Annotated in this window: 85 protein-coding genes and 3 pseudogenes (1 of these 88 cut by a window edge); 48 read left to right on the forward strand and 40 right to left on the reverse strand. The window is 41.4% G+C overall.

Features of this window, described 5'->3' with window-relative positions; all coding sequences use genetic code 11:
* Both V7K38_RS14375 and V7K38_RS14380 read left to right on the forward strand, forming a co-directional pair.
* Positions 1 to 911, forward strand: the final stretch of a protein-coding gene (locus V7K38_RS14375) for an AAA family ATPase (RefSeq protein WP_334858723.1). 6175 nt of this gene lie to the left of the window's left edge; only the last 911 of its 7086 coding nucleotides appear in the window; the start codon falls outside the window, past its left edge; its stop codon occupies positions 909 to 911.
* 944 nt (positions 912 to 1855) lie between these two features.
* Complete coding sequence (locus tag V7K38_RS14380) at positions 1856 to 4441, forward strand: GAF domain-containing protein (protein ID WP_334858725.1); 2586 nt, start codon at positions 1856 to 1858, stop codon at positions 4439 to 4441.
* A 526-nt stretch (positions 4442 to 4967) separates the two neighbouring features.
* On the opposite strand, the gene hisC is transcribed toward V7K38_RS14380, so the two are convergent.
* Positions 4968 to 6029 carry a histidinol-phosphate transaminase gene (gene hisC, locus V7K38_RS14385; RefSeq protein WP_334858727.1) on the reverse strand — a complete coding sequence of 354 codons (1062 nt, stop codon included), beginning with the start codon at positions 6027 to 6029 and terminating at the stop codon, positions 4968 to 4970.
* A gap of 211 nt (positions 6030 to 6240) precedes the next feature.
* On the opposite strand from hisC, the gene V7K38_RS14390 reads away from it, so the two are divergent.
* On the forward strand, positions 6241 to 6828 hold the full coding sequence (locus tag V7K38_RS14390) for an rRNA large subunit pseudouridine synthase E (RefSeq protein WP_334858728.1): 588 nt from the start codon (positions 6241 to 6243) through the stop codon (positions 6826 to 6828).
* 94 nt (positions 6829 to 6922) lie between these two features.
* Here V7K38_RS14390 and V7K38_RS14395 read toward each other — a convergent pair whose 3' ends face one another.
* Together V7K38_RS14395 and V7K38_RS14400 are read right to left on the reverse strand one after the other, a co-directional pair.
* Positions 6923 to 7147, reverse strand: a complete 225-nt coding sequence (locus V7K38_RS14395) for an asparagine synthase-related protein (RefSeq protein WP_442940772.1) — start codon at positions 7145 to 7147, stop codon at positions 6923 to 6925.
* Between the two features lie 165 nt (positions 7148 to 7312).
* Positions 7313 to 7546, reverse strand: a complete 234-nt coding sequence (locus V7K38_RS14400) for a hypothetical protein (protein WP_334858729.1) — start codon at positions 7544 to 7546, stop codon at positions 7313 to 7315.
* Between the two features lie 320 nt (positions 7547 to 7866).
* Between V7K38_RS14400 and V7K38_RS14405 the strand changes: the two genes are divergently transcribed.
* Complete coding sequence (locus V7K38_RS14405) at positions 7867 to 8898, forward strand: VOC family protein (RefSeq protein ID WP_334858731.1); 1032 nt, start codon at positions 7867 to 7869, stop codon at positions 8896 to 8898.
* 76 nt (positions 8899 to 8974) lie between these two features.
* Here the strand turns inward: V7K38_RS14405 and V7K38_RS14410 are convergent, their stop codons facing one another.
* On the reverse strand, positions 8975 to 9223 hold the full coding sequence (locus V7K38_RS14410) for a DUF7219 family protein (RefSeq protein WP_334858733.1): 249 nt from the start codon (positions 9221 to 9223) through the stop codon (positions 8975 to 8977).
* 797 nt (positions 9224 to 10020) lie between these two features.
* Complete coding sequence (uvrA, locus tag V7K38_RS14415; RefSeq protein WP_334858735.1) at positions 10021 to 12909, reverse strand: excinuclease ABC subunit UvrA; 2889 nt, start codon at positions 12907 to 12909, stop codon at positions 10021 to 10023.
* A gap of 300 nt (positions 12910 to 13209) precedes the next feature.
* On the opposite strand from uvrA, the gene V7K38_RS14420 reads away from it, so the two are divergent.
* From V7K38_RS14420 to V7K38_RS14430, 3 genes are all read left to right on the forward strand, one after another.
* The gene (locus tag V7K38_RS14420; RefSeq protein ID WP_334858736.1) at positions 13210 to 13401 is read left to right on the forward strand and encodes a hypothetical protein; all 192 of its coding nucleotides are present in this window, start codon (positions 13210 to 13212) and stop codon (positions 13399 to 13401) included.
* A gap of 85 nt (positions 13402 to 13486) precedes the next feature.
* Positions 13487 to 14623, forward strand: coding sequence for an AI-2E family transporter (locus V7K38_RS14425; RefSeq protein ID WP_334858737.1), 1137 nt, complete (start codon positions 13487 to 13489; stop codon positions 14621 to 14623).
* Positions 14624 to 14831: 208 nt separating this feature from the next.
* Complete coding sequence (locus V7K38_RS14430) at positions 14832 to 15287, forward strand: tellurite resistance TerB family protein (RefSeq protein WP_334858739.1); 456 nt, start codon at positions 14832 to 14834, stop codon at positions 15285 to 15287.
* Between the two features lie 226 nt (positions 15288 to 15513).
* Here V7K38_RS14430 and V7K38_RS14435 read toward each other — a convergent pair whose 3' ends face one another.
* Positions 15514 to 16266, reverse strand: a complete 753-nt coding sequence (locus tag V7K38_RS14435; RefSeq protein WP_334858740.1) for a hypothetical protein — start codon at positions 16264 to 16266, stop codon at positions 15514 to 15516.
* 240 nt (positions 16267 to 16506) lie between these two features.
* On the opposite strand from V7K38_RS14435, the gene dacB reads away from it, so the two are divergent.
* A complete protein-coding gene (dacB, locus tag V7K38_RS14440) occupies positions 16507 to 17970 on the forward strand; it encodes a D-alanyl-D-alanine carboxypeptidase/D-alanyl-D-alanine endopeptidase (RefSeq protein WP_334858741.1) in 1464 nt (487 codons plus the stop codon).
* 53 nt (positions 17971 to 18023) lie between these two features.
* Here dacB and V7K38_RS14445 read toward each other — a convergent pair whose 3' ends face one another.
* On the reverse strand, positions 18024 to 18539 hold the full coding sequence (locus V7K38_RS14445) for a GNAT family N-acetyltransferase (protein ID WP_334858742.1): 516 nt from the start codon (positions 18537 to 18539) through the stop codon (positions 18024 to 18026).
* 331 nt (positions 18540 to 18870) lie between these two features.
* Here V7K38_RS14445 and V7K38_RS14450 point away from each other — a divergent pair, with 331 nt between their 5' ends.
* From V7K38_RS14450 to hetR, 8 genes are all read left to right on the forward strand, one after another.
* On the forward strand, positions 18871 to 19338 hold the full coding sequence (locus V7K38_RS14450) for an excisionase family DNA-binding protein (RefSeq protein ID WP_334858743.1): 468 nt from the start codon (positions 18871 to 18873) through the stop codon (positions 19336 to 19338).
* A 1-nt stretch (position 19339) separates the two neighbouring features.
* Positions 19340 to 19774 carry a PIN domain-containing protein gene (locus V7K38_RS14455; RefSeq protein ID WP_334858745.1) on the forward strand — a complete coding sequence of 145 codons (435 nt, stop codon included), beginning with the start codon at positions 19340 to 19342 and terminating at the stop codon, positions 19772 to 19774.
* A gap of 148 nt (positions 19775 to 19922) precedes the next feature.
* On the forward strand, positions 19923 to 20192 hold the full coding sequence (locus V7K38_RS14460) for a hypothetical protein (RefSeq protein WP_334858747.1): 270 nt from the start codon (positions 19923 to 19925) through the stop codon (positions 20190 to 20192).
* A gap of 58 nt (positions 20193 to 20250) precedes the next feature.
* Entirely contained in the window at positions 20251 to 21297 is a 1047-nt protein-coding gene (locus V7K38_RS14465; RefSeq protein WP_334858749.1) for a zinc-dependent dehydrogenase, read from the forward strand.
* Between the two features lie 379 nt (positions 21298 to 21676).
* The gene (locus V7K38_RS14470; RefSeq protein ID WP_334858750.1) at positions 21677 to 22966 is read left to right on the forward strand and encodes an inorganic phosphate transporter; all 1290 of its coding nucleotides are present in this window, start codon (positions 21677 to 21679) and stop codon (positions 22964 to 22966) included.
* 690 nt (positions 22967 to 23656) lie between these two features.
* Positions 23657 to 25984 carry an EamA family transporter gene (locus V7K38_RS14475; protein ID WP_334858751.1) on the forward strand — a complete coding sequence of 776 codons (2328 nt, stop codon included), beginning with the start codon at positions 23657 to 23659 and terminating at the stop codon, positions 25982 to 25984.
* A complete protein-coding gene (locus V7K38_RS14480) occupies positions 25985 to 26140 on the forward strand; it encodes a hypothetical protein (RefSeq protein ID WP_334858752.1) in 156 nt (51 codons plus the stop codon).
* A 1689-nt stretch (positions 26141 to 27829) separates the two neighbouring features.
* Entirely contained in the window at positions 27830 to 28729 is a 900-nt protein-coding gene (gene hetR / locus V7K38_RS14485; RefSeq protein WP_334858753.1) for a heterocyst differentiation master regulator HetR, read from the forward strand.
* A gap of 371 nt (positions 28730 to 29100) precedes the next feature.
* Here the strand turns inward: hetR and V7K38_RS14490 are convergent, their stop codons facing one another.
* Positions 29101 to 29748, reverse strand: a complete 648-nt coding sequence (locus V7K38_RS14490) for a hypothetical protein (protein ID WP_334858754.1) — start codon at positions 29746 to 29748, stop codon at positions 29101 to 29103.
* A 468-nt stretch (positions 29749 to 30216) separates the two neighbouring features.
* On the opposite strand from V7K38_RS14490, the gene rpsD reads away from it, so the two are divergent.
* Positions 30217 to 30825 (forward strand): 30S ribosomal protein S4, encoded by a 609-nt coding sequence (rpsD, locus tag V7K38_RS14495; protein ID WP_334858756.1) that lies wholly within the window; start codon positions 30217 to 30219, stop codon positions 30823 to 30825.
* A gap of 114 nt (positions 30826 to 30939) precedes the next feature.
* On the opposite strand, the gene moaA is transcribed toward rpsD, so the two are convergent.
* Positions 30940 to 31926 carry a GTP 3',8-cyclase MoaA gene (moaA, locus tag V7K38_RS14500; RefSeq protein ID WP_334858757.1) on the reverse strand — a complete coding sequence of 329 codons (987 nt, stop codon included), beginning with the start codon at positions 31924 to 31926 and terminating at the stop codon, positions 30940 to 30942.
* A gap of 353 nt (positions 31927 to 32279) precedes the next feature.
* On the opposite strand from moaA, the gene V7K38_RS14505 reads away from it, so the two are divergent.
* Entirely contained in the window at positions 32280 to 33311 is a 1032-nt protein-coding gene (locus V7K38_RS14505) for a hypothetical protein (protein WP_334858759.1), read from the forward strand.
* Positions 33312 to 33396: 85 nt separating this feature from the next.
* On the opposite strand, the gene V7K38_RS14510 is transcribed toward V7K38_RS14505, so the two are convergent.
* Entirely contained in the window at positions 33397 to 33711 is a 315-nt protein-coding gene (locus tag V7K38_RS14510; RefSeq protein ID WP_334858760.1) for a hypothetical protein, read from the reverse strand.
* A 330-nt stretch (positions 33712 to 34041) separates the two neighbouring features.
* Between V7K38_RS14510 and V7K38_RS14515 the strand changes: the two genes are divergently transcribed.
* The gene (locus V7K38_RS14515) at positions 34042 to 34194 is read left to right on the forward strand and encodes a hypothetical protein (RefSeq protein WP_334858762.1); all 153 of its coding nucleotides are present in this window, start codon (positions 34042 to 34044) and stop codon (positions 34192 to 34194) included.
* 14 nt (positions 34195 to 34208) lie between these two features.
* Here V7K38_RS14515 and V7K38_RS14520 read toward each other — a convergent pair whose 3' ends face one another.
* From V7K38_RS14520 to ndhC, 3 genes are read right to left on the reverse strand one after another with little or no spacing between them, the layout of a single operon-like run.
* A complete protein-coding gene (locus V7K38_RS14520; protein ID WP_334858763.1) occupies positions 34209 to 34736 on the reverse strand; it encodes an NAD(P)H-quinone oxidoreductase subunit J in 528 nt (175 codons plus the stop codon).
* Positions 34729 to 35466, reverse strand: a complete 738-nt coding sequence (gene ndhK / locus V7K38_RS14525) for a photosynthetic/respiratory NAD(P)H-quinone oxidoreductase subunit K (RefSeq protein WP_334858764.1) — start codon at positions 35464 to 35466, stop codon at positions 34729 to 34731. The genes V7K38_RS14520 and ndhK overlap by 8 nt, the downstream gene beginning before the upstream one ends.
* Positions 35457 to 35819: a photosynthetic/respiratory NAD(P)H-quinone oxidoreductase subunit C gene (gene ndhC / locus V7K38_RS14530; RefSeq protein ID WP_094333328.1), complete on the reverse strand. Its 363-nt coding sequence runs from the start codon at positions 35817 to 35819 to the stop codon at positions 35457 to 35459. The genes ndhK and ndhC overlap by 10 nt, the downstream gene beginning before the upstream one ends.
* A gap of 337 nt (positions 35820 to 36156) precedes the next feature.
* Between ndhC and V7K38_RS14535 the strand changes: the two genes are divergently transcribed.
* The 6 genes from V7K38_RS14535 (at position 36157) to V7K38_RS14560 (ending at position 38523) form a co-directional block, all read left to right on the forward strand.
* Positions 36157 to 36492, forward strand: a complete 336-nt coding sequence (locus tag V7K38_RS14535; protein ID WP_334858765.1) for a rubredoxin — start codon at positions 36157 to 36159, stop codon at positions 36490 to 36492.
* 101 nt (positions 36493 to 36593) lie between these two features.
* Positions 36594 to 37613, forward strand: coding sequence for a photosynthesis system II assembly factor Ycf48 (locus V7K38_RS14540; RefSeq protein WP_334858767.1), 1020 nt, complete (start codon positions 36594 to 36596; stop codon positions 37611 to 37613).
* Between the two features lie 192 nt (positions 37614 to 37805).
* Positions 37806 to 38054 carry a cytochrome b559 subunit alpha gene (gene psbE / locus V7K38_RS14545; protein WP_094339825.1) on the forward strand — a complete coding sequence of 83 codons (249 nt, stop codon included), beginning with the start codon at positions 37806 to 37808 and terminating at the stop codon, positions 38052 to 38054.
* A 9-nt stretch (positions 38055 to 38063) separates the two neighbouring features.
* Complete coding sequence (gene psbF / locus V7K38_RS14550; protein WP_012411801.1) at positions 38064 to 38201, forward strand: cytochrome b559 subunit beta; 138 nt, start codon at positions 38064 to 38066, stop codon at positions 38199 to 38201.
* Positions 38202 to 38209: 8 nt separating this feature from the next.
* Positions 38210 to 38332 (forward strand): photosystem II reaction center protein L, encoded by a 123-nt coding sequence (locus V7K38_RS14555; RefSeq protein WP_094332364.1) that lies wholly within the window; start codon positions 38210 to 38212, stop codon positions 38330 to 38332.
* A 71-nt stretch (positions 38333 to 38403) separates the two neighbouring features.
* Positions 38404 to 38523, forward strand: a complete 120-nt coding sequence (locus V7K38_RS14560) for a photosystem II reaction center protein J (RefSeq protein WP_012411803.1) — start codon at positions 38404 to 38406, stop codon at positions 38521 to 38523.
* Between the two features lie 182 nt (positions 38524 to 38705).
* On the opposite strand, the gene V7K38_RS14565 is transcribed toward V7K38_RS14560, so the two are convergent.
* Positions 38706 to 38855, reverse strand: a complete 150-nt coding sequence (locus tag V7K38_RS14565; protein WP_334858768.1) for a photosystem I reaction center subunit VIII — start codon at positions 38853 to 38855, stop codon at positions 38706 to 38708.
* Between the two features lie 222 nt (positions 38856 to 39077).
* Entirely contained in the window at positions 39078 to 42188 is a 3111-nt protein-coding gene (locus V7K38_RS14570; protein WP_334858769.1) for a hypothetical protein, read from the reverse strand.
* 945 nt (positions 42189 to 43133) lie between these two features.
* On the opposite strand from V7K38_RS14570, the gene V7K38_RS14575 reads away from it, so the two are divergent.
* A complete protein-coding gene (locus tag V7K38_RS14575; protein ID WP_334858770.1) occupies positions 43134 to 43331 on the forward strand; it encodes a hypothetical protein in 198 nt (65 codons plus the stop codon).
* Between the two features lie 81 nt (positions 43332 to 43412).
* Positions 43413 to 43889, forward strand: a complete 477-nt coding sequence (locus V7K38_RS14580; RefSeq protein WP_322639864.1) for a Tic20 family protein — start codon at positions 43413 to 43415, stop codon at positions 43887 to 43889.
* A gap of 3 nt (positions 43890 to 43892) precedes the next feature.
* Here the strand turns inward: V7K38_RS14580 and V7K38_RS14585 are convergent, their stop codons facing one another.
* Positions 43893 to 44666: a fumarylacetoacetate hydrolase family protein gene (locus V7K38_RS14585; RefSeq protein WP_334858843.1), complete on the reverse strand. Its 774-nt coding sequence runs from the start codon at positions 44664 to 44666 to the stop codon at positions 43893 to 43895.
* A 404-nt stretch (positions 44667 to 45070) separates the two neighbouring features.
* On the opposite strand from V7K38_RS14585, the gene rpsF reads away from it, so the two are divergent.
* Together rpsF and V7K38_RS14595 are read left to right on the forward strand one after the other, a co-directional pair.
* Positions 45071 to 45445 (forward strand): 30S ribosomal protein S6, encoded by a 375-nt coding sequence (rpsF, locus tag V7K38_RS14590; RefSeq protein ID WP_334858771.1) that lies wholly within the window; start codon positions 45071 to 45073, stop codon positions 45443 to 45445.
* 220 nt (positions 45446 to 45665) lie between these two features.
* Positions 45666 to 46226 carry an Npun_F5560 family protein gene (locus tag V7K38_RS14595; RefSeq protein WP_334858772.1) on the forward strand — a complete coding sequence of 187 codons (561 nt, stop codon included), beginning with the start codon at positions 45666 to 45668 and terminating at the stop codon, positions 46224 to 46226.
* 523 nt (positions 46227 to 46749) lie between these two features.
* Here V7K38_RS14595 and V7K38_RS14600 read toward each other — a convergent pair.
* Positions 46750 to 47103 (reverse strand): STAS domain-containing protein, encoded by a 354-nt coding sequence (locus V7K38_RS14600; protein ID WP_334858773.1) that lies wholly within the window; start codon positions 47101 to 47103, stop codon positions 46750 to 46752.
* Positions 47104 to 47593: 490 nt separating this feature from the next.
* Between V7K38_RS14600 and V7K38_RS14605 the strand changes: the two genes are divergently transcribed.
* Positions 47594 to 48226, forward strand: a complete 633-nt coding sequence (locus V7K38_RS14605) for a DedA family protein (RefSeq protein WP_334858774.1) — start codon at positions 47594 to 47596, stop codon at positions 48224 to 48226.
* A 136-nt stretch (positions 48227 to 48362) separates the two neighbouring features.
* Here V7K38_RS14605 and V7K38_RS14610 read toward each other — a convergent pair whose 3' ends face one another.
* From V7K38_RS14610 to V7K38_RS14630, 5 genes are all read right to left on the reverse strand, one after another.
* Positions 48363 to 49565, reverse strand: coding sequence for an argininosuccinate synthase (locus tag V7K38_RS14610; RefSeq protein ID WP_334858775.1), 1203 nt, complete (start codon positions 49563 to 49565; stop codon positions 48363 to 48365).
* Positions 49566 to 49880: 315 nt separating this feature from the next.
* Positions 49881 to 50390 (reverse strand): PEP-CTERM sorting domain-containing protein, encoded by a 510-nt coding sequence (locus V7K38_RS14615; protein WP_334858777.1) that lies wholly within the window; start codon positions 50388 to 50390, stop codon positions 49881 to 49883.
* A 114-nt stretch (positions 50391 to 50504) separates the two neighbouring features.
* Positions 50505 to 52463, reverse strand: a complete 1959-nt coding sequence (locus tag V7K38_RS14620) for an alkaline phosphatase (RefSeq protein WP_334858779.1) — start codon at positions 52461 to 52463, stop codon at positions 50505 to 50507.
* Positions 52464 to 52502: 39 nt separating this feature from the next.
* Positions 52503 to 52742 carry a hypothetical protein gene (locus tag V7K38_RS14625; RefSeq protein ID WP_334858781.1) on the reverse strand — a complete coding sequence of 80 codons (240 nt, stop codon included), beginning with the start codon at positions 52740 to 52742 and terminating at the stop codon, positions 52503 to 52505.
* A 124-nt stretch (positions 52743 to 52866) separates the two neighbouring features.
* A complete protein-coding gene (locus V7K38_RS14630) occupies positions 52867 to 53841 on the reverse strand; it encodes a cation diffusion facilitator family transporter (protein WP_334858784.1) in 975 nt (324 codons plus the stop codon).
* A 424-nt stretch (positions 53842 to 54265) separates the two neighbouring features.
* On the opposite strand from V7K38_RS14630, the gene V7K38_RS14635 reads away from it, so the two are divergent.
* Complete coding sequence (locus tag V7K38_RS14635) at positions 54266 to 55261, forward strand: glycosyltransferase family 2 protein (protein ID WP_334858786.1); 996 nt, start codon at positions 54266 to 54268, stop codon at positions 55259 to 55261.
* Between the two features lie 45 nt (positions 55262 to 55306).
* Here V7K38_RS14635 and V7K38_RS14640 read toward each other — a convergent pair whose 3' ends face one another.
* The 8 genes from V7K38_RS14640 to V7K38_RS14675 all read right to left on the reverse strand — a co-directional run bounded on the left by V7K38_RS14640 (position 55307) and on the right by V7K38_RS14675 (position 64661).
* Positions 55307 to 56623, reverse strand: coding sequence for a hypothetical protein (locus V7K38_RS14640; RefSeq protein WP_334858788.1), 1317 nt, complete (start codon positions 56621 to 56623; stop codon positions 55307 to 55309).
* Between the two features lie 69 nt (positions 56624 to 56692).
* Positions 56693 to 58087 (reverse strand): ParA family protein, encoded by a 1395-nt coding sequence (locus V7K38_RS14645; protein ID WP_334858789.1) that lies wholly within the window; start codon positions 58085 to 58087, stop codon positions 56693 to 56695.
* On the reverse strand, positions 58084 to 58548 hold the full coding sequence (locus V7K38_RS14650) for a hypothetical protein (protein WP_334858790.1): 465 nt from the start codon (positions 58546 to 58548) through the stop codon (positions 58084 to 58086). The genes V7K38_RS14645 and V7K38_RS14650 overlap by 4 nt, the downstream gene beginning before the upstream one ends.
* 44 nt (positions 58549 to 58592) lie before the next feature.
* Entirely contained in the window at positions 58593 to 61088 is a 2496-nt protein-coding gene (recG, locus tag V7K38_RS14655; protein WP_334858791.1) for an ATP-dependent DNA helicase RecG, read from the reverse strand.
* Positions 61089 to 61186: 98 nt separating this feature from the next.
* Positions 61187 to 62023, reverse strand: coding sequence for a hypothetical protein (locus V7K38_RS14660; RefSeq protein WP_334858793.1), 837 nt, complete (start codon positions 62021 to 62023; stop codon positions 61187 to 61189).
* A 234-nt stretch (positions 62024 to 62257) separates the two neighbouring features.
* The gene (gene tsf, locus V7K38_RS14665) at positions 62258 to 63202 is read right to left on the reverse strand and encodes a translation elongation factor Ts (protein WP_334858795.1); all 945 of its coding nucleotides are present in this window, start codon (positions 63200 to 63202) and stop codon (positions 62258 to 62260) included.
* Between the two features lie 246 nt (positions 63203 to 63448).
* Positions 63449 to 64243, reverse strand: coding sequence for a 30S ribosomal protein S2 (gene rpsB / locus V7K38_RS14670; protein ID WP_334858797.1), 795 nt, complete (start codon positions 64241 to 64243; stop codon positions 63449 to 63451).
* A 247-nt stretch (positions 64244 to 64490) separates the two neighbouring features.
* Positions 64491 to 64661: a hypothetical protein gene (locus tag V7K38_RS14675; protein WP_334858799.1), complete on the reverse strand. Its 171-nt coding sequence runs from the start codon at positions 64659 to 64661 to the stop codon at positions 64491 to 64493.
* Between the two features lie 233 nt (positions 64662 to 64894).
* On the opposite strand from V7K38_RS14675, the gene V7K38_RS14680 reads away from it, so the two are divergent.
* Complete coding sequence (locus V7K38_RS14680; RefSeq protein ID WP_334858801.1) at positions 64895 to 65188, forward strand: hypothetical protein; 294 nt, start codon at positions 64895 to 64897, stop codon at positions 65186 to 65188.
* A gap of 42 nt (positions 65189 to 65230) precedes the next feature.
* Here V7K38_RS14680 and V7K38_RS14685 read toward each other — a convergent pair whose 3' ends face one another.
* A complete protein-coding gene (locus tag V7K38_RS14685; RefSeq protein WP_334858803.1) occupies positions 65231 to 65968 on the reverse strand; it encodes a Uma2 family endonuclease in 738 nt (245 codons plus the stop codon).
* Positions 65969 to 66018: 50 nt separating this feature from the next.
* Positions 66019 to 66816: pseudogene (locus V7K38_RS14690) on the reverse strand (HAD family hydrolase).
* Positions 66817 to 66923: 107 nt separating this feature from the next.
* Here V7K38_RS14690 and V7K38_RS14695 point away from each other — a divergent pair.
* A complete protein-coding gene (locus tag V7K38_RS14695; RefSeq protein WP_334858805.1) occupies positions 66924 to 67712 on the forward strand; it encodes a hypothetical protein in 789 nt (262 codons plus the stop codon).
* A 1160-nt stretch (positions 67713 to 68872) separates the two neighbouring features.
* Positions 68873 to 69196, forward strand: a complete 324-nt coding sequence (locus V7K38_RS14700; RefSeq protein ID WP_334858806.1) for a hypothetical protein — start codon at positions 68873 to 68875, stop codon at positions 69194 to 69196.
* A gap of 163 nt (positions 69197 to 69359) precedes the next feature.
* Here the strand turns inward: V7K38_RS14700 and V7K38_RS14705 are convergent, their stop codons facing one another.
* Both V7K38_RS14705 and V7K38_RS14710 read right to left on the reverse strand, forming a co-directional pair.
* Positions 69360 to 69905, reverse strand: coding sequence for an ImmA/IrrE family metallo-endopeptidase (locus V7K38_RS14705; protein ID WP_334858808.1), 546 nt, complete (start codon positions 69903 to 69905; stop codon positions 69360 to 69362).
* Between the two features lie 4 nt (positions 69906 to 69909).
* Positions 69910 to 70275, reverse strand: a complete 366-nt coding sequence (locus V7K38_RS14710; RefSeq protein ID WP_334858810.1) for a helix-turn-helix domain-containing protein — start codon at positions 70273 to 70275, stop codon at positions 69910 to 69912.
* A 145-nt stretch (positions 70276 to 70420) separates the two neighbouring features.
* On the opposite strand from V7K38_RS14710, the gene V7K38_RS14715 reads away from it, so the two are divergent.
* Together V7K38_RS14715 and V7K38_RS14720 are read left to right on the forward strand one after the other, a co-directional pair.
* A complete protein-coding gene (locus V7K38_RS14715) occupies positions 70421 to 71551 on the forward strand; it encodes a restriction endonuclease-related protein (RefSeq protein ID WP_334858812.1) in 1131 nt (376 codons plus the stop codon).
* 9 nt (positions 71552 to 71560) lie between these two features.
* A complete protein-coding gene (locus tag V7K38_RS14720; protein ID WP_334858813.1) occupies positions 71561 to 73237 on the forward strand; it encodes a hypothetical protein in 1677 nt (558 codons plus the stop codon).
* A gap of 248 nt (positions 73238 to 73485) precedes the next feature.
* Here the strand turns inward: V7K38_RS14720 and V7K38_RS14725 are convergent, their stop codons facing one another.
* Positions 73486 to 75090: an RNA-directed DNA polymerase gene (locus tag V7K38_RS14725; RefSeq protein ID WP_334858815.1), complete on the reverse strand. Its 1605-nt coding sequence runs from the start codon at positions 75088 to 75090 to the stop codon at positions 73486 to 73488.
* A 279-nt stretch (positions 75091 to 75369) separates the two neighbouring features.
* On the opposite strand from V7K38_RS14725, the gene V7K38_RS14730 reads away from it, so the two are divergent.
* From V7K38_RS14730 to V7K38_RS14750, 5 genes are all read left to right on the forward strand, one after another.
* Entirely contained in the window at positions 75370 to 78117 is a 2748-nt protein-coding gene (locus tag V7K38_RS14730; protein ID WP_334858817.1) for an RNaseH domain-containing protein, read from the forward strand.
* A gap of 212 nt (positions 78118 to 78329) precedes the next feature.
* Positions 78330 to 80360 carry an FAD-dependent oxidoreductase gene (locus V7K38_RS14735; RefSeq protein ID WP_334858818.1) on the forward strand — a complete coding sequence of 677 codons (2031 nt, stop codon included), beginning with the start codon at positions 78330 to 78332 and terminating at the stop codon, positions 80358 to 80360.
* A gap of 91 nt (positions 80361 to 80451) precedes the next feature.
* On the forward strand, positions 80452 to 80775 hold the full coding sequence (locus V7K38_RS14740) for a hypothetical protein (RefSeq protein WP_334858820.1): 324 nt from the start codon (positions 80452 to 80454) through the stop codon (positions 80773 to 80775).
* A gap of 40 nt (positions 80776 to 80815) precedes the next feature.
* Positions 80816 to 81142 carry an ATP-dependent Clp protease adapter ClpS gene (gene clpS / locus V7K38_RS14745; RefSeq protein WP_094339873.1) on the forward strand — a complete coding sequence of 109 codons (327 nt, stop codon included), beginning with the start codon at positions 80816 to 80818 and terminating at the stop codon, positions 81140 to 81142.
* A gap of 5 nt (positions 81143 to 81147) precedes the next feature.
* Entirely contained in the window at positions 81148 to 81471 is a 324-nt protein-coding gene (locus V7K38_RS14750) for a DUF2103 domain-containing protein (protein ID WP_334858821.1), read from the forward strand.
* Positions 81472 to 81511: 40 nt separating this feature from the next.
* Here the strand turns inward: V7K38_RS14750 and V7K38_RS14755 are convergent, their stop codons facing one another.
* Positions 81512 to 81832: a hypothetical protein gene (locus V7K38_RS14755; protein ID WP_334858823.1), complete on the reverse strand. Its 321-nt coding sequence runs from the start codon at positions 81830 to 81832 to the stop codon at positions 81512 to 81514.
* A 485-nt stretch (positions 81833 to 82317) separates the two neighbouring features.
* Here V7K38_RS14755 and V7K38_RS14760 point away from each other — a divergent pair, with 485 nt between their 5' ends.
* Positions 82318 to 83151, forward strand: a complete 834-nt coding sequence (locus V7K38_RS14760; protein ID WP_334858825.1) for a hypothetical protein — start codon at positions 82318 to 82320, stop codon at positions 83149 to 83151.
* Positions 83152 to 83191: 40 nt separating this feature from the next.
* On the opposite strand, the gene V7K38_RS14765 is transcribed toward V7K38_RS14760, so the two are convergent.
* On the reverse strand, positions 83192 to 83680 hold the full coding sequence (locus tag V7K38_RS14765) for a molybdenum cofactor biosynthesis protein MoaE (RefSeq protein WP_334858826.1): 489 nt from the start codon (positions 83678 to 83680) through the stop codon (positions 83192 to 83194).
* Between the two features lie 114 nt (positions 83681 to 83794).
* A complete protein-coding gene (locus V7K38_RS14770) occupies positions 83795 to 86917 on the reverse strand; it encodes an MFS transporter (protein ID WP_334858828.1) in 3123 nt (1040 codons plus the stop codon).
* A 599-nt stretch (positions 86918 to 87516) separates the two neighbouring features.
* Here V7K38_RS14770 and V7K38_RS14775 point away from each other — a divergent pair.
* From V7K38_RS14775 to V7K38_RS14790, 4 genes are all read left to right on the forward strand, one after another.
* Positions 87517 to 88800 (forward strand): histidine kinase, encoded by a 1284-nt coding sequence (locus V7K38_RS14775; RefSeq protein ID WP_334858830.1) that lies wholly within the window; start codon positions 87517 to 87519, stop codon positions 88798 to 88800.
* 145 nt (positions 88801 to 88945) lie between these two features.
* Positions 88946 to 89407 carry a BON domain-containing protein gene (locus V7K38_RS14780; RefSeq protein ID WP_334858832.1) on the forward strand — a complete coding sequence of 154 codons (462 nt, stop codon included), beginning with the start codon at positions 88946 to 88948 and terminating at the stop codon, positions 89405 to 89407.
* A 289-nt stretch (positions 89408 to 89696) separates the two neighbouring features.
* Positions 89697 to 90131, forward strand: coding sequence for a CAAD domain-containing protein (locus V7K38_RS14785; RefSeq protein ID WP_334858834.1), 435 nt, complete (start codon positions 89697 to 89699; stop codon positions 90129 to 90131).
* Between the two features lie 445 nt (positions 90132 to 90576).
* Positions 90577 to 90987, forward strand: coding sequence for a hypothetical protein (locus V7K38_RS14790; protein WP_334858836.1), 411 nt, complete (start codon positions 90577 to 90579; stop codon positions 90985 to 90987).
* A gap of 269 nt (positions 90988 to 91256) precedes the next feature.
* Here the strand turns inward: V7K38_RS14790 and V7K38_RS14795 are convergent, their stop codons facing one another.
* Both V7K38_RS14795 and V7K38_RS14800 read right to left on the reverse strand, forming a co-directional pair.
* Positions 91257 to 92735 carry an alpha-amylase gene (locus tag V7K38_RS14795; protein WP_334858837.1) on the reverse strand — a complete coding sequence of 493 codons (1479 nt, stop codon included), beginning with the start codon at positions 92733 to 92735 and terminating at the stop codon, positions 91257 to 91259.
* 93 nt (positions 92736 to 92828) lie between these two features.
* Positions 92829 to 93467, reverse strand: coding sequence for a DUF1003 domain-containing protein (locus V7K38_RS14800; protein WP_334858839.1), 639 nt, complete (start codon positions 93465 to 93467; stop codon positions 92829 to 92831).
* A 256-nt stretch (positions 93468 to 93723) separates the two neighbouring features.
* On the opposite strand from V7K38_RS14800, the pseudogene V7K38_RS14805 reads away from it, so the two are divergent.
* A pseudogene (locus V7K38_RS14805) lies at positions 93724 to 94287 on the forward strand (aspartoacylase); the annotation flags it as partial.
* Between the two features lie 315 nt (positions 94288 to 94602).
* Positions 94603 to 94833, forward strand: a pseudogene (locus V7K38_RS14810) (hypothetical protein); the annotation flags it as partial.

Genomic DNA, 94833 nt, shown 5'->3' on the forward strand with positions numbered 1-94833 from the left:
ACTTCGGGCGGATTAATTTGATATCAGTTATTGAAGCTGCGATCGAGACAGTGCGTTTATCAGCACAGGCCAAATCCATCGAGATTCAGACAATTCTTGAATCTGGTGTGGGGCTAGTTTTAGGTGATGCCAATCGATTGCAACAAGTCATTTGGAATATTCTTTCCAATGCGATTAAGTTTACCCCTAGTGAGGGACAGGTAAAAATTAAATTAGAGCAGGTTGGCTCACAGGTACAAATCTGCGTAACTGATACAGGGAAAGGAATTGCACCTGAGTTCTTACCTTATGTCTTTGATTATTTCCGTCAAGCGGATGGAGCCACAACTCGAAAATTTGGCGGTTTAGGTTTAGGATTAGCGATCGTCCGACATCTTGTAGAACTTCATGGGGGAACTGTGCAAGCAGAAAGCCTGGGCGAAGAACAAGGAGCAACTTTCACTGTTAAACTTCCATGTTTACAGAATGAAAGTAAAGCAATCAAAGATGAAAGAAATAACTCCTCACTTGTGGAAGATCAGTCTTTACCCTTGTCTGGCTTAAAGATTCTCGTAGTGGATGATGATGCAGATATGCGAGAATTTTTACCTTTTATGCTAGAGCAATATGGGGCAACTGTGACAACTGTAGCCTCAGCCATTGAAGCTTTAACTATACTGAGTCAATTTCAGCCAAATTTGCTCATTAGCGATATTGGGATGCCAGAAATGGATGGCTATATGCTGATGCGACAGATTAGGAGCCTGAAACCAGAGCAAGGCGGGACAATTCCGGCGATCGCTTTAACTGCTTATGCTGGCGAGATGGATTATCAGCAAGCGATCGCAGTTGGATTTCAACAGCATATTTCCAAACCTGTAGATCCAGAAGAATTGGTAAAGGCGATCGAAGCATTAATTAAAAGTTTGTAGTCAGCGCCTCCAGCCCCAAGACGGTTCTGTTAAAGTTAAAACCCTTTGTTATAGTGGTTCTCGACAAGCGTGAGCTAGAGTTTTAACCTCTCTCCTAAGAGGAATTACCCCCCTTAATCCCCCCTTATAAATGGGGGAAACAAGATTTCCGGTTCCCTCCCCTTTATAAAGTACTCTGGATTTGGCATGGAGAAGGCAAGCTAAACGGGAAACAAGATTTCCGGTTCCTTCCCCTTTACAAGGCTAGCGTGTACACACAAATCGGAGTTACTTTGATATCCGGGTTTTACCCCCCTTAATCCCCCCGATGTATTGGGGGGAAACAAAAAAATCTAGTTCCCTCCCCTTAGAAAGGCTACGGTGTACACACATCTTTGTACAAACCCAAAATCCCCCGATAAATTGGGGGATTTTAAGAGACTTTTGCCCCCCAATTTATCGGGGGGTTGGGGGGATCAAAAGCCTATGAGGCCACTTTCAAAGACTTGTGTGTACACCGTAGCCCCTTAGAAAGGGGAGGGTTAGGGTGGGGTAAAACCGTGATTTATCAACTACTTCAGACTTGTGTGTACACCGTAGCCGAAGAGGAGAGAGGCTTTGAATTTTTCCCTCTTCCCCTTGTGTAAGGCATACACTTTGTTTGCGTAGTATCGCTGAGAGAGGGCGAAATCTGCTCACTACGAGCCGTGAATAACATTGTTTGAGCGATTAAATCAGAGAGGTCTGACCCTCTATTTATCATCTGTATCCGTCTGTGGGAAAGGGTTTTAGTCAAAATGTAGTTCTTAGTAATCAACTCCCAGCCTTATTCGCAGGATGACGCTAGCTAAACAAGCGATTAAACTATGGATAATATCGAGCTATTGTTGCTTTTAGCACAACCTACATAAATTTCATCTCATTCTTAAATTTAAAATCTCATCCTGCTATATAAAATACCAGTTATGTCAGTGTATCAAGCAAGTTATGGGGAAACCACCGATTTGATGATTGGTGTTCACAACCAAGAAAACCTCGAATTACAAACAAATTCTGCTCCTGTGGGCGCTCTGACCACAAGAAAAGGAAATTTTTCTACCTTTCTTGCTCCCCTGACTCAGGATACTTTTAAGCAGGTCGTTCAAGATGTCGAGCAAAAATTACAGATTGTCCATCAAACCCTATCAATGCTGGATTCTCAGGGGTTTGAAACGCTGCTGCAAGAAATGTTGCATTCGATTACCTTGAAGACCGGGGAATTACTGGGGGCAGACCGGACAACGATATTTTTATTGGATGAAGAAAAACAAGAACTTTGGTCTATTTTAGCTGAGGGGGAAGGCGATCGCTCTTTAGAAATTCGCATCCCTGCCAATAAAGGCATTGCCGGGGAAGTTGCTACTTTTAAACAAGTTATCAATATTCCTTTTGATTTTTATTACGATCCGCGATCGCATTTTGCCCAAGAACAAGAAAAAAGAACTGGCTACCGCACCTACACCATGTTGGCTTTGCCACTCTTAAATGAACATGGACAATTAGTTGCAGTAGTCCAATTACTGAATAAATTAAAATCTGGGAATAATCACGCTACTCCCCTTGCAGAGCGCATTGATACCAAAGGTTTTCTCTCTGCTGACGAACAATTATTTCAAGAATTTGCCCCTTCGATTCGCCTAATTTTAGAGTCCTCCCGCTCTTTTTATGTCGCCACCCAAAAACAAAGAGCAGTGGCGGCGCTAATGAAGGCGATTAAGTCTCTCTCTCAAAGCAGCCTCGACTTAGAAGACACCCTAAAGCGGGTGATGGATGAAGCCAAAGAACTGATGAATGCCGATCGCAGTACACTATGGTTAATAGACCGCGATCGCCATGAATTGTGGACGAAAATCACTCAGGATGATGGTTCAACTAAAGAATTACGAGTCCCCGTAGGTAAAGGCTTTGCCGGTATAGTAGCGGCTTCTGGCAAAAAACTAAATATTGCCTTTGATTTGTACTACCATTCTGACTCTGATACAGCCAAACTACTCGACCAGCAAAATGGCTATCGCACCTGTAGCTTGCTTTGTATGCCAGTATTCAACGCCGATCAACAACTGATTGGCGTTACCCAACTTGTAAATAAAAAGAAAACTGGTGATTTTCCACCTTATAATCCAGTTGATTGGCCCAAAGCTCCCGACTGCTTCCAAGCTAGCTTTGACCGCAACGATGAAGAATTCATGGAAGCTTTTAATATTCAAGCGGGAGTAGCGCTACAAAATGCCCAGTTGTTTGCCACAGTCAAGCAACAAGAACAAATGCAACGGGATATTCTCCGTAGTCTTTCTAATGGAGTGGTTTCCACTGATAAAACTGGGTTAATTATCGCCGCTAATGAGAGTGCCAAGCGGATGCTAGGGCTGGAGATAGAAGACCGATTAGAAGGTAAATTGGTTACTGATGCGATCGCTATCAAAGAAGGCGACTTTAGCAAGTGGTATCAAGATGCTTTACATGCAGTTGATTTAAAAGGCCGCCAGCAATATTACCCCGATCGCACACTCGTAACTACTGGTACAGTGCAGCACAGTATCAATTTATCCATTAACACAATTGCCGATGCCAGCGACAACGAGCAAGTCCGGGGGGCGCTGGTGGTGATGGAAGATATCAGTGATGAAAAGCGGCTCAAGAGTACCATGTACCGATACATGACTCAGGAATTAGCCGAAGAATTGCTGAAATTGGATGATGCTAAACTAGGAGGCGATCGCAAAGAAGTTTCGATTTTATTTTCCGATATTCGCGGCTACACCACTTTGACAGAAAACTTGGAAGCAGAAGAAGTGGTAAGTATGCTCAATGAATATTTTGAATCAATGGTGGAGGCAGTCTTTAAACATAAAGGTACGCTTGACAAATACATTGGCGATGCAATTATGGCTGTATTTGGTTCTCCTCTACCATTACAAGAACACGCTTGGATGGCAGTGCAAACATCCTTAGAAATGCGCGTTCGCCTGCACGAATTTAATCAACGGCGCTATACAGATAATAAGCCTGGAATCAAGATCGGCATTGGCATTAATTCTGATATCGTGATTAGTGGGAATATCGGCTCTAGTAAACGGATGGAATTTACCGCTATTGGCGATGGCGTTAATCTTGGCTCTCGATTAGAAAGTGTCAGTAAACAATATGGTTGCGACATTATTATTAGCCATAACACTTTTAAACCATGCCAAGAGAATATTTGGGCTAGGGAACTAGATTACATTCGTGTCAAAGGCAGAAATGAGCCAGTAGCCATATATGAATTACTGGGGTTGCGTTCCAACCCGATTGAAAGCGAAAAATTGCAAGTCATTGAGCATTATCACAAAGGACGCGAGTATTACCTCAAGCGCCAGTTTTCCTTGGCTAGAGCCGAGTTTGCCAAAGTTTTAGCAGCAGACAACCACGACAAGGCAGCTATGTTGCATCTGTTGCGTTGTCAGCATTGGTTACAATCACCTCCAACAGAGTCAGATTGGGATGAAGGAGTCTGGACATTTCTGGAAAAATAAGTATTGGCACAGCCTAATATATGCTGTGCATCGTTCAGATGCGGTACAAGATTATATTGTGAGGTGTAGGGGCACGGCAGTGCCGTGCCCTTACGGGTGTACCTCACGTAAAGGAGAACCGCTATATAGGAATCCGGTTTTATTTGGGGGACTTCCAAGAAATAAATTACCCAAATGAAACGAACCACAGAGACAAGGCAGCGCAGTCTTGGGGGTTTCCCCCATGAGCGACTGCCGCACAGAGAACACAGAGGAATGAGGAGGAGAGAGTTTTTTCGTCAGTTTTTTGGGTATTTTTTTATTTGGAAGTCCCTGGAGAAAATATACGTAGGATGTGTTAGCGACAGCGTAACACATCAAACCCTTGATAATAGTGCGTTACGAACTCCGTTCTAACACACTCTACAATATCTAATTTAGTTCAAAAATCAAATAGTAATCCTATATATGCTGTGCATCGTTCAGAAAGCAAACTTACATGCAACAAGCAAATTTTCAGAAGTAGAAAAGCCAGATTTATTTCTTCCTAATCCTGATTCTTCAACAAATAAATCAGCGCCTCTACTAAAGCCTGATTTTGTTCATCAGTACCAACGGTTATGCGCAATTTATCATCTAGTCTAGACTGCTTGAAGTAACGGATTAAAATTCCCCGTTCCTTCAGTTTTTGATAGAGATATTCTGCGTTTCTTTGTGGAGGCTGTACCAGCAAAAAGTTAGCTTGGGAATCCCAAACATGAAAACCTAACTGTTTTAAATCTGTTGCTAACTTAGTCCGTGATGCTTTAATCTTTACTACACAAGCATTTTTATAAGCTTGGTCGGTAATAGCAGCCGTGCCAATTGCACAAGCGATCGCATCAATGTTATAGCTATCCTTAACTTTAAACAATCCCTGCAATAGTTTGGGATTCGCCACCCCAAATCCCAGACGCAATCCAGCCAAGGAGTACCCCTTAGATAGAGTGCGAATTATGATCACATTTTCGTATTCCTTTACCAAATCCAATGCATTTTCTTCGGTAAAATCTATATAAGCTTCGTCAATCACTAAAACTCCAGATAACTTACTGGCTAATTTTCGCAGTTCGTTTGTTGCTACCAGATGCCCCGATGGACTATTGGGCGATGCAATAAATGTCACAGAACCATCGACAGCAACCAGTTCTTCCAAAGGTAAACTGTAGTCCTTGCTGTAGGGAATCTCAATAATTTCCGCAGCTTGCATTTCTGTTAATGTGCGATATAGCACATAAGTTGGCATCGGATAAACTACTTTATTCCCAGGTTCTACACAAGCTCGAATTATCACACTCAACAATTCGTCACTACCATTTCCGACAATAATCCAATCGCTAGGAACTCCTAAAACTTTACTTGCTGCTTGCCGAAACTCCCCACCGAAAGGTTCTGGATACCGCCGCAACCATTCGCCATCAATATTTTGTAGCACAGCTAATGCCGCAGGAGAAGGAGGATAGGGGTTCTCATTGCTGTTGAGTTTGATAATCTGTGTCCCGCGTTGAGGCTGTTCACCTGGGACATAGCTAGCCATTGCATCAACATTGGAGCGAAAGTAATTATTCATAGAGCATTGGGTGTGTATCTTAAGCAAATTTCAAGCCACAATTTCTGACGATATCGTTTTTTGTCGTTTTCATCAAAAATAAGCCTTTGTAACAAATTTTTTTACTAATTTTTCTTTCTTTTGCCTTGTTCCGTCACGTTAGAAAATAAAAGCAGGGGAACATAGAGAAATAACTAATATCTCATGCCCAATTCCCAATTCCCAATTCCCAATGAGATATATTATTTTTTACAAACCTTATGGCGTTCTCAGCCAGTTTACAAAAGATGCTCCTACACATATCACGCTGAAAGATTATATTGATGTACCTGATGTGTATCCTGTAGGACGCTTAGACTGGGATAGTGAAGGTTTGCTGCTGTTAACGAACGATGGCCAATTGCAACATCGTCTTGCTCATCCGCGTTTTGGTCATAAACGTACTTATTGGGTACAAGTAGAGCGAATTCCAGATATAGATGCGATACAAAGGTTGCAAACAGGTGTGGAAATTCAAGATTACCGCACTCAACCAGCAGAAGTGAGGCTCTTACCAAAAGAACCACAGCTACCTGAGCGCACGCCACCGATTAGATTTCGCAAAAATGTACCGACAGCTTGGTTGGAAATGACCTTGACAGAGGGAAAAAATCGCCAAGTCCGGCGCATGACTGCGGCTGTGGGGTTTCCAACTTTGCGGCTGGTTAGAGTCAGTATAGGCCACCTAAAATTAGATGACCTACAGTTAGGTCAATGGCGCGATCTCACCACATCTGAATTGCAATTTCTGCATAATTTCGGTAAATCGAAATTGGTGTAAATAATTGGTCTTTGAAGACGCGATAAATCGCGTCTCTATATGATGGTTTTGGGCTTATCTGAACTGGGCGTTGCATATTTGCGGGATGATTTTACTAAATGCGCTGAACTGTATCGGCTATATTAACCAAAACTTTGAACAAGATAAATACTGCAACTTTAATAAGCGGAATTTTGAGAAACTGAGCGACTTGTTCAGAGTATGGATGTTCTGGAATGCCTACATCACCAAAATCTAGAGTGTAGGCGCGGACTTTAACCCCTGCTTGTACCAGCAGCGCCGCCACCACTGAAGAATCGAGTCCACCGGAGAGAAACACCCCAACAGGCTCATCCTTTAAATCGCCTGTCGTTCAATGGAGTTTTTAAAGAGAGTTTGCAATTCGGTAATTGCTGTAGTTAATTAAATATAAAACCTCACCCTGCTTCCGGCTTTCCTCTCCTTACTAAGGCTACGGCGTACACACAAGTTTTTTAAAGCTGCCCTACACTTTAGCTTGCAATGCCAATGCATCGACCTGCAATGCGAATACATCGACCTGCAATGCCAATGCATCGACCTGTAATGCCAATACATCGACCTGTAATGCCAATACATCGACCTGCAATGCCAATACATCGACCTGTAATGCCAATACATCGACCTGCAATGCCAATACATCGACCTGCAATGCCAATACATCGACCTGCAATGCCAATACATCAACCTGCAATGCCAATACATTAACTTGTAAAGATTAGCCTACACTACGTTACGTAGAAATTAAAAGACTTGTGTGTACAAGGTAGGCTTACTAAGGAGAGGGATTGAGGGTGAGGTTTGATCTTATATTTAATTACGTCTACCTACTTACGTGAAATCAAAAGAACTCTATACTCACTTTTGTAGCTTATGACCTACAAAATAAAGTTCTTGCTTTTCGGATTCTTTCTGAGATACTTTTGTGAACCTTAAGAATTTATCTCGTTCCTATGCTCCATATAGGAATGAAGAATGAGTAATTTTGATCGAATCTAAAATCTAAAATCCAAAACTGTTATGACTCAAGAACAACAAAGCGCGATTGAAGGTATCTATGAAGTCTGTATTGGCATCCCGGAACCAATTTCTGCAATTCAGTATTGGGAGCAATTTGGCTATCGCATTGGTCAAGTAGGCGAATTAAGCGCAGATGTAGTCTATCAATTATATGGAGTAAATTCGTCTTTACACTCGATCCGCCTCTACCACCAAAACTCAGATCATGGTTTGATTCGGTTGATGGTTTGGCAAAATCCCACCCATGAAGGTTTGGGAATAGCATCGATGAAAATTAAGGGAAATCGTTGGGCAACAAGCTTAACGACAGATGTATTAAGTATCTTAAATCATATAGAGGATGCAAAAGCCGCAGGTTTTCCTATTAGGCACACTAACCCTTATTGGGAAGTCATCTATAACAAAGAGAGAAAAAGCCGTCCTTTTATTGAGCCAGCAGTTGGTGTACGAGAAATGCTGCTATTGCAACCTTTAACTCGACAGGTTTTATTTCAAAGGTTTGGCTATACACTGCCGCATTACGGACAAGTTAACCATAATGCGGCTCTCAAGACTAGTCAGTTTACTCATATAGGGATCATCGTTCAAGATGACAGCAAAGAAACCCTGAAGTTTTATGAGGAAGTTTTAGGTTTGTTGCGTGTGCGTGATGATGTCGAAACTAGCTATGAATCTTCGCCAGCCGGTCGAGATATTTTTGACCTTAACCCTGGTGAAAAGTTTATTGTTACTACTTTTGACGATCCCCGTTCTTCTAAGTCCGATCTGATGGCTGCACGTAGTGGTAGACTTTATATTGTCCGATTCCCAGAATCTATTAATTTAGAATCGCGCTTTGAGGCAGCCCAACCAGGTAGCTTGGGTATGTCTTTATATACCTATCGGGTTAAGGGAATACAGGAGTATTGCGATCGCATCAAAGCAAGTACTGCACAAAAAGTTACAGACATCACTAGTAATGAGTTTGGCGAGACAAGTTTCTCCTTCCTTGCACCAGATGGATATTTCTGGACTTTGCTAGAAGCTAATTAACTGTGTATTGGTTATTGGGTATGGGGTATAGGGCATTGGTAGTTATTGCCCATACCATATACCCAAAAACTAGTTTTCATTTATCTATGCCAATAGCCAGTTCTTTTTTGCTATGCTTCAACTGTTTCCAAAGCATCTTCATTTGCTCGTAAGCTTCTTCTGGAGATATTTTACCCCCTGTTTCTAGACAAGAAATATAAGTAATTTTTTGGGCAAATTCTTGGAGATTGGCATTAAATGCTAAAGTTTCTGGCTGGAATTTACCATAATATCGACTACGAGGGTAAAGAAAGCTATTTTTATCTTGCGAATTAGGTTCTGTCATTAATTTGCTCTCTATTAATTTTTTGTTAGAGTTCTAGATTTGAGTCTTATCTACGTGTAAATACACATCGGAAAGTTCCAATTCCAGAATAAGTTCATATTATAGCTGTTCGCAATTGAGTCAGTCCAATACAGAGCTAACCTCCAACCCCTTAAGAGCTAGGGTTGGGGAGTAAGATTCAAAGCCTCTCTCCTCTTACGAGCTACGGTGTACACACATCTTTGTACAAACCCAAAATCGTTGGAGATCCCCCTAAATCCACGCCACATGCTCCACTTGGGGAAACCCCAAGACCGCAGTGGCTCCCCTTAATAAGGGGGACTTTAAGAGACTTTTGCCCCCCCTTTTTAAGGGGGGTTGGGGGGATCAAAAGCCTATGAAGCCACTCTCAAAGACTTGTGTGTACACCGTAGCCTCTTAGGGGAGAGGAATGGAAGTGAGGTCAAAACTCTACTGCGCCCAAATGAGAACCGCTATATATGAGGAGGTTGGCGTAAAAATTTGTTGTTGGGATAAGGCAGGAGGCAGAAGGGAAGAGGGTTCTAGCCTAGTTTATCTTTATTTACATAGTTTGGTTTTATTATGCCAACTGACTTAGGACTCCGATTTGATGTTTGAAAAAACTCCGTACATCCCAAGTGTGGCAAAATCAAAGGTAGTGTATCGAATAAACCACTCAAACATCGATTTTAAATGTGAGAATGAAGGAATTCCAGTTCTCGCCCATTCATAGCCATAGAGAAAAAATTTAGAGATAGGATGCTTAGTTTTATCTAATGCACCCTACTTGGAAAAGACTAAGATTTCATCGCTGGATACTGTTTCAAAACCTGCTGCAAATATTGCCCAGTATAAGACCTGGGATTTTTTGCAACTTCTTCCGGTGTACCCACAGCAATCAATTCTCCCCCTTTGTCGCCACCTTCTGGCCCCAAATCTATCACCCAGTCAGAACAACGAATTACATCTAAGTTGTGTTCGATTACTAATATTGAATTACCTTTATCTACCAATCGTTGCAAGACATCTAACAATTTGTGGACATCGTAAAAAGATAACCCTGTTGTCGGTTCATCGATTAAATAAAGTGTCTTACCTGTGGCGCGTCGAGATAGTTCGGTTGCCAATTTCACCCGTTGGGCTTCACCACCTGATAAGGTAGTCGCAGGTTGTCCTAGTTGGACATAACCCAAGCCGACATCAAATAAAGTTTGCAAACGCGCGATCGCTTTGGGTATATTCTGGAAAAAGTCTAAACTCTCCTCAACTGTCATTCTCAGAACATCTGAAATCGACTTATCTTTATACTTCACCTGCAAAGTTTCGCGGTTGTATCTTGCACTTTTACAAATTTCGCATTGCACGTAAACATCAGGGAGAAAGTTCATTTCAATCACATTCACACCCTGTCCGCTACAAGCTTCGCAACGTCCACCTTTAACGTTGAAGGAAAATTGCCCAGGTTTGTAACCCCTAGCTTTGGCTTCTACTGTTTGGGAAAACACATCCCGAATGGCATCAAAAATTCCTGTGTAAGTCGCAGGGTTAGAACGTGGTGTGCGTCCAATTGGGGATTGATCGATAACGATCGCTTTATCAATGGCATTCAATCCCTGAATTTTATCCAAATGTCTCGGTAAGGGAACTTTCTTAGTTAAATGGTGTTGCAGAGATGGGTACAGTAATTCGTTAATTAGGGTAGATTTGCCAGAACCAGATACACCAGTGATGGAGACAAGCTTACCTAATGGAATGTCTACATCTATATTTTGTAAATTGTTGCGATGGGCATTTTTAATCCCCAAACTGCGCCCATTTCCTTCTCGGCGTTCTGTTGGTGTGGTAATTACTCGTCTTCCTGATAAATACGCACCTGTCAAGGAATCTTCTGCTGCTAATAACGCCTGAAAATCACCTTGGGCGACAATATTTCCGCCGTGAATTCCTGCACCAGGGCCAATATCAACTATGTAGTTGGCTGCACGAATTGTTTCTTCATCGTGTTCAACGACAATTAATGTATTACCCAAATCGCGCAATTTAGTTAAAGTTTTGAGTAATCTACCATTATCTCGTTGATGCAAACCAATACTCGGTTCATCTAAAACGTAGAGAACTCCTGTTAAACCAGAACCAATCTGTGTTGCTAGCCGAATTCGTTGGGCTTCGCCACCTGAAAGGGTCATGGCGGGACGGTCAAGGGTGAGATAATCTAAACCGACATCTAACAAAAATTGCAATCTGGCTTTGATTTCTCTCAAGACTAAATCAGCAATTTGTAACTGGCGATCGCTCAACTCAAATTTCTCAATTCTCTCTCGACAATCTCGAATTGATACGGTAGTCAAATCTAAAATTCCATATTGTCCCAACTTTACCGCCAAAGCTTCTGGTTTTAACCGTTTTCCCTGACAAACTTCACACGGCTGATCGATTAAATACTGCTCTAATTTTTGCTTAACTAATTCCGAACCGCCCTCATATTGCCGTTGCAAAATTGGAATAGCACCTTTAAAACTCTGCTTTCTCTGTGCTTCTGCGGCTCGTTCATCTTTTTCCCCATACAAAATAATTTGTTTCTGTTCTTCTGTTAGCTTGCCCCAATTTGTCTGTAACTCAAACCCATAAATCTGTCCTACACTGTAGAGTAATTCTAAGTAATAAGAATTATCTTTTTCTGACCAAGGCGCGATCGCAGCATAAACTGGCGCTTCCCAGTCGGGTACAATCAAATCAGGCGCAAATCTTCTTAGAGTCCCGATTCCATGACAGTGCGGACAAGCACCATAAGGTGAGTTAAAGGAGAACAATCGCGGTGATAATTCCTCCATTACCGCGCCATGTTCTGGACAAGCAAAGTTTTCCGAAAATACTAATTCTTCTTCTTTTTCTTGTCCATCGTCACCAAGCAGACTCACAAGAATGGCTGCAATCCCACCCGATTGTTTGAGACATGTAGACAGGGAATCAACCAAACGCTCCTGAATATCAGGTTTTTTCACCAAGCGGTCAATTACCACTTCGATGGTGTGAGTAAAATTTTTATCCAATTCAATGGAATCTGACAGTTCGCGGATTTCGCCATTGATCCGCACGCGGACAAAACCAAGGGAAGCTAGACTTGACAAAAGCTTACGATGTGTGCCTTTTTTTCCCCGGACAACGGGTGCTAGGATTTGGAAGCGAGTCCGGTCTGGTAATTCCATGATGCGATCGCACATCTCATCGATTGTCTGGGGTGCAATACAGCGATCGCATATCGGACAATGGGGTTCGCCAGCCCGACCAAACAACAGCCGCAAATAGTCGTAAATCTCCGTCACCGTACCCACAGTGGAACGCGGGTTATGAGACGTTGATTTTTGGTCAATAGAAATTGCTGGACTTAAGCCTTCAATCGCCTCCACATCCGGTTTATCCAACTGTCCGAGAAATTGCCGTGCGTAGGCGCTGAGGGATTCTACGTAACGACGTTGCCCTTCAGCAAAAATCGTGTCAAATGCTAGGGAAGACTTACCAGAACCCGAAACGCCAGTGAATACGATTAGGCGATCGCGCGGCAATTCCAAGTCAATATTTTTCAGATTATGCTGCCTAGCACCCCGAATCCGAATGGTATTCTGGCTGTTCTGGCTGGGGTTGGGGAGATGTCCATTCAAGGATGCTGCTAGCTGTTTGTCTGACATATTGGGCGGCGAAGAAGGAGTTTCTTATGAAACAGTCCTTAATAATACTATCTTTAATTAGTTTATAGTAGAACAATCGTACTGTTTTACTTAGTTCTTTTTCCAGAATCATGCCGCAGACATATTAAGGATGGGAGGCGTAGCAAGATCCCCGTAGGCGATCGCACATAATTAAACCATTTCCTCTCTGCTATTTTCCAAAGAAAATTGTCAAGGATTGTATCCGTAGGTTTATTGTAGAAACTGGGCGGTATAGCCCAAATTCGAGTAAATCCACAAAAATTTGTCTGCCGTACCCTTATGGTAAATCAACTAGGATTGGTTCTGAAACTACTTTTACTCTCAGCTTTGTTATCGCTATTAATTAAGTATGCAGGGCCAAGTGTACCAATTCCGGCGACAGCAACCAACGCGCTAATTATAATATTGTCGCCGATTGTGATTATAGCGATCGCGCTACTGTGGCGATTCCAAGCACAGAAATTAACTTAAACTATGTACGCACAAGTGACTAAAATCAGCTAACCTAGCTGAATTACAACAAAATTGCATCTCGCCAACCGTTGGGAGTCAGCCTGTGAACCTCGGTCAATGGATCGGCTTAATCGCCATAGTTCTTTCTTTATACATCCTGTGGCAAATTCGGGAAGTGCTTTTGCTCATGTTTGCCGCAGTTGTCTTAGCCACCACCTTAAATCGGCTAGCAAAACGCTTCCAACGCTTTGGGATGAAGCGTGGATTCGCCGTTCTCTTAGCAGTAGCTATCTTTTTCGCAGGCATTGTGGGTTTTTTCTGGCTGATTGTCCCACCATTTGCACAGCAGTTTCAAGAACTAACCTATCAGGTTCCTAAAGGGTTTGGGCGCTTTAATAGTTGGCTTGATGCCTTGAGAACTCGTATTCCTGACCAGTTGGTTCCCTACATCCCAGATATCAACAGCCTCATCCAACAAGTACAGCCCTTCGTCAATCGCTTGTTGGGAAACTCCTTTGCCTTTGTATCTGGCTCTTTGGAAGTCGTTCTCAAGATTTTGCTAGTGTTGGTTTTAACAGGAATGATGTTAGCCGATCCCCTAGCTTATCGCAAAGTATTTGTACGGCTTTTTCCCTCATTTTATCGGCGACGGGTAGATGGGATTTTAGATAAATGTGAAGTCTCTTTGGAGGGATGGATTACAGGCGCTTTCATTGCCATCTGTGTAGTGGGGCTGATGAGTTTGATTGGCTTATCAATTTTGCATGTAAAGGCAGCACTAGCTTTGGCGGTTTTAGCGGGATTTTTTAACTTGATTCCCAACCTAGGCCCAACAATGAGTGTAATCCCAGCAATGGCGATCGCCTTTTTAGATGAACCTTGGAAAGCGATCGCTGTCTTGATTCTCTACTTTATCATTCAACAGGTTGAGAGCAATTTTATTACGCCCGTCGTCATGGCGCATCAAGTCTCATTGCTACCCGCCATAACCTTAATTGCTCAACTATTTTTCGTTACTTTCTTTGGCTTTTTAGGATTATTTCTAGCGTTACCCCTAACTGTTGTCGCTAAGATTTGGTTGCAAGAAGTGTTAATTAAAGATGTTTTAGATGAATGGGGAAACGATCATAATAAAGAGACTGAGTTGGTAGTAGTTTCGGAATCTCCTTTAGGAGATGATTATTGGACAGCAGATAGTCAAAATGTTAATCGGGAGCAACCGATTGATGATGATATTTAGTCCAGCTTTTGGGCTTGGTGTACACAAGTCCTTAAAACCTTGAGATTCAAGGCAATTTAACCATCTTTATCCGTCGAGGTATATTCCTCGGCGGATTTTTCATGAAGAAATATTTATACCAATATAATTTTCTGCATTCTTTTGGGAATCCTACATTTTAGGAAGCTTTTCACTTCCTGAAATATCACGTAACTTTTAGAGGATAATTATGTCTAAACGCAAATTGCCCAAAGGCCGTAGTATTAGTTCAGTTGCTCTAGAACCAGAAGTTGCGATCGCAATCCTTGGACTATTTTCCGCAGCAGCCGATGGTGAAGGTATTTCTTCAACAGAAGAATATGGTTTAAGTGAATTTCTCGGTCGGGTTGAATTATTTGAAGATTACTCTGAAGAAGACTTTGAAGAATTGACCGAAAAAGTCGTCAACTTAATTCAAGAAGAAGAACCAGAAGATTTAATCGCCCAGTCCATCGAATCCTTACCCAATAAAGGTTATCGTGAAACTGCCTATATCACAGCTATCTTAGTAGTAGGAATTGACGAAGAAGTACCCGAAGCAGAACAAGATTACATCTCTGAGCTTCAGGAAGCCTTAAATATTTCAGACGAACGCGCACAAGAACTTATAGACGCAGTGTTCGGAGAAGATGAAGATGAAGAGTAAACCTTTTTAAATGATGGCTCTATTTCCCCCTTTTTAAGGGGGACTAAGGGGGATCATTAAGGACTGTGCATCTTAACCGAAAAGTATTGACATCGCTCTCTTTTTGAGCAAAAGATAATGTCAACTTGGCTCCCATGTAACAATCGCTTTTTAATTACATTTGAAGAGTGTTGGAACCAAAGTTAATGTCTCGAAAACGGCTTTCTTAGAGGTGGAACAGTTTAGCCTAGCTAACCGCGCTAGTGACAGGGTTAGCTATTTTTGATGCTATGGTTTTTCTAACTTTTATCATTGCACCAAGGGCTACTAGGGAGCCGACTGTGGGAATGGTTGCGCCTCCTGGAGTGTCGAAGGGGACTGCTATGGCATCACCATTTGCAGTTACGAGATCGAAACGCCTAGTTCCTGCAGATGCGTATATTGCACCGCTAGTCGGAGTATAAGAAGTGTTGCCAGTATTTGGATCAAAAGCAGAAACTAGCCGGAAAGCAAAATTAGAATTGTTATTCACTCCGATAATACTTGATAAGTTCACAGTATTATTAATTTTAAATGTATTATTACCACCATCAACAAATGGCGCACCAAAATCCACAAAAGTATTCCCATCAGTAGAATATTGAAACTGGCCATATAAACTTGCAGTAGCTGAGTTGCGCTGATCCCAAGTCACAATGATATTTTGATATCCTACTGTGCTAGTGGCAAATTGCGCCCCAGCCGTTTTGTTACCAGTGTTCTGTCCTGGGTAAGCGGTTGTACTCCAAGCTTGATTAGGGCTACCAGTATCACTAGATGTACCCCCGAAAAAAGAGGTTGATGTTCCTCCAGCATTGGTGGCGGTTCCAGTACCAATATTAGGAGTTAGATTGGAATTGTTGAAATTCCACTGTGTGAAAACGAGTGCGTGTGCAGGCGCAGAAATAGCTACAGCAGCCACACTAACAGCCGTAGCGATTAACGTAGTAAATAATTTCATTAAATTTCGTAAAATATTTAAATTATTGGTTACATCTTATACTCTTTTTTTAGATATCGCCAAACATCTTGATCTTGATTTATCTCAACTTTCTGTTTCTTTAGTCCCATTTCACCAGAAAAGCTCCTCCGCGTCTGGGCGCTTCTGCGTGAGAAAAAATATTTGGAATCCTCCCGTCGAACTGACGTAAAAAAATGCCACACCAAGGTATTATCATCAAGTAGTTTTACTAACTATGTGATGACTAGAAAAATTTCTTTTGGCTTGATGCTGCTGTTTCTGGGTACTCAAATTGGTGTTACCCAGCCAGCAGCCAAAGCACAAACCCAAGTCGCACCAACAACCACTACAAAATCAATTTGCTCTACCCAACTAGGGACAGCTATAGATGCTGTAATCAATCGTCCTTTGTTTAGTCGGGTGCGCTGGGGAATTTTGGTACAACCCCTGTCAACGGGGTCAACTCTTTATAGTCGGGATGCTCAGAAATATTTTATTCCGGCCTCTAACCTCAAATTGTTGACAACAGCAGCTGCATTGCACCAATTAGGTGCTAATTTTCGGATTCGCACCTCTATTTATCAGAATGGCAATGGTATTTTACGTGTTGTCGGTAGAGGAGATCCCAGTTTAACTGATACTCAACTGCAAACATTAGCACATCAGCTAAAACAGAAAGGTATTACTCAAATTCAGAGGTTGATAGCTGATGATAGTTATATTCAAGGCGACATTGTTAACTCCACCTGGCAATGGGAAGATGTGCAGTCAGACTATGGCGCACCAGTCAGCAGCTTTATTCTAAATCAAAATATTTTTAGCTTAAAACTTGTACCGCAGGCTGTAGGTAAATCTTTACAAGTAGTGTGGATTGATCCTGGTGAGGCGAAACAGTGGCGGACAATTAATCAGTCAATAACCGTTGCCCAAAATCAACCAACTTACGTCAACGTTACCCGCGAATTATCAGGAACAGTATTACGAATTCAAGGACAACTAACAACAAATTCTGAACCGTCTTTAATAGATTTGCCTGTAGTTGACCCTAATTATTACTTTTTACGGCGCTTCCGTGCTGCTTTGGCAACAGAAAAAATTCCTTTGGGACAAACATTAGCAGTCAGTGGTGGTCTTAATCAAGAGGAAATAGCATTTGTAGATTCGCCACCTTTATCTGAATTATTAATAGAAACTCTTCAGAATAGTAATAATCTTTATGCTGAGGCACTATTGAGAGCATTAGCTGGGGAAAAACCCAGAGTGAAAACTAAGACTAGCGCTGATGTAGGTTTGGAAGTTGTCAAAGCGAGTTTAACTAAATTAGGAGTCGATCCAGCAAATTATATTTTAGTAGATGGTTCTGGTTTATCACGTCGTAATTTAGTGACACCAGAAGCTTTTGTACAAACTTTGCGAGGAGTGGCAAAAATACCAGCAGGATATGTGTATCGTGCATCTTTACCCGTAGCGGGTAAAAGTGGAACCTTAAAAGGGCGCTTTGAAAACACATCTGCTGAGGGTATTGTACAAGCAAAAACAGGTACGTTAACGGGTGTAGTTTCTCTATCTGGATATGTGAATTCATCTAAATATGAACCGTTGGTTTTTAGTATTATTGTGAATCAATCAGAGCAGCCTGCAACAATTGTGCGGCAAGCAATTGATGAAGTTGTTGTGTTATTAACGCAGTTGAAGCGTTGTTAACAAATGTTTAGAGATACAAAATTTTGTGTCTTTAAATTTGCCTACTCTGGTAACTAATTTAAGCGATCGCAGTATCTGTCAATAATTCTAAGTCCCATAATGACTAAATCTCGTTCAACGTTATCAATTTCGGCAACTTTAGGTAAATGTCCCCAAGGTTGAAAACCGAATGTTTCAAAAAGGTTTAAACTGGGCTGATTGTGGGCAAAAATGAAGCATAGTAGGGTATTTAAACCCAAACTAGGGCTTTCGCTAATTGCTTGTACTAATAGTTGTCGTGCCAAACCACAGCGATGAAATTGAGGGGCTATATAAATACTAATTTCGGCAGTCGTATTATAGGCAGGCCGCCCATAAAAGGATTGGAAACTAAGCCATCCAGCAATTACTCCGTCTACTTCGATTACCCAAAGTGGGCGTTGTGAAGGCGATCGCGCCTGAAACCAAGAAAGGCGACTTTCCACAGATATTGGTTCTAAATCAGCAGTTGCCATGCGGCTAGGAATTGCAGAATTATAAATTGCCACAATTGCAGGCAAGTCAGTTTCAGTCGCATGGCGAATAGTCATTGCTAGCGTCTCGAAGAAAATCTTGAGAAAATATTCAAAAATAATACAGCGTTACGGAAGCCATAACACACCCTTCTCTCTTAGAAAAGGTGGTATCGTAACACCGCTTGGATAGCAGCCGCAGTTCCTCCAGTTCTCCCACCAACAACTAAGACATCAAGAGTCTGAAATATTGCGATCGCAGTGCGCTATCCTCGTCAAAATCATCCACAAGGGTTAGCTTGCAAAGTTTGTTTTATTTTTCGGATATTTCGTTTATGTAGTGTGTATTATAAGATAGTGAATAGAAGTGACGGCGTAAAGTCCCACAACACAGGAGGAAGTAACCACGATGTCTAGATATAGTGTGCTTTCAGAGTCTGTAATGCCTCCAGAGCAAGAAGCGCAATCTATCAAAGAACTGGATCGCATACTGAACGTTAAAGATTTTCAGGCGAAACTAGTAGGAACTAACGGAGAAGAAATTTCCATTCCTGATTTGGTGTATCAGGTGTTGCATCAGGCTGTTCATGCAATGGCATCAGGTAAAGTCGTATCTGTAGTTATTCAGGATCGGGAACTGACGACTCAACAAGCAGGAGACTTTCTTAAAGTTTCACGTCCTCATTTAATTAAGTTATTAGAACAGGGAGAAATTCCCCACATCATGGTAGGAACACATCGGCGTGTTCGTTTTGAGGATTTGGTGAAATATAAGAAACGGCGTGATAGTCAGCGTAGGGAAGGACTTAAGCAATTTACTCAGTTTTTAGAAGAAGAGGGGTTCTATGATGACGACAGTAGCGAATTAGATCAGTAAAATGGTACTCTCGGTTGTTTTGGATTCCTGTGTCATCTACCCTATGCCTTTGTGTGATACCTTGATGCGTGCTGCTGAGGCAGAGTTATACGAACTTCGTTTTTCACAAGAAATTCTGGATGGTGCTACTCGTAACCTTGTAAAAGATGGAAGAATGAAAACAGATGCTAAGGCAGCATACTTTCAAGAACAAATCAAGACAAACTTTCCTGATGCAATGGTGGAAGTGCCAAAGTATTTAGTTGCAGCAATGACAAACCATCCAGGCGATCGCCATGTTGTTGCTGCTGCTATAGTTGCTAAAGCAGAAGTCATTGTTACTACTAACCTTGATGACTTCCCTGTAGAATCTTTAGCTCCTTATGAGATTGAGGCTTGGCATCCAGATGATTTTTTGGTTTACCTTGATGAGCAACATCCAGGAACAATGAATTAAAATTATTTGGGAGCAGTCTAATGCCCTTAAACTTCCAAGGAGTGTTCCTGAAACCCTTGATAAGTTGGAAAAAAATAATTTAAAAAGAAAGAATAGAGTACCAAAATTTACTTGTAGTATTCGCTGCCAATTTTATTGTGACGAAATTGTGCAAACTGCCAAAAAAGCTTTGAAGAGTCAGTTTGCAAAGAAAGCACCAGAAGGTGGTAGGTGCTTTGAGGGCGAACGGTATCGACTTTGGCAAAAAGAAGGAATTTTAACAATTACTGCTAAGGATAACCGGGGTGAGATTCTCAGGCTAGAGAATGGGGTTATTGGGGGATATCTTTCAGAGGTGGATGTTGAGGCATTCCAAATCTTTGAACAAAACTTAGAGCAAAATTTAGAACAAGCAAAAACACAGAAATCACAAACCTGATAGCTTAAATGTTCCCACTAAATGTTACATCTAGTATCGTTGAGCGGGAAAAACCAACGTGAAAGCACAGGTATTTAGAGGCGTTAATCAACTATCTTACGAAGATATCCCAGTTCCAACCCTAGAACCAGATGAAGTGCTGGTACAGGTGCGGGTTGTGGGGTTGTGTCAGTCAGATATTAAGAAAATTCGTTATCCACTATACGAACCGCCGCGCATTTTTGGACATGAAACTGCCGGCACGATCGCAGCATTAGGCAATGATGTCAAAGGTTGGCAAGTTGGACAACGGGTAGCGGTGATGCACCACATCCCTTGTATGCGTTGCGCCTACTGCCTAAGTGACAATTTTTCTATGTGCGATGTCTATAAAAACATTTCCACAACCGCAGGCTTTAACGCCAGTGGTGGCGGTTTTGCCGATTATGTCAAGGTTCCGGGACATATTGTGCAAAATGGCGGGCTGATTCCGATCCCTGATCGCATCAGTTTTGAAGAAGCGAGTTTTGTCGAACCGACTAACTGCTGCTTGAAAGCGGTGAAAAAAGCGCAGATTGCCCCAGGACAAACTGTATTAGTTACTGGTGCTGGGCCAATTGGATTAATGTTTATCATGTTAGTAAAATATTTTGGAGCAAAAGCGATCGCTACTGATTTACTACCCTCTAGAATTGAAAAAGCCTTGAGTGTCGGTGCAGAAACGGCTTTTGATGCGCGTGATGCTGATTTAACAGCAAAAATCCATGCCTTAACTGGTGGACTTGGTGTTGATGTCACCCTGCTAGCTGTTCCTAGTGAGAAAGCCTTCTTTCAAGCACTCGACTGTACCCGTAAAGGGGGAAAAATCTTGTTTTTCGCCGAATTCCCCGATGAGGTGGAAATTCCCATTAATCCGAATATCCTCTACCGTCGAGAAATTGACTTGATCGGTAGTTATAGCTCATCTTATCGGCTTCAGAATCTGTCAGCTGATATTGTATTTAATCAGCGAATTGATGTGCAAGCATTAATAAGCGATCGCTATCCATTAAAAGATTTATCAGCAGCTGTGGAGCAAGCGATCGCACCCACGCCGGATACTTACAAAATCTTAATTTATCCATAAAATAACGGAGATATATGGACGCAGGGAAATTATTCTTTGCGTTCTCGTATCTTCTTGCCTAGTACTTACGCACAAGAGATCCCCCAACCCCCTTAAAAAGGGGGCTTTTGGTTCCCCCCCTTTTTAAGCTACGGTGTGTACACAAGTCTTCTAGAGTTGCCCCAGAGCCGATCCCCCCAACCCCCCGATAAATTGGGGGGCAAAAGTCTCTTAAAGTCCCCCAATTTATCGGGGGATTTAGGGGGATCTCCAACGATTTTGGGTTTATACAGAGATGTGTGTACACCGTAGCCTTTTTAAGGGGGGTTAGGGGGGATCGAGGTTTTAAGTTTTCACTGCGTAAGTTCTGCTTCTCTTATCCCCTATCAGCCTCAAAAAAATGCTTATTACCTTACTTGCAGTAGCCTTACTAGCTTTCTACGTCGCTTGGAATCTCGGAGCAAACGATGTTGCTAACGCGATGGGAACCTCCGTCGGTTCCAAAGCTGTAACTCTCAAACAAGCGATCGTAATTGCTGGAGTATTAGAGTTTACGGGTGCTGTGTTGTTTGGACATGAGGTAACGGAAACCCTAGCGACGAAAATTGCCAATCCCGCCTTATTCGCAGCTACACCCCAAATATTCGTTATTGGAATGGTAACGGTACTAATATCGTGTGGTGTGTGGTTACAAATTGCTACATCACGGAGTTTACCAGTTTCATCTTCCCATGCGGTTGTCGGTGCGATCGCCGGATTTAGTTGGGTAGCTTTGGGAGTAGGTGCAATTGATTGGCCATCAATTGGCTTAATCAGCATTGGCTGGGTTTTAACGCCATTAATTAGTGGTGCGATCGCTGCTTTATTTTACAGTCTAATCAAACACTGGATTTTAGATCAACCCAATCAATTAGTCCAGTTACAAGAATGGATTCCCTGGTTGAGTACTGCGTTGCTAGGCGTATTCGGCGTAATTGTATTACCATCCCTAACTGAACCGCTAACCAATTTTGTAATTGAGCTTGGTTTTACAATCCCTGCTTACGACATCCCACTGTTAATGGGTGCAGTAGCAGCAGTTGGACTCACAATCATTAGTTGGCGACAATTAGAAGATTTGGGAAAAACAGAAAAGTCTACCCAATCCCCAATCCCCAGTCCCCAGTCCCCAATCCCTAATCCCGTAGAAAGATTATTCGCCCGATTCCAACTGCTAAGTGCTTGCTTCGTAGCCTTTGCTCACGGTTCTAATGATGTGGGAAATGCGATCGCTCCTTTAGCTGCGATCGTTTACATCAATCGCACTGGTAACGTACCTACAGATGGTATCACCATCCCCATTTGGATTTTAATCCTTGGTGGTGCTGGTATTGTTGGTGGTTTAGCTGTCTGGGGTAAAAAAGTCATCGCCACCATTGGCGAAAACATCATTGCCTTGCAACCTAGTAGTGGATTTTGTGCCGAACTTGCTACTGCTACTACGATCCTCATCGCCTCCCGGCTAGGTTTACCAGTCTCCACTTCCCACGCTCTCGTTGGCGGTGTAGTTGGTATTGGATTAGTGCAAAATATCAAGTCGATTAAGTTCCAAACACTAAAAGGCATTGCCGCCGCATGGCTAATTACAATCCCCGTCAGTGCTTTACTTAGCGCTACCATCTTTAGCATCGCCCGAATTTTATTTCTCTAAGAATTATTAATATTTTTCTAAGTTTTTTGTCTACTAAATCTACTAAAAGTAGAACCTAGACTGCAAGAACGCCAAAAAAGAGTGTTTTTGCAGAATTGCTGCTCATTCATTAGAATGTTGTACAGGGGAATAGCGTAACTTTGAATTTCCACAGAAAGATACTTTAATCTCCATTTAGAGATATAAACTGTCACACAAGTTACATTCCACAGGAATTTATAGCTAGTTTCGCAAGTTAGACAACTTTCCGCCCAAGCGCACGGATCTGCAAGTCTCCGACAATTACTATTGCCAGCAAAACAATAAATATCTCTTTGGAGTGAGATTGATTTAAAAGTAAAAATCTCATTGGCAAATATATTGATGTAAATTAAATCGATCAAAAATCAAAAAGGTGTCATTTCCAGCTAGTTGCAGCCATACCGACAATCCAAAACTGTTCGACTGAGTAAGGCGGAGTCCAAAATCCAATGGCTAAATACTTGTGAATACTGAAAAACACTGCGTATTCAGCAATAGGGCAGATTTGATGCTTTGCCAAGTTGTGCTCAGTATGGCAGAATTACGTTGAAATGCGGAAGTGCTGTTAAAATTTTTAATTTATCTGACAAAATACAGGAAATTAGGATGAGCGCCAATAAAGCGTACGGGAAGCAGCTTTATCGTCAAGATGTTAGAGGTTAGAAGCTAATGGGGCGATTCGAGAAGCAACCAGAAAACCCGAGAGTCAGAGGTGAGCTATCTAGAGCAGCAGAAAATGCTCTTTGGGCTGTAGTTGAAGACTTAGAAAATCTTCAGCAGAATGTTCTTAGAGCGTTGCAGGAAGACGTAAAGCGGCTTCAGTCAGAAAAAAATCGGTTATCCGATGAAATTCAAAGTTTGGTAGAGGAAAAAGAGCATCTGCAACAAGTGCGCCAAATTACTGAGCAGCAAGTCTTAATTCGGCAACTGGCAGAAGTTCTGGCAAAACATATATCTTCACAACTGCAATCCTCTCTGGCAACTTTAGCTAACCAAACCGTAGAGGGTAAGTCTTACGAACAAGCTGCGCTAAAGTCTGCTGAAGTGAGCAGCAATGTAGTAGGTGAAATCAATGAAAAAGTCGAACACATGTTTGACAGCTTGGATGATACCGTTACTGTTACTTTTAACTCGCTACAGCAGGAGCTAAAAAACTATCAAAGTAATCTTTCCCAACAGTTGTCACGGATGTATAGCCAGCAGCAGCAAGGGGAAACGATTTTGGCGGAGTTTGTTAACCGCCTGCATGGAGAACTAGAAAAAACTATAGAAGAAGCTTCACGCAAACCAGCAGCAAGTACGCCTACTGTTTTACAGTTTACTGAGCCAGAAAAAAACAATTCTTCTGAGACATCCCCGCCAACCTTTAGCGAAGTAGTAAGAAATTCCTCTGAGCCAATTTCCGCGATCCCGAATCAATTTTTAGAAGAAAGAGAAACCACATTAGAGCCTCCCGTTGTTAGAGAAAACACCGCGAACACAATTTCTGTCTCCATCAAAGACTTGTTGGAAAGAGAAATAACATCAGAGCCTCCCATTGTTAGAGAAAGCGCTGCGAACCAGATTTCTGTCCCTAGCAAAGACTTGTCGGAAAGAGAAACAACATCAGAGTCTCCCGTTGTTAGAGAAAATGCCGCTAACCCGATTTCTGTCCCTAGCAAAGACTTGTCGGAAAAGGAAACAACATCAGAGCTTCCTATACCATCAAAGGAAAATACTGCTGAACCGATTTCTGTCCTCAATAAGGATTTGTCAGAAAGCGAAACTACATCAGAGCCTCCTATTGGATCTGTGTCACAGCCGGAAGTAATACAACCTCAAGCTTTACGCAGAAGAAATGCTGCTGAACCAGCTTCTGTTCTCCGCAGGCTGTCGCAGAGCAAACCGAAATCCCCACCTTCTACTGCGCTAGAGCCGCAGGTGGAAGCAAAACCCCCAGAATCGCGATCGCGTAACTCCTCCGGCTCATCGCAGCTGCAAATAGGTTTCTTGTTGATTGTCTCATCGGCAGTGATATCGTCGCTTTACAACATAGCCATCAAGGTAATTTTTCATCAAGGTTCCCAAATTTTTGGAGTATTAGATGTAGAACGCCTGCTACCGCCGACTTTGGGCAATACTCTGTTAATTTTGACGCTCCGGTTTATGGTAGTAGTACCACTGATGGTATTGTTATCTCCCATATTGCATCCAACACTATGGCAAGACTTAGAAAATTTGGCTGCTTCAGTGCGAGGAAATCCCACAGCTACTAATAAAGCTACCAAGCGGATTTTGCTGTTGTCGGTTGTAAGTGGGTGCTTTTTGTTTTTGTCTCAGGTGCTAATCTATATTGCGATCGCTCAAGTCACAACTGGAATGGCGATCGCACTCTTCTTTATCTACCCAATGGTTAGTGGATTATTGTCGTGGTTTCTGTTCCGCGATCGCCCCAGCACATTCCGCTTCGCTGCGATCGCTGCTATTTGCTGTGGTGAATTGTTGGTTTTAGGGGGTTCTCCCAACACCAGTATGGGTAATCCTTCACTAGGAAGCAGCACCGCCATTCTTTCGGGTATAGCTTTTGCTGCTTACATAATTCTGACACGAGTATGTGCTAGCAAGCTGCATCCCGTGACTTTTACTTTAATTAACTTCGCTACCATGTTGCTGTTGAGCTTTATTTGCTTGATGCTACCTTTACCGAGCAATTGGAACTTGATAGTTTTTGACTCCTCTAAGATGCTAGAACTGGTTTTAAGTGCATTTATCTTGGGTGTGCTGACTCTTGCGGGCTATTTGCTGAACAATGTTGGTATTAGTAAACTAGGTGCTTCGCGATCGGCAATTATCGGTGGTAGCATCCCAGTTTTAACAGTGATTTTCGCTGGGTTAATCATTCAAGAAAATTTAGATATTGTGCAAATTATGGGAGTGTTATTAGTAACCTTTGGTGCAGCTGCTTTCAGTCTGGAAACAATGCGAAATCAGGCTAAACCCTCAAGTAACACGAATTAAATGGCGAGTTCAATCAGTTTAGGTGTAGTGGGTGCTAGTTTACCTCCTATTACTCTCGGCATCAATCCTGACAATAATCCGCCCACTTGGAATTTATCTAAATCAAAGATCCCCGACTTCTTAAAGAAGTCGGGGATCTTAAATTTTCACGGTTAATTTAGGACTGTGGTATGGGTGCAAATAACACTTAATTATGACTTACGCAACTACACACGGTAGGGACAATTCATGAATTGTCCCTACCTGAAGCCAATAGTAATCAGAATAACTTGCCTTGTAATATATTTTTAGGGATTTAGCCTGATACAGGTAGGGAAAACACGTATATATAAGCAGTACGAGTAGTACTGACTCAAGCAATTGAGCGCGAGTATTTGCTCAAAGAGAAGATTTGCAAGGAGTTAAGACCATTGCAGCACATTTTGGAACTAGGAGATGAAGAAGTACTAGAAGGGTTGAGAGTAACCCGTTTTTTCAGTTACATGCATATATGGAGCGATCGCCTGCAAAACAACTATTACCTTATCCTACGATAAACCCTGTGAGTAATGCGAAATTTAAAATCCCTCATTTCTATGTTTTTGAGGTTGGGGAGATGGTATCTTTATTAATGCCTTTGTGTACTAGTGAACTTAGTCTGCGATCGCCCAGATGCTTAGAGAAAGAAGCTTATATCGTAGCCTGCTGCGGATTATCGTCTTTTTTTAATAACAGACTATCTACGCAATTCCAGTCTCTCAAGTATATAAAACAGCGATGTCAAAATATACTTTCAAGCCGACGATGAATTAGTGAAATCATGAAATTTTAAAATTCTTTCATGAAAAAAATATAATTTTCTTGAAAAACAATCTCTAAATAATCATCAGATGGAATCCAACATGTTTTATTATATATATGCCTATTAACTAATTTTTCGTTGATTAGCACGAGCAACAAAGCATGATAGTTATGCGATTCAGACTGAATCAATCGCAGCTTTCTGTGTCAAATCATCAACACAAAAAGATAAATCAGACTTAGTTTAAGAGTCAAAATAGAAATATCATCAAACCTTGATTTAGTCAAAATATAAAACATGTAAATACTCATCCTTTATAAACTTTAAAATACATAATTTTATTCCCAAAGTAAAAAAGAATGGTATGATAAAAAGCGATATTTGAAAGAAAAATAGGTGCTTTAAAATTGGAATTAACTGCTCTACTTGATGTCTCCGATCTTCCCTCAAGCCAACGGCTTATACTGCCGAGACATCACAGGAGGTTGTGAACAAAATGATAGTTAACAACGAGCCATATAGCTCAACCTCTGAATCTTGCTACACCTGGTAAGCGGTTTTTTTTGAGATTACTGCTAACGATCTGGGCCACCTGTGTACTACAAATAATTCACAAAAGCTGAATAAAAACCATCTTTTTCGAGTAACAAATACCCCAGATGAACCACGCAAACTAGTTTTTCCTCCGAGTCGATATAGTGCCATAATTAGGTATAAGCAGTTTGACGTTGTTGCTCTTGAAAGATGAAAATAATCCCAGAAAAGTTAAAAGCTTTGTAGATTATTTGCAACACAGTTAACTTTTGGGAGGTAAACTGCCCTAAAGTTGGACTTGGTGATATCTGTAATTTTTCAGTCAGATGCAGAGACAGTTATTCTAACAACAACTAAATCTGACTATGTACTAGAAAATATGCGAAAATGGTAGTTTGTGCTACCACCAATTTTATGGTTATCGCATACTAATATAATCTGAAGTGAAAAAACCGCCTTCAGCCAGGTGTATACTACCTATTCTCACTCGATTAAAAACTTTGTAAACGTGCTATTCAATTGTCTGTAATATGAGTAACGACATAGATCTGATCAAACGTCTTGACCCCAGTGCGATGGATCAGATCATGCTTTATCTGGCTTTTAGTGCCATGCGGACGAGTGGGCACAGGCATGGGGCATTCTTAGACGCAGCCGCAACAGCAGCAAAGTGTGCAATTTACATGACCTATCTAGAGCAGGGGCAAAACCTGCGAATGACAGGGCATTTGCACCACCTAGAGCCGAAACGCGTAAAAATTATTGTAGAAGAAGTCAGACAGGCGCTAACAGAAGGCAAACTGTTAAAAATGTTGGGTTCTCAAGAACCTCGCTATTTGATTCAATTGCCTTACGTCTGGCTAGAAAAATATCCTTGGCAACCGGGGCGATCGCGCGTTCCTGGTACGAATCTGACAAGTGAAGAAAAAAGACATATTGAGCAGAAACTGCCAAGTAACTTACCAGATGCCCAGTTAGTTAGCTCTTTTGAGTTTCTAGATTTGATCGAGTTTTTGCATAGGCGATCGCAAGAAGAATTGCCAACCGAACACCAAATGCCTTTGAGTGAAGCTTTGGGCGAGCATATCAAGCGCCGTCTACTCTACTCAGGCACGGTAACACGCATTGATTCTCCTTGGGGAATGCCCTTCTACGCACTTACTCGTCCTTTTTATGCCCCAGCAGACGATCAAGAACGTACCTACATCATGGTAGAAGATACTGCTCGGTATTTTCGCATGATGAAAAATTGGGCAGAACGGCGGCGAAATGCCATGCGCTTACTGGAAGAACTCGATATCCTCCCGGAAAAAATGGAGCAGGCTATGGAAGAATTGGATGAAGTTATCCGTGCTTGGGCAGATAAATATCATCAAGACGGTGGTATTCCAGTAGTTTTACAGACGGTTTTTGGTGAAAGAAAAGACTAGTAGTACTACACAAAACTCAAAAAGCTTACTTTATAAGCTTTTCACTGCTTTTGTCCCTTGCTTCAAAGTAGGGGTATGATTGGTATACTTACATTTTAATACTCTATTAGTAGTATAAAAGTCACAAGCAATTTTGTGACTTTTGTATTGTTTTTATGTTAGTTAAAATATTTATCTCTACTAATCTTAAAAATTTACAGATATGTATCTTATATGATTTTGTGGCTTTATGCCAACGGCTTATCAGATTTATAATCTTGAAAAAATTAGTATACAACAGCAACAACTTGCTGAGATTATAGTAGGGTGGTATTGAAACACCTACCCTACTAATTAACCTGTATTCTCAGTTAATTACAAAGCACTGTAATTTAATTAGCGCGGGGTTGCGCTGGAATAGTCGGTTGTACTGGAACAGTCGGTTGGGTTGGAAATGGTATAGTCTCGTTACTTGGAATTGATCCCGCAGGAATTACGGTCGGCGGTGTTGAAGATGAAGCACCGATAACACTATCATCAGCACTGATACAAGTATCTAATGCTTGAAGAGGGGGAACATCGATTTGACTACGCAACCCTACCACACACTGCCCAAAGCGCACGGGTAACAAACTACGTCCACAGTAATTTAAAACTGCCGGGTTAGCTTCTTCCTTAGTACTTAAGCTGACACCAACTACACAGGTAGCTAACTCTTCAGGTCGCCGGGCCCTCCCACAAGAAGAAAGCGCATCTGTTGCGGCAATTTGGGTATCCTTTTTAATTTTAACCACGCAAGCAGCCAAATCCCTTGGACGTAGCGCTGCTGCACAACTAAGTGAAGCGGCTTCTGCCGTTACGCCTGCTTTGAGGAGACGACCTGCACAGACACTATAATCATTGTTGTAGGTAGCAGCGATCGCTGGATTAGGTAAGATCGTTGTCAACAATCCAGCTATAGCCAAAACTGGTACTATGAAATTCCTGGAGGTGGAACTGGCTTGTTTGTTCATACCTCTATTAACCGCTTTATTGCTCATTAACATTGCCATTCTCCAAACACCCAAGGTTATGCTAACTCAAATATTTTAAAAATCCTCTGTAATTCAATAATTTCAGCGTCAGCAAGGTATAGACATAATTAATTATTCCGGAAATTGTGTTAATATAACTGTTTGAAAGATAAGTAGACAACGTAAAAAGTATTTCAGAGTAAGAATACTGCGTAAACCAATCTGATGATTGAGTAGTCTACGAAACTAAATAAACACAAAAAACTTATGGGCAGGAGTACGGCGTGACAGGTCGGAATTCAGGCTTGGAGGCTAGTTTGTCGGGTTTACCGATTAAAAGCAACTGGCGCAAAAATCGATGCGTCTACCTTGGTGAGATACGTCTTACCTCGGTAAGCAGCTTCAAAAAACCAAGAATCCCCTGATTAAAAATTAGGGGAGTGTCAAAATAGAATGTTTCGGTAAAGTTTAAACAGGATTAGATTAAGGAAACTCATGTCCCGATATAGAGGGCCCCGCCTCAGAATTGTCCGTCGCTTAGGCGACCTACCAGGATTGACTCGCAAAAGCGCTAGACGCGCTTACCCACCCGGTATGCATGGTCAGAACCGTAAAAAACGTTCTGAGTATGCCATCCGTCTAGAAGAAAAGCAAAAGCTCCGCTTCAACTACGGTTTGACTGAAAAACAATTGCTCCGCTATGTGCGTAAAGCCAGACGTGTTACTGGTTCTACCGGACAAGTATTGCTGCAATTGCTAGAAATGCGCTTGGATAATACCGTTTTCCGCTTGGGTATAGCCCCAACTATCCCAGGCGCGCGTCAACTAGTAAATCACGGTCACGTAACTGTTAACGGTCGTGTCGTGAATATTGCCAGCTATCAATGCCGTCCTGGTGAAGTAATTGCAGTCAGGGATCGCGCACAATCACGGAAGTTGGTGGAAGCTAACTTGCAATATCCTGGTTTGGCAAACCTCCCCAGTCATTTGGAGTTTGACAAAAATAAGTTGGTTGGTAGAGTCAACAGCGTTATTGAGCGCGAATGGGTGGCATTACAAGTTAATGAACTACTTGTGGTGGAATACTACTCACGACAAGCCTAATAGTCATTTGTCCTTAGTCATCTCTTACAAAGTTCTGATCGGAGGAAACCTCCGCTCAGACTTTGCGCTTTGTCCTTAGTTATTTGCAAAGGACAAATGACAAATGACCAATGACTAACCACCAATTTGTGACATAGTGCGAGTATATGTACCAATAATGCCAGAATCACGCCCTTTAAAGTTAATTTCTGGCTTGATTCCGAGTAAATGGCTCACTTGCTCTTGTAATTGAGCGGTACTAGTGCCAGAACGCAAAGCAGTTTTTAAATCTATTTGACCAGTTTCGTTTAATAAACAGGGACGCAGCCAGCCATCAGCACTCAGGCGCATCCGGTTACAACGATCGCAAAAACATTCTGACATCTGACTAATAAATCCTAGTGTCCCCTTCGCACCAGGAATTTGAAAGACATCAGCCGGGCCAGCACCACGAACTTGAGATTCTGTCAAGCCCCAGCAATCGCGGATTTGTTGCCGTAAATCGGCTGAAGATACCCAACCGCGATCGCCAAATAAATCTACATTACCAATAGGCATAAATTCGATAAATCGAACGTGCCACTGTTTATCAATTGTTAGGGCGGCTAAATCTAGAACTTCGTGGTCATTAACGCCAGGAATCACCACCACATTCAGCTTCAAAGGGTCGAATCCAACGTGATGGGCAGCTTGAATACCCTGCCAAACTTGTTGCCAACGAGAACGCCCCTGATTTCCAATAATTTGATCGAAAATATCGGGATCGAGAGAGTCCAGACTAATATTAATTCTTCGCAGACCAGCAGTGTAGAGGTTTTGTGCCATCGGAGCCAGCAAAAAACCGTTGGTGGTCATTGAGATATCTTGAGTTTGGGGAAAAGATGCGATCGCGCCTACCAAATCCACCACACGCGGACGCAATAAGGGTTCACCCCCAGTCAAACGAAATCGGGTAAAGCCGACTGGAATAAATACCTCTTGAATTAAGGTGAGTAACTCCTCATCAGTTAATAGCTGTTGCTTGAGAATATAATCCAGCTCTACTCCCTCTGGCATACAGTATTGACAACGAAAATTGCAGCGATCGATTAAGCTAATGCGGAGGTAGTCTACCTGGTTCATCGTTTTATTTTTATTGTCTCTGATTAATTTAAGACTTTACAAAAGTGGTTTACGGAAGAGGACAAGGGGAAAAAAGAAAAACCCATTGTCCACACGGTTTCAGCAGCCCATGAATTCATTTTTTATGGAAAATAATAAAAATTGCTCCCTTGATAGCTTGCAACAAAGAACTGGACATCAAATTTTTCAGCAGCTTACAGATTTATCTATAGGGTTTTCCCCTCGTCCCGCCATTCCCTTGTCCCCTTCCTACTATTATTTGTTGTAACTCAAAATACCGTACTCCCCCTTAAGTGAGAGACCACAGATTGTGGCATAATAAGCCGATCGCATCCACTAGTTAGTCATCAATCGTGCAAGACACCGACTCCATCAACGACCTTGCTGCTGCTTTACTACAGCCAGCAGATATCAGCTTTGAACTGCCCGATCCAGAAGATGAACAGATTCTAGAATCAGATTTTCAACAGCAGCTAGAAATAGCTTGGCAGGTGTGCGATCGCTTTGATTTGCAAACCGAAATCTGGCGGGGGCGAATTTTACGGGCGATCCGCGACAGAGAAAAAGTGGGTGGTGACGGACGCGGTACTGGCTTTTTGCGATGGTTAAAAGAGCGGGAAATCAGCAAAAGTCAAGCTTATGCCTGGATTCAACTGGCCAATAGTGCCGATACTCTCATCGAAGACGGTAAACTCGATCCCAGTTCTGTGAACAACTTTAGTAAACGGGCTTTTGTTGAAACCTCCAAAGCATCGCCAGAAGTTCAACAAATGGTGAGTGAAGCGGCCCAAAAAGGCGATCGCATCACCAGACGCGAAGTGCGTCAACTCAGCGATGAATGGACAGCCATGTCTTCAGATTTATTACCTGAGTCAGTCAGAGAAAAAGCCGCAGATAACACCCTTCCCCCGCGCTACATCGCTCCTCTGGTAAAGGAAATGGAAAAACTGCCAGAATCGCACCAAAAGTTTATCCAGAAGGAAATTGCTGCTAATCCTGATGTGGATACTCTGAAACAGGTAACTAGCGAAGCGCGTAACTTGGCCAAATATCTCAAAGGGGCCGCTCAAGTCCAGGCGCTGACGCAGGAAAATGTTGATATTGAAACAGCCTTAGAAGAGGCGCAAAGAGTCGGCTGTTTGAGCATTGCTGCTGATTTGGTAAATCAAGCATCGCAGATTGAACAAACGATCGCTAAACTCTACATGACTTGGAAACGAATCGGCAATTTAGCAGATCGATTATATGTAGATACTGGCGCAAGTACACCCAATTTGCGATCGCTCCTCACTTGCTTGGAACCTCTGGGTGGTGAAATCATGGAATTGCAACTTAGTGGTACGACTGAACACACTGTACGTCTGCAAATTCAGGAGACGAGTTAGGGAGTAGGGAGTTATTCTCCCCCACCAGAATGTGAAAAATACCGCTTATAGTTTCTTAATTATTATTTGACATCTGGGTTATAGCTTAGGGCAAACTACAAACCATACCTTGACTAGTAATAATACAATCCGCGATTAAAATTTCGTTAGTTGGAATTGTTTCTACCAACGTTTTAATTTCCTTCTTCTCAACAGTATCTTTGCCTTTAGTTTGAGTTTTATCATTGTCCATACTGTAATTAGCATTACTACTTTGCTCTCCTGATGATGCATTATAGTTTTCAGGTAGAGTAGTACTTTGGTTCATTGCAGCAATAGCAGAGTTTCCAGAAATAACTATTAAACCTGAACCTGTTATTACAACTCCCAAACCTTTAGCCCAGCCCCAAATATTATTCATCTTGAATTGCTCCTTTTTTACAAGAATTAATAGTGACTTAACTAGGATCAATAATCAGTTTTTTATTTTTTATCAGAGTTTATAGAGTTTCACTTTTGTACATAATTAATAAAGATTTGGCACACAACAATCTTCTACCTCAATGCGAAACATGTATTACATTACAATCTTTTAAATCCCTCGCTTTCCATCCCGCTAGGGAATCAAATTTCTTTATTTTTGGGTGTGGGTATTGAGGATGATGGAAAAAGCGATACCTTCGGTGGGCTAGCGCCAAGGCACACACAGCTTGGTTGAGTATAAGAAGCGATCGCTTACGTAAAGGTTATTGTGAATAGCGATGTATACGACAGGCTACGCCAACGCACCCACAGCTTCATTTATATTACAAAGGGCGATCGCTTGCATGAAGGTTATTACAAAAAAGCGCTCGCAAAAAAACTACCCCTCTCCGCCACCGGAAAGGGGTTAAATCACTGCTAGAAACTCAGCAATATTTAATAAGCGTCTTGCAACTCGTAGAAATCAGGCGAGATGTAATCCTTCCGCAAAGGCCAACCTACCCAATCTTCCGGCATCAAAATCCGCTTGAGATTTGGATGTCCTTCGTAGATAATGCCCAACATATCGTAAGACTCGCGCTCTTGCCAATCTGCGGTTTTCCAAATCCAATACACAGAAGGCACTACGGGGTTTTCTCGTGGTAAGAACACCTTAACTCGGACTTCTTCGGGGCGATCGCTATTATCAGCCACTTTAGTCAAGTGATACACACTTACCAATTCCTGTCCTGGCCCAAGGTCAACACCACCTTGAAACTGGAGATAATTAAACCCATAAGCATAAAGGGCTGTAGCGGTAGGAAGCAAGAAATCTGCCGCCACCTTAATTATCTCTACACCATTTTTATCTGGTGCCAAAAACTCATGGTCAAAGCCGTTTTCCGTTAACCACTGGGAAACTTTACCCGCTTGTACCAATGCCTCTTCTTTGGCTGCTACTGGTTGAGATTCTTCTTCAGCCACGGGTTCGTTCCTCCTTTTGCGCCTTTTCTGTCAGCAGTGCAGGTGGTATCGGCATACCGATCGCTTCCGCCAATTCCTTCGGTGGTGCATAGCGAGTTTCTGACTGCAAATACTTACCAGTTAAGATTTCCTCTACTGGCTTCAAATTATGAGTCGTGCTGTAGTAGCGGTGGGTTTGCTTAATTTTATACCGCTCTTGCATCGATTCATTGGATATTTTCTTGCGCAGCTTAATGATTGCGTCGATAATTGCTTCTGGACGAGGAGGACAACCAGGCAAATATACATCCACAGGAATCAGTTTATCGACTCCGCGTACTGCCGTGGGAGAATCAACACTGAACATCCCGCCAGTAATGGTACAAGCTCCCATCGCAATTACATACTTCGGTTCTGGCATCTGTTCATAAAGACGCACCAATTGGGGAGCCATCTTCATTGTAATAGTCCCTGCTGTAATAATTAAATCGGCTTGGCGGGGGCTAGAACGGGGAATTAGTCCAAAACGGTCAAAGTCAAATCGGGAACCAATTAAAGCTGCAAACTCAATAAAGCAGCAAGCCGTACCAAACAGTAACGGCCACAGACTAGAAAGCCGCGCCCAGTCGTAGAGGTCATCAACTGTCGTCAAAATGACGTTTTCTGAAAGGTCTTGAGTGATTGTAGTCCGCTCAATCGGGTTGATGATTCGCTCTTTGTCCTGAGTTGTTAAGTTAGAATTCAAGACCATTCCAAAGCTCCTTTACGCCATGCGTAAACTAAAGCGACTACAAGAATTGCAATAAAGACTAGCGCTTCAATAAATGCCAATAGCCCCAAACGGTGGAAAGCTACCGCCCAAGGATACAAGAAAACAGTCTCCACATCAAAGACGACGAAGACCAGAGCAAACATATAGTAGCGGATGTTGAACTGAATCCAAGCTCCTCCGATCGGTTCCATGCCAGATTCATAAGTAGTGCGACGTTCTGGGCTGTAACCACTGGGTCGTAGAAGCTTGGAAGCTGAGAGCGCTAAGGCAGGTACTAGGCTACAGATGATGAAGAAGCCTAGAAGGTACTCGTAACCGCTGAGGACAAACACAATGAGTTATCTACCGCTTATGGAGTATTTAAAGTAGGGAGTGGGGAGTGGGGAGTGGGGAATAGTTATGAGTTAGGAGTTAGGAGTTATGAGTTAGGAGTTTTATCTCCCTCCTGCCTCAATGCCCAATGCCCAATGCCCAATTCCCAATTCCCAATCCCCAATCCCCAAACTGCGTAACTTTCTTTTACATTATATCTGTTTGGTTTTTCTGAAATCTGGGAAACAGATACACTTCAAGTATTTAATTAGCTTTTGATAGTGATAGAAAAGCCAAACAATTATGTCATAATTTTTAACGTATATTTAAGAATTCTCCTCTGCGAGGCCCCTAGCCATGAGCGAACCAGCTGTTGAGACTCCGGTATTAGACCGCTACGAGTGTCGTGCCTGCGGTTATGTTTACGAACCCGAAAAGGGAGACGACAAAGATGATATTCCTTCTGGGACACTCTTTGCAGACCTGCCCGTAAATTGGCGCTGTCCAGTTTGTAGTGCTAAAAAAACCGCTTTTGCCAATGTTGGCCCGGCGGGTACTGCATCCGGGTTCAAAGAAAATCTCGGTTACGGTTTGGGTGTCAATAACCTAACGCCAACCCAAAAGAATATCCTAATTTTTGGCGCTTTGGCTCTTGGCTTCTTGTTTTTTATCAGTCTCTACGGCTTACAGTGACAGCCGTTAAGCAATTAAAAATTCAAAATGAAAAACCCAGGATTGCCTAGCATCCTGACTGACGACTTCTACAAAAATTTAGAAACAAATAAGAAATACTGATGCATTCAATTGTAAAAAGCTGGCAACGAATAGCTGCCTTATTCATAGTAGTCGTCATGTGCATAGGTTGTAGCAAAATCCCCTCTGTTAGCTACAATCCCTGGAAAATCATTTCTGTGCCAACAGACTCGAATCTATTGGATATTGCTTTTACTAATAACCCTGAGCATGGTTACTTAGTAGGTAGCAATGCCACTCTATTAGAAACCAATGACGGTGGTAATAACTGGAAACCAATAATTCTGCAACTGGATGAGCAAAAGTATCGCTTTGATTCAGTAAGTTTTGCAGGTAAAGAAGGCTGGATTGCTGGAGAACCAGGACTATTACTGCATACTAGCGATGAAGGTGCTTCTTGGTCGCGTATTCCCCTGAGCGAAAAGCTACCTGGTAGCCCGATCGCAGTTAAGGCACTAGCAGACAATACGGCTGAAATGGCTACTGATGTGGGAGCCATATATAAAACCACAGACGGCGGCAAAAACTGGAAAGCCCAGGTGGAATCAGCAGTCGGTGTGGTGCGTAACATAGAACGTTCTGCTGATGGTAAATATGTAGCGGTTTCGGCTAAGGGTAGTTTCTATTCGACTTGGGAACCGGGACAAGATGCTTGGGTTCCCCATAACCGCAATAGTTCTCGGCGGGTAGAAAATATGGGCTTTGCTGACAACGGGCAATTGTGGTTGCTAGCTAGAGGAGGTCAAATTCAGTTTAGCGATCCAAGTAAACCTGAAGAATGGCAAAAGGCAAAATATCCAGAGTTATCCACCAGTTGGGGTTTACTGGATTTGGCATATCGAACACCTGATGAAATTTGGATCGGTGGCGGTAGCGGTAATTTGTTACGAAGTGGCGACGGTGGCCAAACCTGGGAAAAAGACCGTGAGGTAGAAGAAGTTGCTGCTAACTTGTACAAGATTGTGTTCTTAGAGCCAGAACGGGGATTTATAATTGGCGATCGCGGCGTTTTGCTCAAATATCTCCCAAACCCTGAAACAACTTCCCCAGAAGCAGCTTAGTGAGTAAGAGGGAGTGCGAGAGGGGAGCAGGGAGCAGGGGAAGAATAACTATTGATTCTTGAGCCATGCCCAATGCCCAATCCCCCATTCCCAACGTACAATTTCTGAGAAGAACTTTGCAACTTGTAACTCTTTCTTAACTTTGTAGGATAATAAACTCAATAACACTCTATGTATAAGGTAGGGATCTAAATGTCAGGTACCACTGGAGAACGTCCGTTTTCGGACATCATTACTAGCGTTCGTTACTGGGTAATTCACAGCATCACCATTCCAGCATTGTTTCTTGCGGGTTGGCTATTTGTGCAAACTGGGTTGGCCTATGATGCTTTTGGTACACCTCGTCCCAATGAGTATTTCACACCAGCGCGGCAAGAAGTGCCAATTGTGAAGAACCGTTTTGAAGCGAAAAAACAAGTTGAACAATTTATTGGAAAGTAGTTTGAAATCATGACTAGTGGCAATAACATCAATCAACCAGTTACCTATCCCATTTTTACCGTTAGATGGCTGGCAGTACACACATTAGGTGTACCAACTGTATTCTTTTTAGGCGCGATCGCCGCAATGCAATTTATTCACCGTTAGGAGCAATTATGGCAGAAAGATCGCCTAATCCCAATAATCAGCCGGTTGAATTAAACCGGACTTCGCTATACCTGGGACTACTACTAGTTTTCGTTCTGGGGATTCTGTTTTCTAGTTACTTCTTTAACTAACTGGAACCACTGTAGTTAATTTCTGTTTAATTGAACCTGTGTTGATTTGTTGTTAAGGGAGGAGAAAAGCTGTGTCTGGAAGTGGGAGAATTCCCCTGTGGGTCGTCGCTACGATCGCAGGTTTAGGTATAATTACAGTCTTGGGCATTTTCTTTTATGGTGCCTATGCCGGACTCGGTTCTTCAATTTAACATTAGTTAGTTTGAACCGAACACTCACTATAAGTTAGAATTTTCCAGCATCTGTTGAGAAATCAACGTTAAAAAAAAACCGCCTGTCTCTATGAGATAGGCGGTATTAATTTTGGTCAGTAGTCATTGTCCTTTGTCATTTGTTTTTTGCAAATGACTCATAACTCATGACTACAGCAGTATCACTTAATATCGCTGATATCGTCGCTTTCAATGTATAAAAATAGAAACGCGAAGACCACACCTGGCAAAACCCAACCAATTATGGAAATGAAGATAGGAGACAAGTACGAAGTACTAGCCAAGATAGAAGGCAAAAAAGAAACTGCCATAGTAAAAGTTCCTGCTAAGTAACACTACAATTCAAAATGAGCTTACTGCAAATTCTGCCAGATTTTTGAAATTCTTTCATATTTTTAACACAGCCCATTTTGGGAGACAAGGGGAGCAGGGGAGCAGGGGAAGATGAGGGAGATGAGGGAGATGAGGGAGATGAGGGGGAAGAATTAATAACCAATGCCCAATGCCCAATGCCCAATTCCCAATCTCCTAAATTACATACCCAGTAGTTCATCTAGCTGCAAGTTTGGCAAGTCTGGAGGAATCACAGTCCTAACTATTGTGACTTTGTGGCTTTCTTGTAGGGTTGTTAGATCGAGTGCGATCGCTTCTATACGAATTTCCAAACAGCCAAAGGGAATCTTTAATTGGGTCATTACTTCCAATTCTCCCAACACATTAGGTTGTAAATTTGTCAACAAATGGGGGCCATCTAGTAGCCAGCGAGTTTGACAGTCTTCAACCCATAACTTCACAACTACTTGGGGAGGTACTTCAGGCAGTACTATGCGCACAATGATAAATTTGTCGGCGATTAGTTCGCCTTCTGGTACATGTAGTTGTGGAATTGGCAGAGGTTCAATAGCTCCCGCAGTTATGGAGCGAGAAGAGGATAAACCTAACAGTCGTTGCGTCTCTTCTTCCAAAGAGTAATTATTCGTTGCATCGGCTTCCAGTTCACTATCTATATCATCTACAACGATTTCTTGCGCCAACCAAGCTGAGGCTATATTTACTTTTATCGGAGGAGGGGGAGGTGGTAGTTGCCTTACCAGAGCCGTTGAAAGTGCTGGTTCAGATACTTTTTCTACTACCGTATTTTCCACTGCCTCTAAATCAGCTTCCTTTGCTGTGTCTGCCTCTTCCTCAAGATTCTCAAGCTCAAAAACTGACTCTTGAGCTTCTTCTCGCGTGTCTGTGTCAGCATCCAGGTTTAATGGTAAGTTGACATCAACATTGGGAGTTCCAGCACTAAGCAAAAGCTGAGTTTGCTGGGCTGGAACATAGCTATCTTTGTATTGAGGTTCTATTTCATTGATAGATTCAGGCAAAGAGTATCCTTGACTCTGCATCCACTTCCTCAGCAGAGGAGATGAATAGAGGTTGCCTCTTGTAATAAATTGTGGATTTGGTTGAGTTTCTACCTCAGCAACAAATTCCTCCTGAAATTGTGCATGATCTACTACTAATTGAGATATATTTTCATCTTCAGCTACGATTACGTCCAACTGCGGGAAGTCTCCAGCTGCTTGAACTTCCAATGGATCTGGGGGAACATTATTTTTTACTTCTTCTACATCATCTGGCAAAGCTTGTACCCGTCTCAAGTATGGAAAAGTGGTATTGAGTATTGGCATTCGACGTTGCTTGATGACTAACTGCTCCAAGTTGATAGCAGCTATAGTAGTATCCTTTTCTAGAAGCTCCTCTTCTGTAGGGGGTTCTGCAACAACATCTGTGGGAGGGTTGACATCGATTTGAACAGGTGGCAATTTCGGCAATTGAGGCGAAGTGCCTGAATTTTTAGATGTCCGCAGAGTGGTTTCTCGGAGAACTTGCAGGTTAATTTGTGGTGGTAGGGCTGTATTTGGAGATGGATTGAGTATTTGGGACTGGTCTGTTTTTGGAATCTTGACTAAATTGAATAGTTTCAAATCGATCCTTACGGTAGTCTCTGGCTCTGTGAAAGCATCAGCCGAATCCGATGAGGCTATGGTGTCATTTAAGGATGTACTAGGTTTTGCTGCGGCTGTGATTGCCAGTAGTTCTGTTACATCTGCTGTAATGGTGAAGGATTGGCTGGCTAATCGAATGATTTGATCGATATCAGCGAATCGACCATACAAACTGATATCTGCCAATATTAACTTTGATTCAAAGTCAGCAGGAATATCAATTGAGGTATTGATGGTGAAAGGCAATTCCTGATCCGGTAAGTGCTGTACCTGGGTTAAGATTTTTGACTCTAAGGGCGATCGCAATTCAATTCCTAGTTCAAGCGTCCGCAGGATTTTTGCAGATAATGTTTCAGCCTGGTCTAAATGTGTATTGTCTTTAAATTCTATGCGCCCATTGATTGTAAGAGCTTGTCCCCAACGCGCAATATAAGTATCTCGCTCTAAAGTTAACAATAATGGTGGTTCTGTTGCTGGAAAATCTTCTTCTGTTTCATCTTTGGCAAGCAGTTCAGAACTGGGTAAAGCTAAATCTATCAAATCTTGTAAAATCTGCTCTGCCGTCTCACCTTTGAGCCATACAGGACTCACAGGCTCATCGATAACTATATCTTCTTCCGTTTTATCTTGCAGAACAGTGTTAGCAGAGTTACTGTCTGTAGCAATTGCCAATTCTGCGGAAACTGCGATCGCTTCATCTAAGTTAATTACGGGTTTTGTTGGGACAGTATCCAAATTCCCTTCATCTGGAACAACTGTAGTAATTTCAAATTCTGCGGAAACTGCGATCGCTTCATCTAAGTTAATTACGGGTTCTGCTGGGACAGTATCTAAGTTTCCTTCATCTGGAACAACTGTAGTAATTTCAAATTCTGCGGTAACTGCGATCGCTTTATCTAAGTTAATTGCGGGTTCTGCTGGGACAGTATCTAAGTTTCCTTCATCTGGAACAACTGTAGTAATTGCCAATTCTGCGGTAACTGCGATCGCTTCATCTAAGTTAATTACGGGTTCTGTTGGGACAGTATCCAAGTTCCCTTCATCTGGAACAACTGTAGTAATTTCAAATTCTGCGGAAACTGCGATCGCTTCATCTAAGTTAATTACGGGTTCTGTTGGGACAGTATCCAAATTCCTTTCATCTGGAACAACTGTAGTAATTTCAAATTCTGCGGAAACTGCGATCGCTTCATCTAAGTTAATTACGGGTTCTGCTGGGGCAGAATCTAAGTTTTCAGAAACAGTATCTAGCCGTTCGAGTAAATTTGATTCTATTTTTTTCCTTTGCTCTGCTTTTTCTTCCTGGGACAATACTTTAATTTGGACACTGTATTGCCAAGGTTTACCGAATAGATCCGACATCAAATCGCCGCTACAGCGCAACTCCCAAATCCCCGCATCAAAATAGGTAAAGGGAATTACCGCTATTAAGCCTTCTGAATTAGTGCGACGCGATCGCTTAAAAATTCGCCGCGTTGGTTGAATTTCGTGGGTTGAAGAGTGAGTTACTCGCACTTCTACGTCTGTATTAAGAAGACTAGAACGAGCCAAAACTCTATACTGCCCTTCCAAAATTCCCAAATTTGGCGATTCTAGGATATGCCACGAGCGATCGCCTTGTTCCTGTATCAGAAATTGCCAGTGTTCCATTGTGAGTGATGCCCAGACCGACGAGCCGCCGAGTAATATTGTGTATTAACTTGCTTGCAAGTTTACCCCAGTATTTTATAAATGCACCCCTTAAATGGCTATCTAGTTAACTCAGCTTTACTTACTTGACTTGTGGCTATTTAAATACTCGCGTCAAAAGACTTTCAATAGATCGCCATCTTGCTTGTGTGCAAAGCTTTTATTGCTTCCTGAATATTAACTTTGACATTCTCCAGCGCTAAATTAACGGGGATGCAATGGATAGCCAAGGCTATCTCTGCTCAACTTAACGCAAATATTCTTGTATTATTTTTTACTAAAATTTCCAATTTACCATAGACAGAACATAGAATAAAAAATTAAGATTCACTTGACAAGTGTTAGTGAATTGTGGTCTTCCACATTTTTGCTACAAAGAGGTAGGGTCTAGCTTTTTAACTAAATTTGGGGGTTTAAGTCTAGGCTGTTAACTTTGCACCTTTTCAGGGGTTAAAAATTCATGCACAATACTTTCCAATCCAAGAGGAGTAAAATTTCCAGTGGAAAAAGTTATTTTTCGCGTTCTTTAAGTAATGAGTAATGAGTAAATACCCATTACTTATTACTCATTACTCATTTAATTTGTTCACCGATGATGACACCAAAATTGTATGAATAAAAAATGGGTAAATCTCATCAAAGTTAACAGCCTAGTTTAAGTCCCCTGCCTAATTAGGGCAGCAGGTAATGCGCGTGGGGTTTAAATCCCCGTCATAAAACATAATTACGAATTACGAATTATTCTAAGTGTCCTGTGCGATCGCCTCTGATACATGCAAAGCGTCATCGGAAATCACAAACTTAACCGCCCAGCACCCGCCCAACCTACTTAAAACGGTTTAAGCATGTATGTATCCTCACCTGAGTGAAATGTAGGTGACAATAAGGATTTACAGGAGGGATTCGATGCTAGTCATTTTAATGGACGAGCAAATCCTTGCCCCTGAGCAAGTTTGCCAGTCTTGTTTACTCGCTGACAGAAGCGGTCAACCCCGTTGGCGTGGAGGTAAACTGCGTTGTGGTCAAGTCATTCGCAAACTTACTCAACAGCAACCAGACGAGTATGAGTGCATGATGGGCTTTCGCATCGCCCATATAGAATAGTTTAATTTGCCAGCAAGACCAGGCAACTGCGTTATCCTAAGCTCAAGTAACTATATAAATTTAACCACAGGAGAACGCATAATGTCTTGGCGCGGATCTACAACGGTTTCAGATCGGATTTTTGCTTGCCTGCCTTATTTGCTTCCTCTAATTGAGGTTTTTGTATTTGGCAGATATTTATTCTCAGATTTTCCACCGCTACAACTACTGTTTCTGCCGCTTATACCATTGTTGAGAATTTACTACGGTGTGCGTTATGCAGGAATGATTATTTTCTTTGCTTTATTTTTGCTGGTAGTCAGAAACGAAAAAATTAGTCACTTTATTCGTTTCAATACGATGCAAGCAATCCTTTTGGACATCATTATCTTTTTGTTTAACATCCTCACTGATGTTGTGGGGCTAATTCCCGTTGGTGGTTTTGCAATCCAAACCTTATCCACAACCATTTTTATTGGCATAGTGGGGGCAGTTGCATATTCAGTCATCCAGTCTGTAAGCGGGCGTTATGCAGAAATCCCGGCAATTTCCGATGCAGTGTACATGCAAGTACGCTAGTGGTTAACGAGCCACTACGGTGTTTTCCAGGCGACCAATACCTTCAATTTCGACACGCACGCGATCGCCTGGATGCAATGGACTTACACCCTCTGGCGTACCTGTAAGTATCAAATCACCAGGTAGTAGCGTCATAACCTGGCTAATATACGAAACTATAACATCGGGGGAAAACACCATCTGATCGATACAGGCGGATTGGACTGGGTTAGCGTCGTCATTCACAAAAGTCTGTAATCTTGCTCCTGGATTTAACTCCCGCACAATCCAAGGGCCCAAAGGACAGAAAGTATCAAAACCTTTGGCTCGTGTCCATTGACCATCCAGTTTTTGTAAATCCCTTGCTGTCACATCATTAGCGATGGTATAGCCCCAAATTTTGGTTTGGGCTACCTGTGGTGTACATTCAAAGGCATAATCACCGATTACTAAAGCTAACTCTCCTTCGTAATCAACCCTTTGTGACTGCGGAGGATACTTAATTTCCTTCTCAGAGGGAATGATAGACGTGGGTGGCTTGAAAAATATTAGTGGCTCTGAAGGTACTGAAGTTCCCATTTCAGCCGCATGATCTGCATAATTCTTACCCACTGCCACAATTTTTGAGGGAGCGCAAGGAGCCAGAATTTGGTAATTTCCTGGTGTCAAAGTTAAATCAGTGGGTTGTCCTTGTAACCAGGGCGGAGCATCTAGCACCTGCACATTCAGGGATAGTTGTAGTATCCCATAGTATATCTGTCCTTCTTGATTTTGAATTCGCACATAGCGTTGCGCCATAACTTTGATAAATATCCTTTTATCTGCGATTAGAAACTGTGAGCGAGTAGCAATTCTCAGTGAGCTTTTTAGCAAATCGATTTAGCCTTGAGCCTGAAAGCCGCTATAGATGCTCTTAGAAGAAAAAGAATACCCGTTGCGTCTCCTCACTTCCCTTTGGGGTCAGCGAGAGGCTCATTTTGGAATCAGGTAAAGAAATCTGGCGATCGCCTCACCACCTAGTTTTCATTAGGGACATCCAAAAAATCCAAACTTCGGCGATTTGGCTAATGAAACAAAATTGAAAACTGGTAAGATTATAGTTCCTTGTTGCTTCCGATGTTGATTAATACTGGTATTTAAAATTTAAATCAAGTATAAATTAAAATCAGCAACCGTTTTTGTCCATAAGGAAACTAGAAAATATGACTACAAGTTACGAAACAATGTACATCCTGCGTCCTGACCTAGGAGACGAGCAGGCAGAGCAAGCAATTGCTAAATATCAGAATTTGCTTCGCGATCAAGGCGCTGAAGATATCCAAATTCAAAATCGTGGTAAGCGTCGTTTAGCTTATGAAATCAAAAAACACCGCGATGGTATCTATATCCAGTTAAACTACAGTGCGCCTGCAACTGCGATCGCTCCCTTTGAACGCGCCATGCGCTTGAGTGAAGAAGTAATTCGCTATTTGACAGTTAAGCAGGAAATCGGAGAGGAAAAACCCCCTAAAGAGGAAAAGGAAAAGCCCACTAAAGTAGCTGCACCAGTTCCAGTTCCAGTTCCAGTTTCAGTTTAAGGAGTAGGGAGTAGGGAGCAGGGAGCAGAGGGGAAAGAGGAAATGTTATTCTTCCCAATCCCCAATCCCTAATCCCCAATTCCCATTCAGTAAAATTTTGTCTTTTTCTTTTTCCGTGACTAATCTGGGAATGTTAAATTAACAAATACTTGCCAAAGGTAGTACTCCCGCAGTTATACCTAAGAGTGGACAAGATTCTGAATGGGAGCTTTAAGCTACTGTGAGCCAATCTGATACACCCAATATTCAAGTTCTCTCTACGGAAGTGTCGCAGCTACGCCAAGAGTTGCAACTTCGCGATCAATTAGTACAACAACTATCTCAAGAACTCTTCCGGCTGGTAAAGGGTAATACTAGTTTTATGCCCCAGCAGCCGGAGCCTGAGCGTGATTTTAGCCAGCTACAAGCTTTGCAAGAACAACTCCAAGCTGTAGAGCAGCAGGTGGCGTTCTACCAAGAGCAAATTACAACTCGTGACTCCGAAATTTACCAATTGCGACAGTCAGTTCAAGAACTTACAGATCGCACTCGGATGTTAGAGCAAGTAGTACAAGAGTTACCTCAAATTTACCGTCGAAAATTTGAAGAACGAATGACACCAGTGAGAGAAAAGGTAGCAATGCTACAACGGGAAAATCGCCAGCTGCAAGCAGAACTGCAAAGTGTGAGTTACCGTTTAGCACTCAAAACTCGCAATGCTAGTCACAGTGGGATTGATTTGCCAAATTTTCCCCGCCCAGTGTCGGAACAAACTAACATTTCGACTCCTCAAAATGCCTAAAATTGCCATAATACTGGAATCTTGAAGATATAGAAACTAGCACTTGGTAAAGGCAAAAATAACTATACAGTTAGAAATAATGTAATGGCTGATGTTATAACCTTGCTTGCCTCTTATCCTTATCCTGTCGTTGCTGCTGCGCCAATTTGTTCAGAATCGCTCTGCTCAATTGGATGGTTTAAGAGGCTTGTACTTTATCCTACGCTAAATAAATCCGCGCCAGGATGGGTAATCCGTAAGGTAGCAAGTGACATAGAAAACCCCAGAGCTTACTGACTTACTAACGCCTTCACCATCTCTACTGGTTAGAAGATTGTCCTACTAGCCAAGCTCCTGCCTCTCTTGCTTTTAGTTCTAACTACAAAACTATGAGCTTTCCTCAACATTTTTTTCTAGATAAAATAAAAAACCAGCCTGCTAGCACCAGACTGCAATCTTTAAAGATGTGAGGATCTATTTAGGAAATGTGAAAAAATTCAGATATTGTTTGGCTTCACCATCCTTCTAAAGATAGATTTATTGTCTAGGCTACTAGCACCAGACTGTTATCTTCGAAAGGGGTAAAAATATCTTCATAGGTATTAAAAATTTCAAACACCGTATCTAGTTGCGTGAGTTCCAAAATTAGCCGCACAGGAGCTTTTACGTTGCATAAAACCAAACGACAACCACTTTGGCGTGCAGCTTTTAGCCCTTTTACCAAGGGGACTAGCCCAGAACTATCCATAAAATTAACTTTTGCTAAGTCGATAACCCAGAGTTGATGAGATTGGGGTACTACTCCAGACATTTGTTCACTCAAAGCCATACCGCCTTCTAAATCTATGCTTGCTTGGGGTTTGAACAAAATCACTTCAAGTTCTTGTGTATGAGTCATGAATTTTACAAGGTAGTTGGAATACTTGATTAGAAATCGAAAAATGACATAAATACATCTTCATCTTTCAACGGCAAAATTACTGCTTTACCCAGATATTTACGGGTATTACAGCCCTGCAATTGAGAATAATTATTTCAGTATTCATACCGTATAATTTGTGATAACTTTCATAAATATAGGCATAAGCTCCTAATAATTTCGGTATCAAGCATATCTTTTACAAAATTTTCATAACTTAACTAGGTATTTATAAAGTATTTGTATTTTTTTTTTATTTATTTTTAAATAAAATTAAATTGTGGTATATGGTGCTAGAATTTTTATAGTTAATATTCAAAAATTAATAGTTTCCATAGAGTAGAAGCTATGGATTACTCAGAATTAAACTGATGGCAGAATGAGTTAATGTAGCGGTTTGATTGACACCCCGCCCAAAAACAAGCAAAGATATAGTAAAAGTAAAAATTTGTAAAGACGGTGGTGCGGAATGTCTTTAGAACTGATTTCACTAGAAAATATCCAGGAAGTGGCCCATAGTTACGGGTATTGGGCAATTTTTTTGGGAATTTTGCTAGAAAATTTAGGCATTCCCCTTCCTGGCGAAACCGTCACCTTAGTGGGCGGTTTTCTAGCTGGCAGCGATGAACTAAATTACTGGCTGGTTCTCGGTGATGCAATTATGGGTGCTGTAATTGGTGGCACTTGTGGTTATTGGATTGGTAAAGTTAGCGGTTGGGCTTTTCTGGTAAAAGTTGGTAGCATATTCCGAATTTCTGAAGTGCGGCTGCTGGCTATTAAAGATCAATTTAGTCAAAATGCTGCTAAAGCTGTATTTTTTGGACGTTTTTTAGCTTTGTTGCGAGTTTTTGCGGCACCACTAGCTGGTATAGCCGAAATGCCCTTTGGAAAATTCTTTTTATACAACTTTTTAGGAGCAGCTGCTTGGGCTAGTGTGATGGTGACATTAGCTTTCTTTGCTGGGAAAATTATTTCTCTAGAACAATTGGTTGCTTGGGTGGGTCAATTTGCGATCGCAGCCTTACTAATCATCACTGCCTTAATTGTTGTACCCCTGTGGTTAGAGTCTCGCCAAGTTAAAGAAGCGAGTAGTGAAGAGTAAAAAGAGGCGCGATTAATCGCGTCTGTACAGGAGTTTGGAGAGACGCGATTAATCGCGTCTGTACAAAAGTTATTTTTTTAATTTTCACTTTTGTATTTTGCATTTTTAACTCCTAACTCCTAACTCTTAATAACTGCTAACTTTTAACTTGCTGTGACCAAATGCGAGTTGGTAGCCCCCAAACATAGATAAACCCTTCAGCCGCTTTGTGATCGAATTGATCTTCGGCTCCGTAGGTTGCCAAATCAGGAGTATAGAGGGAATTATCGCTCGAACGCCCAACTACCGTGAAGTTGCCCTTGAATAACTTCATTCGCACAGTTCCAGAGACTCGCTCTTGTGTCTTTTGAATAAAGGCATCTAGTGCAACTTTGAGTGGACTGTACCACAGACCGTTGTAAACGATTTGGCTGTAAGTTTCTTCAATGCCACGCTTGTAATGGGTGACATCTGCTGTTAAAGTCAAGCTTTCTAAATCCCTATGTGCCTGAATTAGCACTAACATCGCGGGTGATTCGTAGATTTCCCGCGATTTGATTCCCACCAGACGGTTTTCAATCATATCAATCCGTCCAATGCCGTGATTTCCGACAAGCTGATTGAGTTGTTCAATTAGCTCAACTGGCTTTTGAGCTATGCCGTTGATGGTTGTGGGAATACCACCGTGGAAACCAATTTCGATGTATTCTGGCTCGTTGGGAGTATCAGCGATCGCTTTGGTCATCTCATAGATTTCTTCTGGTGGCTCAAATGAGGGATCTTCGAGTAACCCAGCTTCAATACTACGACCGAGCAAATTTTTGTCAATGCTATAGGGGGAAGATTTTTTGACTGGTGAGGGGATACCAAATTTCTCACCATAAGCGATGGTTTCCTCGCGGCTCATACCCCATTCTCTGGCGGGTGCGAGGATCTTCAGGTTGGGGTTGAGGGCAGTTACAGAGACATCAAAACGAACCTGATCGTTACCTTTGCCGGTGCAACCGTGAGCGATCGCATCAGCACCATATTTTTCAGCCGTTTCTACTAATACCTTAGCAATCAGTGGACGGGCAAGAGCAGTTCCTAGAGGATAACGATTTTCATAAAGGGCGTTGGCTTGAATCGCTCCAAAGGCGTAATCTTTAACGAAGCTGTCTTTGACATCCGCCACGAGTGATTCACTTGCACCCGATTTCAGAGCTTTTTCTCGAACTAGCTCTAATTCATCTCCCTGACCTAAATCTGCTGCTAGGGTAATCACCTCTTCCACACCCCACTCCTGTTTAAGGTAAGGGATGCAAACCGAAGTATCTACTCCGCCAGAATATGCCAGAACAACTTTTTTGGCGCGACCCATTAATTTCTCCACTTAGGACAACAAAGAATGAGTCATTATTATATCTGAACTAATCCAGGTATATTTTATTCATGCAACTGAATAATAAAATTCCCAACATCTTAGAGAAGCCGGGAATCTGAGCCTTACGATTTTCATAAATTAAATAAAATTGTGATCGTTTCTAGACAAAAGTTCAAGTCAGGGAGAGGTTCATCGAACTCACATTAAACTGCATTGACCTATAAATATTAAAAATTTACAGGGTGGATAATTCCACCCTGTTTTAAATAGATGCAAATTAACTGCTTAACAGTTTATTCTTGATGATCTGGTTTAAGCTTTTGTGCTTGATGCTCTAGAAGATCCTATCTTTTTACCCAAGAACAAACTCAACCCGAATACAGACAATCCAAGCATCAAACTTGGCTCTGGAATACTTGTATAAGTGACAGTTTGAACACCGGCACTACTTGAATCATTCAAATCGATAAAACTATCGCGGAAGACATTAAAAGTGTTAGGTGTAAAATATAACCCTAACCCTGCTTGGTTCAAAATTGTTCCTGAAAAATCGGTAAAAACTGACGCTAAAGTATCATCCGCTTCAGTGTATAACTTCCCACCATAAGTAGCAGAAATCTTTAAACCTTCGGCAATGGTTACTTCTTGATCGTCTGCTGCTGCTGCTTGGTCGAATGAAAAAGTGCCTATGAGAGTTTTATCATCGTTAGAAAAATTATAAGTTAGGGCTGCTGCTTGAACGGGGATAGTCTCGCCCAATGAAAAAATCAAAGCAGTTCCTAACGTTGCAGCTGCTAACTTCTTGAAGATGGAGTCAGTCATTTTTTTCTCTTGATAAAAGAACTGGTGCAAAAATACCGCAATAGTTTTATGAGACAGAGACATGTGTTATCACGTCTCTGCAACGTAGTTAGTGTCTAGTGAAGCGGTGTCTACTCAATTTATTGACTTGCCTGCGATCGCAGTTTTCATGGCTTGGAAGAGATGAGTCTGATCGACCACACCCCTTACACCGGGAGCGCTGTAAGTACCAGAACTATCTGTAAACTCAAGCTTTTGTCCAAAGGATCGAGTCAGAGTTGATGAATAAGCACCCTGGTAGTAAACAGGTACAACCCGGCGGCTATGGCTACCCCAGAGGTACTTGTAATTTGGATCAGACCCCCAGAAGTGACCAGCATCGGTAGGATTGTGTTTGTTGAAAGTGATATCCTTGGCGTTATACTTCAAGCCTCTAGCCTGATTCGGGTCAGGATTGGGAGTTAGCTTCGACGCAAAGTCATTATTCAGAGTTAGATAGTGGTCATGGTCAGCAGTAACCAGTAGCAAGTTCTTGCTCCAACCACCATGATTTTCTACCCAAGTCATAACCTGCTGGACTGCCTTATCAAAATCATTCATGGTACCAATTAGGTTATCCATGTTGTTGTCATGAGCAGACCAATCTACATCACCTCCCTCAACCATTAGCCAGAAGCCATCTTTGTCTTTACCTAAAACGGTTAAAGCTGCTTTGGTCAGATCGGCTAAAGTCGGATTTTCGTTAATCTCTCTGGCGATAAAACTAGCATCGGTTTCACCCGGAGCCAGAGGACGGACAGTATCAGGTGTGGGGCCCGCAATTGGGTTCCCTGCTGCATCAACAACAGGAACACAATCCCCAGATGTACCAGGAATGATCTTACCTGATGGACAAGGACTTACACTCTTAACAACGGAGCTATAGAGCGAGCCGTTGTTCAGACCTGTCAAACTGTAGTCTCCCTTAGAAGAGCTAGTAGGAAGATTTCCTTCTTGTCCACGCGCACCGTATAGACCAAATAATTTGTCTCCGTTATTGGGATCGAGATTAGCAGCCGTGTTTAGTAGTGTCTGAGTTGCATTAGGGCCACGTTCCAAAAAGGTATAGCCATAACGATTGGACGTAGGGTTATTGCTGAGATGTTTATAAGTGTCTTCTGTAATATAAGTATAGTTAAAGACACCATCCGCAGTACTTGTACTACTTTTATTGTCAAAGTCTTTGGGATGACCGCCACCCAACAAAACATTAGGCTGAAAGTTTAGCAATGTCTGTTGCAGAATACTATCTTGGTTAGTTTTGGTAGGGTCGTACTTACTATCGTATTTGCTACGACGATTTACAAAAGAAGCAGCAGCACCAGGCGTTGCGTGGCTAATGGGTACGGAAGTAACTAGTCCTGTAGACTTACTATTTTCCTTAGCAATTTCCAGGATGGTTTTCAATTTCTTCTCGTAAATGTCTACCCCCATTGCGTTGTTAAAGCTTTTTACCCCTGTATACAGAGTTGTAGCTGTATTAGCAGAGTCGGGATAACTGTATTTGATGTACTCTTTGTCATAAGTTTCAGCATTAGCAGGGCTGAGAGGAATCCAAGGAAGAGGGCCGCCCTTACTGATGTCATAACCGGCCAGATTACCATCTGCCAAACTGTTGCCATCAAGTCGATTGCCTGGATTAAAAGGAGTAGGCTGGAATGAGAAGTTGGGACGAACAGGACTTGCACCGGTGAGTGAATTAGAGTCATCCAGAGCAGAGTTACCCGTTAGGTGGGGCTGATCTGTTGGTTTGGCTGGTGTATTTCCTTGAATTGTTGTGCCGTAAGTAGTCACCAATCCATATCCAGTCAGGTTTTGGAAGCTAAGACCTGAGCCTTTACCACTTGTGTAAAAAGGAGCGCCTTTGGCAACGGCTGCGGCCCGTGCCATATTCCAGCCCATACCATCGCCAATCATGATAATTACGTTAATTCCATTACCCTCGGCCATAGTCGGCTGAAAAACAGAATTACCAAATACCAGCAGAACGGTACAGAGCAAGCCAGTCATGGCAAAGGCTAGCGATCGCTTGTACTTTCGCAAAAATGAAATCATTACAGTATGCCTTAGAGTTAATTGAGTAAGTGTTAGCCGTTAGTACTGATAAAAATTTGGTTCTAGGTGAGTAGCACCAAAGTCTGAGTGTGTAGCAGTCACATCTAACTGAGTAGAGGCTTTGGCATGACTTGGTTTAGTCGCTGTTGCTGGTTGTTGATTTGATGTTCCTAAGAACAACAAAACTGCCAGAACCAGACCAGACATAAACCAAGCTAATGTACGTTTGTACTGTTTAAGTAATGAAATCATGGAAGATTTTTGAATGGAGTTCATCATCAGGAAACCTCTTAGTAAATAATCTGCTGCTATGCTTTGACAATTAAAATGAATGTCAAAAAACATAATTTTAAAATGCTAATTTAAGTAGCTTTTAGAGAAATTGAGTAAAAATATTTCGGTTTTATTTTGCTTTATTCGGAGATAGCATTAAAACTAAATCTTGATTAAATAAAGGATGAATTGGCAGTACTGAAGATTTTATACAGCTAGTTAGCTGCAAAGTTATCTCAGTAATCTGAAAACTTTTTCGGATGTGATTTTCCAACTTATTGAGTAAGCGATCGCGTTCTTGGATAGTTGTACATTCAACTGTTAAATTGGCACAAAGCATGATTTTGTTTAAGCTAAGTGTCCAGATATGGAGCTTTTCTACTTGCACAACGCCAGGAAAAGATTTGAGAGATATTTCTACTTCAACGGGGTCAATTGATTCCGGTGCATATTCCAAAAAAATCTTTAAACTTTGTTGTACTAAAGGTAAAGCACTTAAACCCGTAAAAATTGCAACTACTAAACTAATAGCAACATCTGCCCACCACCAGTCCCAAAGATGAACTGTTAAAGCAGCTATAATTACGCCCACAGAACTAGCAGTATCAGCAATGATATGAAGCAAAGCCCCCCGCAGGTTTAAATCGTTGTGGGTGTGGGGATGAAGCAAAGTAATATTAAGCAGATTGACGATTAAACCTAATACGGCAATCCCTAACATTGGTAAGCCCAAAATGGTTGCTGGATGTTGCCAACGTTGAATAGCTTCCTGTATGATAAATGTAGCGATCGCCAACAAGCCTAATCCATTCAGCAAAGCTGCTAAAACTTCGATACGCTGATTTCCAAAGGTTGCTTTTTTCTTAGCTGGTTGCTGTGCTAGAAAACTAGCAAGTAGCGATATCGCCAATGCCGTAATATCTGATAAAATGTGTCCTGCATCAGCTTGTAAAGATAAACTTTGACTCCATAGACCCACACTCCATTCAGCAATAAAAAAAACAGCGAGTAACCCTACTGTTATCCACAAACTCCTTGCTTTTTGTTGACTGTTAATTGCTTTTACAGAATCTTCTGTACATCCACACCATTGAAGTGAAAACATGACTCAAAAAACCTTTTTACAGCACAGTGTAGCTCTTAACATATTTACCAAAAGACAATTTGGTGAATATGTTATTAATTCAAAATATCTATTTTTAAACACCCTACATTAAATAATTATTTATCAAATTGCTAATCAATCTCTTATTAAAATATATTTTTATGAATTTACGAAAATGCAAAAACTATAACAAATATGTCTCTATAAAAAAATTATCGTACTTAATTTAAGAAATGGTAATGTTTTCGTTAAAAATTAGAAATTTAAGCAGATTAATACTTAAAATTTCCAGCAATTATCCTGTTAGTAATGTAATTTGTTACTAATTACACAAAAGTTTATTTGTAATCAAAAGTTGCAATTAACTTCGATTTATTAAAGATAATGATAACCATTATTTATAATCTACTAAGGAACAGTGTAAGTGTCGTATGTGTCCTATCCTGGAGATGGATATTATAGTGTTGTGGGTGAGACTGTGTTTTTCAGCGTTGTGATACCGACTTATAATCGCCAACCGATTTTAGAAAAGTGCCTCCGTGCCTTGGAGGTGCAGGAGTTGAGTAAGCCAAGTTCGGTTACTAATTACGAGATTGTCTTGGTGGATGATGGTTCTACTGATGGCACATTGCAGTGGTTAGCAGCACACAAAGACGAGTTTTCCCATGTGCGATGGTTTCAGCAAGATCATGCTGGCGCAGCTGCGGCTCGAAATTTGGGGGTAAAGGAAGCCCTGGGAGACACAATTATCTTCATTGATAGTGATTTAGTGGTGCTGAGTAATTTCTTGCAAGCTCATGCTAACGCACTCATGCAGGGACAGGAAAAATTGAGGAGCGATCGCTTTTTTACTTACGGGGCAGTTATTAATACTTGCAATTTCGACAACCCAACGGCTGAACCCTACAAAGTCACAGATTTTTCAGCAGCTTTTTTTGCTACGGGAAATGTAGCAATCCCTAAGCATTGGCTAGAGAAAGCCGGACTTTTTGATACCAGTTTTCAACTCTATGGCTGGGAAGATTTAGAATTGGGTGTGCGGCTAAAAAAACTAGGTTTGACATTAATTAAATGTCCAGAAGCTGTAGGATATCACTGGCATCCAGCTTTTAATTTAGAGCAAATTCCGCGATTAATTGACCAAGAAATTCAACGCGGACGTATGGGAGTTTTGTTTTATCAAAAGCATCCCACATGGGAAGTGCGAATGATGATTCAAATGACTTGGCTGCATCGCCTACTTTGGGGAATTCTTTCGCTCAATGGCGCACTTAATGAACGGACAATGGCTCCATTTTTGCAATGGCTAATTAATTTAGGTAAACCGCAATTAGCTTTAGAAATTGCCCGAATTTTTCTCAACTGGTACAACGTGAAGGGTGTCTATGAAGCCTATGCCGAAATGCAGCAAGTATCGTGATTGACAAGTAAAGAGTACAAAGTTAGGTATAACACACAAATAAAATTACAAAATCCCTTTTCCTAATACCTTACGCTTCAACACTACTATGCGAGGTCTTGCCCCTTTACCTGAAAAGCCTAGACCTTCACGGAAGATTTCTGGCATATAAAATCGTGCCTCGTTATCCTTTTCCTTATCTTCGTAAATAACCCCCATTTCCTTTAGCATTCTCACTGTCGGCTGATCCATCTCAAACTGTTCTACTGCAAAAGGAATTTTTCGTTCAGAAGCGGGATATTTAGGTAGTATTTCCTCAACCCAAGTTTTGAAAGATGGATATTCTTCCTTTGCTTCATCTACCTTCTGCTCACTACATGGTTTAAGGGCACGGCGGATTGCTTCAGGAGGTAAAAGACGGCTATTAGACCACTTTTCAAATTGCACTTCTTTAGCTCTATTTACTGTAATGTCTGCTGCATGGTACAAGAAGCGAACAATATCTCTTGCCTGAAGCCTCCCATTAAAATCTGTTAAAGCTGCAAATATCCAGAAAGCTGTGTAAGCTTCTTTAGCATTATCTGATCCCAGCCTTTTGCCCCATAAATTCTGTAGTTGTTCTGTAATATCTTCTCGACTTAAATTGTCAATGCTCGATTTTTCTGCACCTATTACTTCAGACTCACTACATATCCAAAAAACTAACCTTACAAAAGAATCTTGATCCCAAGATAAATCATAAGAACGGTAAAGGTTCTCAAACTGCCTCAAATTTTGTGTAATCGTGTAGCGCAGAAAATCACGGCGCAGGAAAATTATCACTCCTAGATTAGATTCCCTGATTTCCGAAAGTTTATTTGGCAAGTCTTCAATCAAAGCTTTTAAGGCTATCTTCTCTTGATTATTAGAGGCAATATTCTGAAAAATATCTTCTAAACCATCAAAAAGAAAGACTATACGTAATCTTTTATATTTTAACTCACGATTTATGCTGCTAAGACTCTTGGCAGTTTCTGTATTGGAGTCAATACCCACAGTTCTAGCAATTTCTTTAATCCAAAATTCGGCCCATTGTGGCTCACTCCAGTTTTCTTCTGCAATTACTCTTTTAATCCTATCTACATACTCAGAATGTATAAATTCAGGAACACTATGAGATAAGGTTACTCTAACCTCACTTCTAGCTTCATTGATGATACGCCTAGCATTATCACCCAGTTTTCCTGATTGAAGGAGAGGAAAAATATATATTTCTGGTTCTAATTCTGCATCTTTCTTATGTATACGATTTAAAAAACTTTCCCAATATTTAAAACGTGACAATTGAATGTAATTAAAGGTTTTGCCTGCTCCCTTAGCTCCAATGGATACTACACGAGGCAATTCCTCTCTAAAATTAGTTGCTAAATTTCTTAGGGGTTCTGTGACTAATAAATCTTCACCTTGTCCTTCTTAAGCATATTCGTAGCGCTGGCATACATCCATAAGTTGTCTAACTTCTGCAAGTATATCTTTTTCTTCAGTGGGTTTTAACCTTGAGTCTTTACTCATAGTAGTTACCAACTGTCCTTCTGCCCACTCTCTGGCAACTCTCATAAGTGAAGTTGAACTTAGTTTTAAGCGTGCCTCATCCCACTTATTTATATAAAGTAATTCCTCAGCAAAAAAAGTTTCTTTTATTTGCAATCTTGTAGAATCTACATTACCTTTTTCTGACTGTAAATAAACCGATTCCAATCGCTCCAATTCATATTCAAACGCAGGTGATAATCTCAATTCTTCCGTTAGCATACTAACGATCAAAGATGGATCGTAATATCTTTCATTATCTACACTTGCCTCTGAGGGTGCTACTCTAGCAATTTGTTCCAGAACTAAACTTGTACCTCTTACAGATTGATCGTTGATTGTAGTGACAAGAAAACGTTGGATTCTTGAATCAAAAATAATAGGACTTGATATTTCACTTAAACCTGCTCTCAAATCAATTAATACATAGTCAGCACCAACAGCCTTACCTAAACTATGAATAGCATTACCATATTCCCAGGCTCCATCTGGACTTCTTACTAAGTGTTCAGGCAGAATAGGTGTATCTAGTAGTTCTTCATCTTCAAGACAAGCAGGTAGAAAATAAACTGTTGATTTACCTTCGTACTTAGCAGATTTTTTAACTTCCCCTGCAAATAATGAAAGCGCTTGTTCTCTTTCAATAGGAGAATAGTGGTAAACTTCGAGAAAATCAATAAAAGAAACTGCTGGTTGTTGCTTTTCAAAAGCATTCCAATAGGTAAGACCAGGAGCTTCTAAATCAGCATCAATGACTAATACAGTTGTAGACCTATCTATTTCTTTAGCTCTATCTAGTAAGGCAAAAAGATGCGCTGATAAATTCAGTGTTCTACCAACACCACCTTTAAAGGAATAGAAAGCTATTAAACTAGGTTTTCCAATATATGGTTCTGGAAGTTGAACTTGTTTTACTCTTACCGTTTCTACTTCTGGTTCACTATCTAAATAAGCAATTTCTTCCCAAAATGGACGGACATCAACATCAGTTTTGTAAACTTCTTCTCCAGGAAAAAATTCTACCGATAATGTAGCATCACCAAGAGTAAAATAAATCACGGACGACTCTTGTTGATACCAATCTTTAAACCATTCTTTTAAAGCATCGTCAGCATTTTTTCTGTTTTCATCACTAATAAGATATATTTCTAAAGCATCTGAGTAACAGCGAATTTTTACTACCCCTTCGGGTAATTTAGTCCCATAGTTAGTTTTATGTCCAATAGTTCTTCTTACATCAAGCCATGTCAGTAATTTTGGCGATTTTGGTGCATTCATAGTTTTTCAATTTCTCCCACAATCCATTTTGATATTCCTAATAGCTTCTTCTCTATATCTTCATCGTTTGCTTTTTGTTTTTGAGTAACTATAGAAATTACTTTTCCTCCGTACCCCCACATTTGGTTAATCTGTCCACTGTTTAATTTTCTCTCTTCTTTATTATTCCTAGTATCGAATACTTCCCCAATAAATATTTCAGGTAGATTTAAAGACCCTCCTGCACCTAAACAGTCTAATAACTTATTTATATTATGTTGACATTCCGCAATCTCTGTACACGAATCACTACGCTTATGCCCTTTCCTCTTCATTAAGATTGTCTTAAGACCACATTCAACGGCATAAAATAAGAGTAACCGATGGGCATTAGTTCGAGATGTTTTCTGAGAATTTTCATAAGCAGACAGATTTGCAAGCCATGCTTTTGCCATTTCTCGATCTGTAAAAGGTATTGCCATTAAGCTATTTTTACTTCGGTTAAATACGAATTTACCCAGCTATATTATGTCAAAATCGCCCCACCCATCAACCGCTCATACCGATACTTCAACTCTTCTTTCATCAAATACCAACGCTCTAAAGTAACATCCATCTCTATTATTTTCTCCGCCGCTTGCCGCGCTAAAAGTAAAACTTCCTCATCCTCAACTAAACTTGCTAAGGTAAAATCCGGCACTCCCGATTGACGAGTTCCCAGTACTTGCCCTGGCCCACGAAAACGCATATCCATTTCGGAGATGAAAAAACCATCCTGAGATTGTTCCAACACCTTCAACCGTTGTTGAGCATCAGGACTTCTGGAACTGCTCATCAACAAACAGTAAGACTGAGCCGCGCCACGACCGACACGCCCCCGCAGTTGATGCAGTTGTGATAAGCCAAATCGTTCCGCATTTTCAATGAGCATTACTGTAGCATTAGGTACGTCTACACCAACTTCAACAACGGTAGTAGAAACCAAAATTTGGGTTTGATTATCACGAAATTTAGTAATCGCTTCATCTTTATCGGCTGAACTCATGCGACCGTGTAACAGCCCCACTTGAAAGTCGGGAAAAATACTTTCTTGTAGCTTTTGATGCTCCTCAGTTGCCGATCGCAAATCCAGTTTTTCTGATTCTTCTACCAAAGGCAAAACCACGTAAACTTGTCTACCTTGGGCAATTTCTCGGCGGATGAGGTCGTAAGCATGGTTGCGTTGCTGACCTGACAATACTGTTGTCTGAATCTTTTGTCGTCCTGGTGGTAGCTCATCAATCTGGCTGACATCCAAATCCCCGTGTATCGTCAGTGCCAAGGTTCGGGGAATCGGGGTAGCTGTCATAGTTAACACATGGGGTTGTTCGCCTTTTTGCTGCAAACGCGCCCGTTGTTCTACCCCGAAACGATGCTGTTCATCTATCACCACTAACCCCAGTTGCTGGAAGCTTACAGAGTCTTGAATTAAGGCATGAGTTCCCACTAACAGAGGTAATTCACCAGTTCCTAACTGAGAATGGATTTGTCTTCGTTTGGCAGTTTTGGTGGAGCCTGTCAGTAATTCTACTGGTAAATGCAAGAGGTTAAACCAGCTAACTAACTTGCGATAATGTTGTTCTGCCAAAACTTCTGTGGGAGCCATCAGCGCCGCTTGGTAGCCAGATTGAATTGCTGCAAGGATAGCTAGCACCGCGACAACTGTTTTACCCGAACCGACATCACCTTGCACCAAACGATTCATTGGCACAGGTTTTTGTAAATCGTTAAGAATGTCGTTAAGGACTCGTTGCTGTGCGCCCGTGAGTTTAAAAGGCAGTATTTCGTGAAATTTCTCTACAAGTTGACCTCTTGGGACGAGGATGGCGCTGGTTTGAATCGCTCTTGCTTGCTGCTGACGTTGCAGTAACCCAAGTTGTAGGTAGAAAAATTCATCAAAGACTAGGCGACGACGGGCAACTTGTAGGGTGGCGCTATCGTCGGGAAAATGGATGTTAGCGATCGCATCTTTCAATTCCATCAAACCATATTTCTGTCGCAAACCACTTGGCAAAGGGTCTTTCAGGTTAGCCGCAGCAGGTAAAGCAGCAATTACCGCCTGTCGCACTGTATTCGCCACGACACCCTCAGTCAATCCATAAATTGGTACTACCCGCCCAATATTCAGCGACTCAATCGAATCTCCTGGATTTGCCAAAACCTCTAGTTCTGGATTATCCAGTGTCAAGCCGTATTTACTTTCTTTCACCAACCCGCACGCCGCTAAAATACTACCGACTGCATAACGGCGTTTTAAACTTTCTTGCCAAGCGCGACTGCTAAAGCGCGTACCTGCGTAAAAACGACCAATTTTGAGTTGACCGCTATTATCTTTTACAACCAGTTCTAAAATTGATAATTTCTGATTTTTAGGGCTAGTAAAGCAGTTGCAACGCTTCACTGTTGCCACTATTGTCACCGTCTCACCCCCCTGTAACTCGCGGATATTCACCTGACGCGCATAATCAATGTGGTCACGAGGATAGTAAAAAAGCAAATCGCGGACGGTGTGTAAACCAAGCCGTGCCAAATTATCAGCTTTTTTGAAGCCTATTTCTGGTAAATCACTGAGTTTTTGGTCAATGTTTGGTGCAAGCCTCCGACTCACCTCAGTGATAATTTGAGATTTGGGATTTGGGATTTGGGATTGATAAGTTCTCCTCTGCTCCCCTGCTGCTCTGCTCTCCTGCTTCCCTTCCTCCCCCTCTTCCTGTTGCTGTAGTTGCGAGAGATATCTACGAGTCTCTGCTACTAAGTGTTGTCTTTCTTGCAGTGCCAGATGTGGATAACTAGCAAATTGTACTGCTAGTCCTTGCCAACGGCGGCGTTCAGTTTGGGGTAAGCTTGTTGGGAATTTACCCAAAGTCAGACTCAGAAATTCACTGAAACGGTATTCTCTGCCCATCAAGTCTGTAAAGCCCCGTTCAGCTTCTATTGCCAAGGCTTTGTGCAATCGTATCCAATCTGGTTTTTCATTAATCATCGGTCAGTAGAGTTAAAAGTTAGGAGTGAGGAGTGAGGAGTGAGGAGTTAGGAGTTAGGAATAAATAACTCATAACTCATAATTCATAACTCATAACTTTATTCAAACCAACTAGCACGCCATGCAGCTTCTGCTTCTGCGATCGCTCTTTCCCGATGTTTCTTTTGATACTCTCGTCCCAGCTTGTTTAGCTGAACTAAAATACTACGAATTTGTCTGCGTTCAGAGGAGAGTGCCACATCAGCAAATTCAATTTCCCCTAGCCGCAGGTTAATAGCCATGATTTGCGTCAGTCCAGAATCTTCCGACTGCTGCTCATTTTCAATTTCAATTACTAAGTTTAATAAGTTTGGTGGCCCTGGCATAGCCTCGGCAGATGCTTCTGATGCCGCCGCCGCCGCAGCTGCTAAAATCGGTTCTGGTAATTTTTTGGGTAATACCCCAGATTTTTGTAATAAAAGATTAGCATCATGGGAAAGTTTTTTCAGTATCTCTTGCGTGACCTCTTCTAAGTTCTGTTGCCATTTTGCCAGTTCTATAGGATTAGAGGTGTCGGCGCTCAGAGGCTGAGAATTTGAGGTGTCCAGAAGTTCAGAAGATGTTACTTCCTTATTGCCTTCATCTTCGTCATCTCCCTTATTTACTCCAGCATCGTCACTTTTAATACAAGCGAGCAATTGTTCTGCGGCCAGATGACCCAACTTGCGAACGGCTTGTTGCAATTGTTGGCGCTGATTCAATGACAAATGGAGAAAGTTTTCGGGATACCCTTGTGTACAAAGGTGGTAACTCGCCAGAATCAATTGTTTTCGTACAGCTAGCCCCAAGGTATTTAAATAACTAGCATAAGCGTTTTGTAGTTCTAGTGCGATCGCTCCAATCGCTTCTTTTGTTGCTGCAATATCCCGTTCAATTCGCTCGATTGCTCTTGCCATATCTTTTGTTCTTGTCCATGTGAACTATTACATAGTACAAATGTACAAATTTATTTTATAATAACTTCCCAAAGGTCTTTAGATTTTAAATTAAATGCAATATTTCGCATCTCTACTAAAAAAACACAGGCCAGGCTATTTGCTTGACCTGTTTGTTAAAAAGTCATTTGTCCTTGGTAAAAACTAATGACTAATGACTAATGACCAATGACCAATGACCAATGACCAATAATATTACATACTGCCAATTTGTGCAGCGACTTCATCAGCAAAGCTAATTTCTTGCTTCTCAATGCCTTCGCCCAATATATAGCGGACAAAGCGATTAACTTGAATCTCTGTGCTTAATTGCGTCTTCGCTTGCTTCAAAAGGTCTTCTACCGAAATACTCTGATCGCGAATGTAAGGCTGATCGAGCAAAGTCAATTCTTTCAGGCGTTTTTCAATTCGTCCCTGAACAATCTTTTCTTTGATATTATCTGGCTTGTTCGCCAAATCATCCTTGCCCATTTCAATGTCTTTTTCCTTTTGGGCAACTTCGGGGGGGATTTGGTCTACGCTCACATACTCGACATTTGGACAAGCTGCAACTTGCATTGCGGTGTTCCGTGCCAAGGTTTGGAACTCTGAATTAGCAGCCACTGACTCACTTTCAGAACCCAGTTCTACTAATACACCAACTCGACCGCCAGTGTGAATGTAGCTGTCTACTACTCCTTGCGTGCCTTCTGCTAGTGCAAAATTGATAAAGCGACGCACTTGGATATTTTCACCGAGGGTAGCAATAGTTTGCTTGATGAATTCTTCAACAGTCCCGTTTGAACTATCAGCATATTGTTGAGCTAACAAAGACTCAACACTATCAGCAGTTGCTGCTTGCTTTGCGAGGTTTTTAACTAAAGCTTTAAAAGCGTCGTTACGAGCCACAAAGTCAGTTTGGCAGTTGACTTCGATGAGTACACCTACTCGACCACCGGGTTGAATGTAAGTGTCTACTAGACCTTCTGCCGCAATGCGATCGCTTTTTGCCCCTGCCTTAGAAATGCCCTTTTTGCGTAGCCAGTCTGCGGCTTCTTCTACATTCCCTTCAGTCTCTATCAGCGCCTTTTTGCAGTCCATCATGCCGGCACCAGTTTTTTGGCGTAGCTCTTGGACGAGTTTTGCAGATATTTCCGCCATGTTGCCTCAATTCCTAACTTGACCTCGAGTTGTAATCACTCAGCTAATTTAGTGCTGAGTTTTGTTAGCGTTAGCGGGGCATTTAGCCCGTGCTGAGTTTTGAGTGTTCAGTTATCAATTTTATTCTTCATTGACAAATCACAACTTAAGAACTTCAAAAATCAAGACTCAGCACTATCCAATTTGCTGAGTCTTTCTATCTTACTCAGCACGGGCTAAACGAACGCCCCGCTTCCGCTAACAGCACTATTCTTCTGTTTCCTCGTCGGGAATCACGGCATCAGTAAATTCGGTTTCTTCGTAGTCTTCGTCATACTCACCGCCGTCGTAATCTTCGTCATACTCTTCAGCTTCCAGCTGACCGTGACGGCCTTCATAAATGGCATCTGCCAATTTCCCGACTATCAGCTTAATTGATCTGATCGCATCATCGTTTGCTGGGATGGGGATATCTACTACATCTGGGTCACAGTTTGTATCCAACATGGATACAATGGGAATATTCAGCTTTTGGCATTCTTGAACTGCGTTATATTCCCGCCGTTGGTCTACGATGACCACGATATCGGGTACTTTCCGCATTGTTTTAATGCCGCCCAAGTATTTCTGAAGCTTCGTCATTTCCCGACGTAGCATTGATGCTTCTTTTTTGGGCAATAAATCTAGTGCGCCAGTTTCTTCACGGCGTTCTAAATCTTTCAAACGGTCTACCCGTGTTTTGATAGTTGCCCAGTTGGTCAACATTCCGCCCAACCAGCGTTGGTTAATGTAGTGGGAACCACAACGGCTAGCTTCTTGAGCAATAATTCCAGCTGCTTGGCGTTTAGTGCCGACAAAAAGAAACTTCTTCCCTTGTTCTGCGTGCGATCGCATGTAGTTGTAAGCATTATCCATCAACTGGGCAGTTTGCACCAAGTCGATAATATGCACACCATTACGGGAAGTATAAATGTAAGGAGACATTTTTGGGTTCCAACGCCGGGTCTGATGCCCAAAGTGAACCCCTGACTCCATCATTTGAGCCAATGAAACTACTGGCATATATTTCTTACTCCGATTCGGGTTAAACCTCCATCCAAGTGCATTTCCCAACTGGGAAACACCCGAATTCTCAGATGTGCGAGATTAGTTAACCATACTAGGTTAGCACATTCGCAAGAGTTTGGTGGGGCGATAAAATAGCGCTGCCCACTCAACAATTAGGAAGCGCTATGCTTGATTTAACTCAAAAATGACGAATTACGTTAGCGAGTCTTCGTTCGCTTTTAGCGTCTCGTAGAGAGCGTCATTACAAATCGCGGTCTTCTTGATCCTTCGGCTTGGGTTTTTGCCGCCGTTGTTCTACCTGCTCGTCGATAGTTTCTCTCATTTTGCGATCGGCAGCGTCCATCGCAGAATACTTAAAGCGGTTGAGTATGCCACTGAAAAAGTTGCTAAAGAATCTCTCGATTTCTTGCATTATTTTATACCTCCATACTTGCGGTAAATTTTTGACTCTACATTGGTTTTAGACTTTCTAGTGGAAATTTGAAATAAAACGCTAACCTATTCTCGAAGTATCTTTTAGTCTCTTAGCGTCTCTGGGTGCTTAAAGGGCTGGCGGTTTATTTATCCTTTGATTCAGTTTTGCTTGAGAAGGACTGTATAAATACAGTCTGCTCAATTAAATTAATATTGTTGAGATTTAATAGATTGAAACGCTGTAGACATTGTATCTATTGTATTCTGTCTAAGGTAATAAATGTAGCAAAGCTACAGGTAACAAATTGTTTACTTTGGATTAGGCTCAGATATGGTTACAACCAACTTCGTCCGTCGTTATTAGAGAAATTTGCAACTCAGGATAAAGTCAAAGTCAAATGGTCAATCCAGCAGCTTCTCACTTGGGATTTTGAACGAGTAATTATGGCGCATGGCAGTATACAACAAGATAGTAAATCTCAGTTTAAAGCAGGTTATGAGTGGTTTTTAGAAATTACCTTGTAGCGATACTTAACCCATAGTTTTACTTTTATACCTTGTAGATTACTAAATAGTGTCGGGGTCTACATTTAGCGATCGTAACCTTGCCTTTAACTGTTCTATCTGCAATTCTGCCTGTTCTGCTCGTTGGCGTTCTTGCTCTGCTCGTTGGCGTTCTTGTTCTGCTAGTACTTCTGCTTGCTGCCTTGCCAAAACTTCCTGCCGTAAAACCTGTGCCAGTTCATCAGGGATGAGTAATTTTTCTCCTGTATCTTCTCGATAAAACGCAATTAACCTTCCCTCAATCACCAAGCGCAGTTGGAGTGGTTCACTGCGTCCATCTTGTATTGGTTCGTAGATTTCTCCTCGCAGCCGATAGCCACGTAACTGTTGTTTCACCCACTCACCTTTAGGGTCAAATAGCCAGTATTCTTTGACACCTAGCTGCTCATATAGAGTCTTTTTGAAGATTTCATCTTGTCCTTTAGTACCAAAGGATGTCATTTCAAAAATAACTGTGGGTACTTGACCCTCTTCCCAGATTTTATAGTTGTCCCGACCACCGGGTTCAACATCAAAAATCACCATTACATCTGGGGCTACTCGCAACTTAGGAAAACCCTGTGCATAATAAAGAAATTGATTTCCTAATACTGTTGCCTGACGGTCTGCCAGATACTGTTTTAGGACTTCCAGGGTAGTTAGCAAGGCATAAAGGTGATCGTAGGTTTCTGCTACTGGTTGACCATCAGCACTGGGATAGAAGATTTCTGATTCGATACCAACAGGTAAAGTAGCCGTCATGGTTGTAAAATCAGTGTTACAAGATTATTCTAGAGCAAGTTTGGCTCCCCCTAACTTGGAATGTGCAAGCTTTTCAAAATATAACTAGATAACTCACAAAATCCTTCACCTTCAGCAGCATTGGTAATATAAGCAGGGTGATATTTTAACTGATTCATATATTCCAGCACATTCGCCACACCTACAGAAACAGGAAAATAACGCCGATCGAATAAGCTTTCATCATTGGGGCTATCGCCCACAGTAACAATTTGTTCTGGTGAGTACTGGGGCAAATATTCGCGCAATACTTGCAACAATCCCACAGCTTTGTCTTGTCCTTAGGGTTTAATGTGACACTGCACATTGCTATAGGTAAATCCCCAACCCATTTGTTGACAAAGACTATCTAGGGTTTGTAGTTCATCTTGATGCAAACCAGCTACATCAAAAGTCCAGTCGGTGATGCGAAAGCGATTATCAGCAGATTCCTGGATTTGGGGAAATTTAGTTTTTAAATTCTCAAAAGTTGTAGCCAAGTGCTGGCGATGTTTAACTAAATCGGGAATGGGTGTTAAAACTACTGGTTTCTCGTTTCCAGGTGGAAAGTATAAACCGCCATTTTCTGCCATCCCACCTGCCACAGGCATAATCGCACTCAATCCACTTACCCAGCCAGCAGAACGTCCTGTGACAATCAGTACCTTAATGCCAGCCGCCGCTAAATCCTCTAAAGCTTGCAGCAGTGCGGGAGTAAATTTTCCTCGTCTAGTTAGAGTGCCATCCATATCGGTGGCTATCAGACGAATATTGCTAAAGCTTGTAGATGAAGCCTCAGACAGGGCAGGAATGCTCAAATGTCTGGACATACGGGGTTTTTTTTAAAAGCTTCTTAAGAATATTAATCATACAGCAAGATGGGATGTAAGATTTGGGCATCCTAAACATCAGGAGTCAAGTTTTTCAGTTTCCAACCATGCCCACTTCGATATTTATTGCCCAATTAGAGTCAAAGCCTAAAAAAGCATCCCAGGAAGTGCCAGCAAGTAATCCTCAAATACCACCATTATTGTTGGTAACTTCTGGAGGACTGGCTTTAGCGGTGATTGCTTTAATTGTCTATAGTAAGCTCCAGAAGGATAAGCTGGAGAAAAAACTTAAGTTTGAACAATTCCGGGCGCGAGAATTAGAGAAAAAGTTTAAGCTGGCGCTGGAAACGATTCGCAAAATGGAAACTAATCCCGATTTGGTCAACTCACGGGACTTTAACCTGGATTATCTGCGAATGCGGATGTCAGAGGAGGTGTTTCATTTTGCAATCCTTAATCAGGTGAAGATTCAGATTAAAGATAAAGTTACTCAAGCTCTGCGTCCAAATCAAGCACAACTTGGAGCAGTCGGAATTGCTAATAGCTCTGGACGGCAAGTAGATGAAACTTTTGATGTAGAGTATGAAACTGGGAGTCAAGGGAACTGTGCTAAACGAGTGCTGTTTCGCATTCAAGTCCGGTTAATGAAGTTACCCACGCAAGCAACTTCTGCGACTATTAGTCAAATTATTGACTGTATAGAAACTTATCTAAGTCCCATAGAAGATGAAGATAGTTGGCAACCAACACTTCAGGGTCGGATTGCTACTATGCATTGGGATCAAAAGGCTAAACCCACGCCTCTACTGGTTCTGGAGCAATCGAATGAAGGCGTGAATGTGACTTTTCGTACTAGTCGCCAACCAAATTCCCCAACTTTGCCAAACCAACCTTGAATGAAAAAATCAGGCTCGGCTAAACAATAAATTATGGCTTGAAGTAAGTAGATGTAATTAAATGTAATAGATTAAGGACTGACGAACTGTACAAAATGACTTTCATCTGCATTACTTACTAAACTCACTGTTCTAGGCTAGGGTAGGCACCGGTGGCTAATAGTGAAAAAATCAAACTTGATGCTGAAAATCTATATACATATTTAGCTATTTATGTCAATGCATAGTAGCCTTTTCAAGGTGACTCCAAAAATCTCTTTTTTGCTTTGTGTTCTCTGTCCCTATACGGTTGAAAAGTAAATATTCAACTGCACCGGGCGCAGACAGGACTCGTGCAAACAATAGCCGAAACTTTAATACTCAGGTAGGGGCAATTCGTAAATTGCCCCTACCGCATCTAGTTTTGTATCAGTTTCAAGCAGAAATGGTATAACCTCTGCTACTGTTCGTGACTTAAGTCTCTTCTATTCATCATTACAACATAGCGATCGCCTACGTCTTAGGATATAAAGATTTTGAAAATATGCTCTAGTCCTAAATATCAATAATTTTATTAATTAGCAATTATTTTTGACACTACACAAGCTTTAGCAGAATATATAAAAATCCGGTTTGATTCCTGAAATTAATTAGCTTATTAAGCAAAAGGCAGCAGGGAAGAGGATTATAGAAAATTAAGGCATACCGAGTTTTTTCCAAAAATCAAACAGGAACCCTATACAAAAAAGCAGAAACTATCTCTCTTGATAAAGGTAAAACTTGAAATTACTAACTCTAAAGGAGCCGGATAAAGCAACGTCTACGACGGGGTATGTCTATCCTGGTTCGTTTGTTCACAATTATTCATTTTTAAATTGGAATTTTAAGATATCAAGAGTTTAATTAAGCAGTAATACTCACTGATTTCTTTACATTTCTTGACCTTCAACCTTCCAAGTAAAGTTTATTGTCTTTTAAATTAAACAGCCTCCATCAACTGCTAATCTTCTAATTAGTGAAAGTAAGGTTTGAGGGTAATTATATGCGTCTCAACTGCTTAACAAAGCTTAAAACTTGGATAATTAGCGTTGATTTTATAGCGATTAGTTAGTTATTTAGGAATCTCCAAAAGTTTATATTCACAGAGTACACAACTTCTACAAACCGAACTCCGAAACGCGATGATGAATCATTACTCACTTCAATGGATTGAGGCATGGTGCCAAGAAAATGGCTGGACAGATTTATTTGTAGAGCGACGTAACAACTTCTGGGCTTTTCCGCCAGGTGGCGTAATGCCAGAACCAATCCCAGTGAATGTTCTCAGAGTGATTAAAGCTGAGAAGGGATTAACTTTTGAAGAAAGATTGTGGTCGATGTCCGCAGTAATTGGAACGATTTTCGCTGTTTTTTTTACCTTTTGGTTTCAGTCGCCGATGCCATTAGTTTTAGCTTTCGCTTTTAACGCTGTTACAGTGGCTCAATTTGAACTTGAAGATGCCTAAATTTTTATTTTGGGCTTTGCTATTAAAAACTGCTCTTGTCTACTTTTGGCAAGAGCAGTTTTTAATTTTAGGAAAACAAACGGAATTATTACATTTTCAGTTAAAGATTATTAATGACTCATTAATGAATTCTGTGTGTTGGCAGAGTAAGTATTGTAAAACATTAGCATTTGATAGGCACATCAGTTACATTGCTGCGAAACTTCACCATCGCTTCACTAGCGCCAAAATGTGCTGCAATCTGAGGTAACAACATCTTTCGTTGTGTCGCCCATAATAATCCACGTTTAGGAATTTGAAGACATCCCCCTAAATAAGTTGCTTCATCTTCGTTATTTTGTTTACGTTTTGGTAGTCCGGTAACAGAATCAAAGCCAACAGGCTCATGATCTAGCAACACATGAGCTATTTCATGCATCAGATTTGATTCATACCGTGCAGGTGCATGACGGGGGTTGTATACAATCCAGAGTGGGTTATAGCGTATAATCCCTGCTGACCATCCATCGCTAGCAAGTAATACTGCTACTTGCTCTGGCTCTAAATTTGGAACCCGGTCGGGCGTAAAAAGTGTTGCCCCTAACTTGGCTGCTAGAGTGTCTGCGGGTAATAGCTCAAACGATCGCACTCGAAGTAAGCTTCGTTGTTCAGTTGCGATCGCTTCACAGCGTTGTCTACATTCAGGCGATAGACTTTGGATTAATGACATATCTTTAGGGATCTTGCTTCAATTCGCCATCACTTTTAGACAGATCGCGATACGCTGCTTTAACTAAAGATGCTAAAGCATTGGCGATCGCAGGATCAAGATTTTTGTCAGCGCGGAGTTGAATAGCGATCGCTTCAGGCGTATCCAGTCGATCGTCCTTTGTGCTTCTAAACAACTCAGCAGGTGGCACTTCTAGCCAGTTACAAAGTGCTAGAAAGGTTTCCATATCCGGCATTTTGCCACTCTCTACTCGTGAAAGAGTGGATGGACTAACATTACCAATCTCCGTCGCCGCTTCGCGCAGTCCTCTGCTACCGCGTTTTTTACGGACTAGGCTGGCCAAGCGTTCTATATCTAGATAACTTTCCATTCTTTTGTTCCTGTGTCACAAAATAATAAATCGTTTTTTAGTTGACACATAGTAAATAATATTGTACGGTTTATAAAACAAATGTATCACGGATGAAAAAAGTTCGTGTTATTAAAAAAATCCTCAAACTGAAGGATTACCTCTAATGGAAAGTACTGAATTTGACGGTCTTGTTCTTGGTTTAGCAGAGTTTGTCCGTCGAGATGGCAGGTATCCATATCCAGAACTGCTTAGTCATGCCCTTAATAAACTAGCTCTAGAGGTAACTGCTGTACGATATCCTCGGACTCTAACTGGTCTTTTAGCGTTACTGAAAAAACCTGTTAAAACATGGTATCCAGGGAGTTTACTGCTAAAAGAGTTTGATTCAGATTTTGGTTTGCTTTACGAAGAGGGGTTAAGTGAAGAAGCAAGTCGGTACTTTTATGAGGAACTGCTTGAGCAAGGCAAAATACCTGAGTTCGCCACTGCTGCAACTAAGCAGATTGCCATCGAAAATTACCAATTTTACAAAATTTTGGCGCGGTTGCAAGAACTGTACAACAACGGTACTGAGCCTGAGCGCATTCAACAGGAATATGTTTTGCTGCGTCGATTTTTGATTGAAAATGGTTACACAACTCCGGCGCAGCTTCGCAAGGTATTTAGCAAAACTCGACATATTGATATTGAAGAAGTTGGCGATTTCTACGAAGATTGTCAAGAAAATGAGCCTTGCTGGAATTGCGATCGCTGCGGCCCTTTATTTAAAAAGTATGGAAAGTTACGTGGTATTAAACCTAGTGCTTGCAACGACCATCGCCAAGATTTGCCCTATGTTAAAAAGATTACTTGGCAACAAGGTCTGCGTCGCCTCAAGTTTGGTATTCACTTGCGTATTTGTTTACCGGGTATACCTGAAATGCGCTTATTTCATACTTTGGAAGAACTTCAAAGAAAATACCCAGATCAGCTTTGTGCTACACATCTTTACCCTGGTATTGATCGCTATGACTTACAGCTACGCTTCTGCGATGGAGCAACCTGGGCTGTGGATATTAAAGATTACCGAAGCCCTTATAATTTAGCACCCAAGCTTACGCCTCTATTTGGTGAGGGCGATCTGCGTTATGACGAAAGCTTCTATGTTATTCCCATCCAACGCCTACAACAACGAGAGGACTACCTCGAAATCCTCCGCGAACAGGCTACAAAGCTGTCAAGTAGTACTCACCTTTTGGGTGATGCTGTATTTAAGGAACGGGTTATCAATAAAATCGAGCAGTTGCAACAATAGAAATAGCTAATGAGCCAGATGACTCTATTTGATCTACCGATTGAGTTTCAAGAACGCCTCGAAGAGTTGAAGGAAGCAGGTTTGGATCGTACTCAAGCTGAATTGTTGCTTCAAGTAGAGCTTGGCTTTGCTCTTATGGAGCATTTAGAACTTGATGATGAGCCAGTCACCGCACCTTGGGCAATCTTGAGTGGAATGCCTTTGAGACATCCACGCTTACAGAACTTGAATGAAATGGAACGTCGAGCGATCGCAAACACTCGTCAAATAGTTCCATTTTCTGCTCGTTTCGCTTGGTTGGGCGCACTACGTTCTTATCTGAAAATTCCTCTAGATTGGCGTAATTATGGGGAATTCACTCCACAAAACTGGGATACCTATATTATCAATGCTGCGAAAAACCTCCGGCATCCAGTTAATCAAGATGTGTACGAACGGTGTCTAACTGCCAATTTAGATTTTCGGCATCGCACAGTTAAACGAGTAGAAGCCGGAACCACTTATCAATTTGAGGCAAAGACAGGAGAAGAGACGGTTATAGTCCCAGTCAAATTTACGCAGCAACAGGTTCAAAATGCACAAGTACAGTGCCTACCCTGGTTTCCGTCTCGTTCTCGTAGTTCGTTTTCGCTTCGCCTTTCAGATTTAGAGTTAGATGCAGCATGGATTGATGAGCGAGAGTCAGCGTTAGCGCGTCAATATGGCTGGAATGAGACTGCCAAAGGACGCTGGGTTGATCGCTTCCGCAAAATTAACTTCCACAAAGTGCAGGAGAACGGAACACTATTTCCGCAAGAGGAGCAAATTCTTGAGTTAGATGGCTTCACAAATATTGCAGGCATGGTTGCCTCTGGAAAAACTACGGTTTCGCAGTTGTTCAGTGTTAATATTTTGCGGCATCATTGCGATCGCCGCATCACGTTAGTTGTTAGTGATGTGCAATCAGCGATTAAATTAGCTAACCAGATTAACTGGTGGTTTTGTAACGATCCAGAGAATGACGATCCGGTAGCAGTGCCAATTTTGGGGCGCAGTACACGCGATGCACATCTGCGGAGTTTCTCAGCTTCAAAAGATTATCAGGAGCATCAACAACGCGGACAGCCTCATTGGGGTGAGCGTTGGCTAGGCACTGTTTGCCCTCTACAAGGTCGGATTAATCAAAATTTTGTTAGTCAATTCTTAGATAACAAAGCGCTCAAACCGGGAGCTGAACCCTGTCATGCTCTAAAAAAGATGCCTAAAAGCGATCGCCAACAGCGACGTAAAAACCTTGGTTCATCCTATTTGTGTCCATTCTTTGATAAATGCCCATCCCAACAAGCTTACCGTGATATGCCAAATGCCCGTGTTTGGATTACAACTCCTGGCGCAATGGCAAGGGCAGGATTACCTCGTCATTTAGAGTTGCGCCGGATCAAAATCGGTGAACTCGTTAACGAACAATCAGATTTTGTTGTTTTTGATGAGGTAGAGACGGTTATTAAGTGGTTTGATGACACCTATGCTGAGGAAGTGGTTCTTACTGACGGCGGTAATAGCGGCATTTTTGATGATATTGGCGTAAAAACCGAGCGATTCTCAATAACTAACCGTGTTATGCCTCCATCAACACAGCGATGGACTGGCGCAGAACGTGATGCACAAAAAGCAATTACAGCAACATTAACCCTACTTGATAAATAGGTTGGACATCAAGTTCTCCGAAATTGGATCAAGCGAGGTTACTTTACACCTAACTCTCTTCTGTTCAAATTTGTGCGTCGTCTTACTGGATTAGAATAATTTGAACATCCAGATACATTTGATGCGCTTTCACGAGCAAATGCTCAACTTGTACAGCCTATGGTGCGCTATTTTGATGCACTACTTAATGAGGATGATCCGTTTCGCCTTCTCTAAAATACGAGTTAAGTGAAATTTGGAAGTTAATTTTAATACCAAAACCAAAAACCACTACTATCATAACCTAAATTATCTTCATCATCAATTTCCTCCTCATCAATTTCCTCCTCATTATTTTCTAGCTTAATTTGCTTTGAACCGTCATAAAAACTTACATTGTTTTGTTTTAAAACAGCAAAAAAATCATCATTTTCAATATAATTATTTTGTGATGTTTGAGGAAAATACCCTTTTATATTTGCTTCATAGCATAAAAGCCAGTTACTAGAATATAAATGCTCAATTGTTAGTATACTTTGCCATAGACTAAAGTCAATTTTTCCTTCAATAAGATTAGAAGAGTTTAGGTCTAAAGTAATAAGAGCTACAATGGAATCTTCTAATTGAGATATTTTTTTAGCTACTTTTTCTTTGATTGGTATAGATAAAGTCTTGCTTAACCATAATGCCCAGGAAATTTCATGACTATGATTAAGCTCACTATGTTGTAATAGTATTAAATTAATAGTTTCACTTATTTTTTCTAAATTTAGTTGATATTTTTCTGAATATTTAAGTAGTATTTCAGTTGCTACAATAAGTGCATTTGGTGCAGCTATAATTGATTGTAATATAAATGATTCGCAAAGTTTCCAGTTTTTCTCTAAAATATCAGTTCTCTTAATTCGAGAAAGAGCATATTTAATAACGGCATCATCAGGAAATAATTTTGAATACTCAAATACTTTACTGAAGTAAGTTAAAATATCATTGTACTGTTCTAATGAGTTATCATTTCCAATAGGGCAACGTCTTATTTCGGAAACCCAACTTAATTCAACAGGTTCAGGAAGTTCTACTATTGAGGCTTTTGAAGAATTAATTTCTAATTCAAATTCTTGAAGTATTCTATTTATCTCAGAAAGCGCTCTTTCTGCTTCTGAGTACGAATTAAAATATAAGTAATAATCATCTACATAACGAAATCCTTGAGGTACAGATTTTAATCTTTCAGTAAGAATCTTATCTACAGATGAACTAATAATTTCTGCTATAACAAATGATGAATCAGGCCCAATAGGAATTCCTAAAGTCTGTTGGTCTTGTGTATTACGAACAAATTCATCAATTTGGTTTCCTATGAAAGATTTATCACGTCTATGTGCCTTAGCTATTTGTTTTTCATGAAGTGCCCACGGAATACTATGTGTGTAAATAGTAGAATAAAATCTAGATATATCAGTATAAAGACGATAACGATGACTTGCTGAGGAAATAGCTCGTTCAGCAGGTAAATTAATAGGGTAGGAAGAAACAGCTCTTCTTTTATAACAAAGTGGGGATTGCTGGCACAAAGGAGAACTTAAAATAAAGTTTTCTATCTCTTGCCATTCTTGAGATATGAAATTGCAGAGAACAACTTGATGGAGGGGATTAGGAATACCTAAAATCCGACGAGAATATTTGCTTTTTGGAAAGGAATAAGATAAAAATTTGCTAGATTTTTTCGAGGGATTTTGAATATTACTATTAATTTTATCTAAATTATCCGCAAGATTCTCTGTTGTAAATGCTGGTACTAATTCTTTAGGGAAAAAACCTTTTTCAATAAAGTCTTGAGTCGTAATAATATTGCTGGAATTGTCTTGTATCATTTGCTCTAAAGTTTTATTGGTATAAAGTATAACTTAAAATTTAGCATAAAATATTTTACTGTCTTTTTGAACATCACAAGTATTAATATTTACATCATTTGAATGATAAATATTCTCTAGTGATAACTTGAATTATCTTTTAAAACCTTTGCCTGGCAAGGAATATGACGGCATTGCTTCTTGAAAAGCCTTTGTGAAGTGAGTTGTATGATTATTTACATTTAGATATTCTTACTTTATCGACAGTTAAACAATGGATTGCTTGCCTGTGCATCAACATTGACGCATGGTTTTGAATACTTTGATACATGCGATTATCGAGCTTTAGCTATAGGAACGGCTGAAAATCCACTGCGAGTTCCAACGCCTGAGCAAATACATGAGTTAGCGATGATTTGGGCGCAGGAATGGACAAAAGAATTTGATGGTAAGGGGAAAGCAGATCAAGTAAATAGTGTTTGCGATCGCTTCCTTGAAAAGATGGCAATAATTCCGACCAATTGGAATTGGCAACCTATCACCCCAAAAAAGCTTATTCAAAACATAAATGACGAAAAAGGACTTGGATTCCAAGCAATTCCTAGTTTCTTGGCAACGTTGCTACATGGAAAAACCTGTGTCATTCGCTCCGGGAAAAGAGAGCAACAAATCCATTGGCGAAAGGTACAAGGCGATGGCTCAGGCCGCACTGCGCTATTCACAGTCAGTCAACCATTTTTGGCACCGTACACAGATGAATATGGCAAGGAAAGGGAAGGTTATTTTGTCTATCGCTTAGATTTTCGCGTTCAAACTCAAACTGGTCGATTCAATCAAAACGGTAAGCTTAAACCGTGGATTTTTTTGGATTTAAGTTGTCAACGATATGCTCATGAACCATTAATCGAAACTAATTATGGTCGTGATATTTCTGTGCTGATGGGAATGAATGAGGAACGTTTATCTGGTTATGATGTAGATTCAACGCTGATCCGCCTTACCATTGATAACAGTGCAAGAGAAGATAGTAAGCCGTGGAAATTACAATTACCCAATCTCCTAGCTGCATTCAAAGCGCGTGCATTAGAAACAACCGAAAACATTCTTGGCAATCCTGCTGTATACGGAAATTTAGATAATAATTCCAACTGGAATAAAGATGAATATTATTTAGTTCATGCTGAAGGATATAAGTATGAACACGAAAACCATAAAAGAGGCCACAGTATTAAACCAGGATTTAGTTTGCAGGAAAGTGGTGATATCATTGCTCAAGTATTAAATATCCTAAATGGCATTTTGATACCAGATGATCTAATGCAGTCTGATATTCCTGTTCCATCTGGTCAGAAAACACCCTTGGCAATGCGCGATTACGAAGATATCTCTAAGCCTTTAACATTCACAAAACAACAAAAAGAAAAGTTGAGTGAAGAAGACATTCAGCAACGCTTAGATAAACGGCGTAAAGAAAGACAAACGATAATTACTGATGCTATTGGGCGGGCGTTGCAAGGAAAACCTATACATCTTTCTATTCTGTGGCGCGAACGAGATACCTATGATGTAACTATCCAAAACTTGCGTGATGCTTTCCTGCTGAATGAAGAAGAAGATTTTCCAGAGCATATCAAAGTATCACCTGTGTGGATTGATAATCAAAATCTTTTGAAGCCCCTCGATACAGCAGGATATGCACCTAAAGATCGTCAAGAGTTTGATAAACAGATCCGCAACCAGCATCAAATGAAACTCGATGCATGGCGCGACTTTTTGAGACAGAAGGTTATTGTTTCAATTGACTCTACAATTAAGCCTTACTGTTTTGCAATTATTGAAATTGGACAAACGAAAAAGAAGGGAGTTCATCCCAAACAAAGCATATATAGAGCAGTTCGTGAAGCTTGTGTTTTAGAAAAAATCAGTTCTCAAATGGTGCAAACTGTTAAACCAAAATCATCGGAGAAAGAAGATGGAAGCACAAACATATTGCCATCTTATAGTAAGAAGACAGAAGGACGTATTCTAAATGCTGTTCTGGATGTGACCTTACGCCAGCTTGGGGTACTTTATGGAATACCTTCAGAAGTTTACGAACGAGCAGGAATACCCAAAGAAATTGCAAAAAACTTAGATGTAATTGCTCTTTGTCGCCGAAAAGCCACCCAAGGACAAGATAATATTCACTATGCCTTGGCTGTTCGTCTGCGGGCAACCGGTGCAGTCGATGTATTATTTCCCAATCGTCAGGATTGGATTCCTTACGCACAAGCGGGGATTGAACTAGGACAGATTTTCTCACGGGTACGCCGCGATCGCAATTATCTTAAAACAGTTCAATTAAAGGGAATAGAACTGGTAAAATTTGCTGCGGATGTACTCACCCAAGTGGGCGAACAGCCTACTCTTGTCTTAATCGAAGCCGATGTATGGCGTAACGAGCGCGGTGAAGAAAACGGAGGTCAAGCTTGGTTTCAACTAAAAAATGAATATCTCTTTGCAAACCGGGATGTCTTGGATTTCCAACATGTTCCAGGTCATGCTTGTATATATCCTCGTGACCATAACCAACTTAGGAACTTACTTGGAATAATTCGCTTCCGCACTGGCGACGAGACAACTCAATACATCACCAATCGACAAGTTTGGGATGAGAATTCTCCAGCACGAGATTTAATGCATTTAAGTGGCTTTTACGATACTTCTATACCTGAGTTGCTCCATTACTTCTCTATTGGAAGATTACCTAAAACCCAAAAAGCCCAAGATACCTCAACAGCACGCGAACTCTATATGCTTGATTCTCAAGATGATGAATACGGTGTAAATATTGCATTCAAGCACCAGCAGATGTTAGAAATGCTTCCCTTCTTCATTCGTTCGGATTTCCAAAAAACAGAAGAAAGTTTAAAATCACTTTGCCGAGTGCCACACTACTTACGAATCTCACCAGGGTGGTCTATGGGTAATATTCATTCACCATATCCAATGCATTTAGGTAAACAACTAATAAAGGATCACTTATGTATCCTTGGTGTAGAAGTTTGAATCAATAGTTATCATAGATGAGGAAAATAGTACTGAGCAATCAGTATTTTTAACTCAGCTTTAATAATTTCAGGGTAAATTTAGCTGGCATACTCAGTATTTTAGCTATAAAACTTGTATTTAAATATATTTACTCTTATAAACTTGTGATGATCATTTCCTGGATGCTACCTTCTACAAGGTGACACAGGATTTGGAGCGGTTTTTTAACCATGAAGCACAGACACAAAGTAGCTTATAGCTTAACATCGCTGATCGGTTTCAATTTAATATCTACCTTAGTTGCATTTGATTATGCGAACGCCACACCACCGAGAACCCCAGATAAAAGTGTCAACTGCGAGATTTTAGTTGTGGGTGGTGGACTATCTGGTGTCGCTACAGCTTACGAGGGTTTGCTAGCAGGACGAACGGTTTGTCTGACGGAAATTACTGACTGGCTGGGAGGACAAATTTCTTCTCAAGGGACATCTGCGTTAGACGAACGCCCAACTCAGCGATCTCTCAAATTCTATTCTCGCGGCTACCTGGAATTGCGAAACCGCATTGGGCGCAAATATGGCAAACTTAACCCCGGTGACTGTTGGGTAAGTGAATCCTGCTTTCTTCCCCGCGATGCTCACGCCATTTTAGCCCAAATGCTCAAAGATGCCGAGAAGCAGGGTAAAGGGAAGTTGCAATGGTTTCCCAACACGGTAATTAAGGATTTGGAAATCGCTGCTGATGGCAAAATAATTAATAGTGCGATCGCTATCCAACATCAACCACCAAAAGGCGCACCCCCTCTTAATACCTATACTTTATCTCAAAGTATTGAAGATTCTTATAGCTACGAAAACTCATCTCGATTTAGCAAAACTATTCTCCGTTTCGTCCCCAAGGCAGCGAAAGGGGATGCTTCTAAGTGGTACGTTGTAGACGCGAGCGAAACTGGAGAAATTATTGCCCTTGCTGATGTCCCCTACCGATTAGGGATTGATGCCCGTTCTTACCTGGAACCCTCTGCTTCCAGCGCCAACAACGATTCTTATTGCCCTCAAGGATTTACCTACACCTTTGCAATGGAGGCAACTAAGGAACCACAACCGCAGACTATGCCCCCATTTTATTCACAATATGCGCCATATTTTAGCTATGAATTAACGCGACTGGCTAACTTTGACTTACTTTTCGCTTATCGTCGCATTTGGAGTCCAAACAAAGGCAAACCAGCAAAATTCGGTGGTGTAAGTTTTGATGCTCCTACACCAGGGGATATCTCGATGCAAAACTGGACTTGGGGTAACGACTATCGCCCTGGAACAGCCCAAGATAACCTGATTTACACTCGACAGCAGTTAGAAGCTACTGGGCAGTTAAACCCAGGTGGCTGGATGGGAGGACTGCGGACAGAAACCCTTCGCAAAGCTGAGGAAAATGCCATCTCTTTCTATTATTGGTTGGTAGCTGGGACTACAGATTCTCAACTGGGGGATGGTGTGAAGCAGCAAAAAAGTAATAACCGCTTTGTTTCTGGGCTAAATTCCCCAATGGGTACAATACATGGCTTATCTAAATATCCTTATATACGAGAAGGACGGCGCATCATCGGCCGCCCCAGTTGGGGACAATCTGGAGGTTTTACTATTGGGGAAATTGATATTTCTCGCCGAGATTACAACGATAAGTATTACTCCCAGACTCTGCCAGCAGATATGTATCGGAGGCTACGAGCAGCAGTTGCAGGTTTGGAAGCAATATCAGTAATTGATGGTAAAATCCCACCAGACAAAGCAATGCGACGGACTCGTTCTACCATTTTCCCCGACGCTGTGGGTATTGGTCACTACGCTATAGATTTCCATCCTTGCATGGTGAATAGTCCCCCAGAAGCCCCTGGTAATACAGAACGTCCAGGTGAAAGGCGGGGTGCTGGCCAAGCTTATCCCTTCCAAATTGCTCTGAGGGCAATGATTCCCCAGAAAATTGATAATTTATTAGTAGGAGGCAAAAGTATTGCTACTAGTCATATTGCGGCTGCTGCCTATCGAGTTCATTCCTTTGAATGGTCTTCTGGCGCAGCTGCTGGAACTGTTGCTAGTTTTGCCCTCAAAAATGCGATCGCACCCTATCAACTAGTCGATAACTTACCAAAACAAGAGCCACAACTAGAAGCACTCAAACGCCTTTTGCAACAAAATGGCAACCCCACCGCCTTCCCCGATACATCTATTTTTAACGAAAACTGGGAAAATTGGCGATAGGGCGATAGGGCAATTGGGCAATTGGGCATTGGGCATTGGGCATTGGGCAGGAAGGAAGGCGAGTTAAAACTTAGATGTTGAGCTTCTGAGGGTGAATGTTGAGCTTCTGAGGGTGAATGTTGAGCTTCTGAGGATAAATGTTGAGCTTCTGAGGATAAATGTTGAGCTTCTGAGGATGAATGTTGAGCTTCTGAGGATAAATGTTGAGCTTCTGAGGGTGAATGTTGAGCTTCTGAGGATAAATGTTGAGCTTCTGAGGATAAATGTTGAGCTTCTGAGGGTGAATGTTGAGCTTCTGAGGCTCAACTTTCAAGTTTTAACTCCCCAGTCCCCATTCCCCATTCCCCAGTCCCCATTCCCCATTCCCCATTCCCCATTCCCCAGTCCCCAGTCCCCAGATAATGCACTAAACTAGTTAGTTGTAGTTTTGTCAAATATTATTGACCAATTGTTTTATGATTACGACACTTTCAGCAGATATTTACGGGATGGCGACAGCACCAACTATAGCTCCTGAACGGTCTAGTCAAGTTATCCGTAAGACTTATCCCAATTACAAAGTGATTGTATTAAATGATGATTTTAATACATTCCAACATGTGTCTGAGTGTTTGATGAAATATATTCCGGGGATGAGTGGCGATCGCGCGTGGGATCTGACTAATCAGGTACACTATGAAGGTCAAGCGATCGTTTGGGTCGGCCCTCAAGAACCTGCGGAACTTTATCACCAGCAGCTGCGCCGAGCAGGTTTGACAATGGCACCTCTAGAAGCAGCTTAATTATTATGGGCAAACCCACCGCAGATTCACTCCGGGCGACTTCACAAAAAGCTGCCAGACTAGTTTGGAATCACTCGACACACCTTTCTGGTCTTATCCCAATTTTAGAACGTCTTTGTCAACAAGATGGCATCCAAACTGTAACGCCAGGAGTGATTAGCCGATCGAGAGGTCATTGTCCAAAAATGCAACTGCGTATCTCTGTACCAATTCGCGGCGGCTATAAAGTAATTGCCCGGCAGGGGAAGACAGTACAAGAAGTATTTATTTTGACACCTCTGGCGCAGTCAGAACTGGAAACGGCATTAGCGATCGCAATGAAATCTTAATCATCCCCAATGCCCAATGCCCAATTCCCAATTCGAATGTCTATTCTTCAACACGGTGGACTGCAAATTTGTGTAGTGGCAGACTAACAATGCACGAAAAAGTTAAGAAATATGACAGAGCGGTAGTTATTTTCAAAGTCATAACTACAGATTCCCATTCGGGTAAAATTATTTTCTCTATGCCAAAAGCTACACAATAAACTAGCCAATAAGTAAAGCTCATTCTAAACAGAATCACCTCTGTTTCTTCCACATCACTTTTTTGTTGCTTACTGTCCCACAGTAACACCAGTCCAAGAATGCAAGCTACAAAGGAAACAGCAACTACAAATTCGTGACAAAATATATTTAAGGAATGCATTTGTGTTTATTCCCACATTTTTCAGTTAAAGTTCAGTCTAAAGGAATATTCCTTGTAGAAATACAAATTATTTACAAACCTCAATAGAGGAATGGAAATTATGTAAACAAATGCAACAAAAATTGTTGTTTTGCAAATATAAATATTATTTAATAATTTTCTTAGAGTTTAAAATAATTTGTCCTATATTCCAGTAGGAATGGCTGAACAAAAAATATCCATTCTGGAGTTCAACAAGCGATCGCTTGCTACATTTTTTTAAGAGGATGTTTTAAAAGTCCTCTGATCGGTAGCAAAACGTTTTAGATCCCCCTAAATCCCCCTTTTGAAGGGGGACTTTGATTCCGTTTCCCCCTTTTTAAGGGGGGTTGGGGGGATCAACAAGTGCCTAAAATTACAGCCAACCACTTTTAAAACATCCTCTAAGTTTGCTGCTTGACGATCGCCATATTTATCTTTAAATCTCCCAAATCTTAAAAAAGAATATGAATTTAGTTCCAGCTAGCGATCGCACTAAAAAGCGAGTTTTCCCTTATGCTGCCATTTTTATCAGCCTTACCGCAGCCTTGTTAAATTCTGCATCTCTGGCACAATCAACAAGAGGAAATACTTCAGATCAATCACCCTTACCACAAGCTTATCTAGATGCAGTAGAGGATGCAAAAATTGCCGAACCTCGTAAAATCTATCGAAATCTGACTCCGATTGTTTCGTATAACTCCGATCTGAAATGGGACAAAAGCCGGGTTTTAGTAGTAGCTTGGACTAGCTTTCCTGGATATGCAGATAATTTGGGTAAGGTGATGCTTTTATCACGCGATTTATGGGTTACGGCTGCTCCAGACTTACAAAAATTCTGCAAAACTTATCGTACTACTAACCCAATATCTTTAGAGTATCGACTGAACCAACTATTGGGTTTACCTCCAGACTCTACAACTACAACCAGATATATAGTTGAACTTTGGGTAGAACCGCGATCGCTCTTTCGTCCTAGTCGAGATCCTAACATTAGCGATCGTGAAGCAGAAGTGGAATTTCCTGTACCTAACGCTTTTGAATCAATCTCAACCACCTATCAAGATTGGTTTACCCAGCAATTTCAAAGCCGCTACGGTTCACCAAGTAACTCATCAACTACCGTTGTTCATTACCCGTGGACACAATTAGGATACACTTATGACTGGGGAAGTCAAAGTGATTGGCAAAGCATCGATGCCAAGCGATCGCCCCACGTCGGTTTAAGCGAATTCGTGGTTAGAGAATGGTCACAAGTGAGCGTGTATTCTACTCAAAGTGCGAAAGAGTACTGTAAATAACAAGAGAAGTAGGCGGGGCGTTTAGCCCAGTGTCCAATCGCTAAGAACAATTTTCTCCTAACTCTTCGCAAGCACCAATACTCACCCAGCTACTAGAACCATCTCGCCAAATTTCTTTTTTCCATATAGGTGCGTTGTGTTTGAGGGTATCAATAGCATATTGACAAGCTTCAAACGCCTCACTCCGATGAGGACAACCCACTGCTACTAAAACGCTAATTTCTCCAACTTGCAAACGTCCGGTGCGATGATGAATCACTACTCGATTCACATCAGACGTAGATAAGCGAATATCAGCAGCAATTTGATAAAATACCCGCAATGCCATCGGTTCGTAAGCTTGATATTCTAAAGCAATCACAGGTTTACCATCAGTTTGATTGCGAACTACGCCACTCATTAGAACCACAGCACCGTTGGCTGGATCTTCAGACTTGGCATAAATTTCTTCAAGAGACAATGGTGCAAAGCTAATGGCAAAACTATCTTCGGCTCTTGGTTTAACAGCAGAGGTAAGTGTAGTTGTCATAACTGCGTTTTTATTATGTGGCTTTTTATATTGTCTCTAAAAAAAAGTGGTATTCATTTATAAAAACTGAATACCACTTTGTATTTTTTCAAAATTCCTGATAAGGGAGATATTTTAACGAGGTAGAGGTATCCCTGTAACAGCAGTCGCACCAGCGATCGCACTGGCTGCAAGGGAAGTTAATGCTGTCCAAAATAACCACCAAGCAGCATAAGCAACGGTTTTTTTGCTTTCTTCAGCTTGCTTTTTAGCTTGATGTTGGATCGCTTTCAAACGTTTTTGGGTTTCTTTCTGGATGCGTTCGGCTCGTTGTAATACGCCATCCCGCGCTGATTCTATTTGATCGATAATGCGATTAGCGTCTGCCTCAGAGATATCTTCACGAGAACTGATGACAGCAACTAAGGTGTCACGATCGAATTCACTGAGGCGATCGCGCAATGCTTCAAATCCAGCTTGCGGATCGTCAAATACTTTGGCAAAGTCTTGCTTAATGCCTTCATAGTTAAGTTCGGAACGATCCAGGGAGTTAAGATAGTTGCGAACTTTGGCAAAAACTCCATCCAGCACTGATTGCACCCTTTCCTGGATCTGCTGAAATTGTTCGACAATGGAACTGCGAACCGAATCAATTTGATCCACAATTCGGTTAGCTTCTTCTTCTGAGATATCCTCACGTTGGGATAACAGCGCCACAATTGTCGAACGATCGAATTTCGAGGCGCGATCGCTTAAACTTCCAATTCCAGCGCGAGGAGAAGACAGCAGCAATTGCAAATCGCGTTTGATTCCTTCAGGATTGAGTTCGTCTTTGTTGGTATTACGCAGATATTCTTCAAGATTGGCTTCAAAATCTAAAGCTACTTGAGTGGTACGTTTTGCTAAACGTTTTGGCGCTCTGATAATATCACCAATGGTATCTTGGGCGCGATCGATGATCTGATTAACTTGCTCTTGGCTCAAGTCTCCGCGCTGACTGACAAGTTTAACCAAGGTTTCTCGATCGACATTAGATAAGCGATCGCGCAGTGCTAAGGCTCCGGCTTTAGGATCGTCGAGTAATTTTTCCAAATCGCTTCTGATCCCTTCTGGATCGAGTTCTTCCAAGTTGGTATTGCGGAGATATTCTGCGATCGCTTTGGTAGTTTTTTCGTACTGTTCTTTCGCTTGTTGCGGTACTTGCAAAATACTATCTCGGACTGATTCTAGCTGATCGAGAGTTTGATTTACCTGTTCTTCGCTCAAATCTTGACGCTGACTGAGCAATTGTACCAGTGTATCGCGGTCAAATTGCGATAGGCGCGATCGTAATAGGCTAATTCCAGCTTGCGGATCGTCTAGTAAAACTTTAAACTCACGTTTGATAGCTTCAGGATTGAGTTCGTCTTTATTAGTATTCCGCAGATAGTCTTCAACTCTTTGGCGCAGTTCATCGGCTTTCGCTTTTGCTTGTTCTTGCAATTCTCTAGCGCGATTCAAGACATTATCGCGGTTCTGTTCGAGTTGACTAACAATATTATTAGCTTCCTCTTCGCTGATATCTTGACGCTGTTGGAGTAATTGTACAAAAGTATCGCGGTCAAATTGTCCGAAGCGGCTACTTAAATCTTCAAAGCCAGCTTGTGGATCTTCCACCAACTTGGCAAAGTCTCGTTCAATACCTTCAGGGTTGAGTTCTTCTTTCCCCGTCGAACGCAGATAATCTTCGATGCGCGTGCGGAAATCTTGCCCTTTTTCTCGCGTTTGAGCCTGTTTTACAGTCTCTAAAACTTCCAAGCGATCGCTTTCCATTTGTTCGGAAATTTCTTTCACTCTGGCTTCACCCAAATCGCTTCGCTGCTTCAGCAAGTTAGCGAAATATTCTTGATTGATTTCTTCCAACTCCCGTCTGACAGTTGTCGGATCTGCATTTACGTCATAGATAACTTCTTTAAATTCATCTACAAGGGTAATTCGGTTAAAGTGCCAAGGGAAGGAATTCAATATGTAGTCTTCTACATCTGCTTTAATCGCATTTTCAAGTGATATTGGTAATTTTGCAGATACTTGCTCAGTTGCTTGCTCTCTAAACTTTTTAAATTGTTCTGTGACTTGATCGACATCGATATCCTGAACTTTTTCTTTCAGCTTTTGCAACTGAGTTGTAATTTTGTTCACATCGATATTAGAAAGATTCACCCGCTCCAGAACTGCTGGTGCAGCAGCACTCAACCCATACCGAATAGCTTGCTTGATTACCCCATTGCCATTACCTCCTCCAAATGTAATCAGTTGTTGAAGCCGTTCACCTAGTTGCTCAGAATTCAGTTCTTCAGGAGTGGCAGATTTAAGTAAATTGATTACTTGTTCCGTGGGATTCTTACGATTTAAAGCCTGTTGCCAAGCACCTTGAAATTGGTCAGTAATGCCATTTATATCTTCTTTAGATAAATCTGCGCGACTGCTGATTAAATCAACAAATGTTTGGCGATCAATATTTTGCAATAAGTCGCTATTAGCAACAGATTGCAAATCTGTATCTTGAAGAAGCTGGTCAAATTGGGTACGAATTTCTTTAATATCCAGCTTTGGTAATTGCAGAGAACCTAAAGAACTTTGGAGGGTATTTTTAATTCCTTCGGTATCAAAACCTGAAGTTAATTCCCGTCGGACTGCGGCTGTAATATCTTCAGCCGTAGAAACTAACTGTTTTTTCGCAGCATTAGCACCGATACCAGCAGTTGCTGTACCCATCAGAGCTTGAAAACCAGAAGTTACAGTATTAGAGATAGAACCAATTAAAGAACCTACTGCTGATGAACCCAACCAAATTACTAATGAAAAATAGGTAGCCCAGATGACTACAGCAATAATTGCACCTAAAAATGCACTTTCGATTAGGCTAAGTTTTACTGCTAAAAAACAAGCAATAAATAATGCAATACTAACCGTTATTAACGCCCAAGCACCAATTTTTGTTTGAACTCCACGTATTTTACTACCCAAACTTTCTGATTCATCATCAGAATCTGAGTCAATTTCCCAAGATGAAATTCCGACAGCAACTGAAAAGTTTGTCAATAATAATTGAAAGGCAAATGCCATCAAAACCCCAGCTAGCAGTGCCACCAAGAATTTCGGCCCAGAAAAAAGAACTGATGCTTCTTCTGGAGTTAGTACTTCCTGAGCTAAAGTTATCGGCACTAACCCAAAAGGCAACCAGTTACATCCCAAAATACTTAACACACCTTGAAGCATCGTATTTTCTCACTTATTTTCAATTAAATAACCATTGATAAAATGGCTCACCTATCAATTTAGTTGCCAGCTAAATCGACTGAAACATTCTTAGGTAAGAAGTTTATTTATCAAAAGTTATATTTTACAAAAAATAGATTATTTTATTAGCTTTAAACTAATAAAATAATGTAAGGCTTGCTGGTTTTGGAACTTAATAAAACTATAACAACATATAATCGGCTTGATTTAGTTTTATTTTATCCCGGAGTTTCACCCCAATCTTCTTGCAAGCTGTGGCTTAATTTTTACTATTTATAGTTTTTGGTTTTTCTCTATATCTACTTTTAATAAGTATTGTTCTTTAGAAAAGATACTAACTTTTAAATTCGATTTACGATAACAATCAAATAGCTCACATCTAATTTTTATAACCATATACTACATTGTTTGATACTTAAAGATTTTTACTACCTTCAGATAAAAATACCTATGCCTAATGATAGAGGTAAAAATTCTTCCAATCGATTGATGAAAACTAAAATTAAACATGTATTAATAGGGGTTGTTAGGAGCTATAAATTAGTGAATAATTGATTTTTGCTGAGGAGATAAAGATAATGGTTGTAGGTTTACATAAACGTGGTGTAGGTGTATTTTCTCATCGTCGAGATGTTGAACATGCGCTACATGAATTAAAAAAAGTTGGTTTTGACATGAATAGAGTCTCTGTCATTACGCAAGATGGAGAAAGAGATGATATTGCTGGGGCTGAAGTGCGCGATCGCGTCGGTGATAAATCTGACGATGGCGCTAGAGTCGGAGCCGCTACAGGCGGTGCTTTGGGTGGATTGACTGGTTTACTAGTCGGTCTTGGGACTTTGGCAATTCCTGGAATTGGGCCAATTATGCTGGCTGGAGCCGCAGCAACAACCTTAGCTACAACTCTCGCAGGTGCTGGGATTGGTGCAGTAGCTGGTAGTTTGCTGGGTGCATTGATTGGTTTAGGAATTCCCGAAGAACGAGCTAGAGTTTACGACGAACGTGTAAAACGCGGACATTATTTAGTCATCATTGATGGCACAGATACAGAAATTGCCAGAGCAGAAACAATTCTCCATCAGGGTGGTGTCGAAGAGTTTGGTATTTATGACAACCCAGATGCTAGAAATGCTGATTATGTTGCTCCAACCCCTGGAACTCCTAATGTCGCTGATAGTGGTGTTGCAAGACGCGCGATTGGAGTCTTTTCTCATCGCCGAGATGCGGAAGCAGCAATCACAGAATTAAGAGATGCAGGTTTTCCCTTAAGTAGAGTCTCCATCATCGCCAAAGATGCAAAAGGTCAGGGAATCGCTGGTGTAGATGTAGATAAAAACCTTGGTACAGGTAATAAAGCTGACGATGGTGCAAAAACTGGAGCAGCTACAGGCGGAGTCGTAGGTGGCTTGACTGGCTTATTAGTTGGACTTGGAACTCTAGCAATTCCTGGAATCGGGCCTGTGATTGCTGGTGGCGCAGTAGCAACAGCTTTGGCGACAACCTTAACTGGTGGCGCGATCGGTGCGGCGGCTGGCAGTATTGTTGGCGCACTGGTTGGCTTAGGAATTCCTGAAGACAAAGCGCGGGTATATGGCGATCGCTTCCAAAGAGGCGACTACTTGGTAATTATCGATGGTACCCAAACAGAAATCCACCAAGCTGAAGCGATTCTCAACCGTCGAGGTATTGAAGAATTTGCGATTTATGATGCCAGAGATGTCAGCCAGCATCGTCCAGATGTAGACCGAGTTCCGCATCACGATACAGGAGTTGTTAGTAGCGATCGCGCCAATTACTCAACAGACCTTCATGGAAACGATCCTGCTGTAGTAATTGTTGACCGTCGTGATGAGACACTCTAATCAAAAGTACTTGTCACTCACAGTAGTTCACCAAAATTGCAGGAGCAAGTAGATAAAGCTGCGCTCCTAAATTAAAAAACTTGCTCCTCACTTTTGCCGTAAATATCAACCAACAAATTGCACTTTCCGATTCAGAATTTAACCTATGCAAAAGCTAACCCCCTTCTTTATTAGTTGCCTTTTAGTTTTTGGTGTTGCTGCTTGTGATAACGCTTCCAAAACAAGCGAATCGGCACCTGGAAATCCTAATGAAACTCCCCAAGCACCAACTGCACAAACAACACAAGCTTCTCAACAAGACGCGCAAAGTGAAGTTCGCAGAAAACAAGCTAATTCTGATATTCGCGCCCGCGAACAGCGCAATAATACAACTGGTGGCGATACAGACAGAGCTAAAGGTGACTTAGCAAGTGAAGTTCGCTCCAAGTTGGAGGTTAACATACCCAAGAGTCAACTAACAGTTGATGCCACCGACAATGGAACTGTCACTGTTGGAGGAACTGTTAGCAATCAGCAGGAGTTGGCTAAAATTGAACGTTTAGCTAAACAAATTAAAGGTGTTAAAACTGTAGTTATTAAAGCAACTGTTGCTCCACCAAAAAGCTAAGGCAGCTAACATAAATCCAAGTGAGTATGTAGGCATAAGTTTAGATGCCTCTGCTCAGTTTTAGTGGTCAGTTCAGTTATACTTGTGACCGTTCACATTCAGATGGAGTACAAGATTAGATTGTGAGGTTTAGGGGCACGGCAGCCGTGCCCTTACGGGTTTATATTATATAAACGGGAACCGCTATATTTCTGACCATTAGTAATTGACAACTGACAACCTTAATAATCATATTTATTGATGCTCAGTTCAGTTAAAGAAACTTTTCTAATCACCAACAATAAAAACTATGGAAACCGAACAACAGCAACGTGAATCTATCAATGCGTCCTTATCACAAAGTACGCTAGCACTTGAAGGTGTAGATACTGTAAACTTGCCAAAGTTGCCACCAGCATCTGAGCCTGAATCTCAATTGCAGCAGATTAGTAGACAAGTTTCTCAATTTTTAGAGAAACTACCCGAATACTTAGGTAGCTTTTTTCAGGACTATAAACAACCTCTAATAACTGTTGCTTTAATTTTGGCGGCGATTGTTACAGCAAAGTTAGTACTAGCAGTACTGAATGCAATCAATGATATTCCATTACTATCACCAACTTTTGAGTTAGTTGGAATTAGTTATGCTACTTGGTTTGTTTCCCGTTATCTACTGAAGGCTTCAACTCGGCAAGAATTAGCTGATGAAATTCAATCACTGAAAAATCAATTTCTGGGCGAATAAATTTTTCAAGCATTCAAGTAGGATACTGTAGAAAATTCTCTACTTTTCCTTTAACAAGGGGCTTTAACCCCTTGTTTCACATAATTAACATTAATTAAAAATATAGGGATTTTTGAACAAAATTAGGTTTTTTAGTGGCGTGACAACGCCAAAACGATGTGATGTATTACAAATCTTGTAAATATTTATATCTGAGAAACATAAGTCAATTTTTCTATTACACCAATTTAGCTGTGCCACGCCACTACGGATGTTTTCATAAAGCAAATCCTAATTCCTATATCTAACTGGACTTAATATTAGTATCTCTGATACATCAAAAGATAGAGAAAATACCATTAAATTTACTTTTAAATCACTTCTCAAGATAGTAGGACGAAGGTAAAAAATAGCATAATCTAGGTTTTGAAGTTATTTAATAGATTCTTTAACGAGGACATAAATTATGGCTAATAATGAAGCAGTTAATAGAGATATAGATTCATCCGATCGCGCTGAAGTAGATACTTACGATCGCGGTATTATCCCAGCAGAAACAGCTGCTCGAATGGAAAGAGAAGGAGATAAGTACAAAACACTCCCCACAGAAGAAAGGGAGGCAGATGCACTTACTGACGATCAAACCGATTCAGAAAGTATACGCACCACTGACGGGTATACCGTGGACAAAGAAGGTTTGTCTAACAATTATGCAATTGAACCGGAAATGTACTACGAAGAACCGGGTGATGCACGCAAACAAGCAGCTGAGGAAAAGGCAGCACGTATTGAAGAACTCGGAGAAGTTAATCAGGACGAAGAAGGCAAGTTGACCGAAAAGGGCGACAAACGCGGTAGAGGCCCAGGAATAATTTAGTTAAAAAACTTTTTGCCCGCATTCCGCAGGTTAGTTTTAAAATCTTAGTATTTTCTATAAACCAACTATTGTCTTGGGTTTTAGGCATTTACCTGTAGAAAGCACTCTACGTTAGCGTAGTTCGCCGTAGGCATCGCAAAGAAAACAAGTATCAAAATTCAGTTTATTGACACCATTGTTAATAAAATTGTGCGCTTGGTACTGCCTAAAAGAGAACTTAGGCAGTACCAAGCTCGTAACTTTCTACATAAATGCTACTAAAATCCAGACTATGACTGTGGAACCCACACAGAAACAGAACCAGCATTGCATCGAAAATCAGCCCAGCCCTCATCATTTGTTGTGATGGGTTCGCTGAAATGTTCAGTGATATCAATGTAAGCGCTGTTGGGTTGCCCAACTTCCATCCACTTAGTCCCCTCTTCCCCATTACTCAGAACAACCGCCATCCCACCAGGATGTTCTTCATCTCCTAAGCGTGTCCAGCCGATTGTATTAGGGTGATCGAAATAATCGTGTTGGTCGCCATAGGCATAGGTTTGACGGGCGTGCAAAAATTTATCAATTATCCATTGATGACTATCGAGCCAAATCTCATGCTCGTTACCATCTGGGCCCTTATCTTTGTAATTAGCACCATAGTAATCTGCATAGAAGATACAGGGATAACCATCACTTCGCAATAGGATCAACGCATAAGCCAACGGTTTAAACCAGCTTTCTACTACAGACTCCAAAGACTGCAAAGGTTGAGAATCATGATTGTCTACTAAGGTGACTGCTAAAGCAGGTTGCTGTTGCACCAAGGTATTATCAAATATCTGCCGCATATCGTAGCCATTGCCTTGTGTGCTGGCAGCGCTAAAGTTATAGTGCAATGGCGCATCGAATAACATCACATCCCCGCCGGTGACGCTAATGAAATTGTGCAGCGCTTCAATTTCATAAGACCAATACTCACCAACGGCAAAGAGATCGCGACCTGCCTTTTGGCGACAGTGTTGCAGCCATTCTGGGAAAAAGCCGGCTCTAACGTGTTTAACGGCATCAAAACGAAAGCCATCTATATTAGTGGTTTCTACAAACCACTCACCCCAGCGATTCAACTCGTCACGAACTTCTGGACTCTCCATATCCAGATCGCATCCCATGAGATAGTCGAAAGCGCCTTTTTCTAGGTCAACGTTGTCGTCAAATTGTTTATCTTTGAACAGATAAACTGCGTTCTCACCTTCGTTGTAAACGTTGAAATCAACTGCGTCGAAGTGCCACCAGTGCCATTCCATATCGGAGTATTTGCCTTGGCGACCTGGGAAGGTAAAGTGAGTCCAGACTTTAATCTTTTGCATCTCACCGATCGCGTGGTTGCGATCGTCTGGACTATAGGGCGTTGCTTCCACCTCTTCTTCTTGGTCTGCACCTAACTTGTGGTTGAGGACAACATCAGCATACACTCGAATGCCAGCAGCTTTTGCCGCCTTGATAGCAGCGATGTACTCGTCTTTTGTGCCGTACTTTGTGCGAACCGAGCCTTTCTGGTCAAATTCGCCTAGATCGTACATATCGTAGACCCCGTAGCCGACATCGTAGCCACCCCCTGTTCCTTTGTAAGCTGGGGGTAACCAAACAGATGTAACACCTGCATCAGCTAACTCTTTGACTTTCTCTTTAAACTCATTCCAAAGATTGCCATCTGGAGGGATATACCAATGAAAGTACTGCATCATTACGCCATTCAGTTGAGCCATCTGTATCCCTCTAGTCAAATATGACGATGAATTGTTATCGCCGATACAAAAATTATAGTTTAAGTTTTGTTTGATGTTTCTAAATAACTGCGATCAACTCATATTGTTTTCTTCTGTGGATGACAGTTCTTCAGCTAGATTTTTCTCTAGATTTTTCTGGAGTGCTTCCAATACTGCGATCGGGTCAGTAGCTTGCTGCATCAATTGAGCTTCCGAATCGTGCCGATTGATCACATCAGGCAAATCGCTACGGAGTTCTTCTAATAGAGCAATAATCTTGGCAATTTTTTGCTCTGAGAGCAGGTTAAGCTGTAGCATCAGTTGCGCACGCTGTTCGGCAAAGTTTTCTTGGCGAGTTTGTCGCACTAGCACTCCGGTTGAAATCACTAATGCAGCTGCATCTAAGCCTTGATTTGACCAGCTAAACGCGGGCAGATTGAATGGTAAAAGGCGCTGAAAAAAACTGCCAAAAATCCACAAAGCTAGTATGACTAGCAAACTATACAAAAATATGGCTCGCCCAAAGAATGTAGCGATCGCTTCTAGTATTCGCTGGTGGGCGGGAATCTCTCGAACTTCCTGGGTATGAAGTGAAATAATCGCTTCAATATTTTTTGCAATCGGATCTGGTAATGGAGCCGTGATCACTTGATTTCGAGAAACTTTCTCTTTGAGTTCGTTAGTATCTGAGCTTAAGTGTTTGTTGGCTGTGTCGTCTGCCTTGTGAGTCATGCAGCAATTCCTGAATCTGGATGTTACTCGATTATTGCTTATCTAAAGCGATCGCCCTGCCGGAAAATGACAAAAGAGGGGTATAGCGCTTACTAAGCAACTGAGGTATAGCTTAACCTCACTCCCCATAAAGAATAAGCTTTATCTCCCCTCTCCTTGCTAAGGAGAGGGGTTAGGAGTGAGGTTTTAAGATGTACTTCAATAGATCGGGAAGCGCTATATCAAGTCCAGGTAATTACATCAGTTAAACAGTACGACTGCAAATATGGGTTTAACTCTTATTCTGATCAAACTTCATCCTTGGTTGTTGCAATTAGCAGTATATCTGAGTTCAATCAATCCAGAAGTGAGGATTCTTTATATACCATCTCATGCAGCAAATAGCTTTCTGATTTCTCAATGCGAATTAGGTTTTGCTCTTGAAGTCGGCCCAGTACCTCAAGGTGTGTTGAATGCAGTTTTGTTTCAGAAAACAAAGGAAATAATTTCTGTCGTTTTGGACTATGTACAAGCATTCAATCAAGGTTTAATTCAGTCTAAAACCAACACACTCACACTTTATGAATATGCGGGAACTATCGATTATCCCAGAAATGAGCATGGAGAAATTCAAGCGATGATTCACCCACAGCTTCAGTCTAGAGACTTTGAGCCTTTAAATCCTGGAGAGCCGATCTTTCTTACTTTTGATGAAGAAACGATTACATATAAAGGTGAATCGACTGTTTTCCCTATTTTCATTAATGAAGCTGCTTATTATGAGCAAGGTACTGCCATGTGTCTAACTAACAAGCGACAAATTGTTGTAGAGGCATCATGAGTAAGTTGTTGGGCTATATCGTTGGATATGGCTTTTCCTAATCAACGGTGTAGGGGGCAATTCATGAATTGCCCTTAGAGGATTGTTTGAAAAGCTCTCTTGTTGGTAGCAAAACGTTCTAGATCCCCCTAAATCCACGCCACGTGCTTCAAGTCGGCAGAGCCGCCCAACGCAGTGGCTCCCTTTAAAAAGGGGGACTTTGATTTCGATTCCCCCCTTAAAAAGGCTACGGTGTACACACAAATCGGAAAAACTTCATCTACCAAAGAATTGCGGTGCGTTACGCTGGCGTGACGAAGCTATATTGTTGCAATCATGGCGATGCCTGCGGGGGGCTACGCTAACGCATTTGTTATTTCGGCATACTCAGTTGTTATTTCGGCGAACCCATTTGTTATTTCGGCGAACCCATTTGTTATTTCGGCGAACCCATTTGTTATTTCGGCGTACTCATTTGTTATTTCGGCGTACTCAGTTGTTATTTTGGCGAACCCATTTGTTATTTCGGCGTACTCAGTTGTTATTTTGGCGAACCCATTTGTTATT

It is taken from the genome of Nostoc sp., assembly GCF_036917465.1.
Lineage (GTDB): Bacteria > Cyanobacteriota > Cyanobacteriia > Cyanobacteriales > Nostocaceae > Nostoc.

Coding starts and splice junctions, on each gene's coding strand:
- V7K38_RS14380 (WP_334858725.1), top strand. CDS start 1,856: ATGTCAGTGTATCAAGCAAGTTATGGGGAAACCACCGATTTGATGATT.
- hisC (WP_334858727.1), bottom strand. CDS start 6,029: ATGAATAATTACTTTCGCTCCAATGTTGATGCAATGGCTAGCTATGTC.
- V7K38_RS14390 (WP_334858728.1), top strand. CDS start 6,241: ATGAGATATATTATTTTTTACAAACCTTATGGCGTTCTCAGCCAGTTT.
- V7K38_RS14405 (WP_334858731.1), top strand. CDS start 7,867: ATGACTCAAGAACAACAAAGCGCGATTGAAGGTATCTATGAAGTCTGT.
- V7K38_RS14410 (WP_334858733.1), bottom strand. CDS start 9,223: ATGACAGAACCTAATTCGCAAGATAAAAATAGCTTTCTTTACCCTCGT.
- uvrA (WP_334858735.1), bottom strand. CDS start 12,909: ATGTCAGACAAACAGCTAGCAGCATCCTTGAATGGACATCTCCCCAAC.
- V7K38_RS14420 (WP_334858736.1), top strand. CDS start 13,210: ATGGTAAATCAACTAGGATTGGTTCTGAAACTACTTTTACTCTCAGCT.
- V7K38_RS14430 (WP_334858739.1), top strand. CDS start 14,832: ATGTCTAAACGCAAATTGCCCAAAGGCCGTAGTATTAGTTCAGTTGCT.
- V7K38_RS14435 (WP_334858740.1), bottom strand. CDS start 16,266: ATGAAATTATTTACTACGTTAATCGCTACGGCTGTTAGTGTGGCTGCT.
- dacB (WP_334858741.1), top strand. CDS start 16,507: ATGACTAGAAAAATTTCTTTTGGCTTGATGCTGCTGTTTCTGGGTACT.
- V7K38_RS14445 (WP_334858742.1), bottom strand. CDS start 18,539: ATGACTATTCGCCATGCGACTGAAACTGACTTGCCTGCAATTGTGGCA.
- V7K38_RS14450 (WP_334858743.1), top strand. CDS start 18,871: ATGTCTAGATATAGTGTGCTTTCAGAGTCTGTAATGCCTCCAGAGCAA.
- V7K38_RS14455 (WP_334858745.1), top strand. CDS start 19,340: ATGGTACTCTCGGTTGTTTTGGATTCCTGTGTCATCTACCCTATGCCT.
- V7K38_RS14470 (WP_334858750.1), top strand. CDS start 21,677: ATGCTTATTACCTTACTTGCAGTAGCCTTACTAGCTTTCTACGTCGCT.
- V7K38_RS14475 (WP_334858751.1), top strand. CDS start 23,657: ATGGGGCGATTCGAGAAGCAACCAGAAAACCCGAGAGTCAGAGGTGAG.
- V7K38_RS14480 (WP_334858752.1), top strand. CDS start 25,985: ATGGCGAGTTCAATCAGTTTAGGTGTAGTGGGTGCTAGTTTACCTCCT.
- hetR (WP_334858753.1), top strand. CDS start 27,830: ATGAGTAACGACATAGATCTGATCAAACGTCTTGACCCCAGTGCGATG.
- V7K38_RS14490 (WP_334858754.1), bottom strand. CDS start 29,748: ATGAGCAATAAAGCGGTTAATAGAGGTATGAACAAACAAGCCAGTTCC.
- rpsD (WP_334858756.1), top strand. CDS start 30,217: ATGTCCCGATATAGAGGGCCCCGCCTCAGAATTGTCCGTCGCTTAGGC.
- moaA (WP_334858757.1), bottom strand. CDS start 31,926: ATGAACCAGGTAGACTACCTCCGCATTAGCTTAATCGATCGCTGCAAT.
- V7K38_RS14510 (WP_334858760.1), bottom strand. CDS start 33,711: ATGAATAATATTTGGGGCTGGGCTAAAGGTTTGGGAGTTGTAATAACA.
- ndhK (WP_334858764.1), bottom strand. CDS start 35,466: ATGGTCTTGAATTCTAACTTAACAACTCAGGACAAAGAGCGAATCATC.
- V7K38_RS14535 (WP_334858765.1), top strand. CDS start 36,157: ATGAGCGAACCAGCTGTTGAGACTCCGGTATTAGACCGCTACGAGTGT.
- V7K38_RS14540 (WP_334858767.1), top strand. CDS start 36,594: ATGCATTCAATTGTAAAAAGCTGGCAACGAATAGCTGCCTTATTCATA.
- psbE (WP_094339825.1), top strand. CDS start 37,806: ATGTCAGGTACCACTGGAGAACGTCCGTTTTCGGACATCATTACTAGC.
- psbF (WP_012411801.1), top strand. CDS start 38,064: ATGACTAGTGGCAATAACATCAATCAACCAGTTACCTATCCCATTTTT.
- V7K38_RS14555 (WP_094332364.1), top strand. CDS start 38,210: ATGGCAGAAAGATCGCCTAATCCCAATAATCAGCCGGTTGAATTAAAC.
- V7K38_RS14565 (WP_334858768.1), bottom strand. CDS start 38,855: ATGGCAGTTTCTTTTTTGCCTTCTATCTTGGCTAGTACTTCGTACTTG.
- V7K38_RS14570 (WP_334858769.1), bottom strand. CDS start 42,188: ATGGAACACTGGCAATTTCTGATACAGGAACAAGGCGATCGCTCGTGG.
- V7K38_RS14575 (WP_334858770.1), top strand. CDS start 43,134: ATGCTAGTCATTTTAATGGACGAGCAAATCCTTGCCCCTGAGCAAGTT.
- V7K38_RS14580 (WP_322639864.1), top strand. CDS start 43,413: ATGTCTTGGCGCGGATCTACAACGGTTTCAGATCGGATTTTTGCTTGC.
- V7K38_RS14585 (WP_334858843.1), bottom strand. CDS start 44,666: ATGGCGCAACGCTATGTGCGAATTCAAAATCAAGAAGGACAGATATAC.
- rpsF (WP_334858771.1), top strand. CDS start 45,071: ATGACTACAAGTTACGAAACAATGTACATCCTGCGTCCTGACCTAGGA.
- V7K38_RS14600 (WP_334858773.1), bottom strand. CDS start 47,103: ATGACTCATACACAAGAACTTGAAGTGATTTTGTTCAAACCCCAAGCA.
- V7K38_RS14605 (WP_334858774.1), top strand. CDS start 47,594: ATGTCTTTAGAACTGATTTCACTAGAAAATATCCAGGAAGTGGCCCAT.
- V7K38_RS14610 (WP_334858775.1), bottom strand. CDS start 49,565: ATGGGTCGCGCCAAAAAAGTTGTTCTGGCATATTCTGGCGGAGTAGAT.
- V7K38_RS14615 (WP_334858777.1), bottom strand. CDS start 50,390: ATGACTGACTCCATCTTCAAGAAGTTAGCAGCTGCAACGTTAGGAACT.
- V7K38_RS14620 (WP_334858779.1), bottom strand. CDS start 52,463: ATGATTTCATTTTTGCGAAAGTACAAGCGATCGCTAGCCTTTGCCATG.
- V7K38_RS14625 (WP_334858781.1), bottom strand. CDS start 52,742: ATGATGAACTCCATTCAAAAATCTTCCATGATTTCATTACTTAAACAG.
- V7K38_RS14630 (WP_334858784.1), bottom strand. CDS start 53,841: ATGTTTTCACTTCAATGGTGTGGATGTACAGAAGATTCTGTAAAAGCA.
- V7K38_RS14645 (WP_334858789.1), bottom strand. CDS start 58,087: ATGAATGCACCAAAATCGCCAAAATTACTGACATGGCTTGATGTAAGA.
- V7K38_RS14650 (WP_334858790.1), bottom strand. CDS start 58,548: ATGGCAATACCTTTTACAGATCGAGAAATGGCAAAAGCATGGCTTGCA.
- recG (WP_334858791.1), bottom strand. CDS start 61,088: ATGATTAATGAAAAACCAGATTGGATACGATTGCACAAAGCCTTGGCA.
- V7K38_RS14660 (WP_334858793.1), bottom strand. CDS start 62,023: ATGGCAAGAGCAATCGAGCGAATTGAACGGGATATTGCAGCAACAAAA.
- tsf (WP_334858795.1), bottom strand. CDS start 63,202: ATGGCGGAAATATCTGCAAAACTCGTCCAAGAGCTACGCCAAAAAACT.
- rpsB (WP_334858797.1), bottom strand. CDS start 64,243: ATGCCAGTAGTTTCATTGGCTCAAATGATGGAGTCAGGGGTTCACTTT.
- V7K38_RS14675 (WP_334858799.1), bottom strand. CDS start 64,661: ATGCAAGAAATCGAGAGATTCTTTAGCAACTTTTTCAGTGGCATACTC.
- V7K38_RS14685 (WP_334858803.1), bottom strand. CDS start 65,968: ATGACGGCTACTTTACCTGTTGGTATCGAATCAGAAATCTTCTATCCC.
- V7K38_RS14695 (WP_334858805.1), top strand. CDS start 66,924: ATGCCCACTTCGATATTTATTGCCCAATTAGAGTCAAAGCCTAAAAAA.
- V7K38_RS14700 (WP_334858806.1), top strand. CDS start 68,873: ATGATGAATCATTACTCACTTCAATGGATTGAGGCATGGTGCCAAGAA.
- V7K38_RS14705 (WP_334858808.1), bottom strand. CDS start 69,905: ATGTCATTAATCCAAAGTCTATCGCCTGAATGTAGACAACGCTGTGAA.
- V7K38_RS14710 (WP_334858810.1), bottom strand. CDS start 70,275: ATGGAAAGTTATCTAGATATAGAACGCTTGGCCAGCCTAGTCCGTAAA.
- V7K38_RS14715 (WP_334858812.1), top strand. CDS start 70,421: ATGGAAAGTACTGAATTTGACGGTCTTGTTCTTGGTTTAGCAGAGTTT.
- V7K38_RS14720 (WP_334858813.1), top strand. CDS start 71,561: ATGAGCCAGATGACTCTATTTGATCTACCGATTGAGTTTCAAGAACGC.
- V7K38_RS14725 (WP_334858815.1), bottom strand. CDS start 75,090: ATGATACAAGACAATTCCAGCAATATTATTACGACTCAAGACTTTATT.
- V7K38_RS14735 (WP_334858818.1), top strand. CDS start 78,330: ATGAAGCACAGACACAAAGTAGCTTATAGCTTAACATCGCTGATCGGT.
- clpS (WP_094339873.1), top strand. CDS start 80,816: ATGATTACGACACTTTCAGCAGATATTTACGGGATGGCGACAGCACCA.
- V7K38_RS14750 (WP_334858821.1), top strand. CDS start 81,148: ATGGGCAAACCCACCGCAGATTCACTCCGGGCGACTTCACAAAAAGCT.
- V7K38_RS14755 (WP_334858823.1), bottom strand. CDS start 81,832: ATGCATTCCTTAAATATATTTTGTCACGAATTTGTAGTTGCTGTTTCC.
- V7K38_RS14760 (WP_334858825.1), top strand. CDS start 82,318: ATGAATTTAGTTCCAGCTAGCGATCGCACTAAAAAGCGAGTTTTCCCT.
- V7K38_RS14765 (WP_334858826.1), bottom strand. CDS start 83,680: ATGACAACTACACTTACCTCTGCTGTTAAACCAAGAGCCGAAGATAGT.
- V7K38_RS14770 (WP_334858828.1), bottom strand. CDS start 86,917: ATGCTTCAAGGTGTGTTAAGTATTTTGGGATGTAACTGGTTGCCTTTT.
- V7K38_RS14775 (WP_334858830.1), top strand. CDS start 87,517: ATGGTTGTAGGTTTACATAAACGTGGTGTAGGTGTATTTTCTCATCGT.
- V7K38_RS14780 (WP_334858832.1), top strand. CDS start 88,946: ATGCAAAAGCTAACCCCCTTCTTTATTAGTTGCCTTTTAGTTTTTGGT.
- V7K38_RS14785 (WP_334858834.1), top strand. CDS start 89,697: ATGGAAACCGAACAACAGCAACGTGAATCTATCAATGCGTCCTTATCA.
- V7K38_RS14790 (WP_334858836.1), top strand. CDS start 90,577: ATGGCTAATAATGAAGCAGTTAATAGAGATATAGATTCATCCGATCGC.
- V7K38_RS14795 (WP_334858837.1), bottom strand. CDS start 92,735: ATGGCTCAACTGAATGGCGTAATGATGCAGTACTTTCATTGGTATATC.
- V7K38_RS14800 (WP_334858839.1), bottom strand. CDS start 93,467: ATGACTCACAAGGCAGACGACACAGCCAACAAACACTTAAGCTCAGAT.